The following is a 115,343-nucleotide window of genomic DNA, read 5'->3' on the forward strand; positions in this document are numbered from 1 at the left end:
GCCGACAGCTTCGTTCGGCCAAAATCAGGCTAAAGCATCCCAAAAAGCGGCCTTCCGATGCCATCGAAGCGATAGGTCGCCACTCCTATGCGAGTTCTGGGTCTTGAAGCGGTAACCAAGCCTTCGCGACCCAAGAACTCCGAAAAGCTATTTTCTTAAATAAAGAATACCGTTAGCACTGTGACCACCGGGCTTGTCCAACAACCGGTTCAGATTGTGGTTCGCGTTGCTCACACAATCTAACCTTATTCGTTATACATTTTTAATTTTATTGAGGTAATACACATGAAAATACTCGAAACCATAAAAGATAGGTTTTCAATTTTTTGTCGCCGATACGCACTAAGAGAAGCAGGTTTAATGGGGTTGTTTTTGTTCGTATTCGAAGAATTCTTTAAGGGTGATCCGTAAACTGCTTCAGGAACCCTTGTATTAGCGTTAAAACACCAGCATCGCTGTTCTCGAAATGCTCATAAACTTTAGCTATGAAATCCTTTGCTTCGATAAGTCCTTGCCTAGTCAGCTCTGCAACAATAGTTTTAATTACTGCTTTCTTGGCGGCATCTAACAGCGGCGATTTCTCTATAGCTTCACAAACAACGGAGGCTTCCAGTGTGGTACGGAAGCCTCTACCTGTAAGGGAGATTGTGTTTTCGGATTCGCTCACTATTTGGCTCCTAGGGTTGCGATGTATAACGTTACGGTAAGGCGACCGCCGCTATAGGAAGCTAAGCGAAGCCAATTACCTTGAATTAAATTTGTATTTCAAAACCGCCAACGGGCGGCGGGTCGCTTTGACTGACTTGTTAGGCTCTTTAAGTTGCAATTATTTAAATTAACGTTTTTTTGAAAAATTACGAAAGATTGAAAAACAATTTTTATCTATATTCGGTGGTACTGATGGTATTAATGATTCTTTTATAAAAGGCAAAATACTTTCATAATAATTATTAAAGCAAATATATTCTTTCGAATCTGTACTATTCATTTCTCCTTTAATTCCCTCTAGTTTTTCAGATTGTTTTACTGCCTCTATTAATTGCGAATGTCGATTTAGTATATGTACATAACACTCATCATGATATTTTTTAATGACATTAATCTTTTCCTCTAACTCTTGAAAATAAAGTAATTGAAGGGCAATAGCTTCTTCGATAGGAGCTACTGTTCTACAGTCATTAGATTTTTTGTGATTGTCTTCTGTTATGCCAAGTACATTTAGTCTTTTTTCATTAAGCCAATACTGATTGCTGAATAATAACTTAGCGATTTCTTCAGATTTCTTTTGCAGCAATGATCTGTTTTCCCTTAATACAGTGTTTTTATGTAACTTATATTGTGTTACGAGAACAGTAATTAAGGCGATAGCCGCCGTAATAATATAACTAATTGACATGGTTAAGTTACTTTTGAAATTAAAATTATTTATAACGAAGCTAGCACTCAGCTAGCAGGCAACTAATAAAGCTGACGCAGCCAAATTGGAACTGAGCCTTCATCCAAGAAAAGCCTAACTATTGATTATCAGGCAAATCTGCCCGTATAACCTGATATTGACCTACTTTTCAGGCACATTGGCATGCGTATTCGGAAAACTGGGCATATTTGCCTCGATAACTTGCTATTGGCCGGCTATTCAGGCAAATTTGCCTGCATATTTAATTTGCGACTCACTATAGCCGGTAAGAAAATGATGTCAAGCGTGAATTCACCTACCTTGCTGGACGACGTTCGCCGCATCATGCGCCTGAAACATTATTCCTTGCACACCGAGCGCACCTATTGCGATTGGATCAAGCAGTTCATCAAGTTTCACCGGATGACGGAACGGCCGGCTTTGTTCGAGGAAAGCGAGGCCAAGATAGAAGCTTTTTTGAGCCATTTGGCGACGGAACGCCATGTTGCGGCCGCCACTCAAAATCAGGCGATGAATGCGTTGGTGTTTTTGTACAAACAGGTATTAAATCGGCCGCTGGAACAACGCATAGATGCCATTCGCGCCAAATCGCACCGGCATATGCCGGTGGTATTATCGGTGGATGAGGTCAAGCAGGTTTTGCCGCGCGTCGAAGGCGTGGCGCAATTGGTGGTTAAGTTACTGTACGGCAGTGGGTTGCGGATTACCGAGGCGGTGCGACTAAGGGTGCAGGACATCGATTTTGCCTACAGGCAAGTTACCGTGCGCTCCGGCAAGGGAGATAAGGACAGGGTGACAACTTTTCCGGCCAGCATGGCGCCATTGCTGCAAAATCATCTGGAGAAGGTGAAGTCGATTCACCAACAAGATTTGGCGGCCGGATTTGGCGCGGTGTATTTACCGTTTGCGCTGGCCAGGAAGTATCCTAATGCCGAACGGGAATGGGGCTGGCAGTATCTGTTCCCGGCCCGTTCGTTGTCTGCCGACCCCTTATCCGGCATTACCCGGCGGCATCATCTCGATCAATCCTTGATTAATAAGGCGATACGGGCGGCCGTGCGGCAGTCAGGTATTGCCAAACGGGCTTCCGCCCATACCTTCCGCCACAGTTTCGCCACGCATTTGCTGCAACGCGGCACCGATATTCGTACCATTCAGGCATTGTTGGGGCATAGCGAGCTGGAAACCACGATGATTTATACCCATGTGTTGAATCAAGGTGGGCAGGGAGTAGTCAGTCCGTTGGACGATTTAGGGGTTTAGTCGTTGGCTTGATAAAATCCCGAACAAGTCGGTTACGCTCATGGTTCCACCAAGCCGCGTTTATCTCCGATGGAAATCGAGGTCCATGACTTTTCCGTAGGTCAGCCGCCTAGCTCTTGCTTCAGGCAATTCCGGTCAAGCTCGTTTTCCCAAGCGGAAACCACCAGCGTAGCCACGCCATTTCCGACGAAATTGGTCAGCGAGCGCGCTTCGGACATAAAGCGATCAATACCGAGGATCAAGGCCAACCCGGCAACGGGGATCGACGGCACGACCGCCAGCGTGGCGGCCAGCGTGATAAACCCGGAACCGGTTACGCCCGCGGCACCTTTGGAGGTCAGCATCGCCACGCCCAATAGGGTTAACTCATGGCCCCAGCTGAGTTCGATATTCAGGGCTTGGGCGACGAATAAGGCAGCCATCGCAAGGTAGATATTCGTGCCGTCCAGGTTGAACGAATAGCCGGCGGGGACAACCAGTCCGACCACCGATTTTGAACAACCGAGTCGCTCAAGCTTGTCCATCAGGGGGACCAGGGCCGATTCCGATGACGAAGTGCCGAGAACGGTCAACAGCTCTTCCTTGATGTAAGCCAGAAAACGCAGAATGTTGAATCCGGAAACCGCCGCGATCAGGCCCAGCACCACGACGACAAACAGGATACACGTCAGGTAGAAGCTCAGCATCAGGTCGACCAGGGGCGTCAGGGCGGCAACGCCATATTTGCCGACGGTAAAAGCCATGGCGCCTCCGGCGCCGAGCGGCGCCAGCTTCATGATCAGGTTCATCATGGCGAAAAAAATCCGGGAGCATTCTTGGATAAAGTGATACACGGTTTTACCGGTTTCACCCAGATGCAGCATCGCGTAACCGAACAGAATAGCCATGAACAACACCTGCAACAGGTCGCCGGAACCGGTGAAAGCATCGGCAAAAGTCTTCGGAATGATATGCAGAATGAAATCCAGCGCGCTTTGACTCGAGGCGGCCTGGGCATAATTGGATACGGCCTTGGCATCCAGCGTGGCCGGATCCACGTTAAAGCCTTTTCCCGGCTTGATGATATGCATCACGACCATGGCAATGCATAGAGCCAGCGTCGACACTACTTCGAAGTAGAGTAGCGCCTTGCCTCCGACCCGGCCTACTTTTTTCATATCCTCGGCGCCGGCTATCCCGAGCACGACCGTGCAAAAAATCACCGGACTGATCAGCATTTTGACCAAGGAAATAAAACCATCGCCCAGCGGTTTTAGGGTCACGGCGGCCTCCGGCTTAAAATAGCCCAAGGTACCACCGGCGAGAATGGCCAACAGCACCCAAAAGTACAGATATCCGGTTAGTTGTTTCATTGAGTCCTCTGCTATTGGTTTTCTTGTACTCGATTAAGCCACTTCGCCGATACAAATGCGAAGAGCTGATTGGTTTTAGGCGCGCGAGCTGGTTTTACGGTTGCAAGCCACAAAGGCCGTTCCCGCCTGATTACCCTATCGCCCGATTTAAGCATGAAAGAGACTTGGATTGGGTTGGAAATAAATTCCCTGAATTCATTGGGTCGAATGACCCGTAGGAGCGCCTAGCGAATTCGCCCCTATAGGACATTCGAAATCGGGAACTTATTTTTGCCGGAATTCTTACTCACTCATTGAGCCAGCGAGGGTTGTACCAACAGTGCAGCGTCTTCCGCGGCGCAATCACGATTGGGTTTCAACCCTTTGCCGCGCACGGCGGCAATTTCAGCCTTGGCCGCCTCGAGATCGGCTAGAAACTCAGGCGCCGCGTGTAGCCTGGCCACGGCGCCGGCCGCTACATTGCGCCCTTGCACGACATCACTGTGCCAATGCACGTTGCATACATTGCGGCTCTCGCCAAAGCTACGGCCCCGTAACAGGATGGCGTTGGTTTGTTCCGGCGAAATCTCCGCCAAAATCAACGCCCATCCCCAACCGATCGCGGTATGGCCGGAAGGATAAGAGCCATCCTTCACCAGCCAGGATTGGTCATTTGGAGTACATAGGGGTTGGTTGTTCCGGACAAAAGGGCGAACCCGTTTGTAATGATCCTTGGCCGCGCGGGTCGAGCCCCCCACATCACTCAATGTCCGGCGCAACAACCGATACAGACGCGGTGTATCGGCCTCGCTGACGGGCGCGTTCAAGGCGCAGGCGAAGGTAGCGGCCGCATGCGGAAAACTCAAATCGGCATCCGAGATGGCCAGCGCCCAGCGCGGCGTATCGCGCAAGGAGAAACTCCTCCGGCTAATATCCTCATCAAGGGCCAGGGCAGACGAATCAGGTGGCGGAGGCGGCGGGACCAAGGTCAGACTATTCGGCAGTTCCGCCGCAGGCAGATAGCCGACGAGACGTTCCGAGGCTCCTGTCAACGTGGAAACAGGTTCATCCCGGACAGTCTGATTAACACAGCCGGCCACGATGACGCTAAGCACCATGCTCGGGAGGATAGCCCGCCAGCGCATTTTTTTCCTATTCATTTATCGCTCCCGTCACTGTGTTAGAGCTATTTTTGAGAAAACTTGCACCCATTGCCTATGCCAAATATTACGTTCGCTGGGCGGACTTGTGCTGAGTGAAACCGAAGTATAAGGCTAACCGAGATAGGCATGGTCTTGTGCCGAACCAACCGAGGTCTCCATGGGCCTAAAAAACCATTTGGATTCCGTCAGAAAAAACTCCCGATATTCGAATATCCTGTAGGGACGAATTCGCTACGCGCTCTAACGGGTCATTCGCCCAGGGCGATTAAAATCGCCCCAATGAATTCAGGGAAATTATTTCCAACCAAATCCTTAATCCAGCAAAAACACGAACTCCGTCCCGACGGACGCCATCATTCGACTCGACCTTGCCGTAACATTTCCAAGGCCAAATCGGCCATGTTTCTTGAACCTCCGCCCTGGCCCAGGCGTACTTTTACCAGTTGCAAACCTTGCAGACAAGCGGTTCGATAGGGTTGATCGCTGAGTAAGGCCTCGATTTCCGCCGACAGGCTTTCGGCGCTGACGGCATCCTGAATCAGCTCTTTGACGATAGAGCGGTCGGCGATGATGTTGGGTAAGCCGATGAACGGGATTTTGACCAATTGCTTACCCAACCAGTAGGTCAAGGGCGACAGCCGGTAAGCGATCACCATCGGCACGCCCAGCAAGGCGATTTCCAACGACGCCGTGCCGGAAGTAGTCATCACCGCATCGCAGCATTGAATGGCATCGTAAGCCTGTTGCTTGACCACCTTGATCGCCAGCGGATTGTCCCGCAGATGAAACTGTAACACCGCATCATCAACCGAATCGGCTTGCGGCAGCACAAATTGCAGATCCGGATGGTTGCGAGCCAGTAGTTCGGCCGCCTGCAACATTACCGGCAACATGCGTTTGATTTCATTGACCCGACTGCCCGGCAAAATGCCGACCACCGGCCGAGCTGGATCCAGGCCGAACAGGTCAAAATCTTCGGCCCGGCCTCGCAACGGTTGAACCTTGTCGACCGAGGGATGGCCGACATAGCGCACCGGCACGTTTTTAGCCTCGTAATAGGCGGTTTCGAACGGAAATATCACCGCCATCATGTCGATGGCCTTGCCGTAGGTCAACACCCGCCCGGCCCGCCAGGCCCAGACTTGCGGACTGACGTAGAACAGTACTTTCACGCCCCGACGCTTGGCAAACCGGGCCAGTTTTAAATTGAACTCCTTGTAATCCACGCAAACCAGCAAATCCGGCTTTTCGTCGGCGACGATAGTTTTCATGACCCGCAAGGCCCGCCGAATTTCACCGTAATGCTTCAGGATTTCAACCAATCCAATCACCCCGATACCGGACGAGTCGAAACGGATGTCGATGCCGGCCCGCCGCATTTTATTGCCGCCCATGCCGATGCCGCGCAGCGACGGACACTGCTGTTGCAATTCCTGAAACATATGGGCGGCGTGCTGGTCGCCGGAGGATTCACCGGCGCTGAACAGCACGGTGTAGGCTGAATTGGAAACGGTCATAAGATATGAGGTGGTGAGCCGTGCATTACCTAGGCTCACCCTACGCATTTGAATTTAAGCCGCCAAAACGCCACGGATCACGCCAACAATCCGTTTAACGGTTTCATCGCTCAAATTGGAACAAATCGGCAACGAGAAACAGCATTCCGCCACCGATTCGGTGACGGGCAGCGACAAACCGGCACAGGTTTCCTTGAACACGTTTTGCCGATGCAGCGGTACCGGATAATACACCGCGCAGGCGATTTGATTGTCCTGCAGGGCTTTCATCACCTCGTCGCGCCGATCGCACAATAAGGTGTATTGATGGTAGACATGCACGCCAACACCGTCTTCATAAGGCGTGGTCAACGGCAAATCGGCCATCAATTCGGAGTACAGGTGGGCGGCATGCCGGCGCGAGGCATTGTATTGGTCGATGCGTTTCAGCTTGGCGCGCAACACCACCGCCTGCAATTCGTCGAGACGGCTGTTGTAGCCGATTACGTCATGGTAATAACGCACATCCGAACCATGGTTGCGGTATTGCTTGATCTTGGCCGCGGTTTCGTCGCTATTGGTGGTCACGAGGCCACCGTCGCCGAAACAACCTAGATTCTTGCTGGGGAAAAAGCTGAATCCGGCCGCATCGCCGAAACTACCGGTTTGCTGATTGCTGACGGTGGCGCCAAAAGATTGGGCGCAATCCTCGATCAGTTTCAGACCGTGATTTTGGCAAATGGCTTTAATCGCTGGCAGATCGGCCGGCTGGCCGAATAAGTGTACCGGCATCACCGCCTTGGTTTTGGCGTTAATGGCCTTGACGATGTTTTCCGGCGTAATATTGAAGGTACCCGGATCGATATCGACAAACACCGGCGTCGCGCCGACGTATTTGATGGCCTCGGCGGTGGCGATAAAGGTAAAAGCGCTGGTGATAACTTCGTCGCCGGGGCCTATGCCTTCCGCCAGCAGCGCCAGATGCAGCGCATCGGTGCCGGAAGCGCAGCCGATGGCGTGTTTGACGCCCAGATAGTCGGCGGCTTCCTTTTCGAAAGCCTGCACATTCGGCCCCAGGATAAAGGCGCAATTGTCCAGTGTGTCGGCAAAGCCGCTAACGATTTCATCTTGAATTTCGGCGTATTGCGCCTTCAGATTAACCATGGGGATCATAACGTTGGCCTCTAACCGTGTTTCAGGAATTTGGTGATTTCGATGGCGGTAGCCAGCGCCTTGCGCCCTGCCTCGCCCGGTACCAGCGGATTTTCGCCGGTCTTGATGCAATTGACAAAATGTTTGATTTCCTCGAACAGCGCATCACCGCTCTCGAATACCGATTCTTCGGTAACGATCTCGGGAATGCCGGGGAACATTTCCTTCTCGCCGGTTCTATGCTTGACCAACACCCGGTTCTGAAAATCGACGGAAATATAGGAACAGGGCCGGAACATGCGCATCTTGCGTTCCATTTTCATGCTGATCCGGCTGGCGGTAACATTGGCGACGCAGCCGTTTTTAAAGGTGATGCGGGCATTGGCGATGTCGGTACCCTGGGTCAGCACCGCGGTTCCGCTGGCATCGATTTTTTCCACCTCGGAATCGACCAAGGCCAGAATGATGTCGATATCGTGGATCATCAAATCCAACACCACGCTGACGTCGTTGGCGCGGGGGTTAAACGGCGACAAGCGGTGCGATTCGATGAACAGCGGCTTGTCTTCCATTTTTTCCAGGCCCCGGACCGCCGGATTAAAGCGCTCCAAATGGCCGACCTGCAAAGTCACATTTTTTTCCCTGGCAATCGCGATCAGATCGTCGGCTTCCTCGACGGTAACGGTAATTGGTTTCTCGACTAAAACATGAGTGCCGGCATTCAGAAAATCGCGTGAAACGCGGTGGTGAAGACTGGTAGGCACCACCACGCTGACGGCATCGACCTGTCCCAGTAAGGGCTGATAATCGGTCATGGCTTCCGCGCCATACAACTGCGCCACCTGCGCCGCAGCATCGGGATTGATGTCGACCACGGCGACTAATTCACAATCTTTTAATGAAGCATATTTCTCCGCATGAAATTTTCCCAAATAGCCTGCACCGATAACAGCACATTTCAGTTTACTCATAGACGACCACACGTTGATTCGCAATCACCCTTACCCGATTATGAACAAGGGAATAAAACCGCGCATTGTAACATTAGATTGATGGCCGAATCAGCGGCGGTATCAAGTGCGAACAGGATAAGCCAGGGTGGATGGAGTAAAGCCACACCAACAACCACACTTCAACCGCCGGTTTTCTGCTTTGTCTCACTCCGCCCTTTCAAACAAGAGCGGGAAAAAGCTGCCGGAGTGAAGCATGAAAAATACACATTCAACGGGCGATCTAGCGATTAAGCCAAACTGGCTACTCGGTTTCGTCGAGTTTGATCCAGCGCAAACGATTGGCGTTGCTGACCACGGTCACCGATGACATCGCCATCGCCGCGCCGGCTATCATCGGATTCAACAATAGACCGAATAACGGGTACAACAAGCCGGCGGCCACCGGAATACCGATGGTGTTATAGATGAATGCACCGAACAGGTTTTGCTTGATGTTGGTAACCGTCAACTTGGACAACGCCATCGCTTCCGCCACCTTCAGCAAAGAACCTTGCAACAACACCACATCCGCGCTTTCTATCGCCACATCGGTACCGGTGCCGATTGCGAAACCGACATCGGCTTGGGCCAAAGCCGGCGCGTCGTTAATACCATCGCCGACCATGCCGACGATTTCGCCCCGAGCCTGCAGTTCTTTCACCACGGCGGCTTTATCCCGCGGCAACACTTGCGCCCGAATTTCGCTTATGCCGGCTTGAGCCGCAATCGCTTTCGCGGTAATTTCGTTGTCGCCGGTGACCATCAATACCCGCACGCCGAGGCGCTGTAACTGTTGCACGGCTTGCGCCGAGTCGGCCTTGATCGGATCGGCCACCGACACGATACCGACCACGGCCTGATCGACCGCCAACAGCATCGGCGTTTGTCCCAACGCGGCCAATTCGATCATTTTATCGTGGTGAGATTCGATGGAAACGTTGTTTTCGGCCATCAGCGCGGCATTGCCCAGCAGCCAATGCTGATCGGCAATCCGGCCGGTAATACCATGTCCGGCCACGGATTGAAATTTCCTGACCTTGTCGAGTTTGAGCCGTTGATCTTCCGCCGCCGCCAGTACCGCCGCCGCCAAGGGATGCTCGGACCCCGACTCCAGACTGGCCGCGCGTTGCAATACTTGTTCTTCACTATAGCCTTCGAACGCGGCCACATGCGCCAGCGTCGGTTTACCGATGGTGACGGTACCGGTTTTATCCAGGATCAGGCAAGTCAGCTTGCCGGCTGTTTGCAGGGCTTCACCCTTACGGATCAACACCCCCATTTGCGCGGCGCGTCCGACCGCCACCATCACCGAAATCGGAGTTGCCAGTCCCAATGCACAGGGACAAGCAATCACCAACACGGTCATCGAAGTGACGAACGCATAACCCAGGGCCGGATCAGGCCCGAATATTAACCAGATAAAAAAGGTGAATACCGACAAAGCCACCACCGCCGGCACGAAAATACTGGCAATTTTATCGGCCAGTTTGGCCAAGGCCGGCTTGCTGCTCTGCGCCTGCCGCACGCTTTGAATAATCTGCGCCAACGCGGTATCGCGCCCGATACGGGTGGCGCTAAACAAAAAACTGCCGTTTTGATTGATGGTGCCGGCGGCCACCGTCGAACCAACCAGCTTTTCCACCGGCAAGGATTCGCCGGTCAACATCGATTCGTCGATGGTCGAATGCCCTTCCAGCAACACACCATCCACCGCGATTTTTTCGCCGGGCCTGACCCGCAAGGTTTCGCCCAACCCGACTTCTTCGATAGGGACGTCGATTTCCCGGCCCTCGCGCACCACGCGCGCGGTACGCGGCTGCAAGCCGATCAGCGCCCGGATGGCGGCCGAGGTTTTACCGCGCGCGCGGGTTTCCAAGGCACTGCCTAAATTGATAAACGCCAAGATCACCGCCGAGGCTTCGAAATAAGCATGATTGGACAACGACGGCAGTTGGTCGGAATAATCGATCACAATCGACGAATACAGCCAGGCGGAACCGGTACCCAGGGCAATCAAGGTATCCATATTGGCCTGCTTGACCCTCAACAATTTGATCGCACTGGTGAAAAAATGCCCGCCGGAATAGAACATCACCACCAAGGTCAGCAAGGCTACATTGGTCCAAAAACCGGTGCCTTCGGCGGTTCCCATCAGCGGAAACCAATCCAGATGCGCGCCCAGCATCAGCGGTAGACCCAACGCGCCGGCCACCCCGGCTTTCCGCATCAGATCGAGGTAGCGCTCCTCCTCCTGCTTTTCCTCGTCGGCCGGATCCTCGAAGCCTTCCATCACCGCCGCATCGTAACCGGCTTGTTTCAAGGCGGTCTTCAATAACTCGTGGTCGGCGACACCGGTCACCACGGCGGAATGGTCGGCGAAATTGACATTGACATTGCTAACCCCCTCGACCGATTGCAACGCGGTTTCGACGGCGGCGATACAGCCCGCGCAACGCATCCCCAAGATGGATAACCGAGTTTCTTGTTCCTGATTAATCTCTTGCTCACTATTCATAACAACCTGCTTGGCTGGGTAGTCTCAAAAACCTGGGGATGCGAAAATCTCGCTCACTCGACCGAAAATCCGGCGTCGATGATGGCATCTTCAATCTCATCGAGATCGGTTTTATCCGGATCATATTCGACATCGACCCGCTTATCCTGGTGCGATGCCTTGACCGATACCACGCCGTCAATAGCCGATACGGCCGTGTTTACGGTATTTTCACAGCCGCCGCATTTCATGCCGCTTACGTTGATTGATACAGTTTCGGACATAATGTTCCTCCAATTGATTTAAATAGCTTAATAGAATTTAGGTTAACCCTAGAGCACGCTCGACTAAATTTTACCGCTCATGGTATAAGGCGCTCATGTTTCCATCATAGTTCAACGCCTCTTCATTCGTAAACTAAATGACAGACTTCCTGATAGGTCGCCAGCAAATTCTGGACAATAAACTTAACACGTTTGCCTATGAAGTCCTGTTTCGCGGTAAGGATTTCGACTTATCGGCCAAGGAAGGCGCTACTTGCGCCACCAACCAGGTCATTACCGATACCATCCTGGAAATCGGCCTGAATGAACTGGTGGGCCCGCATCTGGCGTTCATCAATTTCACGACCCAAAACCTGCTGGAAAAAACCCCGCTTCACCTGCCTAAGGACCGGATTGTGATCGAAGTTCTGGAGAATGTGGAGGTGGATACCCTAATTATCAACAATCTGCGCGAATTATCCGACCAAGGCTATACCATCGCGCTGGACGATTTCGTACTGTCGCCGAATTGGGTGCCCTTATTGGAATTCGTCGACATCATCAAACTGGACATCCTGGCCAACAGCCTGGAACAAACTCGACAACTAATCGAAAAACTAAAACCCTACAAACTTAAATTACTGGCGGAAAAAGTCGAAACCCACCAGGAATTTGAATTACTGCGCGAATGGGGTTGCGAGCTATTTCAAGGCTTTTTCTTCAGCAAACCCAACATCGTCGAGGGCAAACGGCTGGATGTACATCAGACGGCGGCCATTCAATTATTAGCAGCCATCAACCAGGAAGATGCCGGATTTAAGGAAATCGGCAAAACCATCTCGCAAGACGTGGCCTTGAGTTACAAATTATTGCACTACATAAACTCCGCCTATTTTTCTATACCCAATAAAATAGAATCGATTCAACACGCCCTCACCTACCTGGGTTTGAGAGAAATCCGGCGCTGGGTAAATATTCTGACCTTATCGTCGATGTCGGCAAAACCGCCCTCGGTGCTGCAACAGCTCCTGGTCCGAGCCAAAATGTGCGAACTGCTGGCGGTTGAAATCCATCAAGATCGCGACACTTATTTTTTAATCGGCCTATTGTCGGGCTTGGATAGTATTTTGGATCAACCGTTGGAAACGGCCCTGAAACACTTACCCCTATCCCACGATGTCGGCAGTGCGATTTTGTATAAAACAGGATTGGCCGGAGAAGCGTTACAATATGCGCTGGATTATGAGCGTTGGGAAATTCAAGGCTCTACTTTCCGTAACATTCAACCTCAACGCATCGCCGCCATCTACTTGGAGTGTATCCAGTGGTGGAGCACCAGCATTTATCCTTTTATCCGCTAACCCTTGCAACAATCACCATGAAAAAAAGTTTGACCTTATTACTTGCCGGATTGCTGTTCAGCGCGCAACTACTGGCGGACGAACTGAAGAGCGTAAGCCCCGAGCAATTACTCGACATGCAGCAAAACCGGAATGCGCTGGTGATCGATGTGCGCACCGAAGCCGAATGGCAAGCTTCCGGCGTCATTTCCAATAGCCATAAACTGCAGTCGTTCGACAATCAGGGCGCATTCGATCAGAATCCATGGCTAGCTAGTCTGGAAAAGCTCAAATCATCGCCCGACCAACCGGTTATTCTGGTGTGCCGCTCCGGCAACCGCAGCGGCAAAGTCGGCGCGTTGCTGGCTCGGCAACTGGGCATGAAAAATATCTACCATCTGGAAAACGGCCTGCAATCCTGGATTAAGTCCGGGCATCCGCTTTCACCCAATTGTCTGGCCATAGCCTGCAAATAAACACCATGTCATTAGTCTCGCTCAGTAATCAGACCGTCGCCCTGGCCGGTATTGCTCAGGCCTGCTCCCTGGTCCGGCAATTAGCCACAAGCGGTAACGCCGACTCGGCGGCGATGGCCGCCAGCATAGGCAGTTTGCTAAAAATCGACTCGGCTAGCGTAATCGATGTTTTTGGCGGCTTGCCGGGAATCCAGCTCGGCCTGCAACAACTCGACAAGCAATTGACCAGCCGGGTAGTATCCAATCCGGAGCAAGCCCGCTATGCAGCCCAATTGGTCCATTTGCAAAAACAACTCAACAAAAACCCCGACATGCTGAACACGATTCGGATCGGCATCACCAAGGCTCAGGCCCAATCCGAGCATTTCGGCGTGATGCATGAAAATGTGCTGGCCAATCTGGCCGAAATTTACCATGCCACGATCAGCACGTTACAGCCGCGCATCATGATCAACGGCGACCCGCAATATCTGGGTAACCAGGCCACGGTGAATAAAATTCGCGCCTTGCTGCTGGCCGGCATACGCGCCAGCCTGTTATGGCGCCAATGCGGCGGCAGCCGCTGGCATTTGCTGTTATCACGCAAAAAACTGCAAGACGAAGCCAACCGATTATTGTCGCAAATTTAACACCATGCCCGAATTACCCGAAGTCGAAACCACTTGCCGCGGCATCGCGCCGCATATCCAAGGCAAGGTTTTCCAACAAATCATCGTACGCCAGCCGCAATTGCGCTGGCCGGTTTCGGATGGCTTGGCGGCCACGCTGGCCGGTTTGAGTTTGTCTCGGGTCAGCCGGCGCGGTAAATATTTATTGCTGGCCACGGAACCCGGCACGTTGATCCTGCATTTGGGCATGTCCGGTAATCTGCGCATTACCGGACTGGGCCAGGAGATAGGCAAACACGACCATGTCGATTTCGTGTTTAACGACGGCACGGTATTACGCTTCAACGACCCGCGTAAGTTTGGCGCGGTCCTGTGGACCGATACTCCCGTCGAGCAGCATCCCTTACTGGCCGGTTTAGGTCCGGAACCATTATCGGATGCTTTCGGCGCCGATTACTTGTTCAGCCACAGCCGAAACCGGCGGGCGCCGATCAAAAACTTGATCATGGATAGCCATCTAGTCGTGGGGGTCGGCAACATTTATGCCAGCGAATCACTATTTTTAGCGGGCTTGCACCCGAACAGGCCGGCCGGAGACATCGGCTTAGCCGATTGCCAACGCTTGGCTGAAGCCATCAAAACCGTATTGCAACGAGCCATAGAGCAAGGCGGCACTACGTTGCGCGACTTTACCAACGCGGAAGGCAAACCGGGTTATTTTCAACAATCGTTGTCGGTTTATGGCCGGAAAGGCCTGTCTTGCCTGAAATGCGCCGAGCCCATCCAACAGGTTAAAATCGGCCAACGGGCCAGCTATTTTTGTAAGGTCTGCCAACACTGATTCAGGCTTCTGTTTGCCAATCGAAAACGGCGGTTACCCGATTGCCGCTGCCATGAAAGGTCAAGCGCGAGCACAGGGTTTCCACCAGTTTTATGCCGCGTCCGCAAAAGCCGCTGTTGCAGTCCAACTCTTGCCGCCGCTGGCGCCAATCAAAACCACAACCGCTATCCACGACTTTAATCGTCAATTGTCCACCCCGCCTTGTGGGCTTATGCGCGAACAGGAAGCGTATCAGGCCTTGCCGCCGGCTTTGCAGGCGTTCCTCTTTTAACTGATAAAAACGCATAAATCCCTCGGGCGTATCCTTGATGGCTGAATCCAGTTCCAATAGGCCGTGATCCAGCGCATTGGCGAACAATTCACTGACAATCAAAAAGATCGCTTGACGGTGTTGCTGCAAACCCTGGATTTCCATCAAGGCATTTACCATGATCGGAATCGGATTAACGACAGCCAGGGTGTCGATACCAAACTCCATCATGTTTTTCCAGTGCAATGCCTGTACAGTGCGTTTCGCTTGTTGCGCACTATTGTCGCGCCAGGGTACGTTCTCGACATCGCAAATGATTTTGACGATAGTAATATCGTCTTTCTGGCTCAAGCCCTGGCTATACTCGGCAAGACGGCTTTGCAGACTCTCAAGGCCTTTACCCGGATGGCCGCTGATCGCCTCGATCACGCGCTCGCTACCGAAGCACTCGCCATGGCCATTCTCGGCATCGAATACGCCATCGGTCAGCAAGTACAGATAATGATGGCGGCTAACACTATAGTTTTGTTCTTCCAGTTCGATGTCTTCCTGAATGCCTAACGGGATGTTCTTGGATTTGATGGCCTTACAACTGCCATCGGCATGATTGACCAGAAAATGCTCGGGCAAGCCGCAAGTAATCAGATTCAAGGTTTTCGAATCGGGATACAACGCAACGGCGGTCGCCGCCAGAAACATGTTGGCCGGTAGCATTTTATGCAGTTTGCCGTTAATCTCTCGAACAATGTCGGGCAGGGTGAAACCTTTCTGAGTCATGCCGTAAAACACTTCCGCCGTGGGCGTGGCGGCAACCGATGCCGACAAACCATGGCCGGTAAAATCGCCCAGCAATAGATACAAATGATCGTCCGGCGTTTTCGCCACCAGCAATAAATCACCGTTAAACAAGGCCGTCGGCGATAAAACCGATTTGACCACATCGGTTTCCAGAAAGTGTCTTTTCAAGACATTGTCGAAAATTCTGACCGCGACTTCCTGTTCAATATCCATCCGCTGCTGGTAGTTCTGCAACTGTTCGCGTTGTTCGACCTCGTGCAGATGAAGCCGGCGTAATTTCAATGAAGACTGGATTTTGCTCAACAACAAACGGCCATTAACCGGACGGGTAATATAGCTATCGATGCCCGCCCCCTCGAAACGATCCAATAAGGCATCATCGATGTTGTCGCAGATCACAACGACCGGCAGGTAGCTTTTCATCGCGGCGCGAATGGCTTTTACTTCATCGCACGAACAAACCTGTGTGCCGAGAACCAACAGATCAAGAGTACCGGCCAGCGTATACTCAAGGATCTGATTTACCGAATCCGCAAGACGGCAATGGTAGCCTGCCGAAGACAGCATGCCTTGCACACTTTCCTGGCAAGAATGCTCGTTTTCAACCAGCACGATGCTGGCGGATTCTTGCGGAAGCGGGTTCTGGTTAATCATGGCGGATCTGTTAAAAGGCTCGTTGTAAGTGATCAAACCGCGACACTTGCTGTTACCGTATAATTTGGCTGATAGTGAACATCCACGTATCCATTAATTCTCATGTCCATACTGTTTTTTCGATTACGAGGCGTACCAGAGGATGAAGCCGACGACATCCGCGAATTGCTGAACGTCAACGGCATCACCTTCTATGAAACATCGGCCGGCAACTGGGGCATTTCCCTGCCGGCCATTTGGCTGCATCATCCCGACGATTTGCCCAAGGCCCAAATACTTTTCGACGACTATCAGCAACAGCGCACCGTCACGCAACGGGCCTTGTATCTCGAATTAAAGCAACAAAACCGGCAAGCCGGCTTTTGGCGGCATAACCTGAAAAAACCGTTCCGCTTTCTCGGCTACTGCGGTCTTTTAAGCCTGATCCTTTATATTTCGATCAAGTGGCTGTTCGAGTTAGGTCTGTAAGCTATCCGGTCAATGCTACTGTAAAATAGTCAGCATTTTCTGGACATGTTCCGCCACTTCCACGCCCAAATCGGTCAGATAGCCGCCATCCTTCTGCGTGGTAAGACCTTTCGAAAATAGCCGATCGGCGGCCTCGATCAGTTGCGCATCGGCTTTGGTATGTACTTTGACCCCTTCCTGGTGCGAGGCCAAATTGAATAATGATAACAAATGAATTTCCGAGACGATTTCATCGCTTATACGCATTTCTTGCTCCATTTTGGAGAGTTAATAATTAATTTGGGCTCAGCGTTAAAGCCAGCCAACTGTATACGCGTTTAATCACCATGCCGGGATCATGCTGATACGCGTGGTTTTCGCCATTGATCCTGATTTGCCGATATACCGGATTGTCCTTGGCCAACATGCGGCGTTGACGGGCGGTATCCACCACCTCGGGTAAATCAAACTCGGCATACAGGTCGAGAAAAGGCAGTGCAATTTTCGGAATAAACTGGCCTATTTGGGCCTGCGGCAAATCGCTGTCCGGCAGCGGCAGACTGATGGCGGCCAGCGCCAGCAAGGCGTCAGGATCCAAGCTAATGCTATAAGCCGCCATGGCCGCCCCCATCCCATAACCAATAACGGCGATATTTTTAGCCCCCTTGCCGCGCAAAAACTCGACCGAAGCCCGGATGCGTTCACGGGCTTCGTCGAACAAAGGATAGTAATCCGCCGCGCCGGCCCCGATTTCACGCAAGGGCAACTGCACGGCCAACGTGGTCCAGTTATGCTGGGGCAACACGGTGCGCAAACCATGAATCAAAAATTGTTGATCGGGTTGCTCTCCCTGATCGTGCAACACAATGGCCGCATTGCTATTGTCGGATTTTTCCGCTTCGGTCAACAAACCTAAAAACTTTTGATCGCCCGCATTTAACCAGACGATCTGTCCCATGCCGAGATTCCGTTGCAGATTGGCGGCATAATCCAGTTCACGAGGCTGGTCGCCGGCCAAGGCCATCTGCGCCAGAACCGAGCATCCCCAAAAAACCAACAACCGCGCTATCACAACCCGGAACCGCCGCCGTAAAAACCGCTAAAGGTGTAGCGTTCGTGGATGTGCCGCAACAATACCATGATGACCGAAGCCACCGGCAATGCCAGCAAGATGCCCAAAAAGCCGAACAATTGCCCGCCGGCCAACACGGCAAATATCACCGCCACCGGATGTAGGCCGATTTTATTGCCCACCAACCAAGGGGTCAGCAGCATGCTTTCCAAGCTATGACCGACGGCAAAAACGATCAGCACCGACACTAAATGCATCGCATCCTGAAATTGCAGCAAAGCCGCCATGAAGGCCATGGTGATGCCGACGAAGGCCCCCATATACGGCACAAAACTGATCAAACCGGCAATCATACCTATCAATAGCGCCAAATCCAGCCCAATCGACAGTAAACCAACACTGTAGATCAGACCCAGGGCCAGCATCACATAAAACTGGCCGCGCAAAAACGCACCCAGCACGTCATCGGCTTCGGCGGCCAACATGCCGACGGTCGAGGCATAACGCCGCGGAAACAAGTCATGGACCCTAGCCACCAGGTCATCCCAATCCCGCAACAAATAAAACGTGATCACCGGAATCAACACCAAATTCATGACCCAACCAACGATGACGGCACCGGAATGCGATACCGATTTGATCAGGTTTTCGCTAACCGAAGAACCGTCTTGCCAGTAACTACGGATGTAGACTATCAATTGTTCGATCTTCAACGGTCTGATGCCCTTACCAAAATATTTCTGCAAGGTCGGAATCACCGATTTATTCAACCATTGTAAATACGAAGGCAGTTTATCGATGAACTCCCCGATTTGATATTCGATGGTCGGAATGATCACCAACATCAACGCCGTCGCCGTGACAATGATGCCCAGGAAAACCACGATGACCGCCCAGGTGCGGTTCAATCGGAAATTGCGGTATTTCAATATTTCCAGCCTATCGACCAGAGGATCGCCCAAATAAGCCAGAATCGCGGCAACCGCAAAAGGCATCAGTATGGGCGCCAATAAATACAACAACCATCCCAGGGCCAAGGCAAAAGCCAATACCAACCATTTTTGCGAATCGCTCATACCGATGACTATTTTACTTTATTAATGGAATAATGCGGTTTGACGGCAATTACATGAAATACGCATAAGCCGCCGCCGCGCTGACCAAGCCCAAGGCCGCGGCAACTATCCATAGCCATTTCCTGGTAACTTTTGGGCTAGGTTGTACAAACTCCACACCCTCGATACGGGCGTTAATTGCCTTGAATTTTCCACCCGCGTCTTGTCCTACCTGATAAAGCAGCACATCGCCCCGCACCGGCCTGCGCGCCATGCCTTTCAAGGCCGAGATGTGCACAAAAATATCTTTATCGCTGTCGTCCGGCTGGATAAACCCGAAACCTCTATCGTCTTTCCAGGTTTTTAAAACGCCCTTATGGACATTGTCTGCCATCGTATTTACCTCTGTCTTGCTGTGTTGTTGAAATATAACCCATCCTTGCCGGTTCCAAACTCCCTATGCGTGACAACGCGGGCCTTGATGAAAAACCCATTCGGTCACCGGCTGGCCGCCAATCAAATGCATATCAATAATTTTGTCCAGCCTTTCGCTGTCGACGGCATAATACCAGACCCCATCCGGTTGCACGCACAGCAGGGGACCTGCCGTGCAAACCCCGAAACAATGGACCTTGCCGCGCTTGATTACGATTTTGCCTTCCGTCAACCCCAACTGCTTCAACTTGGTTTTCAATTCCTCATATAAAGCCGGACCTTCGCCATGATGCGTACAGTTTTTGCCGGCACAAACCAATACATACCGGTCATAGGCCGCCATGGTGGGTTTTGCAATGTCGCTCATAATAAGATCCTCGATTGGCTGAATACTGGAATATCGGGGACAACACCGGATGATTTTTTCGGTTCGGGACGGGTGAAAGGGCGCGACACGCTCGGAATATACGAGGGTTGGAAGATAGGCTAAGCCATGACGGGAATCAATAGGCGCCCCTAACGGAATGCAGGAACGCCAATAGACTTAGATTTTTTTATCGATTAAAACTTTGTCATCAATCACCAGCTTGGACACCCCACCCAGCGACTGATGCAAGGTACATGAAGCGGTTTTAAAGTTGTCGCCTGCTTCGCCCACCCACTCCAGGGTGACATAGGTTTCCTTGTCGGTATCGGTCTTGGAAGGAAAAAAGACTTGCGAACCGGTTTTATTTTCGATCAATTTCGGGCATTTTTGATTCGCCATTTCCTGCATGGCGACGAGGGTTCGAATCTGCGAGGCCGCTTCTTTTTCTTCATTGGTTTGCTCCTTACTGGCGCCCACCAACAAAAAACCCACCACAAACACGCCGGCGACTGCGATCATCAATTTCTGTGTTTCACCCATGGTTGCTCTCCTCTGTTTTATAGTTATATTCGGCTAATCCGAAATGTCACGCTCTGGATTCTATGCCATGTTACACATATCAGCAATTGATGATTCCAAGACCGGCTGGAATCATCCAGGGTGTAAGGCTAAAAACTACTGCGGATCGACCTGCTCAATCCAATCGCCCAGATTATAATAGTTGCTGATACGCGCCACTTTACCATCACGAATTTCAAAAAACGCGCCGGCCGGTAAACGGTATCTTTGGCCGTTGGCTTCCGGCAAACCTTCGTCCGTATTCAGATATTCGCCCAACACCACGAATTCCGCCGCCGCACGGCTGCCGTCCTCGCTGGTCATGATCACCATGTCGACCAGTTGCTCCTTGTAATGGTGATTCATTTTTTTCATGAACTCGGCAAATGCGGCTTTACCCTGTTCGCGATCGCCCTGATTGATGTCGTGAATCACATCATCGGTCAACAAGTTCAGGAAAGTATCCATATCGCCGTTATTGAAGGCTTGATAGTATTTTTCAATAAGTTGTTTGGTTTGCTGCATGATTGCGCCCGTGGCTAAGGATTAAAAAGCCGGCAATTCTGCCAGAATCGGCATTTTTTTTCAGCTAAAATTCCACGCCTTGCTCGGCCTTGATCCCAACCTGAAAGGCATGCTTGATGGGCTTCATTTCCGTCACGGTATGCGCCGCCTCTATCACCTCGGGCGCGGCATTACGCCCGGTCAATACCAGATGCATCCAGGTTGGTTTCTGGTCCCGGATAAAATCGGCGATTTCCTGGCCGCTGATCCAACCGTACCCGCAGCAATAATTGATTTCATCCAGCAGCACCAGATCGAATTCCCGCGACAGGATTTTTTGTTTGCTGAATTCCCAAATCTCGCGACTGGTTTTGATGTCCTGCTCCGGATTTTTGGTGTTCCAGGTAAAACCGTCGCCCAAGGCATGCCATTCGATATTATCAAAGCGCTCGGCGGCCTTTTGTTCACCGGTTTGCCACTGGCCCTTGATAAACTGGATCACGCACACCTTCATCCCCCAGCCGGCGGCGCGAAACACCATGCCGAAGGCACTGGACGATTTGCCCTTGCCTTCGCCAGTATGCACCAATACCACGCCCTGCCTTCTGTCTCTATTTTTCATGAAAACCACTCGGATGCCGCGCGCGGCGCACTGGCGAAATACCAGTGATTATAGGAGGCGCGCAGATTTTTATAGCGTATGCCCTGGTCGCCGTTACAAACAAAAGCCGGCGCGAGGGAAGTTTTGCTTTCGCGGATAGAAAAATGAAACTCATGCCCGCGCATACCGGATGCTTCCTCGCGATAACCCAAGGCCGCCAGTTTGTTTTGCATACGAGACACGAACGGCAAAATATCGGCCATCGGCCAACTTCGGCCGTCGATGGCCAGCAGCGCCTCGCCCAACAGCATGGCCCCACCGCACTCGGCCAACACCGGCTTGCCGGATTCAACAAAGGCTTTCAGCGACGCCCAGGTTGCCGATCGGGCCAGTTGTTTGACATGCAACTCCGGGTAGCCTCCCGGCAACCATAGGGCATCGGCCTCCGGCACCGCTTCGCCGGCCAACGGCGAAAAATATTCCACGCCGGCTCCCTGCGCCATCAACCAATCCACATTGGCTGGATAAATGAAACAACAGGCCTGATCCTTGGCAATCGCCACCGTCTTCCCCTGCAATAATGCCGACGTATCCGCCCGGACCGTTTCGGTTCCTCGCCACTGGCTAAATACCGCCGATAATAGAGCGTCATCGACTTGCAACGCCGCCGCAAAATCCGGCAATTGCTCCATATCCGGCATTTTCAGGCCCAAATGCCTCTCCTCCAGAACGCAAGCTTGTTTACTCAACCAGGCAATCAATGGCGGCAAGCGGTATTCGGCCAGGGCTTCCCGTACCAGTTGGGCATGATGTTCGCTACCCAAACGATTGGCAATAATGCCGGCTATGCTGACGCCTTGTTGGCGGGCAAGGTCGCAAAATCCGCTGACCAACGGCACGATGGAACCGCTCATGCCCCTCGCATCGACCACCAAAATCACCGGCACTTGGAGTTGGGCGGCCAAATCGACACTGGAACCTGCCTGCCCTACCCCGGCACGGCCATCGAACATGCCCATCACGCCTTCGATCAAGCAACAATCCTCTTCCTCGGCCAAGCTATTCAGCAGACGCCGAGATTCGGTTATGCCCACCATCTGCGTATCGAGATTATAGGAAGGCCGCCCGCTGACGGCCGCATGCCACAGGGGATCGAGAAAATCCGGCCCGACTTTGAAGGCACGCGGCTTCAGGCCGCGGCTTTTCAAATATTGCAGCAACGCCAGCATGACCGTGGTTTTACCGCAACCGGAATGGGTACCGGCCAACAGCGCGAGTTTCATCATCTTCCGAGGCTTATTTGCGCAAAGTATTGTAGATTTTAAAACTCAAAATCAGAGAAGCCAGCAACAAGGTCACGGCATTGGCCGCGATAATGGCGGGGTTGGCAAGATAAATGCCGTAAATCAGCCACAACAACACGCCGCTGGTGAACAGGCTGTACATGCCCAACGATAAGGCATCGGTGTCTCGGGTTTTCAGAGTCAAAATGGCTTGCGGCAAAAACGATACCGTGGTCAGCGTGGCCGCCAAGTATCCGATCAAGTCGGGAATCATGTTCATGGGGTTAATCAGGGGAAAAATCGGTGGCCGATAAAATACAGCGTGGCAAACAAAAACAACTGCAGAAAAGTCAACAACCAGAAATAACCGATGAACATCATGATTTTCACCGGCTTTTCCTGTTCCTTGCGCCTGATCATCCACCAACTGCTTACCGTGGAAATCAGCATCACTACCAATAACGCAATAATCGCCGCATTCATCGGCTATCAACGCGGCGGCGGAGCCAGCACCTCGCGGGAGCCGTTGGTCTCGGCCGGGCTGACCACGCCGGCATTTTCCATGTCTTCGATGATGCGAGCCGCGCGGTTGTAGCCAATTTTGAAGCGGCGTTGCACGCTGGAAATCGAGGCTTTCCGGGATTCGGTCACAAAGGCCACGGCTTCGTCATACAGTGCATCGCTTTCGCTTTCTTCTCCCTCGGCACCAGCCACTTCGCCGCTATCGGTGCGTTCTTGGGTGATTTCGTCCAGATAATTGGTGGGGCCGGTTTTCTTCAGAAATTCCACCACTCTATGCACTTCATGATCGTCGACGAAGGCGCCATGAGCCCGCAACGGGATGCTGGTACCGGAAGGTAGAAACAACATGTCGCCGTTACCCAGCAAGGCTTCCGCCCCGCCCTGATCGATAATGGTACGGGAATCGATGCGAGAGGAAACCTGAAACGAAATCCGGGTCGGCACGTTGGCCTTGATCAAGCCGGTCAACACGTCCACCGAAGGCCGCTGGGTCGCCAACACCAAATGAATGCCGGCCGCCCTCGCCTTCTGCGCCAGACGCGCGATCAACTCTTCAACTTTTTTGCCCACCACCATCATCATATCGGCCAACTCGTCGATCACGATGACAATACTGGGCAGTGTGGTCAGCGTGGGATAGTCTTCCAAAGCCACCGGCGTTTCCGGCCTGAACAATGGATCGCGTATCGGTTTACCGGCGGCTTCGGCTTCCGTCACCGCATGGTTATAACCGGCCAGATTACGCACGCCGACCTTAGACATCAATTTATAGCGCCGCTCCATTTCCGCCACCGACCAGCGCAGGGCATTCTGGGCATCCTTCATATCGGTCACCACCGGCGTCAGCAAATGCGGAATGCCTTCGTACACCGACAACTCCAGCATTTTGGGGTCGATCATGATCATCCGCACATCATCCGGCTTGGATTTATATAACAAGCTCAAGATCATGGTATTGATGGCGACCGATTTACCGGAACCCGTGGTACCGGCCACCAACGCATGCGGCATTTTGCCCAGATCCGCCACCACCGGCGTACCGGAAATATCCTTGCCCATCGCAATGCTGAGCTTGGATTTTGCGCGTTCGAATTCGTCCGATACCAGCAAATCGCGCAACGACACCATTTCGCGTTCCTGATTGGGAATCTCCAACCCGATCACCGATTTGCCCTCGATGATTTCAACGATCCGTACGCTGGTCACCGACAAACCACGGGCTAAATCCTTTGCCAAGCTGCTGATCCGGCTGACCTTGACGCCGGCCGCCAAACGCAACTCAAAGCGCGTGATCACGGGACCGGGCAACACGGCTTCCACTTCGGCGGAAATACCATAATCCTGCAAAACGTCTTCGACTTGCCTGGAAATTTCTTCCAACTCCAGCTTGGAATAACGCTTGACCTTGATTTCGCGCTTATCCAGCAAGGTCAAGGGCGGCAAGGCATTCAGATAAATATCCGGCCCAAAATCCTCCACCGGCTTGCTGTCTTTTTTACGCTGCGGCTTGACGGCTGCCGCCGGTTTTTCCATCGGAGCCGATTTTAGAATTTGTAAGCTAGGCTTTTTGGGCTTTTCCTCGTCAAGCGCTTCAGGTGCCCGGGCCTTTTTAACGGCCAACGGACGTTGCGCTCTTTCGGCACGTTGTCGCGCGGGAGCCTCAATCGCTTTCCGCCCCAGTACGGCAAAAACACCGATGGCGCATTTGCCGACGACATTCATCGCCCCCAACCAGGACATACCGGTCAACATGGTCACGCCGGTCATAAAAATCGCCAGCAATAACAGGGTAGAACCGGAATTTCCCAGCAAATGCACCAACACATCGCCGATTTCCCGGCCCAGAATACCACCGGGACTTTCCGGCAAATCGACCTTGGTTCTGAGGAAATGCAAATGTAAAAACAAAATCGCCGAGCCGGAAATCATGGTGGCGATGAAGCCGCCGCTCCGCATCAACAACAACCAGCGGCCGGTTTTAGATTGATCCGATGAGAACAACATGTAGCCATAGCCCAAAACCATGATAGGAATCAGATAAGCCATCAAGCCGAAAAAGTACAGAATAAAATTGGACAACCAGGCGCCGAACAAGCCGCAGGCGTTGTTGATGGCTTGATATGACGTGCTATGACTCCAGCCCGGATCGTTCGAATCGAAAGTCAACAGCGCGATCAAAAGAAACAGTCCGCAGCAGGAAAAACCCAATAATGCAATTTCGCGAAAACCTCTCGCGCTTCTTTCTTCCACAACAGCTACCATAACTTTATGCTCTCGAAAATAAAGCGTAATAAAACATGATTATAGATGATAAATGGCAGATTTTACATTAGCCGGTGGGATTTGACGGCGCCAGCCCCACGTTGTAACGGTTTTATCGCTCCGCAATTGCCCGTATAATTTTGTTACCTCAACCTGCTTCATGGAGAACGCCTCAATGGCTGCCGCAAAACATTGCAAACTTTTAATCCTGGGTTCCGGACCCGCCGGCTACACCGCCGCCGTTTATGCCGCGCGCGCCAATCTGAGCCCGGTCATCATCACCGGCATGCAGCAAGGCGGACAATTGACCACCACCACCGAGGTGGATAACTGGCCAGGCGACGTCGATGGCGTGCAAGGCCCCGAACTGATGGACAGAATGCTACGCCACGCCGAACGTTTCGATACCGAAATCCTGTTCGATCACATTCATACCGCCGACCTGTCGAAACGCCCATTCACCTTAACCGGCGACAGCGGAATTTACACCTGCGACGCCTTGATCATCGCCACCGGCGCTTCCGCTAAATATCTCGGTTTGCAGTCCGAGGAAGATTTCAAGGGTAAAGGGGTATCGGCCTGCGCCACCTGCGACGGCTTTTTTTACCGCAATAAACCGGTCGCGGTGATTGGCGGCGGCAATACCGCCGTCGAGGAAGCCCTGTATCTGGCCAACATCGCCTCCGAAGTAATCGTGGTACATCGCCGCGACAAATTCCGTTCCGAGAAAATCTTGTCCGACAAACTGTTGGAAAAATCTCAAACCGCTAACGTGCGTATCGAATGGAATCATCAACTCGACGAAGTGCTGGGCGATGAAATGGGTGTCACCGGCATCCGCATCAAAAACACCCAGGACGGATCGAGCAAGGACATTGATGTGCATGGTGTTTTTATCGCCATCGGCCACACGCCTAACACCGACATTTTTGCCGGCCAATTGGAGATGGACCATGGCTATATCGTGGTCAACAGCGGCATCCACGGCAATGCCACCGCTACCAGTATACCCGGCGTATTTGCCGCCGGCGACGTAATGGACTCGCACTACAAACAAGCCATCACCTCCGCCGGCGCCGGCTGCATGGCGGCGCTGGATGCGGAAAAGTTTCTGGATGAACTTACGGCATAAAAACCAGTTCTCTGCTTTACTGCCCGTGCCTACCGCTAACAGGCGAAAAACAGCCTGTTAGCGGTTTCCTGGTCCAGCTCCCATCCATCTTATATTGGGTTCCTGAGTCTGAGCGCCATCGGCGTTTCGCAACTCCGTCGAGAAACTGTGATATTAGGCGATCTATGACAATAAATGTATCCAATCCAAGTAATTTGCCGTTGACTGAGCGGAATCGAAGTCAACCGTTCGCTTCGGCTACATCGGCTTTGCTCGGCACAAGTCCGCTCAGCGAACGACACATATATTTGACATTGGCAATGGGTACAAACTTTCTCAAAAATCACCTTATTTGCGGATTTACATTATAAAACCAACAAAAACATGGTAATTTCCTAGCCTTGATTTCCCAGCCATTCACACTGAGGTTCAACCATGGAAATCCTTAAGCTGGATCGAGAAGTCAATGCCGTGATCGATCATTACCACGCACGGCAAAGGCCTCATGTTATCGACTGATTATTAACTCCCCATACTTGCATGATGCCACGACTACTGCTCGCCATCCTGAATACGGCCCTGTTCATTGCATTGTCGTTAATGGCATCTATCGCTTATTCGGCTCCCAATTATTTCTTTACCAATAAAAAAGACACCGCCAGCTTTAGCGTGGCGCCCAATATTCTTCAAGATCATCGGGGTTTTATCTGGTTTGCCACATCCGAGGGACTAGTGCGTTTCGATGGTTATCAGAGCAAAACCTTCCAACACAATCCGGATATAGCCGACAGCCTGCCACACAATTATGTTTCCAGCCTGCTCGAGGATAAGCAACACGGATTATGGGCAAGCACCATGGATGGGTTGGCGTATTTTCAAGAGGAAACCAACACCTTCAAACGCTACACCCCACCCAGCCAACCCAATGATTCAGGCCAGAATCGCCAAATCCGCAAACTAATTGCCGATACCAATAACGGCATGTGGCTGGCAACGCGAGACGGTTTGCAACATTTTGATCCGGCTACGGGTCAATTTAAAATTTATCAACATGAGCCTGGTCGTGCCGACAGCCTGGGTAAAAACAACATCCAGACGCTTGTTCAGGATTCAACGGGCGGATTATGGGTTGCAACCTGGCCCAGCGGTTTGGATTACTTGCCCGCCGGTAGTTCGCAATTTGAGCATTATCAAATCGACAGCCGTGATCCCGACGCACTCGGCAACACCATAAAGTCCTTGTTAATCGACAGCCAACAGCGTTTATGGATAGGCACGGAAGACGGTGTATTTCTGTTACCCAGCGATCGTAATTGGGGCAAGCTAAAACGCATCAACCTGCCCATGTTGCCGGAAAATTGCCGAATTTATAACTTTTTCGAGTCCTCGGATGGGGGCATCTGGATTGCCTCATTCAACGGATTGATACGCTGGGACGATACTCGACAACACGCCGACTTTTACCAGCATCACGCCGAAGATGAAAACAGTCTGCCGGGAAATCTTGTCATGTCGGTGTTTCAAGATCGCTCGGAAACGCTCTGGGTTGCCAGCGCCGAGGGCCTCAGCCTGCTTGATTTAGCCAGCAGTGGTTTTAGCCGCCTCTTGCCAAAAACGTTCCTTGGCGCGGATGCCAACATCAACAATGCCATAAAATCGCTAGATACGGCGGGACCCGGGCAGTTATGGCTTGGCAGTTGGGATGGCTTGCAACTGATCAACACCGAGACACGTCAAGTGATTAAAAATCTGGGGGTTAATCATCCTCTCGGCGGCGAGGTGCCAAAGGGCCTGATTTTTAGTGTTTACCAACAGCCTAACGGCCCCGTTTGGCTGGGCACTCGAACCGGATTATTCCGTTTCGACCGAGAAAAGGGGCATTTTCAGTCGATTTCGCTCGGCGATTCGGCCAATAATTTCGTCAATAAAATCGTGCCTAGCGGCCATGGTACGCTCTGGCTCGGAACCGGTGGCGGCTTAATTGAATATGATCCCAAATCGGGCATCAAACGAATATTCCAGCATGATCCGCTCAATCCGGATAGCTTAAGCAACAATTCCGTGTCGCTGATACTGGTTGATCGTAGCGGCAAAGTCTGGCTCAGCGGCGCCAATACCACCGGTGGCGGCTTAAGCATCCTGAACCCGGACACCGGCAAAGTCCAAAGCATTCAAGCCGATCCAACCGACCCGAACAGCCTAAGGAGTACCGACATCATGGACTTCGTGGAAGACAGACATGGTTCGGTATGGATTGCTTCCGTCAACGGTATTAGCCAAGCCGTGGTGGAAAACGATGGCAGGATTAGTTTTCGCACCTTCAACCATGCGCACGGTCTAGCCAATGACAATGTTCGCTCACTGAATATCGACAAAACCGGCAAACTCTGGTTGATCGCCGGTTCCGTCGTCTCAAGCTTTGACCCATCGATTCAACGCTTCGAGAACTATTATCTTCCCGGCGACTTCCCCGGCAGGACTCAACCGGGCGGATCATTTTTCAACGATGACGATACGTTATTGTTGGCTATGAGTAACGGTTTGCTGGTGGTTGACACCCAAAAAATGCGGCAAAACCAGATACAACCATCGGTGGCCATAACCGACATCAGCGTATTCAATCATTCGCTATCCGACGGCTATAAATCCGAAGGCATGCATCTGGCCGGCAGTGTGACGGCACCCAAGGCCCTGACGCTGTCCTGGCGTGAGTCGGTATTCTCGCTGAGTTTTTCCGCGCTGCATTTCGCCAATCCCGAACGCAATCAGTTCGCCTACAAACTGGAAGGCTTCGACCACGACTGGGTAAAGACCGATAGTAGCAATCGCGTGGCAACCTACACCAACCTCACGCCCGGCGAATACCTGTTTCGGGTCAAGGCCAGCAACAACTACGGCGTTTGGAATGAAGCCGGCGTCAGCCTACCCATCACCATCACTCCGCCCTACTGGCAGACAACCTGGTTCAGAGTGCTTGCCCTCGGCATGATCTGCGGTTTATTGCTATCCATCTATGTTTGGCGGGTCCGCCAACTTAAAAACGCGCAAGCCAAACTGGAACAGCTAGTTTTCCAACGCACGGTCGAGCTGGAAGACATGCATAAACAAGCGTTGGCGGCGGCGGAAATTAAAAGCACCTTTTTAGCCAACATGAGCCATGAAATTCGTACACCGATGAACGCCATCATTGGCATGACTCATTTGGTTCTGGAGGCGGACTTAACGCCTAAACAGCGTAATTACTTGAATAAAATCAGCTCTTCGGCCAAATGGTTGCTGGGCATACTGAACGACATTTTAGACTTTTCCAAAATCGAAGCCGGCAAACTCACGCTGGAATACACCGAATTCAGTCTTGATACGGTCATACAGTACTTGGCCGACGTATCGTCGCAGCTGCTAAATGAGAAACCATTACGGCTAAGCTTTGATATTGAGCCGGATGTTCCCACCGAATTGATCGGCGATCCGCTTCGCCTCGGACAGGTATTGCTCAATCTGTTGAGCAATGCCATTAAATTTACCGAATCCGGAGGCGTGACGGTACGCGTGCGGCGATTAAGCGCCGACGAAAAACAAGCACATTTACGCTTCAGCGTTATCGATACCGGCATCGGTTTAAATCAAGAGCAGCAAAGCAAATTATTCCAAGCATTCAATCAGGGTGATAATTCGACCACACGCAAATACGGCGGCACCGGACTGGGACTGGTGATCAGCAAGAGCCTGGTCGAAGCCATGGGCGGCACGATCGGCATTGAAAACAATAACGGACAACCGGGCACGACCTTCTATTTCACTGTGGCGCTCGGCGCGAGGACAGCGGCCAAACCCAATCCACTCGCTCCGCAAACCATTTTCCCGGACCATTACCCAGCACTAAGCCATGCCTATTTATTGTTGGTGGAAGATAATCCCATTAATCAAGAATTGATGCTGGACATACTCGCCAGCAAGGGTATCCGGGTCGATCTCGCCACCAACGGCGTCGAAGCCATAGAAATGGTTGGCGGGAACAGCTATTCGGCCGTGCTGATGGACTGTCTGATGCCGGTGATGGATGGCTTTGAAGCCAGCCGCATCATCCGTTCCGACCCACGCTTTGCCGATCTACCGATCATCGCCATGACCGCCAACGTGATGGCAAAAGATCGCGAACGCTGTCTTGCTAGCGGAATGAGCGATCATATCGGCAAGCCTATTGCCTGGGATCAGTTCTTCCAGACACTGGCACGCTGGATCAAACCGCAAACACCGCTTGATTTAACCGAGACCGGCGCGAAAGCAGTCTCCGTTTGGCGGGAACTTCCTGTTTTGCCTGGAGTAAACCTAGATATCGCGAAACAACACACCGGCAATAACCTTGTGTTGTACCGCAAAATGTTGACCGTGTTTCGTTCCGGGCATGCCGACGACGCCAAATTAATCAAGGCCGCTTATCAAGCGGGAGATCATGAAGCAGCTATTTATCTTGCGCATAAACTCAAGGGTAGCGCCAGCTCGGTGGCAAACGATCGGCTGACAGGCTTGGCCGCGGAGTTGGAACAAGCACTGATGCGGCAAGATACTCATGCGCTGGAAGCTCTGCTGGAAGACATCGGTGCGGTTTTGACGGAAATGATCAATGCGATTGACCAAGTCGCGCTAACCGGTCAAACACCGTTTTCCGTCCCCAATCCTGCTAATATCGAGGAACCGGCTGGGCGGTTGATGCCGGAGACGGATGCCGAAAGTTAACGATGGGATCGGCTGTTAAGGATTTTTTGGTGGTCGTTCATATATCGCCGGTGCAGGAGGGGCTTTAGCCGCGACCCAAGGATTTCGTCAAAAATAAGTTCCCGATATTCGAATGTCCTGTAGGGGCGAATTCATTCGCCCTGGGCGATTAAAATCGCCCCTACAAACAATTCAGGGAAATTATTTCCAACCAAATCCTAAGGCGATTCATGACAATAAATGCACCCAATCCAAACAATTTGCCGTTGATTAAGCAGACTCGTGCCGAGCGAAGCCGAAGCACAAGTCGCTCCACTATAAAATGACCGGAAACAAAATCGCCGATTGCCCTTACAATGTTGCCGGATTCGATTCCCATAACCCGACAGTACTGATTCCGCCGACAGCATTGCATGCAACTCACCCTGCTTGATCCCAACCAGCCCGAACAAGCGTTTCCGGCGCTACGCAAGGCATTAAATGATCCCAACGGCCTGTTGGCAATCGGCGGCTGCCTGTCTCCGCAACGCATTACCAACGCTTACAGACACGGCATTTTCCCCTGGTTCAATCCCGGCGAACCTATCTTGTGGTGGTCGCCGGACCCTCGCCTGGTATTGTTCCCGGACAAACTGAAGGTTTCCCGCAGTCTTAACAAAACCCTGCGCAAGCAACTGTTTGAGATTCGTTTCGATGACGCCTTTGCCGACGTCATCAATGCCTGCGGCGCCCCTCGCCATGATCAAGGCGGCACCTGGATTACCGAGGATATGAAGCGAGCCTATCAGCACTTACACCGACGCGGTATCGCCCACAGCGTCGAAGCTTGGCGGGACGGCGAATTAGTCGGCGGACTGTATGGCATCGGCATCGGCCAGGTGTTTTTCGGCGAATCCATGTTTCATAAACAAACCGACGCCTCCAAGGTGGTGTTCGTGCATCTGGTCAGGCAACTGACAGCCTGGGGCTACCAACTGATCGATTGCCAGGTCAGCAGCGAACACCTGATTAGCCTCGGCGCGGAGGACATTCCGCGCGGCAAGTTTGCCGATTTGCTTAACCGGCTTTGCCAACAACAACCCGATCCACGGGCATGGCAAGCATGATTTCAGTGCCTTTATGGCTGACCGCTAAACAAGACTGTAGTTATCTGGATGACAGGTTATCCCAATCCGCCGTGATAGATCCGGATTTCACGATGGATACCCTGCTCTATTCGCGCCTGATAGAGCAAGGCTTTCGCCGTAGCGGCGATCAGGTGTACAAGCCGCACTGCAATGGCTGCCAAGCCTGCGTGCCGACCCGGATTCCGGTCGCGGCCTTTCGAGCCAACCGCAAACAACGCCGTTGCGCCCGGCGCAATGCCGAAACCCAAATCGTCGTCAAAACGCCGGAATTCAACGAGCGCCATTTTGATTTATATCGGCGTTACCAAATCGCCCGTCATGACAAAACCTCGGAAAATGAAATCAGCCGCGAGGACTATTTGCATTTTTTAACTAGTTCCTGGTGCGACACCTGGTTTGTGGAATTTTTGATCGAGGGACGACTGGCCGCAATAGCCGTGGTCGACGCACTGGATAATGCCCTGTCGGCGGTTTACACCTTTTTCGACCCGGCCTTTGACCACTTCAGCCCTGGAGTGTTGGCGGTGTTGTGGCAAATCGACTCGGCCCGGCAACTCGGGCTGGATTACGTTTATCTGGGCTTTTGGGTAAAAGACTGTCGTAAAATGCGTTATAAAATTGAATACCAACCACTCGAAGGCCTGATCGGCCGACAGTGGCAACCGATTTCCGAACCATCTTAATCAAAGAGGACAATACCCGTGCCCAAAGCCAACGAACTCAAGCAAGGAACCGCCATCGAAATCAACGGCGAACCTTATGTGGTGAAAAAAATCGACGTGCGCAACCCCACCTCGCGCGGCGCCACCACCTTGTACAAAGTCCGCTTCACCCACATGAAGACCCGGCAAAAGCTGGATGAAACCTTCAAGAGCGACGACATGCTGAAGGCCGCCGATTGCTCGCGCTGCAACGTGCAATTTTCTTATCAGGACGGCGACACCTACCATTTCATGAACAGCGAAACCTACGAGCAGTACGCGCTGGCCGCGGAAGATTTGGAAGGTCAAACCGAGTATTTAAGCGACGGCCTGGAAAGCATCATCATGCTGCTGATGGACGACGCCCCGCTGGGCATCCAATTACCGACCACGATTACCCTACAAATCGTCGAAACCCCGCCGTCCATGAAAGGCTCCAGCGCCACCAAACGCACCAAAACCGCCAAACTCACTACCGGCCTGGAAGTACAGGTTCCGGAATACATCGAATCCGGCGAGATGATCAAGGTCAACACCGAAACCGGCGAGTTTTCCTCGCGGGCCTGATCGCTCGGCGCATCACCCTTCCAATATCTTCCCCGAATTCACATCACACGCTATTCCCCTCTGTGAAAAAGAGGGGTTAGAGGAGATTTTTGATACGCCTTTGATCCTCTTTATGCCCAGTGGATACTTTTTCAAAGAGGGAAGTTATTTGTAGCGAGATTCTGAACATAACCGGACAGATTCGCCCGATACCAACCATCGCAGTCATCTGAAAAATCGTGAGCCAAGCAATGGATCAATTAACCGATTTAAAAGCCATCCTGCACTCGAAGCGGGCCAACATCTACTACCTGGAAAAATGCCGGGTGATACAGAAAGATGGTCGCGTACTCTATCTGACGGAAGCCAAGGACGAAAACCTGTACAGGAACATTCCCATTGCCAACACCACGGTGATTCTGCTGGGTACCGGCACCTCGATTACCCAAGCCGCCATGCGCATGTTGGCCAGCGCCGGCGTATTGGTCGGTTTTTGTGGCGGCGGAGGTACGCCCTTGTTTAGCGGCTGCGAAATCGAATGGCTGACGCCGCAAAGCGAATACCGCCCCACGGAATACGTGCAAGGCTGGTTGAAATTCTGGTTCGATGATGCCCAGCGCCTGGTAATCGCTAAAGCCTTTCAACGCGCCCGTGTCGATTACATCCGCCGGGTTTGGGCCAAGGATCGCGAATTGAAAGCCGAAAACATCTTCAGTGACGACAGCGCCATAGCCGCCGCCCTGGACAATTACGCCGCCAATATCGAAAGCGCCGAAAAAACCGGCGACCTGCTGCAACGCGAAGCCTTGCTGACCAAACAACTCTATCGCTACACAGCCAAAGCCACCCAACACGGCGATTTCAGCCGCGACCACGACGCCACCGACCTCGCCAACGGCTTTTTGAACCACGGCAACTATCTGGCCTACGGCCTGGCGGCCACGACCTTGTGGGTACTGGGCATCCCGCACGGCTTCGCGGTGATGCACGGCAAAACCCGCCGTGGCGCGCTGGTGTTCGACGTTGCCGACTTGGTCAAGGACGCCATCGTCCTGCCCTGGGCCTTTGTCTGCGCCAAGGAAAAAATGAGCGAACAAGAATTTCGCCAGCCAATCCTGCAAAAGTTTACCGACCACAAGGCGCTGGATTTCATGTTCGAGCAGGTCAAGCAGCAAGCTCTCAATCCTCCTGGCAATGTAGGGGCGAATTCATTCGCCCAAGGCGATTAAAATCGCCCCTACAAAGGTCTGCATAGCTTGGATCAAATTCCCAAAACATACACGGACGCCCAACCATGATGGTCACCTTCGTCAGTCAATGCCAGAAAAAAGCCCTGGCCCGCACCCGCCGCGTCCTCGACGCCTTCGCCAACCGCATCGGCGACAACACCTGGCAGACCGTCATCACCGAAGAAGGCCTGATCGCCGTCAAAACCCTGCTGCGCAAAACCGCTACCAAGAATACGGCCGTGGCTTGCCATTGGATCAGGGCGCGGAGTCGGAGCGAGTTGGTTTGGATAGTCGGCAATCACAGACGTTTCAATGCCGAGAGCATCGTCCCGGTCAATAGCACCCAAAAGAGCGTGCTCAATAGTCATTGGGAAAACAATTGGACCTATCTGCCCGCCATCAAAGCCTTGGTGGCTATCGCTGCTTTGCTGCATGACTGGGGAAAAGCCACGGCCTTGTTTCAAAGCAAGCTAAAGGCCAGTAGCAATAAAGGCGATCCGCTCCGCCACGAATGGATTTCCTGCTTGCTGCTGAACGCCTTGGTTCGGCAGGCGGGAGACTGTGACGAGGCCTGGCTACGTCTGTTAAGCGAAGGCGCGTGGGACGAACAGGCCTTGAAAAAGACGACGGCTGAAAACAATAAAAATCCGTTGGAAGACTTGCCGCCGATGGCGCAACTGGTCGGCTGGTTGATTGTGTCGCATCACCGTTTGCCTGGACGGCACAAACCAAACGACGAATCAGGGCAGAAACGGGAAAACCTATCGCGTATGCTCAAAAGCCTGAATGCGGACTGGGGTTACCAAAATCCGCAAGACGACGACCAGCGCCTGAAAGCCTGTTTCGAATTCCCCGAAGGTTTACTCTCTCAATCCGAACCCTGGCTGAAACAACTGAAAAAATGGTCGGCCAAATTGTTGCAGGCTCAGCCGCAAATCCAGCCCTTGCTGGAAAACGGCACTTACCGTTTATTGCTGCACCATGCCCGTTTGTGCCTGATGCTGGGCGACCATTATTATTCGTCCTGCCAAGCCGACGCCGATTGGAAATCGGCAATTGACTTATATGCCAATACCGACAGCCAGCAGAGGCTTAAGCAAAAACTGGACGAGCATTTGGTACGCGTCGGCGATCAGGCCTTGAAAATTAGTCAGACCTTGTCGCGCTTCACTAATGAAATGGATTTTGCTTACGACATCAAAAGCCTCAAGCAAAAAAGTCCGCCAGGGTTTGAGTGGCAGGATAAGGCGGTGGATGGCATCGCCCGCTTCAAATCGCAAAATCAAGCCTTGCAGGATCGGGGATATGGTTGGTTCGTGGTAAACATGGCCAGCACCGGTTGCGGCAAGACCATCGCCAACGCCAAAATCATGCGGGCGCTGTCGGACGACGGCGATAGTCTGCGTTACATCCTGGCGCTGGGTTTACGTACCTTAACCCTGCAAACCGGCAACGAATACCGCAACCGTCTTGGCTTGGGCAACGAGGACTTGGCGGTATTGATCGGTTCGGCGGCGATCAAGGAGTTGTACGACAAAGCCGCGCGCGAAAAAGACCAGCCGCCCGGCTACGAGAACATCGGTTCCGAATCCAGGGAACAGTTGTTATCGGAGGATTTGGACTACGGCAACATGCCGAGCGCCGAATTTCTCGACGTGTTGTTTCCCAAACACCAGCCGAAACTGGCCGAAAAACACAAAGCCTTTCTCTACAAACCGGTGTTGGCCTGCACCATAGACCACATCATTGCCGCCACCGAAACCCGGCGCGGCGGCAAATACATTTTGCCTTGTCTGCGGCTGCTGTCGTCCGACTTGGTGATCGACGAAGTGGACGATTTCGACGGCGCAGATTTGATCGCCATCGGCCGGCTGATTCATTTGGCCGGCATGTTGGGCCGCAAAGTGATGATCTCTTCGGCCACGATACCGCCCAATCTGGCCGAAGGCTTTTTCAACGTTTATCAGGCCGGTTGGCAATTGCATAGTCATTTCAAAAACGCCCATCCGCTGCTGGCGTGTGCCTGGATCGACGAATTCAGTGTTCAAGTCGAACGTCTGGATAATGCCGATTCGGACAACCGTTGCCGGCAGTATCGACTCGCTCACCGGCAATTCGTCGGCAAGCGGGTTGCTCATTTGCAAAAGCAAATCGTCAAACGTAAGGCGACGATTATTCGTTGCGACGAACTGCCGACGCTTAAAAACGATCCGGCGGCGCAACGACAGCAGTTCTTCGACAAAATCAAGCAATCTGCCGAACAGCTGCACACCCATCATCACTCCATTGACGCCAAAACCGGTAAGCGGGTGTCTTTCGGCGTGGTGCGGATGGCGAACATACCGCCCTGCGTAGCCTTGACTCAATACCTGCTGCAAACCGAGTGGAGCGACGGCTTCGCGCCGAAAATCATGGCTTACCACAGCCGGCAAGTGCTGTTGTTGCGGCATGAACAGGAAAAGCATCTGGATGAAATTCTGCAACGCAAGGAAAAACTCGGCGAAGTGCCGACGGCATTCGAGGATACGATAATTCGCCGGCATTTGGACTCAACCGAGGCTAGTGACGTGTTGTTTATCCTGGTGGCGACGCCGGTGGAAGAAGTCGGCCGCGATCATGATTTTGATTGGGCGATTATCGAACCTTCGTCCTTCCGTTCCATCATTCAATTGGCGGGCCGGGTGCTGCGCCATCGCCGCGTGACTGGCGACATCGAACACGCCAATATCGCGGTGATGCAATACAACCTGAAAGCGTTACGGCAAAGCAATGGGCCGGCATATTGCCGGCCGGGTTACGAAAATGCCAAAAGCTTGCGACTGACTACCCACGACCTATGCGAATTGGTGGACGAAGCCGTTTTGACCGAGGTCGTCAACGCCATTCCGCGCATTCAACAGCCGGAAACCTTGCAACCCAAACAACGCCTTGCCGACCTGGAGCACGAAGCGTTACATAAAAGCCTGACCGACTATTCTCAAAAAGGCCCGCAAGCCATGCAAGCCTGGTTGAACGAAAACTGGTGGCTGACCGCCGTGCCGCAACAGATCAACCGCTTCCGGGCCGGAAAACCGGAACTTTCGTTGTTTTTGGTCTGGCGGGACGGCAAACCAGTATTTTGCGAAAAGGACGAACGCGGCGAGTTCATTGCCCGCCAAGATGTGCACAACATTGTCCTTGCGGAGACATTGCCGGCCGATGCTCGGGCCAAATTATGGTTGGCGAGAGACTACCAAAGCGTGTTACGCCAACATGCCGAGGCCAATGCCGACGATGTCGGCGTGGAACAAAGCGTGCAATCAACGTCCGAGCGTTACGGCGAAATCATGCTTTGCCCCGACAGCGATAGGCCTTGGTTTTATTCGGACCAACTCGGTTTGTTTCAAGAAATGAATTAACAGAAAACGTAGGGTGGATAAGCAAAGCGCCATCCACCCTACCAAAACCAATAGGAGGCTACCGTCAATGAATGAATCGATCTCGACGTTTTTTGCCGACCGCAAAGCGGTTTGGCTAAAAACGAAATTGAAAGCCATGGAGGATGCGGACGCGCAAGCCGCCATCCAGCAAGAAGCCGACGACAAATTTTCCCTGCCGACTTGGCTACCGGATGCCGCCAGGCGAGCGGCCTGGCTGTCGATGGTCAGTCATCCCGGCAAATTCAGCCACCCCAGTGCCAAAACCAGTGCCATCATCGCCGACAGTCGCCAAGCCAACGATGGTTATCTGCGCACCGGCAATGTCGCTTACGAACTGGACGTGTCTGCAAAAACTGCGGCGGCGATGGACGTTTATAAGTTTTTGAGTTTGCCGCTGGACGACGGGCAAACGGTGTTGCAACATCTTGAACAGGATAGCGCTCAGGCCAAGCAACTTTTGAACGTGCCGACCGCCAGTTACGACAGCCTGCGTTCCGGCTTCCTTGCCGTCAAGCAGAACGATGGTGTTAATAAAACCGACGGTCTGGTCAAGCAAGTGTATTTCCCGGTCGAAGCCGATTATCACTTGCTGTCCATTCTGACACCAGCCGGCTTGCTGACCCAAACCAAAAGCCGCATCGACGCGATGCGCTTTTCCGAAGCAACCAAACAAGCCAAGGACAGCCGCCGGAAAAACGAACACCATGCCGACGGTTTCGACGATATGCTGGGTTTGACCGTTATCTTGTACGGCGGCACCAAACCGCAAAACATCAGCGTATTGAACAACCAGAATGCCGGCCGGGCGTATTTGTTGAGCAGCGTGCCACCGATGTTCGAGTCGCGGCAGGCGCGCTTGCCGACTCGGCATTTCTTCAGAAACTCGCTGTCGGCCCGACGTTTTCAAGACAGTTTCCAAACGCTGGACAGGCTAATGCACAGCGGCGTCAACAATGTTCATGTCCGCGAAGGCATACGCAATACCCTCAAATACCTGATCGACTCGGTATTGCGGCAAGCCTTTGCGATTCGCGCCAGCGCTCACGGTTGGTCGCAAGCCGAACATTACCAAGGCTTGCCGCTTGCTCAAAGGATTTGGTTGGACGACGCAAATCTCGATCAACGCGAGCAAAACGAAGATTGGCTGGATGAAGTAGCCAGCGATTTCGCCCGTTGGATCATTAACACCTACGAATACCTATGCAAGGACAGCCGTACCAAACTGGGCGACGACGAGTTCCGCGAGTTGGTCACGCTGGCGGAACAAGCCGTCGCCGCCGACAAGGAGTTTTTCAAATGACCCGACGTTTTCTGTTAATTCCGCGTTTGCAAATCCACAACGCCAACGCGATGAGCAGCCCTTACACCATCGGCTTTCCGGCCATGACCGCTTGGCTGGGCGGCATCCACGCCTTGCAACGCTATTTGCATCAACACGGTTTGACCGACGCCGAACTGATCAGCGTGGCGGTTAGCTGCCATCGCTTCGATTTGCAAACCTACAAAGGGCAAGGCGATTTCGTGCATTCCATCGTCGGCACCGCCAATCCTTTGGACAAGGACGGCAGCCGACCGGCCTTCGTCGAAGAAGCTCGTTGCCATTTGGAGGTATCGCTGTTGGTCGAGTTGCAAGGCTACGATACCGACGAACAGGAACGCTTCGAAGCCCTGGTCAACCAACAACTGCGCCGGATGAAATGGGCCGGTGGTGACGTGTTGGGAGTTGCGGATGTAAAGACATATACCGTCGACGAAGACGACGAACAAAGCGTCAGGAAATTGCTCAACCGCCTGATGCTCGGTTACGTGCTGATCGAACGCCGCGAATTGCTGGTGCAAGCCATGCGCGACGAAGGCCAGGACGCGTTGGACGCCTTGCTGGGCTATTTGAAAGTAATGCACCGTAGCGGTCAGGACGTCGAAAACGGCAAAGTCACTTGGAGCAGTCAACGTAAGGCGCCGGGTTGGCTGGTGCCGATTGCGGTGGGTTTTCAGGGTATCTCCGAATTGGGCCAAGCCGCTAACCAGCGCGACAGCCAGACCCCGCACCGCTTCGCCGAAAGCGTGGTCACGCTGGGCGAATTCAAGATGCCGTACCGCATTAGCAACCTGGACGACGTGCTTTGGCAATGCCGCGTCGATACCGAACGAAATCTTTACCTTTGCCAAACCCTATCCACATCAGAACTCATTGGAGACTAAGACATGGCAGTAAAAAACGACGCAACCGTACTGGCTTTCGAAAAAAAACTGGTGCCTTCCGATGGTTATCTATACGGCACCGTATGGGATGAGCGACATCAGAATGCCCCGTTGCCATTAAAAATCAACGCAAAGTCCGTGCGGGGCACGGTATCGCATCGAATGAAAAAAACTTCGGATCAAGACTTGCTGAAGTTAAACATGGATATTGCTAATCCCAATCCCCAAACCGTCGATGCCTGTGCGCTAAGCGAACACCAGAACACTCTCAAACTCAGTTTCAGCTTGAAAGTGCTGGGCGGCGTGGAAAAACCGTCCGCCTGCAACGGACCGAACTTCAATGCGACCTATCCCGGCGTCGCCCGAGCTTACATCGAACAAGAAGGCTTTACCGAGCTTGCCAAACGTTACGCTATTAATATCGCCAATGGTCGATACTTTTGGCGCAACCGGGTTGGGGCGGAAAAAATCGAAGTCGCGGTCGATACCGGCGACGGCGACAAACTGGTGTTCGACGCCAAGCAGTTTTCACTGCGCGACTTCAGCGCCGACCATTCCGATCTGCAAAAACTGGCCGGCAAAATCGCCGATGCCTTGTGCGGGCGTTTGCCCTACTTGCTGATTAGTGTCGAAGCCTATGCCTTGGTCGGCAAGGCGCAGGAGGTTTATCCCAGCGAAGAATTGATTCTCGGCAACGGCAAGGGCGACAAAAGCAAAATCCTGTACGCGGTCAACGGCGTCGCGGCGCTGCATTCGCAAAAGATCGGCAATGCCTTGCGCACCATCGACACCTGGTATCCGGGCCACGACGATGCCGCCGTCGGCATCGGCCCGATTGCCATCGAACCCTACGGCGCGGTCACCAATCTGGGCAAAGCCTTTCGTACCCCGAAAGACAAAGCCGATTTTTACACCCTGTTCGACCGCTTCGCACTGGGTGAAAAACTAGCGGAAAAAACCCAGGAACATTACGTAATGGCGGTGTTGATACGCGGCGGCGTCTTCGGCCAAAGCGGCAAGGAATAAGCCATGCGCTGCTATCAGGAAATCACCTTGCTGCCCAATCCCGAGGTCAATATCCATTTCCTCTGGTCCAAAGTCTTCCAGCAAATTCATCTAGGTTTAGTCGAAATGCAGGACGCGGAAAAACGGGTGCCGATTGGAGTGGGCTTTCCAGACTATAAGATCGGCGAAAAATATGGGGTGCTGGGCAGTAAATGCCGGCTGTTTGCTGCCGACGAAGCCACGCTGGTTCGATTCGATGCCGGAAAATGGTTGTCTCGCCTGAGCGACTACGTGCATTGCACCAGCATTCGCCCGGTGCCGGCGACGCTTGCAGGTCACGCTATTTACCGCCGCCTGCAACCCAAAACCAACAAGGAGCGTCTGGCGCGGCGCTATGCCAAGCGGCATCCGTTGAGTTATGACGAGGCCCTGCAACACTATAGCGGCATTGCACCGGCCAGCATTCCCACACCGTTTATCCGATTGACAAGTTTGAGCAGCGGGGAACAATTTTGTTTGTGGATCGATAAGATTTTGGTCACGGAAGCATCGAAAGCCGATTTCAGCAGTTATGGCCTAAGTCCCAAGGCCACAATTCCAGAATTTTGACCAAAATTTTTACGCTCTTTAAAAATTCAATAAAAATCATACAGTTGCATTAAGCGATTTTCGGGATGGGTAAATTGGCTTAAATCTTCCATAAACCGCTATGTAACTGGCTTCCAAGTTTTTTAAAATCAGTCCGCTGCCGCACAGGCAGCTTAGAAATGTACGACCTCGAACAAGTTAGCAACGAAATCGTCCGCTGCCGCACAGGCAGCTTAGAAAATTGGAGTTTCGCGACGAGCTTATTCGTCTGGGTCCGCTGCCGCACAGGCAGCTTAGAAAGGCGGGACGACAAATAATAGCGCGTCATTAGTGTCCGCTGCCGCACAGGCAGCTTAGAAAATTAATCCGCTGACATTGACGTTCATTTAGCAGTCCGCTGCCGCACAGGCAGCTTAGAAAAAGGCCAGTCGCGCTCTTTGGTCAGTACATCAGTCCGCTGCCGCACAGGCAGCTTAGAAACGTTTACTGTAAAACCAGCGGCATAAAATGGCTGTCCGCTGCCGCACAGGCAGCTTAGAAATGGATAAATCGTTATCCCAGTCGATTTCTAGTGTCCGCTGCCGCACAGGCAGCTTAGAAAAGCAATTCCGCGTATTGCGCGGTCGTAACATTGTCCGCTGCCGCACAGGCAGCTTAGAAATTACAAATGACGCGCCGACCAAATCTGGCTCAGTCCGCTGCCGCACAGGCAGCTTAGAAATCGTAAAGCCTTGCTGTTGTCTTATGCATGCCGTCCGCTGCCGCACAGGCAGCTTAGAAATGTAACGTACCCTCTCGGGCCTTCAACGCATTGTCCGCTGCCGCACAGGCAGCTTAGAAAGGCCATTCGACCGGATTGGATGAACGGCCATGGTCCGCTGCCGCACAGGCAGCTTAGAAATCGTTTTCCAAAAACCTTTTCAGCCCATTGAGGTCCGCTGCCGCACAGGCAGCTTAGAAAGTTATCCTGATTCGCTATCCATTGGCGCCGATGTCCGCTGCCGCACAGGCAGCTTAGAAAGTACACCCGAAGTTCTCCTGATTCGAACCGCTGTCCGCTGCCGCACAGGCAGCTTAGAAAGTTGTTTGCCATCGATACTCGCCCGGCAATGTGTCCGCTGCCGCACAGGCAGCTTAGAAAACGAGCAATGTATTTATAAGCGAACTCGGATAGTCCGCTGCCGCACAGGCAGCTTAGAAACAGGCCTTGGTCACTGGTTGAAATCATTGAAGGTCCGCTGCCGCACAGGCAGCTTAGAAACCCTCGCCGTCGACGTTTTGCGTCATGCGGTCGTCCGCTGCCGCACAGGCAGCTTAGAAAAAGCACGATGCCCTGGCCGACGCCATCTACCAGTCCGCTGCCGCACAGGCAGCTTAGAAATTTGCCGTGTTCTTGAAAATGGACCCCAACGCGTCCGCTGCCGCACAGGCAGCTTAGAAAGCTTGCCTTGGCTTGTCAGAAACGCATCCATCCGTCCGCTGCCGCACAGGCAGCTTAGAAAAGTTTCACCCGCCAAAGTCGGATTACGTCAACGTCCGCTGCCGCACAGGCAGCTTAGAAAACCCCAGGATGTTGCGCGATGTCCGCTAAAACGTCCGCTGCCGCACAGGCAGCTTAGAAAAACAAATACAAAATTTTGATCCCGTCCTCCAAGTCCGCTGCCGCACAGGCAGCTTAGAAAGACCGACGAACCGGATTACGGCCACATCAGCGGTCCGCTGCCGCACAGGCAGCTTAGAAATCGCTGATGATCAATCAGCCCAGCAACCGCCAGTCCGCTGCCGCACAGGCAGCTTAGCAAGTGAGTGTCGCAAGCTGGGCCGACTGGTCGCTGTCCGTTGCTGTGTCCGGTTCCTACGAATAAAATACTTCGGCTGATAATTAGGATCGGGAGGGCTACTGCCGGCACGCCGCCAGGTAACGTAAATATGGCCTTCACTGTCGCCGCCGGTCTTATCGATGGCAATCCAATTTTTGTCGCCGATGAATTGGTATGCCGGTTCGGACCATGTCACGCCTCTATTCCTCGGATTTAATGACCGAACCGCCATCAAGACTATAGCCGTAACCACCGTATTTGATAGCAGACGAAGTCGAACAATCGCCAGCCGACGACGATATTGGCCGGGTTGAGCGGATTGACGGCGATCGTCGGCTCGTTGCCCTTATCGCCGGCAATGTTTTGCTCGTTGGTATCGACGTTGACCTGATGACTGACATACGAACCAAACCTCGCGCCAGGAGAAGGCGCGGCCCGCACCCCGCTTGGCAGTATTATGGATGCCAATAAGACGCCATTAATGGTTTGTATTCGATTTACCCCAATCATAGCGCGACGCACTTTCTTCTGGCCCGACTGGTCACGAAAAGTCCCGCCAGTCCGCTAGCAAACAACCAGACTGCCGCCGGTAGCGGCACTACCGTAGTTTGAAAACTGAAGTTACCGATTCGGGTCTCGCTCAAGCGGGCATCTTCTGCCCCCAGATGGTCAAACCCCCAGCCATAGCCCAGATTGCCAGTCAACGTCAGATTATTGCCGGTCAAGTTGGTCGAAACATCGAATAATTCAAAGGCGTCGGCGTCAAAACCGATATGGTTGACTAGTAGCCAGCCGGAACGGCCTGGCGTGGCGGCTTCTAATTCCGGGTGATATTCCAGCGTCATATCGCCCATTACAATTCGGTTATTGGACCGATTCACATCGACGCGAAATCGTATTACCCCACCCAAGCCAATATTGCCGGTCGCGCTACCCAACAAGTCGCCAGGATTAAACTCGAATGTTGTAGGCCTATTCTCGCGCCCGGCCGGATTGGCGTCGATGTTTAACCCGTTAACCGCATATTGCAGACCGGTGGCCGGAATTTCGTTGGCTGCGTAATCGGACCAATCGGCGGGCGTATTGTCGTTTAGAAGCTGGCTTTGGGTTTTGCTTGCCGCGGAGGCACCAAAAAACTCCTCGACGTAAATAGAGGGGGCCGGGGTGTTATCCATGGTAACGCCGGCGGCCAAGGCATCGCGATCTATGTTGAGGATAAGCGACCCACCCGAGACGGTGGCCGCCTGCGCGTTCGTGAAAGCCAACGTGCCGGCCATCACAATAGCATTAAATATTTTCATGTTTCTTCCTTAAATGAATAATGAATTCGGTTTAAACGTTTTTTGAGCCTACCCGGATTTTCCCTGCTTATGCTTGCTGAACATGAGAAGCGATAGAGCCCAGGTTGAAAACCGAGTAATAAGTTAATGTCTGTCGCTACCTGTAACGGCTTAAATCAAGCGCAACAGGCAGCGTCGATCCATGCGTTATGCGGAAAATTTGGCCTTTCCACGAGTTACGCCCAGCAGGCCTAGTAAACCGCTACCGAACAACCAAACGGCTGCGGGTACTGGAACAGCTGCCGGTGCCAGGCTCAAATGGCCGACGACGAGATTTTGGTTGATCGACTGAACGCCCAAGAATGAACTCCAGGTCAGACCAAAAATGCTGCTGGCTGTAGTCGGACTCATGCCGCCGCCGAAAACCAAATCGCCGGACAGGCTTAACTGGCCGCTGCCATTGACGGATTCAATCGCATTGGTAAGTTGCAGGAAGGTGGTGTTTTTAAACGCGCTGTCATAGCTAACCAAGTTCCAGACGCCGCTGAATTTTTGCAGCTTGAAATCATAGGGATACAAATTCCCAAGGGCGCCAGTCATGGTTAAGGCGCCACTCAAGCCGATTTGTCCCGTTGCCGTGTCGCTGCTGTCCATGGTTGTGGCCTGCAAGGTGCGGTTGCCGGCGTAGCTGGTAGTGGTGATATTCGTATTGACCGGAAACAGCATATTGGTGGTTGAAGTGGTGCCGCCAGCCGTACTGGCATTGATGGCAGTCTCGTTATAGCTGGCATCAAAAAAATGGTTGACGGTCCAGCCACCCGTTGCGGTACTGAAGGCGGTGTTGTCGATGCTAATAGTGGCATTACCGGTCACCAGCGCGGCGCTGGCGGATGCGGGTGCCAGTAAGCCGGCCAATGAGCCGAATACCAGGACGCCGGCGCTTGCCAATTTAACAGTATGTTTTTTCAAACTTGTCATTTTTGTTCCTTCATTAATTACGGTTAAAGTTAATCTCCAAGGCACTGGCCTTGAAGGTAACCCGGCTGTCTTATTCCAAGACCCGTGGCTTTCCGGCTCCGCCTCGCGGCGGATGTGGCATGGTTGTCGTATCCATTCGACATCACTCTATGTCCTTGAGTGAGTGGTTCCCGCTCCATCCTGAATTTAATGCATTAGTACCTCACGCTTCCCGTGACATACACGGCCGGCCCGCTGTCGGGCGCAACCCGTCCGTCGAAATAGTCGTAAGCCGAAAAATAGTCGACCCCGGTAAGGTTTTTCGCGGTGGCGGCCAGTTTGAATGTCGCCGTTTCGTAGGCAACGGTGGCGTCAAAGCCGTGGTAAGCCTCGCTTTTGAATTGATTGTTGTTCGATAAAAATGCGCCGGCGCGCAGGTTGACGCCAAATCCCAGGCTAAGTCCCTTCAACTCCGGCATAGGCAATCGGTAATGCATCCATAAACGGGCGGAATTTTCCGGTACCAACGGCAGACGGTTGCCGGCCGGCACGCCGGACTTGTCGTCGATAAAGCGCGCTTCGGTATGGGCATAGCTGGCCAGAAAATTCAGTTCGTCCAGGGGCTGCCAGAGCAGATCGGCATCGAAACCGACCGAGCGTTGCTGTCCGGCCGCAACCGAGCGGCCTTGAATATCGGTGTTATCGGTGACGGCCACATGGGTTCTATCGATTTGGTAAATCGCCATCTGCCCGCTGAATTGCCCGGCAAAATCGAACTTAAAGCCGGTTTCGATTTGCCGCGATAACTCGGGAACCGGGGTATCGACAAAATTAATCAGCGGCTGGCCGCGCATGCCTTCGCTGTAACCGGAGAACCAGGAAATTTGCTCGGTCAGATCCACGACGACGCCAAAACGGGGCAACCACTTACTGGTATCGGTGGCGGTAATGTTGTCGGATACCGTATTTTTGAAATCGATATTGACGGTGCCCAAGCGCATGCTGGACAGCAGATGCAGACGTTTATACAAAGTGGTTTGCAGCTGGGCATATCCACCGTAGGTTATGTTGTCAACAAAACGATTGCTCACTCCCGGCCCCGGCCTACGATATGCGCTGGAAAAATCCGGCGCGGCCAAATCGACCATGCCTACGCCGAATCCAGCCGGCCCCACATCGCCATCAATGTATCCCTGATCATTGAGCTCGCTATGGTCGGCACCGAACAAAACGGTATTTTCGGTGGGCCCGAAATCGAATTTGCCGACGGCGTATCCGGCAAAGCTGCGTTCCTCCTGTTGCTGTGCCAGTTCGGCATTCACCAAGGCCCAGGTCGAGGCAAACAGCGGCCGGTCGGCGGTAAACCCATCACGACCGAATAGGGTTTGCGCGTGTTCGATAAATTCCGAATAGGAATATCGCGCCTTGACCGTTACGCTCCAGCGCTCGTTAATTCTGTGATCCAGGCTAACCCAAACCGCGTCGGTCGCCGAATGGCTATCCGGAAGATTGTCCGGCCCAATCAGGGTTTGCCGGGGAATACGAAAGCTGCCGGCCACGGTGCCGGTGGCCGGTAGCCCCTGATAGTCAGGCTGTTGCCAGCGGGACAGCTTGGCCCGCAGGGTAAATCGGGTCTTGTCGTTATCGGTCAGCGTCAATGCCGGATTAAGGTTATAGCGCTGGGTTTCGATGCCATCGATCGTACTGCCGGAATCCGTATATTCGCCGCTGATACGGAACAAGGCGTTTTCAGCCAAAGGCTGATTAAAATCGAAAAACGGTTGATAAAAACTGTCACCGCCGATTTTGATGCCAAGCTCGCCGAAGGCCTTGGCCCGTGGTTGTTTGGACAGCAAATTGATAACACCACCCGCCTGTGCGCCGGACCCTCCGCCGTACAATACCGCGCTGGCTCCCTTCAGCACTTCGATGCCTTCCAGATTGACCAGGCTTTCCCTATCGCCGGTGTTGTAATACTGGGTGAAGCCGTCCAACAGTTGTTCGGTTTTGAAGCCGCGTATCAGCGTGCCTTCGACGTTGGGCGTAAACCAGATGTTGCGAGGCACTACACTACTGGCGTTGTATAAGCTTTCACTGACCGTGACATTTTGTTGATCCTCGATCAACGAGCGTTTGAAGGCCTGGACCGATTGCGGAATCTGCATGAGCGGCGTGTCGGTTCGAGTAGCGGAGGCCATGGCAGCCACCCGGTAATTACTGAAGTCGAGGGGGCTGATGTCTGTCGGATTATCGTCAGTCACACGTTCGCCGCTGGCCGCTCGGCCGACCACTGTCATCGCTTCCAGCACGGCGGGATAGTGTTCCGGCATTCCTTGCCGAACTTGCTCGCCTTGCAGCAGCATCACGGTCCGTTGATCCAGGAAACGGTAGCCGAGCCCGCTGTCTTTCAGCAAAGATTGCAAGGCTTGTTCCGGCGTCATCGCCCCTATTAGATGCCCGGCCTCGAACCCGCGGACTAAATCCGCCGAAAAGACCAGTTCCAAATGCGCATCCGCCGCAAATTGCAGCAAGGCATTGTTCAGCGATTGGGCCGGTATGTCGTAATAGCCGATGATTTCCAAGGCATAAACCGACTGGCTAATCATCAGCCCGCCCATTAACACTACCGCCACGATTGTCAACGACAACATCAGACCATGCTTGAAGCCTTGACGATAACGGCGCGGCGAAAATCCTCCGTATTTGGGCGATCCGCAATCCGGTTTTAATCCGTGACGGCCGAGATTGATGACGATGTTTTTCAAAGGCTTCCCTGTCAGGCAGTAACAATTACACTCATTAACTGTTAAGCCGTTCGAGCAGCCCAATCGACTACCAAAAAATAGAATTATTTTTTTGCTGAAAAATTTATCCTTTTGATTCATGCGCTAAGTCCTTTGATGATGGGATATTATCCGCCGATAATTTTGGCAAACCCTCGCCGTCCGGACACGACAATCCATCGCCCAGACAATCTCGGCGACAACGGAGCGGAGCAGCGGCGTTGATGGTTACCGAAATACAAATGGCATGACGAGACCCTCCCCGTAACGTCCAATGCGGGTGCATTGCCGGGTTAACCACCGTGGGGAAAATTCGGGAAACTTGAGTTCTAATCCATTAGAAAAGAAAGGTCTTTAGCGATGCAAGACCAGCCACCAGGCGCCGAGTCTAGTCTGTTTTAAACCCAAGACTTGTTGCACGGTGCCGAGCGTGCTGTCCGGATGATCCAGCGAAAAAACCCCGCTGACGCGAAGTTGTTGTAAATCGTTGCCGGCAACAAAAATACGGCCGCTCCGGTATCGGTTAAGTTCGGTTACCAGTTCGCCCAACGGGCGATCGTTAACCACCAGCCTATGATCTTGCCAGGCACTGGTCTGCTCCAGCCCGACAGGCTCGGGTTGTTGTAACGCCGTACCGACACGATGCCGCAATCGATGCCCTTGCTCGACCTTGACGTCTCGAAATTGCGGCGGAAATTGTTCGGCCTTGTCAATCCGCGCGGAAACGGCGTGCTCCTGTACTATCACGCCACTTTCGTCCGGACTCAGGTTATAAACCTCGAAAACGGTTCCCAACGCACGCACAGTCAAATCATCGACCGCAACTTCGAACGGACGGCTAGCGTCCTTGGCCACTGTAAAACGCACCTGGCCGTGATGCAAGGTAATCCGTCGGGTCGAGTCATCGAAATTAACCGACACCGCGCTGTTGGTATTTAGCAATAACTGGCTGCCGTCGGCTAGCCGAATCTCGCGAATTTCGCCGGTTTCGGTATGGTAATCGCTGAGCAAGTCGGCCCAAGGATGCGAGTGGTCGGGCATCACCAAAAGCGCCGCGAATAACCACGTTGCCGCTATCGCCAGCGAAACGGTAAACCAAGGTTTATCCGGTTTAAAGGCTGATCGCCGATTGGCGAGCCCCGAGCGTATGGCAACACCGGTATCGGCTCCCATCCTCTGCTTGATAGCATCGTTCCGGACCGGTGAAGCCATGGCCGATTCGTGTGCGACCATCACCATATCGTTGAATAAATCTTCGGCGGCGGCAAACGCTTCGGCATGCCGGTTATCCCGACTCAACCAGTCGGCGAATGCGAACATTTCACCCTCGCCGAGATTATCGGCGCGCAAGCGGACGAGCCAGTCGATTGCCTGCTGTTGCGGGTCCGGCAAACTGAGTTCGTCTTCGGAAATTGACATGTCACCACTCCAAACGGAAGCAATTAGTTATTAAAACGCGCGACCCGCTGAAATCAACGTTTTCAGCCGAAAAAGCCGTCACTCCCGCCGAAATCATTGATCCAGCCGTTGCGCGCAATGCGTTAGCGCGCGCGTCAGATGCTTGCCAACCATGGAAATCGATATACCCAGCCTTTGCCCAATTTCCGAATATTTCAGGCCTTCGATGCCATGCATCAGAAATACACTACGGCAATCCGGCGGCAACTCATCCAGCGCCGTCCGTAACATTGCCATGCGCTGGTGTTGAGATAGGATTTGTTCTGGTCCCGCCGACTTGGCGGGCGTGATGTCGACCCAAGCCTCAATGCCGTCATCAACCAGATAGCGGCTCCTGACGGCGGCTTTACGCTGATAATCGATCGCCAATTGCATGGCAATATGAAAGGCTAAAGCCCGCGCGTTATCGGGGGGATTTTCCTGGCCGCGTTGATAAAGCCGCAGATAGGTCTCATGCGTCAGATCGGCCGCGGTTTCGGGACATTTCAGACGAGCGGTTAAAAAGCGCCGCAAATCGTTGGCCAACGATTCGCTCCATAGCGCGGCGCATTCGGCGGTATTCAGTCCATTTATCATGTGCTTTGCAGTCTATCCTTGGTTTATGCCCGAAGCATGCCGGCAACGATCCAAGTATCAGTGTTGCCGGGAATCAGTAATTTTTAACTTAACGCCATCATCCAACACTTTCATGCTAACATAGCGGCTTTTTAATCAAGGGCTAAATTATGGCAAAAGAAGATCAAATTGAAATGGATGGTAAGGTTATCGACACCCTACCCAACACCATGTTTCGTGTCGAACTGGAAAACGGGCATATCGTCACCGCTCATATCTCCGGCAAAATGCGCAAACATTACATCCGCATCCTGACCGGCGACAAGGTAAGAGTAGAAATGACGCCTTACGATCTGACCAAGGGCCGCATCACATTCCGCAACCGCTAATCCCGTCGCACGGGATTGCGGTTGCCGAACCACTCCTAAACCATCTGATTTAATTCCGAAACGACGAGTTGCTTGCTTTCGATACCAAACGCCAGCTCTCCATTTTCGACGAAAATCCGCACGTGACCGCCGTTCACTAAACGACCGAACAACAGGTCTTCCGCCAGCGGTTTTTTGACCTTTTCCTGAATCAGCCGCGCCATGGGCCTCGCACCCATTTTTTCGTCGTAGCCGCGCTCGGCCAACCAAATTCTGGCGTCGGACTCCAGCGTCAACGTCACATTCTTATCCGCCAGAACGGCTTCCAGCTCGAATATAAATTTATCGACCACACTGCCAATCACGCTCATATCCAACGACTTGAATTGAACGATGGCATCCAGCCGATTTCTAAATTCCGGCGAAAAACCGCGCTCGATCACTTTAAGACTGTCTGTGACATGGCTTTGCTGGGTAAAACCAATCGAAGCCCGGCTACCCTCCTCCGCGCCGGCATTGGTGGTCATGATCAGAATAATATTGCGAAAATCGGCTTTACGGCCGTTGTTATCGGTCAAGGTGCCGTGATCCATCACCTGCAACAACAGATTAAACACGTCCGGATGGGCTTTTTCCAACTCGTCCAGCAACAGCACCGCGTGCGGATGCTTAGTCACCGCCTCGGTCAGCAATCCGCCTTGATCGAAACCGACATACCCCGGAGGCGCGCCAATCAAGCGCGATACCGTATGCCGTTCCATGTATTCGGACATATCGAAACGGATCAGCTCAATATCCATCACTTTAGCCAATTGCCGAGTCACTTCGGTTTTGCCGACACCGGTCGGACCGGCGAACAAGAACGAACCAATGGTTTTTGTGGTATCGCGTAAACCGGCCCGCGACAATTTGATCGCCGAAGCCAGTTCGGCAATCGCCTCATCCTGGCCGAATACCAACATTTTTAGATTCTTTTCAAGACTGGCCAGTTTGTCCTTGTCGCTGGACGACACCGACTGCGCCGGCACCCTGGCGATCTTGGCGATAATTTCCTCGATTTCGTGGGTATCGATGGTCTCCTTGCGCGCGTCACCCACAAACAGACGTTGGCGCGCGCCGGCTTCGTCGATCACATCGATAGCCTTATCCGGCAAATGCCGGTCGGTAATGTAACGCGCCGACAATTCTACCGCGACTCGCAAGGCTTCCTGGGTATATTTCAAGCCATGATGCTCTTCGAAGCGCGATTTAAGGCCTTTCAGGATTTGCACGGTATCCTCGATCGACGGCTCCACCACATCGATTTTTTGGAATCGCCGGGCTAGGGCATGATCTTTTTCGAAGATGCCGCGATATTCCTGATAGGTAGTGGAACCGATGCAGCGCAACTGCCCGGAAGCCAAAACCGGCTTAATCAGATTCGAGGCATCCATCACCCCGCCGGAAGCGGAACCGGCGCCGATGATAGTATGAATCTCGTCAATAAACAGGATCGAATTGGGTTCTTTCTTGAGCTGGGCGACCAGGGATTTCAGACGTTTTTCGAAATCGCCGCGGTATTTGGTTCCGGCCACCAAAGCGCCCATATCCAGCGAATAAATGACATTATTCAACAAAATATCCGGCACCTGTTCCTCGACGATGCGCTTGGCCAAGCCTTCGGCAATCGCGGTTTTACCGACGCCGGCTTCACCGACCAATAACGGATTATTTTTTCGCCTGCGGCACAAGACCTGAATGGTTCTCTCTACTTCCAGTTCGCGGCCGATCAGCGGATCGATATTGCCCTTCAAGGCCTCTTCATTCAGATTGGTGGCATATTTCTCCAGCGGACTAGCCGTAGCATCGCTGATACCTCGCTCGCTGTCGGTATCCTCGCTAATATCGGCCTTTTGCTGCTCGATTTTCGACACACCATGGGCCAGATAATTAACCACATCCAGCCGGGTAATATCCTGCTTATTCAACAAATAAACCGCATGCGAATCTTGCTCGCTAAACAAGGCCACAAACAGATTGGCACCGGTCACTTCCTTTTTATCGGAAGCTTGCACATGGAAAACCGCGCGTTGCAATACCCGCTGAAAACCCAATGTCGGTTGCGTTTCTCGCTGTATGCCTTCCGGAATCAGCGATATGGTTTCATCAATGAAACGGGTCAGCTCGGCCCGCAATGCATTCACATTGCATCCGCAGGCAATCAATATTGGAATAGTGGTGACGTTGTCCAGTAACGCCAACAACAGATGCTCAACGGTAATGAATTCATGCCGTTTGGCGTGAGCATTTGTAAACGCGGCATTCAATGTCACTTCAAGTTCTTTGCTTAGCATGGCTTACCTCTCACGCCTCTTCCATCGTGCACATCAACGGATGATGATGCTCCCTGGAATATTCATTAACAATATGTACCTTGGTTTCGGCCACATCTTTGGTGTAGGTGCCGCACACCCCCACGCCCTGCGTATGCACTTGCAGCATCACTTGCGTAGCTCTTTCCTGACTCATATTAAAAAAATGGGTGAGTATTTCGACCACAAAATCCATGGGTGTAAAATCATCGTTCAGCAAGATGACTTTAAACAACGGCGGTCTTTTCAGCCTCGGTTTCGCATGCTGAACAGCAATTTCGCCGTCGGAATCTTTCAAGGGATCAAAATCAGTCATGTTCCATATTAGCCTATGTATCACAGAGTTCTAAAATAGCGTCTTCATTGCCAAATTTCAATCTTTACCCACATAAAAAACAATTCGCGTAAAATAAGCAGCTTTATCGTCTTTCCGGGAAGTCATGGTTTGGAAACCACATGTCACCGTTGCCGCTGTCATTGAAAAAGACGGCCATTTTTTACTGGTTGAAGAGACAACGGACAATGGCCTTGCGTTCAATCAACCCGCCGGCCATCTTGAACCGGGCGAAGATCTGATTAGCGCCGTCAAACGCGAAGTAGAAGAAGAAACCGCCTGGCAATTCGAACCGGAAGCGATAGTGGCGATACAGCTTTGGCGCCGAACGCCCGACCACCCCAGTTTCGTCCGCTTTTGTTTTACCGGCAATGTGCATAATCATAACCCAAACCGAAAACTCGATGCGGACATCGTAGCAACTCATTGGTTGAGCCGCGATCAAATTACAACCCAACAGTCCCATTTGCGCAGCCCCTTGGTGTTGATCTGCGTCGACGAATACCTTAAAGGCCGGCGCTATCCACTTTCAATTTTACAGTCCTATCTCGATCTAGCATGAGCAAACACATCATCGTCGGCATGTCCGGCGGCGTCGATTCTTCCGTCACTGCTTTAGCCCTGCAAGAACAAGGCCATAAAGTCACGGGTTTGTTCATGAAAAACTGGGAGGAAGACGACGGCACCGAATATTGTACGGCAATGCAAGATTTGGCCGATGCGCAGCAGGTTTGCGACACACTGGGCATCGAATTAAAGACCGTCAACTTCGCCGCCGAATACTGGGACGAAGTGTTTGAAGTGTTTTTGTCGGAGTTTAAAGCCGGCCGCACCCCCAATCCCGACATTCTTTGTAACAAACATGTCAAATTTAGGGCATTTTTGAACTACGCGATCGAAGACCTGGGCGCCGAATACATCGCCACCGGCCACTACGCCCGAGTGCGCGAACAAGACGGCGAGTTTCAATTATTGAAAGGCCTGGATCCCAACAAGGAACAAAGTTATTTCTTATATGCGATGGGCCAAAAAGCCTTGTCACGCACCCTGTTCCCCATTGGCCATCTGCACAAACCGGAAATCCGGGCAATGGCGGACAGAGCAGGTTTCGCCAACAGCCGCAAGAAAGACAGCACCGGCATCTGCTTCATCGGCGAACGCAAATTCAAGGAATTCCTCCAACGCTACCTGCCCCACCAACCCGGCGAAATGCGCACGCCCGAGGGCAAATACATAGCCCAACACCACGGCCTGATGTACTACACACTGGGCCAACGCCAAGGCTTAGGGATTGGTGGCGTCAAGGACGCACCGGATGAACCCTGGTTCGTACTGGAAAAAGACCTGGACAATAACGTTTTGATCGTTGGCCAGGGCCACGACCACCCGTTGATGCTGCACAACACCCTGGAAGCCGGGCAATTGGACTGGTGCGGCAGCCAACCCTTGACCGAAACCATCCGCTGCGCCGCCAAGACCCGCTACCGCCAGCCCGATCAGGATTGCGTCGTCGAACCGATGGACGGAGGCTTGCGCGTTAAGGTCAGCTTCGATGAACAGCAACGGGCGATTACACCGGGGCAATCGGTGGTGTTTTATCAGAGCGAGGTTTGTTTGGGTGGTGGGATAATTGAGGCCAAGTACAATGAAAATTAACAAGTTAACACTAGAAAATTTTCGTTGTTTTGCAAAATATGAACTCAGTCTTTCTGATCGCATTACCTTGCTAATAGGCAATAATGGCGCTGGTAAAACGGCTATTTTAGACGCTCTTGCTTCAACCATTAGTGAATTTCTAGACGGGTTTCCCAGTGATGGCAATATATTAGAAAAAGATAAACGACCAGCCCAAGTAGACGATATTCGCCACGAATTTATAACATTAGGTCAAGATACAAAAAAAGAACGTAGCGCTTACACCTTATTGAGTGCTGAAGGCATAGTCGATAATGAAGAAATCAGCTGGTTTTTCTCCATAAAACTACATAGCTCTTTTAAGCAAACGGATACATCGGCATCAATTCGAAACATTGCCCATCGATATTTCAACAAAATAACTGAAATAGACACCTATTTACCCATAATTGCATATTATGGAACGGGGCGATTATGGAAGAAAATCGATGATAAAGAATTGGAAACACTGAGCCCGGATTCCCGCTTAGCTGGCTATAGAAGCTGTCTAAACCCAGCCTCCGATTTAGAGCAATTATTCCGCTGGTTTAAAACCCAAGAAATTATCGCCTTACAAAAACAAGAAAAACGTCATACATTGGAAGCGGTAAGGAATGCCATCGTCGAAATGATTCCCGAAGCCAAACGCGCTTGGTGGAATTTCGAATGGGATCAGATGTTCATCGAAACAACGATTCAAGACACCCCCCAATCCATCCCCTTCCACCTACTCAGTGACGGCTACCGCAACATGATAGGCATGGTCGCCGACATCGCCTACCGCATGGCGACACTGAATCCGCAACTGGAAGCCGAGGTCATCAAGCAAACCGAAGGCATAGTCTTGATTGACGAAATTGACCTGCATTTGCACCCGAAATGGCAACGGGAAGTCGTTGGCCGCTTATTAGAAACCTTCCCGAAAGTGCAATTCGTCGCCAGCAGCCATTCGCCGTTTATTATCCAGTCGCTATATGGCCGTGAAGATTGTTTACTTTGGGATTTGGAGAAAGAAGCGCCATTATCTATTGAAAGCAAAAGTATCGAAGATATTGCCGAAAATCAGCAAGGCGTGGAAATCCCTCAGCAAAGCCAACGTTTCCTGGCAATGGAAAAAACCGCCGAGGAATATTACCGGGTATTAAAACAAATTCCTCCGGCTAGTGACGATGAAAAGCAACGTTTAAAACAACGCCTCGATGAGTTATTATTGCCATTTAGCGACGATCCGGCATTTCAGGCGTTTTTAAAGATGGAACGAGAAGCAGCTCTTCCCACTGACGAATTGAAATAGCATGCGTCCAGTTTTCCGTGAAGATACTCCAGTCGATACTAGGGGTAATAAAATACTATTCAAGCATTACCGAGATGCAGCCCCCATTTTAAAAGATAGGTTGGGTAAATATTGTTCATACTGTGAGTTGAAGTTTCCACAAACACATGTTGAACATATTCAACCCAAAAGTCTGGAACCGCAATTAGAAAATGCCTGGAATAACTTCCTGCTTGCTTGCCCGATGTGTAACGGCATTAAAAACGACTCAAATATTAATAGCAGCAACTTAAATGACTTTTTCTGGCCGGAAAAAGACAATACCTTTATACCGTTCGTCTACGAGAAAGATCGTGCGCCGCAAATTTGCAGCCAATTGAGTGACAATCTAAAAGCGATTGCTGAAAGAACGCTGCTATTAACCGGACTGGACAGAGAACCTACGCATCCGAAATTCAATATCAGAACCGACGAACGCTGGCACGAACGCAACACGGCGTGGGGAAAAGCAGAGCGAGCGAAATTCAACCTGCAACGACACCCCACAAATGCCATGCGCGAGCAAATTATCGATACCGCCACCAGCACCGGCTTCTGGTCAATTTGGATGACGGTATTCCAAGACGACGTCGACATGCGCCGTCGTTTAATCGAAGCTTTCCCCGGCACTTGCTCCAGCAGTTTCGATGCCGATACCCAACCAATTTCACGCCCCGGCGGTCAGATTTAATCTAACCGCCAAAGCCAAACCATTTTTAGTTTTAGAAATTTAGGAAACACACATGAGCCATTCCGCCCTCACCGCCCTCACCGCCATCTCCCCCATCGACGGCCGCTATGCCAACAAAGTCGACGCCTTGCGCCCCATTTTCAGCGAATACGGCCTGATCCGTTATCGGGTCGAAGTGGAAGTACGCTGGCTACAGACCTTGGCCGCCGAAGCCAAGATTGTCGAAGTGCCGGCCATGTCGGCCGATGCGATTGCGGTATTGAACGGCATCGTCAGCAATTTCTCCGAAGCCGACGCCCAGGCGGTCAAAGACATCGAAAAGACCACCAATCACGACGTCAAGGCAGTCGAGTATTTCCTGAAGGAAAAGATCAAACACAACGCCGAACTGCATGCCGTCAACGAGTTCATCCACTTTGCCTGCACCTCGGAAGACATCAACAACCTGTCGTATGCACTGATGCTGAAGGAAGGCCGCGGCCTGATCCTGACGGAAATCGACGCCACCATAGACGCCATAAAGCAACTGGCCTTGGACAGCGCCGAGCAACCCATGTTGTCGCGCACCCATGGCCAGTCGGCGACCCCAACCACGGTCGGCAAGGAATTCGCCAACGTCGTCGCCCGCATGCAGCGTCAGCGCGAACAACTTGCCAAGGTCGAACTGCTGGGCAAGATCAACGGCGCGGTCGGCAATTACAACGCTCACAGCGTCGCCTACCCTGACGTCGACTGGGCGCAGTTTGCGCAAAACTTCGTCGAATCACTGGGCCTGACTTTCAACCCCTACACCATTCAGATCGAACCGCATGACTACATGGCCGAATTTTTCCACGCCCTGTCGCGTTTCAACACCATCTTGTTGGACTTCGACCGCGACGTTTGGGGCTATATCTCGCTGGGTTATTTCAAGCAAAAAACCATCGCCGGCGAAGTCGGTTCTTCGACCATGCCTCACAAGGTCAACCCGATCGACTTCGAAAACTCCGAAGGTAACCTGGGGCTGGCCAATGCCATCTTCGGCTTTCTGGCCGATAAACTGCCGGTCTCGCGTTGGCAGCGCGACTTGACCGACTCCACCGTGTTGCGCAACATCGGCGTCGGTATCGCCCACACCAGCATCGCCATCCAATCGACCCTGAAAGGCATTTCCAAACTGGAAATCAACCCGACGCTGATCGATCAAGACTTGGATCAAAACTGGGAAGTATTGGCCGAGCCGATTCAAACCGTGATGCGCCGTTACGGCATCGAAAAGCCTTACGAGAAACTCAAGGAACTGACCCGCGGCCAACGCGTCACCGGCGACGGCATGCGCGCCTTCGTCGAAAAACTGGAAATTCCGTCCGAAGCCAAGGCCGAACTGCTGGTGCTGACCCCGCACAGCTACACCGGCTACGCGGCTCAATTAGCCAAGAAAATCGGCTAAAAATCAGGACCGGGTTTTTGCTCAATTTCATCTGGATATTCTTCTTCCTGAGCGCCTTCGCCACTGCCGTCTTCAAGCTGCTGGTGCTGGGCGACACCCAGGTGTTTTCCGAATTGATGACGGCCATGTTCAGCCTGTCCAAGACCGCATTCGAGATTTCGCTGGGACTGAGCGGCGTGCTGGCCTTGTGGCTGGGCATCATGAAAATCGGCGAACATAGCGGTTTCATTGATCTATTGACCAAGGCGTTGAATCCGCTGTTCAGCCGGCTGATGCCGGAGATACCCAAGGATCATCCGGCGCTGGGCGCGATGGTGATGAACATCGCCGCCAACATGCTGGGGCTGGACAACGCCGCGACGCCGATGGGCATCAAGGCCATGCAGGAAATGCAGACCTTGAATCCGCAGCCCGAGCGGGCCAGCGATGCGCAGATATTGTTTTTGGTGATCAATACCTCGTCGGTGACGCTGTTTCCGGTGACGATCTTCGCTTACCGGGCTCAGCTCGGCGCGGCCAATCCGACCGACGTGTTCATCCCAATATTGATCGCCACCTACATGTCGACGCTGACCGGCTTGCTGGCGGTCGCCGCCGTGCAGAAGATCAATCTGTTGGACAAGGTGGTACTGGCTTATCTGGGCGGTATTACTGCCGTGGTCGGCGGCATACTGGCTTATTTCGCCGGGCTGGATCAGGCGGAAATGTTGCAACAATCGGCCTTGGTCAGCCACGTGATTTTGTTCAGTCTGGTTGTTTCCTTCATCGCCGCCGCAGCCTACAAACAGCTGAACGCTTACGAGTTGTTCGTCGAAGGCGCCAAACACGGTTTTCAGACGGCGATCACCATCATTCCCTATCTGGTGGCGATGCTGGTGGCATTCGGGGTGTTCCGGGCCAGCGGGTCGCTGGAATTGATCACCGACGGCGTGAGGTTGCTGGTCAATTATGCCGGCATCGACAACCGTTTCATCGACGGCTTGCCGACCGCATTGATGAAGCCGTTCAGCGGCAGCGGCGCGCGGGCGATGATGATAGACACCATGCAGACCCACGGCGCCGATTCGTTCGCAGGCCGCTTGGCATCGGTGGTGCAAGGCAGTACCGAGACCACGTTTTATGTGCTGGCGGTGTATTTCGGCGCGGTGAACATAAAACAGATACGCCATGCCGCCGCCTGCGGCGTCATCGCCGACCTCGGCGGAATTATTTCCGCGATTTTGGTGACTTATTGGTTTTTTGGTTAATTTTTCCGGTGGACGATGCATGACGCTATGCTTATGCACCCTACGCTTTATTGATTCTACATTTCAAACAACATGCAAATCCATTTAAAGACCCTGGGCTGCCGGCTGAACGAAGCAGAATTGGAAACCTGGGCGCAAGCCTTTCAGGCCCAAGGCCACGCTATCACCCGTAATTTGAGCGACGCGCAACTGGTGATCATCAATTCCTGCGCGGTGACCCAGGACGCGGTAAAAAAATCCAAGCAAATGATACGCCGCATCCACCGCGACAATCCGCAAGCCAAACTGGTGGTCAGCGGCTGTTACGCGACGCTGAATGAGGAAGAAGCCGCGCAATTGATGGGCGTGGACTTGATCGTCGGCAACAAGGACAAGAACCAATTGGTCGAAAAAACCCTGGCCGAGCTGAATCTGGACAGCATGCCGGCGATGTCGACTGAACCCGGCGAAGTCTCGCTGTTCAGCCGCGGCCGCCAACGCGCCTTCGTCAAAGTCCAGGACGGCTGCCGTTACCGTTGCACCTTCTGCATCGTCACCGTCGCTCGCGGCGAGGAAAGCAGCCGGCCTATTCAAGCTGTTATCGACGAAATCAACAATCTGCACAGCCAAGGCATCAACGAAGCCATCATCACCGGCGTGCATCTGGGCGGTTATGGCAGCGACATCGACAGCAATCTGGTCGAGCTGATTAGCGAAATTCTGGATAAAACCCAGATTCCACGCCTGCGCATGGGCTCCTTGGAACCTTGGGAATTGCCGGACGGTTTCTTCGAGTTATTCAAAAATCCACGATTGATGCCGCATCTGCATCTGCCCTTGCAAAGCGGTAGCGACAGCGTGTTGAAACGCATGGCCAGACGCTGCAAGACCGAAGAGTTCAGCCAGATCGTCGATCTAGCCCGAAAAACCATCCCGCATTTCAACATCACCACCGACATCATCGTCGGCTTTCCCGGCGAGACGGAACAGGAATGGCAGGAAAGTTATGACTACATCAAAGCTATAGGTTTCGGCCACATCCATATCTTCAGCTATTCGCCGCGCGAAGGCACCGCAGCGGCTGCATTTCCCAACCCAGTCAGCCAGGAAATCAAGAAACAGCGTAGCAAGCAATTGCATGAACTGGCGGAAACCATGAAGCAGGCATTTATCGCCGAAAACATCGGCACACGAGTCAATGTGCTATGGGAAGGTCAAACGGAAAAATTGGACAACGGCCAAATGCGCTATTTCGGCTATACCCCGAATTATTTGCGAGTGGCTTGCGATGTGACAAGCGGAACCGAACTGGAAAACCGGACGCTACCGGCCAAATTGCTTCGAGCCGATTCAGGGTTTATCGCCGTTGATCGGATAGACTAAAAAACAAACCGATCACGAAATCCGCGCATAAAAAAGCCGCGAAGCCAATAAAACTGCGCGGCTTTTAGTTTTCTAACCGAATGACCGTTTAGTACGGATTGGGATTAATCGGGCCGTAGCCTTCGTCTTTCAGTTCTTCAAATTTCAGTACATCGTCTTCCGACACATTACCGTCATTGACTAAATAGTTACGGTTGGAAAGATAGGCATCCCGGAAAAACTGATAACGGTCAAGTGCTCCTTCGGTCGCTACCTTTTCCATTCCCAACAAATCGGCTCGGGTATCGATTGCTTTTACAGCGCCGCCGCCTATCGATACGGCCGCGCCTATCCATTCCGGATTCAGATAGATACCCGCATAGGTCAATGGATTCATGGCCGCATCGCCAATCAACCCGGTGAGCCCGCGCGGCGAACTAGGCCCGAAAAAAGGCAGTACCAGATAAGGACCGGTCGGCAGGCCCCAAACACCCAGCGTCTGGTCGAAATCTTCATTGTGCTTAGGCAGATCAATCATGCTACCGACATCGACCAACCCAGCCACGCCAGCGGTAGTGTTAACCAAAAAGCGGGCGGCATCCATACCGGACAGTAAAAACTTACCTTGCAAGGCATTATTGGTACAAACGCCAATATCATTGATATTACTAAAAAAGTTTGTCACACCTTGATCGACAAAGTCCGGCGTGATCCATTGATAACCCTTGGCGACCGGTTTCATCACATAATCGTCGACGCCGTCGTTAAACGACTGCATACTCCGGTTCCAGCTTTCCCAAGGATCCTTGGGATCCGCCGTTTGAACTGTTGCGCACCCACTCAACAAAGCCATCACGCCGACAGCGGCGAACAAACCTGTTTTCCTGACTTGCATAAGTTTTACCTCATCACCTGATTATTGTTTAAAGCTGCCTAAAACTCACGTAACATACCATACAAACGACTTTCGCAATCATCCCAAAACATGGAAATCCGCCATAATCCGCTCGGCAACCGCTTTAGGGGCTATTTACCCGTCATCATAGACATAGAAACCGCCGGCTTCAACGCCAAAAAGAATCCACTGCTGGAAATAGCCGCCATTATTGTTGAACAAGATGATGAAGGCTGGTTAGGCATTACCGAAAAGCACCACTGCAACATCATTCCTTTCAAAAATTCGGAACTCGATCAGGCGGCGTTAAAATTTACCGGCATCGACCCTTACCACCCATTCCGGATGGCGATCGATGAAAAGGAAGCCTTGAATCAACTGTTTAAACCTATCAAGGCAGCGGTCAAACGCAACGAATGCAAGAGGGCAATTTTAGTCGGCCACAATCCGGCATTTGATATAAATTTTCTGAATGCCGCCATCGAGCGTACCCAGAACAAACGCAGCCCGTTTCACCCCTTCAGCAGTTTCGATACCGCGACCTTGGGCGGACTGGTATTTGGTCAAACCGTGCTGGCCAAGATTGCCGAAGCCGCCGGACTGGAATGGGATAATCAGCGTGCCCACTCGGCGCTATATGACGCCGAACAGACCGCCGAATTATTTTGCATCATCTACAATCGTTGGAAGAAACTATTGGCCTTCGAAGCCCCATAACAGGCACGCCCGAGCGTACCTTAGGCAAGCCAAATTTTATTGCGCCGCAGCGAGCATGGTTTGCAGTTCGCCTTTATTAAACAAGTCGATCACGATATCGCAACCACCGACCAATTCGGCCTTGATGTATAGCTGCGGATAGGTCGGCCAATTGGAATATTCCTTCAAGGCTTCGCGCAACTCCGGTTCTTCAAAGATATTGATCGCCCGGTAACTGGCATCACAGGCTTGCAACACCTGTACGACCTTGCTGGAAAAACCGCACTGCGGAAAATCAGGGGTGCCCTTCATATACAAAACCACCGGCTGACTGGCAAGTTGTTCCTGAATTCTTTCGACTACGCTCATGATTAACACTCAATCCAAAATTAATGATTGAGAAATTTTAGCAAGAATACGGTTGTTTTAATACCGGCAAGGCGTTGAATCTTTATTTGGCTGGTGCAGGCTGACAGAACTTTAAACAAATCAAAAACAAACTTTCCCAGCTATCGCCGCTTAACTGACCCTTGATTTGTTGATCCGCATCGGCACTAGCCTCGAGCACGGATTGCAATTTAGCAATAGTCAGTCGCCGAATGGCATCTTGCACTAATTGCTTGCGCTTATCCCAGATTTGATATTTTTTGAACACGGCCTCTTGATGAGTCCCCTGCTTAAGCTCCGCCTTGATATTAAGCAAAACTCTAGTTTCGCGACTCAGCGCCCACAACACGACCGCGGACGCGATCCCTTCCGCTTTTAGGCCATTTAGAATTTTAACGGCCCGATTAAGCTTGCCGGCCAGCAAGGCATCCATCAACTTGAACACATCGAATCGGGCACTATCGGCCACGGCATCTTCAATTAGGGCCTTACCTATTTTTGCTTGCCCATGAAGAATATACAGTTTTTCAATTTCTTGGGCGGCGGCTAACAAATTGCCTTCTATTCGAGCCGCCAAACTTTTAACCGCATCCGGCTCCAGTCGCATGCCCTTGCGTTCGGCCCTGCGTTGCAACCAATTCAGCAAATCCTGTCCCTGCAGGGGCCAAACCTGCACAACAGTACCGGCATGATCGATAGCCTGAAACCACTGCGATTTTTGGGCCGCCGAATCCAGCTTGCCGGCCGTGATTAACAAAATGGTTTCCGCCGGCAAATGTTGGCAATACTGGATCAAGGCCTTAGCGCCTTCAGCGCCCGGCTTGGCGGAAGGCAATCGCAGATCAATCAGCTTTTTTTCGGCAAAAATCGATAGGGAATCGGCTTCTAGCGCCAGTTGCGGCCATTCATTTCCCTGCTCTATGCCGATGACCTCGCGCACCGAATAATCGGCTTGCCTTGCCGCGAACCGTATCGCGTCCGCTGCTTCCCCCAGTTGCAAGGGTTCATCGCCGCTGATCAAATAAACCGGCTGTAATCCGTTCTTTAGCGTGGTTTCCAGTTGATCCGGCTTAACACGCATGTCTACTTTTTCTGACTTTCAATCGCGACCTGCGCCCTGGACATCAACATCCTGGCCGCTTGCCGATAAATTTCCTTAGTAATCAAGACTTCTTCGTTTTCCTTCGCCAGAACCGCAGTCTGGTCATTGAAGTACTCGCGGCTTAATTCTATGGTTTGCTCGTCCAGCAGCGGATTCTCCTTGTTATCATAAAATTGAAAACGCAAGTAGTAGTTTATCTCCACTTCGCTGGACTTACCGGTTTGACCTATCGACAACACCCGCCGGCGTATCTCTTCCTTCAACACCTTGATCACGATACCGGCCTCGTTGGGCGAGGTGGCAATTTTGCCGTCCGAGGCTCTCAACATGGTTTGCATTTCAGTATTCAGCGGCGAAGAAACCCCGAACAAATAAATATTCTTCAGTGCGGCAGGCAACGCAATCGAACCACGCAAATGGTAGCCGCAAGCCGTCGAAAAGCTTAAGGCCAGAATCAGAAGGATGTTATACGCCTTATTCATGTGAGAGATTCTCAATCAACCGATTAAACAACGATATTCACCAATTTTTGCGGCACTACGATCAGCTTCTTGACCGGCTTGCCTTCGATATAGCGCTGCACGTTTTCGTCGGCCAATGCCAGCACCTCAATGTCCTGCTTGGATGCATTCGCCGCCACCGACAACTTGCCCCGCAACTTGCCGTTGACCTGCACCACCATCTCGATCGCATCCTTCAGCAAGGCGGACTCGTCGACCAGCGGCCAAGCCGCGACGACGATGTCGTCGTTGTGCCCCAATTCATTCCACAATTGTTGCGAAACATGCGGAATAATCGGAGCCAGCATCAAGACGATGGCTTCCAACACTTCCTGGCGCACCGCCCGACCATTGGCACTGTCATCCTCGAACTTATTCAAGGCGTTGACCAGCTCCATGTTGGCGGCGATTGCGGTATTGAAAGTATGACGGCGAGCCATGTCGTCGGTGACTTTTTGCAAGGCCTGATGCAACTGGCGGCGTAGCGCTTTTTGATCGTCGCTGCACGAGGCCTTATCCAAGGCCTCCATCGGCAAACCGGCTTCGACATGCAGATGTACCTGCCGCCACAAACGCCGCAGGAAGCGGAATGCCCCTTCGACGCCGGCATCGTTCCATTCCAAGGATTGATCGGGCGGCGAAGTGAACATGGTATACAAACGCACGGTGTCGGCGCCGTACTTGTCGATCAACAGCTGCGGATCGACACCGTTGTTCTTGGATTTGGACATTTTTTCGATCGCTCCCACCGTAACCGGCGAGCCGTCTTCCAGCAGCTTCGCCCCGACGATCTTGCCCTTGGCGTCGCGCTCGACATCGATTTGAGTCAAATTGTAATAACGCTTGTGGCCGTGTTCATCGAATTGATAGAAAGTCTCGGCCACCACCATGCCCTGGGTCAGCAGGTTTTTGAACGGCTCGTCGCAAACCAACAGTCCTTCATCGCGCAGCAATTTGGTATAGAAGCGCGCATAGAGCAAATGCAAAATCGCATGTTCGATACCGCCGATGTAATGGTCGACCGGCAGCCAATAATTGGCACGTTGATCGAGCATGGCAGTGCCACAATCCTTGCTGGCGTAGCGGGCAAAATACCAGGACGATTCCATGAAGGTATCGAAAGTATCGGTCTCGCGCCGGGCCGGCTTGCCGCATTTCGGGCAGGTCGTGTGCGGAAAAGTCGGATGCGCCGCCAGCGGCGATTGCGAGCCATCCAGCACCACGTCACGAGGCAAAGTCACCGGCAACTGATCGTCCGGCACCGGCACGGTGCCACAATCGTCGCAGTAAATCACCGGAATCGGCGCGCCCCAATAACGCTGGCGTGACACGCCCCAGTCGCGCAATCTAAAGTTGGTTTTGCGTTCGCCCTTACCCATGCCTGCCAGTTTGGCGGCAATGGCATCGAAAGCCTGTTTGAAATTCAAACCGTCGAATTCGCCGGAGTTAAGCAACACTCCTTTGTCGGTGAAGGCCTTCTCGGCAACGCTGTCATCGGCACCATCGGCGGAAGCGATCACTTCCTTGATGGCAATGCCGTATCGCTTGGCAAATTCGTAATCGCGCTGATCGTGAGCCGGCACCGACATCACCGCACCGGTACCGTAGCTCATCAACACGAAGTTGGCGATCCACACCGGCACCGATTCGCCGGTCAGAGGATGGATGGCCGTGTAACCGGAAGCGATGCCGCGTTTTTCCATGGTTTCCATCGCCGCTTCGGAAGTTTCCATCAGCTTGCAGGATTCGATGAAGGCGGCTATCTCGGCATTGGTTTCGGCAGCCTTCAACGCCAGCGGATGTTCGGCGGCGACGGCGACATAAGTCACGCCCATCACGGTGTCGGGGCGAGTGGTGTAAATACGAATAGCCTTATCGAAACCGTCGACGGCGAAGTCCATCTCCACGCCTTCGGAGCGGCCTATCCAGTTGGCCTGCATGGTGCGCACCTGTTCCGGCCAGCCGGGAAGTTTGTCCAGCGAAGTCAGCAGCTCGTCGGCATAAGCGGTGATTTTCAAAAACCACTGCGAGATTTCTTTTTTCTCGACCTGGGTATCGCAGCGCCAGCAGCAACCGTCGATGACCTGTTCGTTGGCCAGTACGGTTTGGTCGTGCGGGCACCAGTTGACCGGCGCGGTTTTTTTGTAAACCAGACCTTTTTCCAGCAAGCGCAGGAAAAACCATTGCTCCCAACGATAATAGTCAGGGTCGCAGGTCGCCAGTTCCCGGCTCCAGTCGTAACCGAAGCCGAGGCGCTTGAGCTGTTCGCGCATGTAATCGATGTTCGAATAGGTCCAGTCGGCCGGATGCACCTTGTTCTGCATCGCCGCGTTTTCCGCCGGCAGGCCGAAGGCGTCCCAGCCCATGGGTTGCAACACGTGCTTACCTTGCATGCGTTGGAAGCGGCTGATGACGTCGCCGATGGTGTAATTGCGGACGTGGCCCATGTGCAGCTTGCCACTGGGGTACGGAAACATCGACAGACAGTAGTATTTTTCCTTACCAGTGTCTTCGCGGGCGGTAAACACACCCGATTTTTCCCAGTCGGCCTGTACCTTTTGCTCGATAAGCTGCGGTTTGTAATGCTCTTCCATCCTGCTCGTCTTTTCGTGTAAAAAGGCGCTAGAATACCTTACGGGCGCTTAAATCTAAAGCCTGAAATCATTAAACACAAGGAGAAGCCATGGGCGAAAACAAACTGATCAAAGCATACGACGACCTGATGGGACATCTGTATGAAGCAATGGACGACACCCTGCACACCGTTGCCGAGGCCCTGGACATTGCCAAGGAAAAAACCAGCGCGCTGGGAGGACACACTCAAGAAGAAATCAACAAAATCGCCGATTATGTGATGCGCGACGTCGAACATGTCGCCACTTCGCCATCGCAACAGCACGACAACAATTCCTTGTCTGAGTGGCTGAAATTCGACATCGACCTGATCGAGAACTTTGCCCTCCAAGCCTTCATGGACATCGCCGACAAGACCAAAGTCAAGCTGGCCGCGCTGGAAATGGAAGCCAAACAATACCATCCTTATAAAAGCGGCGACATAACCAGCCCCGGCACCTTTACCTGCGACGGTTGCGGCAAACAAATTGCCTTCAAATCGACCAGCGTGATTCCGGAATGCCCTGCCTGCAACGGCACCGCCTTTACACGCTGTTGATATTGCAGGTATTAACCTTATAATGCAGGCTTTTATTTTTTAGTATCGAGGCGATTATGCGCAGGGTGATTTTCAATCAAAAAGGCGGCGTAGGCAAATCCACCATCACGTGCAATTTGGCGGCGATTAGCGCGGTGGAAGGCAAAAAAACCCTGGTAATCGACCTGGATGTACAAGGCAATTCCACCCAATATTTGCTCGGTGCAAAAATCACCGATTCCGACAAAACCATCGCCCATTTTTTTAAGGACAGCCTGGGACTGGAGTTATTCGGCGGCGGCAAGGAAGGCTTGGACAGCGCTATCCACGAAACGCCGTTTCCCAATCTGTATGTGCTACCCTCGCATCCCGATTTGGAAGGCCTGCAAAGCCGCCTGGAATCCCGGCATAAGATTTACAAACTGAAAGAGGCGCTGGAACGTTTGGAAGGCTTCGATTACATCTACATCGACACGCCACCCATCTTGAATTTTTACAGCCTGTCGGCCTTGATCGCGGCGGAAAAATGCTTGATTCCGTTCGACTGCGACACCTTCGCGCGCGAAGCCCTGTACACCTTGATGCGCTCGATCGCCGAGGTCAAGGCCGATCACAACCCCAATCTGGAAGTGGAAGGCGTGGTGGTCAATCAATATCAGAAACAGGCCAATCTGCCACGCCAACTGGTCGACGATTTAATTGCCGAAGGCTTGCCGGTACTGGAAACCAAAATCTCCACATCGGTAAAAGTCAGGGAATCGCACACCGACGCCAAGCCGCTGGTGCATTACGCGCCTTCGCACAAATTGACCGAAGAATACCGGGCCTTGCATGTGGAGATTCACAAATAAGGCGGAATTTAACAATATCGGCATTTCGTCGGGACGCTCTAACTTGGCCGGCCTGACGAATGTAGACAATGTTGCCTAGCTACCGGGGCGACAAAAAAACCGCGCGGGTGAACACTCTTTCCATGGATCAAAAGACATACCAAGCTGATGTGCGCTTGGCCTCGGCCAGCAATTCCAATATCGATGTGTCACAAGAACCACAACCCGAGCATGCGCCAGTAATCCTTGAAATTCGATCCAGATCGTCGACGCCATCATCGATAAGCGCTTGAATTTGCAGTCGGGTGGTTCCGCTACAATAGCAAACTAGCTCTTCAGCCTTATCCGGCCTCACATCATTCATATCGCATCCTTATTAGCCATCAACTTTTTTCATCGTTTTGTCTGTTCAAAGCCCGGTTAATTCCAGCGGCCACGGTCATTGAAATCAGGCCGCGCCCGGAACGGGATGTTACGGACGCGCAGCCTACAGCCGCTATCCTGCTCGATTATTTTTCAGCAAGTCTCGAATTTCCGTCAATAATTTTTCTTCGTTGCTAGGCTCCGGTGGAGCGGCCGGCGCTTCCTCAACCTTTTTCTTGAAGGAATACAATAATTTGATAATCAAAAAGATGGCCGCGGCTATGATCGTAAAATCAATCAGTGTTTGAATAAATTTTCCATAGCTGATTACCACGGCCGGCATGTCAACCCCGGCGGCATTTTTCGATGCATTCTGGATTGTGACGGCCAAATCCGAAAAATCGACACCACCCAAAATCACACCGATCGGAGGCATAATCACATCGGCTACCAGCGATGACACAATCTTACCGAAGGCACCGCCAATAATGACACCGACAGCCATGTCGACGACATTGCCTTTCATGGCAAATTCTTTGAATTCTTGCAGCATTCCCATCACACGCTCCCGTTAAGTTAGTTGATCGTATTCAAGCAGTAGCCAATAACCTGGCAGAGAAAAAGTATCGCATGGGACAGCCAAGCAACACCATCCCCATTCGCAGCCATTTTTTCATTGATGAAAATATTCGACTAAATTTCGTTCTACAATCGTTTGCAACAGACAGTAGCTTGACCACTATAATTCAGCAAAAGAGCGTGGGGATAAAATCATGTCCGAATCCAGCACCAATGTGACTATCGTTGTCGCCGTGATCGGCGTCATCGGTTCCATCACCGTAGCCTTGATCAGCCATTGGGATAAGTTGAATCCGCCGCCGGCTAAAGATGCACCCATCCCACAACCCATCGTGCTGATCGGCAATACCAGCGACCCCGCCATAGCATCCATCACGAAACCCCAGCCAGCGCCACCCAAACCGGTTATCAACATCGCCGGCAACTGGTATAACCCTGCCGCGCCGGCCGCCGGCGGCTCTTACATTACCCAGCAAAGTGAACATTTTGAATTTCAAGGTTGGGGCCTCCTGCCGCAAGGCATCGGCTTCCAAACCGAAGGCAACGGTTCCCTGATCGATCAACAGGTAAATTATAGTTACGTCGCTCAATACCAAAACGGCTGGACCTCCCAAGGTAACTGTAGCGGCACGGTGTCGGCCAACGGCGTGCAAATGACCACGACCTGTACCGACAATATCATGGGTACCTTTGTCTCCACCGGAGTCAAAAAATGAACCTAAAACGCCTGGCATTTCACCATCGGGCTGTTATTTGGGGCCGCCGGTTGAAGCGTTCGGTAATCGGCATAACTGCCACAACCATCCTGCTATCCAGCCCCAGTGACTCTGCCACATGGCTGGTGGGTGCGCAACATGAACTAAAATTACCCAGCCAAGCCGCCAAACTGGCCGGCGACGGAGACATCGTACTGATTGCCGCCGGCAGCTATGCGGGTGACGTAGCCAGCTGGCGGCAAAATCGGCTGGTTTTGCGCGGCATGGGCGGACGCCCTCACCTTAAAGCCCAGGGCAATGCGGCCGAAGACAAGGCCATTTGGGTATTCAAAGGCCAGGACATCCGGGTCGAAGATATCGAATTTTCCGGCACGGCGGTTCGGGCTTTGAACGGCGCCGGCATTCGCTTCGAAGGCACCCATTTGACCGTGATTAACTGTCATTTCCACCATAACCAGATGGGCATTCTGACCGGCGCCAACCCGGCCAGCGACATCCTGATTGATGGCTCGGAATTTAACGACAACAGCGTGGACTACCGGCTTTACGGCAAACTAGGCCATAACATTTACATCGGCAACATCCGCCGCTTTACCCTGCGCCATTCCTATGTCCACGATGCCGACACCGGCCATAACGTCAAATCCCGCGCCCAACAAAACTACTTGCTCTACAACCGGATCGGCGACGAACATCACGCATCCAGTTATCTGGTGGACTTTCCCGATGGCGGACAAGCCTTTGTAATAGGCAACCAGTTGCGGCAGAGCCCCCAATCGGAGAATTCGACCATGCTGTCCTTCGCCGGCGAACACAATCAGAATCAGCCGCTACAGACATTGTATTTGGTTAATAACACCTTTGTGGATGATCGTCCCACCGGTATTTTCGTCAACAATCACGCCACCACTACCCCGGCGATACTGATTAATAACCTGTTGATAGGCCACGCCAGCCGCATGGAAGGCCTCAACCAACAGCAACACAACATTGCCTCCGACAAAATGCAATTTTACAATCCGGATCAATATGACTACCGGCTATCGGCCGGCGCGCGGGCGATCGACCAAGGTATTGAACTGGGATTGGCAGTCAATGGTTTCAACCTAGCTCCCGAATTTCAGTATCGTCATCCCTTGGGCGTGGAAATACGCCGGCGCCAGGGGCCAATTGATGTCGGCGCCTATGAATTTGATCATGGCCATTAGCGGTGCGGACTCATCAATGCCCTTCTCACTTCAGGCGAAATAACGACTTGCGGGACGTACCTTCAAATTAGCTGAAGCTGCTTGCTAATCAGGGATTGGAATGGCCGCACTAGTTTTCACTGTAACCGGCGTTTTGTAGCTGGACTAATTCGCTGCTGTTTTGATCCGCGCCGGAAGGCAGTCGGGATTTGGCATTGAATATCCAGTGGGCAATATCCCGCCAGATCAAAGGTGCCTGCAAATCGCGTAACAGCATGTGGTAGCCGTTATCATAATAGGCGATAGTCTTGTTCTCGGGCTGCTCGGCCAGCATCGTGCCAATAAACAATCTGGTCGGTTCGGGCGGTACAATTTGGTCTTTCTTACCGTATAGCAACAAGGTATCCGTCTGCAGTTTTTCCGCCGAGTTCAACGCGCTATCCATCAGGTTAGTCAGACCGTAGAGGGCGTCAACCCGCGTCTGCTTGATCACCAGCGGATCGCGGCCGAGCGCTCTGAGCATTTCTATATTATCCGACGGCATAATCTCCAGTCCCTGGCCGGTCAAAGTCAGCCAAGGCAGGGTATACGATAAGGTCCACAGCAACGAGGTCTGATACCAGGGCATGGTTTGCCGACCCCAAACCGCCGGCGCGGACAAAATAATGCCCGCCACCTCCGGTTTTTGCGAACGGGTCATCGCATCGAGGATAATAGCACCACCCATGCTTTCACCCAGCAAATACACCGGTACGCCGGGATGCTGGGCTTTGATCAGCGAGGTAAACTTGGCCAAATCCCGTGCATAGGTGTCGCTGCCGGCCCAGATGCCGGTATTCGGGCTTGCGCCGAAACCGCGCTGATCATAGGCATAGCACGATATTTGCTGTTGTTGCAAATATTCGGCGGTTGAACTAAAAAACCGGCGATAATCATTGAATCCATGCAGGGCAATCACGATGGCCTTGGGACTGGACGCTGGCCAACTGCTGAACGGTAGTTCCGCGCCATCCGCCGTGATAAAGGCGCTATCGGTCAAGCGGTCGATGCCGGTCATCGGGCCGGAACCCATCATCACCGGCGCGCAGCCGGTTAACAGCAAGCATAGTGAAAACAATACCACCGCAGAACGGGGTTTATTTGCGAGGATGATCATGCGAGATATCAATGACATAAGCGAACGGCATGCCGAGGTCAATGGTTTGAATTTCAGGGAGGCGACCGCGTTATCCCAGATAGAGACAATCAGTCGACTCGCCGGCGAAGTGTGGCGGCACCATTATATGCCGATAATCGGCTCGAAACAGGTCGAATATATGCTGGACCGTTTCCAAAGCGTCGACGCCATCGATAGCCAGATCGAAGCCGGCTTGCTTTATTATTTAATGCTGCGGGGAAATCAACCGCTGGCTTATTTCGCGGTGCTGCCGTCCACCGAACAAAAATCGCTACATATCAGCAAGCTCTATGTCGACCCATCCCAGCAACATAAGGGCTTGGGAAAACGGACCCTCGCCTTCATAGAGCATCAATGCCGTCGGCGGGATTTGGATCAACTTTGGCTGACCGTTAACCGCCACAATCACGCCGCCATCGGCTTTTATCTGCGCAATGGCTTCGTCAATACCGGCTCGTTGGTGCAAGACATCGGCGCCGGATTTGTGATGGACGACTTCAGAATGGATAAGAGCCTATGCTGAAATCCTCGCCTTGCAAAGCCAGTCTTCCAAGCTAACCACGCCGTCATCTAATCCGGGAATTAATCCTCCAGCACATATTCGGCCGAATGCATCGTTCCTTCCAGAATGGTCAGCAAGCGTTGCGGACTGATCAGACACCCCGCCTCCGATTGTCGCGGCATGATCTCTATCGTCACACCCTGCATCGCCTTTTTATTCAAAGTTTGATAGATAAAATACTCGATTGAGTCGGCGCTGGGCTTCAGATTTTGCCATTCGGCGACCGCCGCCTCGTCGGCAAAGCGCTTGAACGGCCAGACCGGCAAGCTTTCCCGGCCGTTAATCTCGCGCGTAATCCACTGAGGGCCGTCTTTCAAGCCCCAGACTTCATCCGTTTCCAGAATGCGATACAGGAAATATTCCAGCAACTCTTCATCCGTCATGGTAGGTACCGCGACATATTCGTCTTCGTAAGGTTCGTAGCGCATAGTAAAGTTTCCGGATTGATTGGAAAATCATTTTCTAGCAAAAAACACACCATGCCTTGTATTTCAGGCCTTCCCTCCCTCGGAACCCGACTATTGCCGAAAATCGCAATGACAACCTAGCCTTTCGAAGGCAAAGCCCCATGTCGCTTACCCGACAAATGTAAAGTCAGCCCGTGAAGCAAGACAAAAATGTAAGCTACAATGATCCAGCCGCCATTCAACCCATCCCTTGCTCATGATCGCTGTCGACAACTTGATTTTTGAATACCCCGGCCTGCGGGCTTTGGACGACGTTTCATTCCGAGTCGCGCCCGGCAGCATCACCGCGCTGGTCGGCCCCAACGGCGCCGGCAAAACCACGTTGCTGCGCTGCATGGCGGCCTTGGAACAGCCGGTCAGCGGCGCCATTAACATTGCCGGCATAGACGTCTTGGAGCATCCGCGCGAATGCCATCGCATCATCGGCTATTTATCGGATTTTTTCGGGCTGTATCAACGCTTGACGGTATACCAATGCCTACATTATGTGGCTCGGACCCAAGGTATAGACGACGGCGGTTGCGATGCGGCCATCATCGACGTCGGCCGCCGCCTGCATATCGATGACCGGCTGCAAATGCGCCCCGGCGAACTGTCGCGCGGCCTGCGCCAACGAGTGGCGATCGCCCAGGCCATCATCCACAAGCCCAAACTGATTCTGTTGGACGAACCGGCTTCCGGCTTGGACCCGGAAGCACGGCATGAACTGGCGGAGTTGTTTCTGGATTTGCAACGCCAGGGCATGACGCTGCTGGTATCCTCGCACATTCTGGCCGAACTGGAAGCCTATTGCACCGACATGTTGGTGCTGCGGCAGGGCCGCATCGTGGAGCAGGTAGCGATTAAAAGCAGCACTCAACACAAACCGTTCAAACTATTGTTGGCCCATCCGGTGGCTAATCTGGCCGGCGTATTGCAACAACTTAGCCAAATCAGCCTAATAAAAACCGAACACGATAGCCTGGCACTGGTGCAAATCCCGGACGACGTCCAACAGCAGTACGAGACCTTGAAAGCCCTGCTGGCCCTGGGCTTACCGGTCTGTGAATTCGCGCCCGCCGCCAGCAATCTGCAAGACGCCTATCTGCAAACCATCAGGCAACCGTCATGAATCTGAATCCGGAATTTCAACGCCAGCTTTATCTGGAATGCTCGCAAGCCCGCTTGATCGGCGTGCCGACGGTGCTGGGGATTATTTTTACTTTTAGTTATTTCATTGACGGCTATCGTCTGGGCAGCGCCACCGCAAGCGCGTCGCTGACATTGTTCATGCTGATCACACTGTTATGGGGCGCTCGGCAAACGGCCGATAGCATCGTCGAGGAATACCGGGATAGAACCTGGGACACCCAACGCCTGTCGGCCCTGGGAGCATGGGAAATGGCCTGGGGCAAACTGTTCGGTAGCACGATCATGGTCTGGTACAGCGGCGCGATTTGCCTATTGGTTTATAGCCTGGCAACCGACAACCCGTCCGCCCTGCCCCAATTGCTGTTTTACAGTATTTGCGCCGCTTTGCTGGTACAAAGCGGCAGCCTGTTGCTGGGCTTGCTGGCGGTGCAGCGCGGACAAAGCAAAAGCGGCTCGATTTTTATCATAGCCGTGATCGGTTTTTTGTCGATTGCGCCCTGGTTAACGGAAGTATCGAGCTTATCGGCTTACGCATTGCCGCTATCGACGACAGTCTGGTACGACACGGTTTTTAACAGCAACCAGTTCCATCAAATTAGCCTGCTGTTGGCGCTGTTTTGGTGCGGCGTCGGTAATTTCCGTTTGATGACGCTGGAACTGGGCATGCGCACCGTACCGTGGGTATGGCTGGGTTTCAGCCTGTTCTTGATGGTGTATCTGGGCGGACTGATTCCCAGCTCGTCCTATTCGTTTTCGCTGGCTGCCTTCATGGTTTGTAGCGGTCTGACCTATCTCGGCGTGGTGGTCGAGCGCAACGACGCCATGCGCATCAAACGCTTGATCACCTACTTTTCACAGCGCAACTGGCGCAGGGGTAGCGAAGAAATGCCGATCTGGTGGCTGACGTTTGTATTGACCATACCCGCGGCTTTTGCTTTAAGCTTTTCCGAACATCCGCTGCGCGAATTCAGTCTTCGCTTTCATTTCTATCCCGTTGCCATCCTATTGATTCTGTTACGCGATTGCGCGATTTATATTTATTTTTGTTACGGCAAAAATCCGCAACGCGCATTCAGCCTGACCTTATTGACCGGTGTTCTGCTGTACGGCATCATTCCCGGCATTTTTAATGCCGTCGGACAAAACGGGCTGGCCGCGTTGTTTTTTCCGCTGTGGGCGGAATCGGCCGGCGGCGCCCTGATATGCGCGGCATTACAGGCCGGGTTGATCCTGAATTTAGTGTATCAACGCTGGAAAATCAGCACCTGAGAACGTGTCTGCCGGTTAACACATGCAAAGAAAATCCGTTACCGATCAAAGTCATCGAATGTCTCCCTGGCGGGAAAAGCTGAATGAAGTGATATTCGGCTCGGAAACCAAGGCCGGACGCAATTTCGACCTGGCGCTGATCGCCCTGATTTTCCTAAGCGCATTAGTGGTCATGCTGGATAGTGTCGAGGATTTTCATAACCGCCACGCACAATGGCTGAATATCCTGGAGTGGTCGTTTACGCTGTTGTTCAGCCTGGAATATTTGCTGCGCCTGGTCTCCGTGCGCCAGCCCTGGTTATATGTCCGCGGCTTTTACGGCATCGTCGATTTATTGGCTATCCTGCCCAGTTACATCGGTCTGCTGTTTCCTGGCGCGCAATACACCATGGTCGTGCGCATCTTGCGTCTTTTACGCATATTCCGCATCCTGAAGCTGTCGGTTTATTTGAACGAAGCCAACCTATTGATGACGGCGCTGGCCAATTCGCGCCGGAAAATCATGGTGTTTCTGTTCACCGTGCTGATGCTGGTCGTCATTTGCGGCGCCTTGATGTACGTCATCGAAGGCAAGGAAGCCGGCTTTACCTCGATACCGCGCAGCATGTACTGGGCCATCGTGACCTTGACCACGGTCGGTTACGGCGATATTGCCCCGATCACGCCATTGGGACAAATTGCCGCGTCCCTGATCATGATCATGGGTTACGGCATCATTGCGGTGCCGACCGGCATCTATGGGGCCGAGTTGATTAAAACCGTCAAACAACCGGTCATCAGAAACGATGCCTGTCCGGACTGCGGATCGATAGGCCACGATGCCGATGCGGACTTTTGTAAATATTGCGGCCATCCTCTCGAGGATGGCTAACAGTAGTTGTGGATTGACCGACTCCCGCCAAGGCGGGAGCGGCGTTGTTTGACTTCCGCTGGCTCTGTTATGCCGAGGCCTTAGCGCCCCGCACGATAGCGGTTTTCTGATTCAGCAGGGGTAAGCATCCTGAATATGACGCTTATAAAAGCGGTTTTTGGAGCGAGCATTGATAAATGCCTGAAATGTCTGCTCCGGTACGTGGCAAAACTCCCTGGCGGGATCATGCCTGAACGAAACCCGCATTTTATGGGTTTTTTCATCATAGCCGACTACATCAATAGTGCTGGATTTAATCGATTGCATTTTCATGGCGACCTACCTCGCTCCATCTCTGAACACAGCGCTTAGTCGAAGCCGGTTACGGATAGTTCAATCCGCAAGGACATTAGCTTGGCGCTCACCGCCGCCGAACAAACATTTTAATTTAGCGAGGCAAATTATTGCCGCCACCGGCAAGCCCGAACGCTAAGTTTGCCGAATGTTGGCGCGCCTATCCCCACAGCGGCTATTCATGGGGATTTTGTTTACATCCCCTAAAACTCCTTAACCTGTTTTTACCCAACTTTACCCTTCCAAGCCTGTATTTACAGGCCTTCGGGCCGTTATATTGCTCACGCATCAATGTGGCCCGCAACTCGGCCACCCGTTACGGCGGCTTGACCGATAGTCAGTGCCGCGCATCAAATACCCAATATGAGGAAACCACCATGAGCATCAATAGCATAGGGAGTAGTAACTCCGCAGCCATGCATGGCATGCAGTCCATGCAACGGCCCGACCCGGCAAAAATGGCCGACGACCTGTTTTCGAAACTGGATAGCAAAAACCAAGGCTATCTGGAGAAAGCCGACCTGGAAACCGCGCTGAACAAAATCGGCAACTCCGGCGGTGGCGCCAGTTCGGCCGACGAGATGTTTGCCAAGTTGGATAGCGACGGCGATGGCAAAGTCACCAAACAGGACATGTCGGCCACATTCGAGCAAATCGCCTCCGAACTGGATGGTCCATTTCCGCGGATGAGGCTGAACGGCCAAGGAGATATGCCGCCTCCACCACCTCAAGACGGCGAAAAAGCGGATGAGGGTTTTACCCAGGAACAATTGACCGCCATGGCTGAAGATAATGACTCGACCTCTAGCAAAAAAACCGATCTATTCAGTCAATTGGCAAACAACTTCGATGCGGCCGATAGCAATGGTGATGGTAAAGTCACCCACGATGAAGCCATGGCATTCGAACAAGCCAACTCGTCGAACTCCGGCAGCCAAGACGGCGATACTTCCAATAGCCGGTCGGCTAATGCCAGCGACATGCAATTTATGAAAAAGATGATGGAGCTGATGCATGCCTACGGCGGCAGCACCAACCAAACCACGAGTTTTTCGACTTCGGCATAATCAGGGATTATTGCGGTTCAGCAATTTAGCACCTCGTTTGTATTGATTGTTTGGAACAAAGTAATCAAACTAAGTCTAACGGCTTTATCTATACCTTTCTCGCTTCAAATTTCGGCACCTCAGCCCCCTCGCCCTGTGAGAGAGGGTTGGGGTGAGAGGGGATCAATAAACCGAAATTTGAAATGTGATGACTATAATGATCAAAGTACCGGGAGCCGGCCAGGAATATTCTGGTGACCGGCACCATGATCGCTCCCTCCCCTGTCTCTTCTGGCCAGGGGAACAATCCGTCGCCTCGCGACTTTCACGGCAACCCGAGGACATCGATATGAACGAAGACACTTTCAATATGGAAATCAGGAAATATCTGAAAACAGTGGGCATCACCTCGCAACGCGAAATCGAACATGCTGTTTTCAAAGCGATTGAAGTTGGCCAATTAACCGGTTCGGAAACCCTCAATATCAAAATGACGCTCGAAGTTCCGGGAATCGGCATTTGCCACTGTATAGACGGAAAAATAGCTCTCGAATAAACCTTAGGTTCCGTTAACGAGGGTTTTCCCGATTAACAATGGAGAGCGCATCATGACTAGCCAAAACTTCTCCGAGAACATGCTGCAATGGGTTTGTCTGCAATGCGGCTATAACATGATCGGCGAAATGCCGGATGTTTGCCCGTTTTGCGGCGCCAGCCACGATAGATTCATGGCTTGGGACGCAGCCGAAAAAACCTATTGCGTCACATCCCACGCGGTAAACGATACGGTCAGCCAATTGCTTTCGGTGCCGAAACTGGGACTGGAGCATGCGGCGTATCGGGTCGAAACCGAGACGGGTGCAGTCTGGATCGATTCGCCGTCGGCTTTCAACCGCGATTTGGCGCCGGTAGCGGCCATTTTCTTCACCCATCACCATTTTCTGGGCGCATCCAATCAATATCGGCGCCTTTGGGATGCGGAAGTCTGGTTACACGAACTGGATGCCAAGCATCGGTTGGTGGCGGCGTTCGATATAGACCGGCGCTTTAGCGACGACTTCACCGCCCATGGTCTGGAGGCTTACCATGTCGACGGCCACACGCCGGGTTTTACCTTTTACATTTACCAAGATGTACTGTTCATCTGCGACTATGTATTTCTGGCCGAAGCCGGCATGCATTTCAATCCCTACGGGCCGGAGCAGACAACCCGACAACAGGCGCGGCGGATTTATCAGATCGTTAGCACTAAATCCTTGAAAACGGTCTGCGGCTACAACTACATCGCCTCTTTTGCCGACTGGCTGCCTCAATTCGAACGGCTAGTGCATGGCCATTGAGGCCCCATCATGCCGTCAAGCGCCGGAACACATCAACAGGGCCATACCGAGCAGGATAAGCTGATAGTGTATTACGACGGCGCCTGCCCTAAATGCATACGCGACCGCGAGACTTACCAAAAACTGGCGGGTTCTTCGGCCGAACAGGTTTGCTGGTTCGACATCACCGGCCAGGAAAACCGATTGCGGGAACAGGGTATCGACCCGCAAAAGGCTTTGTCCGAATTACACGTCCGCGAAGCCAATGGCCGGATTGTTTCGGAACTGGATGCCTACATCCTGTTGATGAACAACGTACCAGTGCTAAAACCGCTGGCTTGGCTGATCGGTCTGCCGCTGATTCGGCCGTTGCTGGCCCATCTCTATCATTGGCTGGTCAACCGCCGTTTACGAAAAAGAGGGTTGGTTTGATCAAATCGGACCACTTCATTTGAAAATAAAGCGGCAAAACAGCCCCCAGGCGAGAGCCGTGCTTGTGCGTGAAGTGTGTGATTAGTGGCCTATTTTATCCATCCCGGCTTTTAGCTTATCCCGTTGTTCGGCGTTTAACAGCTTGAAAATAGCGTTATCCAGCCGATTTTTTTGCAAGGCGATGTCTTTATGGATTTCAAGCGATTGTTCGATCAGGGTCTTGGCTTTGTCTTCGCTATAGTCGTCGGAAAAGCTTAACCGATGCAATTGCTCTTTGATAGCCCGCTCCTTATCAAACTTGTCGCTTATCGCGCCCTGTTGGGCCTTGAACAGATTTTTGATTTCCCGTTGTTGGTCCTCGCTCAAACCGATGTTATACAAAAGCGGCGGCAACTGATCGCCGTCGCCCACCAAATGATGCATGGGCGGCTTTCCGAATTCGCCGTGTGGCGGCTGGTCATGCATGGGCGGATTAGCCATTGCCAAGCCGGGCAACAGGGTGAATATCAAGATTAATTTACGCATCGGGAATCCTCGCTAGGTAATGGTTACGGATAATCGACGTTGGGTATATCCAGCGTCGGAATCAGTATCACCGTTGAGAAGGTAAAGCGCCGTTAGCACGATGTAAATTTAGGTAAAACCCGCCACTGGCGTCTGGTCAGCGCTCCCGGCCAAGGTTAAGATGGCGGCTAATTAACAGCGGGGTAAACGCAGTGACCAGCATTTTGATCATTGATGACGACGTCGAACTGGCCGGCTTATTCAAGGACTATCTGGAACGGGAAGGATTTAGCGTAACCACCGCCCACGATGGCTTGACCGGCCTGAATTTGGCGTTATCGGATCAGTATGCGCTGGCAGTGCTCGACATTATGTTGCCGGATATCAAAGGCACGGAAATTTTGGCGCGCATCCGCCAGCAAAGCCAGATGCCGATAATGATGTTTACCGCCAAGGGCGACGATGTCGACCGCATTATCGGCCTGGAAGCCGGCGCCGATGATTATGTCCCCAAACCCTGCACGCCGCGCGAATTGGTGGCGCGGATCAGAGCCATATTACGGCGCATCGAAACGGTCAACGATAAAGACTTACAGGATGGACCGATTTGCGCCGGACCGTTGCAAATCTGGAGCGGCAAGCGCAGGGCATCCTGGTTCGACCGGGAGCTGGAGCTAACCAGCACCGAATTCGAATTACTGGAAACCTTGGCGATCAACGTCGGCCATGTCGTCAGCAAGAACGAATTGTCGGAAAAAGGTTTGGGCAGGCCGTTGGCGCGTTTTGACCGCAGCATTGATGTACATATGAGCAGCATTCGGCAAAAGTTGGGCCACCAAAGCGATGGCCGCTCATACATTCAGACCGTGCGCGGCAAGGGCTATCAATTGGTTAGTGATTAATCGTGGGCCGCCTGTTCTGGAAATTCTTTTTCGCATTCTGGCTTGCCTTGCTGACCGCCGGTATCGGCGTCGGCACGGCTATTCACACACTCGATGACCAGCAACGCGTGGAAACTCGGATTGACCGCCATGCCGGCATGTTCGTCACCGCTGCCGCGAATGTTTTGCAATATGGCGGCTTGGCGGCCTTGCGCGACTTTATCGGCGCCACGCACGACAAGCCGTTGCCGCCGGTCTACGCCGTCGACGATGAAGACCGGGACATTCTGCAACGCACGCTAGAGCCGGAAGTATTAAGCCACGCCCGCGCCTTGTATCTGCAACAAGCCGATACCGACGCGGTGCGCCTGATTTCGGCGACGGACGGCCATCGCTATCTATTATTCGTGGCGGCGCCGGAACATGGATTCGGCGGACTTGCGCCGCCGGCACTGGATGACGGCCGGGATGGTCCGCCGCCCCATCAACAACGGCACGGCCCGCCGAAACCGCCGTCGCCGTTACTGCCCATCGTAGCCGGATTATTGGCCAGCCTGTTATTCAGCGCCCTATTGGCTTGGTATTTCGCCAAGCCTATCCGCGGTTTACGCAACGCCTTTGCCGCCGTTTCCCAAGGCAATCTGTCAACGCGAGTCGCGCAAGCCATGGGTAAACGCCATGACGAACTGGCCGACCTCGGACGCGATTTCGACCATATGGCGGCGCAACTCGACAGCCTGATCAGTGCCCAACAACGCCTGCTGCATGACGTGTCGCACGAACTGCGCTCGCCGCTGGCCAGAATGCAGGCGGCTATCGGTATCGCGCAACAACAGCCGGATAAAATAGCGGAGACTTTGTGGCGCATCGAACGCGAGTCCCAGCGCATCAGCGATCTGGTCGGTGAATTGTTGGTGCTTTCGCGGCTGGAAGCCGGCGTCGATAAAAGCGAAACCGCCGACATAGACCTAAGCGGTTTATTGCTGGACATCGTCGAGGATGCCCGGTTCGAAGCCGAACAACGCCAAATTAAAATCCATTACCGGGGCTTGGAGGACGTCATGGTCAAGGGACGCGGCGAACTCCTGCATCGCGCCGTCGAAAACGTGCTGCGCAATGCGGTGCAGCATTGTCATCATGGCGGCGAAGTCAAGGTTGCGGCGATGTTCGACGCCACCGGCCGGCAACTACAAATGAGTGTGGACGACCAAGGGCCCGGCGTGAACGAAGCGGATTTGACCGCGATTTTTCAGCCGTTTTTTCGTAGCGGCCAGCCAAACAGGCCCAACAGTGTCGGCTTGGGCCTGACCATCGCCCATCGGGCGCTAGCGGCGCTCGGTGGAACGATCCAGGCATCCAATCGGCCCGAAGGCGGCCTGCGGATCAAGATCATGGTTCCATTCCCAGCGACAACCTAAAAAATCGCCATCGCATCGCCATAGCTGAAAAAACGGTAGCGCAGCTCTATCGCGTGCGCATAGGCATTCATCACCGTATCGTAGCCGGCAAAGGCCGAAATCAGCATCAGCAGGGTGGACTCCGGTAGATGAAAATTGGTCAACATCGCATCGACCGTGTTGAAGCGGTAACCCGGCGTGATGAACAGTTGAGTATCGCCGCATCCGGCCCGCAACTGGCCGGAAACCGATGCCGACTCCAATGCCCGCACCGCCGTGGTGCCGATTGCCACCACTCGCCCGCCTCGGGCTTTGGTTTCCCTGACCGCATCGACGCAATTTTCCGATACCTGGAAAAACTCCTTGTGCATCACATGCTGATTCAAATCCTCGACCCGCACCGGCTGAAAGGTACCGCTGCCGACATGCAAGGTTACAAAACAGGTTTGGATGCCTTTGCGCTCCAAGGCCTGCATGATAGGCTGATCGAAATGCAGGCCGGCGGTGGGCGCGGCGACCGCGCCGGCCTGTTTGGCAAACACGGTTTGATAACGATCCAAATCGTCACGATCGTCCGGCCTGTCGATATAAGGCGGTAACGGCATGTGGCCGACCCGAGCCAACAAGTCCAGCAGGGTCAGTTCGGTTTCGAACCGTAAGCGGAACAAATCATGCTCCCGGCCCAAAACCCGGCATTGCACGCCATTTTCCAGTTGCAACATGGCATCGGCCTTGGGCGATTTACTGGCCCTGACATGCGCCAAAGCCTGGCGTTCATCTTCGATGCGCTCGATCAAAATTTCGATCTTGCCCCCGGTCGATTTACTGGCAAACAAACGGGCCGGGATGACTTTGGTATCGTTAAACACCAACAAATCCTTTGGATCCAGCATGTCGATAAAGTCGCTGAACTTGCCGTCATGCAACACGCCGGTTTGCCGGTTTAATTGCAACAGCCGGCTGGCGCTTCGTTGCGCCAAAGGTTTTTGCGCAATCAATTCGGCCGGCAGATGATAGTTGAAGTCGCTTTTTTTCATAAAAAATTGGAATGATACCAGCCATAATCGAACGATTTTCGATCCCTGACATACCCAAGCCCACGCTAACACTCATTGGCTCTGACGTTCTCAAAGGATGTAGGGTCGAATTCATTCGACACATCCGCAAACCAATGATCGAATGAATTCGACCCTACCAGCCTAGCGGCTTGCCGAAAACAATCTAAATCAACGGGCTGGGTATGCCTTTGCAGATTCTATGACAAGAACGAAACAGCCAAATTAATCCGCTATCAGTTCCTTTCACAAATTAATCAAACTTTTTTGACAAACTCCGATTTCAGCTTCATTGCGCCAATACCGTCGATTTTGCAATCGATGTCATGGTCGCCATCGACTAAACGGATATTTTTGACTTTGGTGCCGACTTTGACCACCAAGGACGAGCCTTTCACTTTCAGGTCCTTGATTACGGTAATGGTATCGCCGTCTTGCAGCAGATTACCGTTGGCATCCTTGATCACGCGCTCATCGTCCGAGCCGGCGGCTTGCGCATCCGCGCTCCATTCGTGGGTACATTCCGGACACATGTACAGGCTTCCATCAAGATAAGTATATTCGGAGCCGCATTTCGGGCATTTAGGCAGATTACTCATGACTGTTTTCTATGTAGTGAGTTGAGTTAAAGGAAGTTAAAAGAATTTGGTCGTCGACACCGGCGGTTCTATCGATATTGCTCTTCGAGCACGGCCAGGCGAACTCGACTTGAGATGGGGCGACGCATTTGTATCACAGGCCCCAGGATTTGCAGCAACCGCAGCTCGGAACCGGCAAGGCTGGGAAAATCGGGATGGATGGAAACCAGTTCATAATCGACATCGGTGCCCGATTGCGACAAGACCCGGTACCTGAACAAATTTAGCCGTTCCGCGCCGGGCTTGAACACCACGACCGGATCGCTGGGCTGAATCGGTGCGTCGGGATCGATCAACAATTGATCGCCGGGGCGAAATTCCGGTTGAAAGGCTTCATCGCTTAAACCTAATTTCAAGGCAAACAAGCGGGAGCCGGATTCGGCAAAAGGCAAGGAATAGTCCATGGTCACCCATTTGCCGCTGGGAGACTGCACAGTCTGGCTCTGCAAAAATGCCTGGACCAATTCGCAATCACGGGTTGCAAACAGCGGTACACAGCCGGCATTTGCCATCGACAACGGCCGAGAAACCGGAAGAGGCGTACCAAACAACAGCGTATCGAAATCAACCCCCAGTTCCCTGGCGATATGAGGCAAAAACGTACTTTTTCTGATTTTGCCCGATTCCAGGCTTTGAATGGTTTGTTGGGCGGCGCCAACTCGTAGCGCCAACTCATCCTGACTTAACCCCAAACGCTCTCGGTAATGTCTAACCCGTGCCCCCATAGTCAACAATCGTTCCTCGGATATTTCCGGGTTCGGACCTTTGATCGGTGTCTCAGACAAAATGTTGGCTGTTTTTTTCATACCTGCGGGTTAATGAATCAGTATTCACTATTTTAACAGTAAATTGGCCACGACAACGCCATCGTCGGAAAAAGCCCCGGTTCGATACCTTCTCAACCGATAAGGCAATACGCCCGAGCTCCTGCCCTATCCGTTGGATTCTACCTTCAACAACCCAAGTTTAACGACGTCCGCGTTTACCCTTTAAACCTTTATCCAATTCCACATAAATGGTCTTGCCTTCGAAGTCGCGCCCATTCAAACCGGCAATAGCCGCGCGCGCCTCGTGTCCTTCCATATCAATCGTCGCAAAGCCGCGCAGTTGTCCGGTAAAAAAATCCTGATTGACCTTCATCCCAAAAACTTTACCGTAAGCGGCAAATAGGTTGTATAAACCCGACTCGGTGGCGGTATTTGGCAAACCTCGAACTACAAGCGTCAACATGGTGGAACTCCAATCAAAAGTAACAAACTTGGATATTGGGCATGACATTCCACCAACTGTAAGAACCTGAAAGCAAAAACCGCCCCTAAAACCAGACCGCAACAACGGCTTGATTCAGGATTAGCGCCACAGCAATAACCATTAAAACAACACTATACTAGACTTTTTACTATTTTAATAGTAAAAAGTGGTCGAGCGACCTAAACCAATTAACACTACGCCGGCCGGGTTATCCCACTCAAAACCAACGGCCACGACCTATTCCGAGGAGAACTGATGGACAATTCAGCAATACAAGGTTCCGATTCCATGACCGCTTCCAGCCGGTTTAAATCACGTTGGCATTCGGACATGCTTGCCGGCTTCCTGGTGTTTCTGATCGCATTGCCCTTATGCCTGGGCGTGGCCGTCGCATCCGGCTTCCCCGCCATGGCCGGGATTATCAGCGCCATCATCGGCGGCCTCCTGGTATCCCGCATCAATGGCTCCCATTTAAGCATTACCGGTCCCGCGGCCGGGTTGATCGTCGTCATCTTCACTTCGGTGCAGACTTTAGGCCAAGGCGACATGCTGGCCGGCTATCGTTATACCCTGGCCGCGATCGTGGTTTCCGGTTTATTGCAAATCGTCCTGGGCCGTTATCAAACCGGACGGCTGGCGGCTTTTTTCCCGGCATCGGTGGTGCATGGCATGCTGGCGGCTATCGGCATTATCATCATGATCAAACAACTGCCGGTGATGCTGGGAATCCAAGTCGCAAGTTCGCCTAACATGTTGATGGGTATCCTGGGGCTCCTGCACGCACAAGCGTATTTCGTTCCCAAAATCGGCCTGGTCGCCTTATTGGCGTTATGCATTCTGATCGGCTGGCCCAAACTGCAGCATCCCATGCTTAAACGAATCCCCGCGCCGCTGCTGGTCATCATCTCCGGCATGGGCTTGGGCCACCTGTTCGACTTAAGACACTTCAGCCCCGATGCTTTGTTCAATCTGCCCAATACCATCAACATCGACGGCCCGTTTTTGGTATCGATACCCGATAGCCTGATGGCCAGCTTTTACTTTCCCGATTTTGCCCAAGTCGCCAGCCTGGCGTTCTGGGAAAGCGTAATTTCAATCACCTTGATCGGCAGCCTGGAAACCCTGCTGTGTAGCGCCGCCGTTGACAAACTGGACCCGGAAAAACGCTATTCCGATCTGAACAAAGACTTGCAAGCCATCGGCATCGGCAACACCCTGGCCGGCATGGTCGGCGGCCTGCCGATGATAGTCGAGATCATCCGCAGTTCGGCCAATATCGAGTATGGCGCGCGCAGCGGCTGGTCGAATTTCTTTCACGGCGGCTTCTTGCTGTTATTCGTGCTCCTGTTTCCGCGCATTATCGACAACATTCCGCTGGCCTCGCTTGCCGCGCTATTGGTCTATACCGGTTACCGATTGGCTTCCCCGCAGGCCTTTGCCAAGACCCTGGACCTGGGCCGGGAACAGTTGGCGATATTTGTCATCACTATCGTCAGCATCCTGGCCAGCAATCTGCTGGCCGGCGTCATGCTGGGTATCGTCGCCAAATTGCTGATTCACCTACTGCGCGGCGTTCCGTTGAAAAATATCATCTCCATCTCCTACCGCCTGCAACGCACGCAAAACGACACCGTGCTGATCAAGGTCAGCGGCTCGGCCATTTTCTCCAACTTCATTGCATTGAAAAGCCAATTGGCAACCTTGAAACATGGCAAAACGGTAATATTTGATTTGAGCGACGTTTACCTGATTGACCACACGGTGATGGAATTCATCGCCGACTATCGGGACGATTACATCGAACGCGGCGGCCGCTGCGAAATTAAAGGCCTCGGCCAGCACGAAGCTTACGCCGACCACGAATTAGCGGCTCGCATCAACAAAGCGTAGGGTTTAGATGAATCCTGGCATCTTCCGCTAGCAATAACCGCCAGCTACCGCGATACCCCGTGGACGGGAAGAATCCAGTCCACGGAGACGCGAGCACAAGTAGTCCCCATGGCTTCCGACTTCCGGCTTTCAGCCAAACTCAACCAACATGGTTATCCCGGCTATCCGCATGGACTCGCCGATAAAAACGACATTTTACGGCCGTCCCAAGGTCAATATTGGCTTGTCGCGCGGGATTGATGCCTGGCCAAAAATATTCCTTGACCAACACCCATCCGCGAGTTAAAACCACACACGAAGTCACATTTTTAAGCATGGGGTGAAACAGCGACTAGACTGTTCCATGGAATAGCGAGCTCGTCCTATCCAGCGCCACTTTTCGGAAACCCGACTGGCTCATTTCCCGGTTCCCGGCGACGCACTGAAAATCCTGCTTGCCTACCTTAGCTAAATCGATATAACCGGCCCGCAATCGTTTCTCCCGTCCTCGCCCCAAGCAGGGAAACCCCGTAAAGGCCATGAATGAGATCAAACACGTCCAGGTGGTGCCGTAGGTTCCGGAATTGATCAAGCTCACCGGCGCATTCGACACTTTGGTGATACCGGCTCGCAACGAGGAATAACCGCGATGAGTTTCGATAAAGACATGCAAGAAGCATTGACCACCTTCACCATCGAAAGCAGCGAATTACTGGTGGATATGGAAGCCGGTCTGATGGCGCTGGAAACTCTCGAGGATCCGGCGGAGACGATCAACGCCATCTTCCGCGCCGCGCATACCATCAAGGGCTCATCCGGCGTATTCGGACTCGACCACATCGTCCGTTTTACCCATGTCCTGGAAAGTGTGCTCGATAAGCTGCGTGACGGCAAACTGGGCATCTGTTCCGAATTGATTGCAGCCCTGTTGCCCTGTTGCGATCACCTCAATCTTTTGGTTCGAGAGATTGCCGACGGCCGGCTCGAAGAAAATCCGGAATACAGCGCAATAGGCCGGCAACTGTTGCAAGCGCTATTGCCTTATCTGGAACCCGTGGCGGCGGCCGAAACCCGTGTCAGCACCGTGCCGGATACTAGTGAACGCGTGCAAAACCTGGGCGGCAACAAGATCGAATCCGGTAACTGGCATCTGTTCCTGCAATTTCACCCGAACTGCCTCCGCGACGGCATGGACCCGCTATCGTTTATCCGTTATCTGACCACCATTGGCGAAATCGTTCATCTGACCACCTTCAGCCACACCATGCCGGAGGCCGAGCAGATGGACGCGGAAAGCAACTATCTGGGTTTTGAGATCGTGCTGAAAAGCAATGCCGATAAAGCCACCATCGACGGCGCCTTCGACTTTGTCCGCGACGGCAGCCACATTCACATCTTGCCGCTGGAAAATCGCATCCCCTACTACGTCGAACTGATCGAGTCGTTAACGGAAGACAACGCCCAACTCGGCGAACTACTGATCAAAAGCGGCGTGATCACCCAACGCGAACTGGAAGACGGCCTTAAGGCCCAAACCGATCGGATCGAAGCCCAACAGCCATCTCAACGCATCGGCGAAATCCTGGTCGAGAAGCAAGTCGTACAACAACCTATCGTCAGTGCCGCGCTGGAAAAGCAAAAACAGCTTAAGGATAACAAAGCCCGCGAAAACCAAAGCATCCGGGTCGACGCCGAACGCCTGGACAAATTGATAGACCTGATCGGCGAACTGGTGATTTCCACCGCCGCCGCCAGCCTGCGCGGCATGAAAACCGGCGACGTCACCCTGCAGGAAGCCAATGCCAACGTCATCAGTCTGGTCGAGGAAGTCAGGGACAGCGCGTTGCAACTGCGGATGGTGCCGATAGGCACCACCTTCAGCCGTTTCCAGCGCGTGGTACGCGATGTCAGCAAGGAGCTGGGCAAGGACATCAAGCTGGAGATCAGCGGCGCCGAAACCGAAGTCGATAAATCGGTGGTCGAAAAAATCGGCGATCCGTTGATGCATCTGGTGCGCAACGCGATGGATCACGGCATCGAACGCGCCGAAGTCCGCGCCGAACGCGGCAAACCCGTGCAAGGCACCTTGCGGCTCAACGCTTATCACAGTTCCGGTAACATCGTGATCGAAGTCGGCGACGACGGCGGCGGATTGGACCGCGATAAAATCATTGCCAAGGCGGTCGAACGCGAACTGATACCAGCGGGAGCAACCCTCAGCGACCAGGAAATTTACGCGCTGATCTTCGAACCCGGCTTCTCCACCGCCGACCAGGTGTCCAGCTTGTCTGGACGTGGGGTCGGCATGGACGTGGTCAAACGCAACATCACCGAATTGCGCGGCATTATTCATGTCGACAGCCAGCCCGGCCAAGGCACCACGCTACGCATCCATCTGCCGCTGACGCTGGCGATCATCGACGGCTTTTTGGTCGGCGTCGGCGATACCTCGTATGTGATTCCGCTGGATAGAGTCGTGGAATGCGTGGAGCTGCCGGTCGACGACAACCGAGACTATATGGAACTGCGCGGCGAAGTGCTGCCCTTCATCCGCTTGCGGCAATTATTTCATAAGTCAGGCCCTGTCTCGCGCCGGCAAAACATCATCGTGGTTGAACATCTAGACCTTAAAGCCGGACTGGTGGTCGACAGGCTGATGGGCGAGTTGCAGACCGTGATCAAGCCGCTGGGCAAACTGTTCGGCCATGTGCAGGGCTTGGGCGGCTCCACCATCCTCGGCAGCGGCGAAGTCGCGCTGATTATCGATGTCCCCACCATGCTGCGGCAACAGGCGCAAGGTTCGGTTACCGGATAACCAACATCGGGGCGGATTTGTCCGTCATTAGAATAATACAAGGCTGAAATATATGAGGTTAACCCGGCATTTGTCGGGCTTGTCAGTTATCTACCGGGAGAACAACATGTTTAAGAATATGAAAATAGGAATGCGGCTCGGCTTGGGTTTTAGCATAGTGCTGCTGTTGATGGTGGTTTTGATTTATGAAGGCCTGAGCGGCATGGCGGCCCAGGACGCCAAGATGAATAAAATCGTTAACAATAACGATGTTAAAACGGCGTTGCTGAATACCATGTCCGATAGCATCCATATTGTCACCCGCCAAATTCGCAACATCATTTTGGTGACGAACGAAGCCGACATTCCATTGGAAAAGGAAAAACTGGATAAAGCGCGCGCAACCTACGACAAGGCCCGTGAAGAGCTGGAAAAATTTCCGGGCAGTGAAAAAGGCAAGGCATTACGCAAAGCCATCGATGACGCAGCCCTAGCGGGTCGAGATGTCAATAACAAGGTCATAGAATTGGGCATGGCCAACAAAAATACCGAAGCCACCGATTTACTGCTGACCAAGGCCGGCCCGGCCGTGGCTAAATGGCAAGCGGCCCTGGAAGAGCACGTGCAGCATCAGCAAGAAAACAATGAAGAGGATGTCAAGGCAGCAGAGGAAGCTTATGGCGAGGCGCGAAATCTGATGTTAATGTTGGGTGGAATCGCCATATTGATGGGATTGGGGATTGCCTTCTGGGTAACCCGTTCCATCACCCAACCGTTGAGCCTGGCGATGGATACCGCCCAGAAAATGGCCGATGGCGATCTGACATCCAATATTCAGGTCAACAGCAGCGATGAAACCGGCCAGTTGCTGACCGCGATGAGAAACATGGCACTGACGCTGCAAAATCTGCAGAAGGAACTGCAACGCCTGACCGGCGCCTCCAAGCAAGGCCATTTGTCAGAACGCGGCAAGCCGGAACAGTTCAAGGGCGCCTATGCCGAGGTGGTCGGTGGTGTCAACGATATGCTGGACGCGATTCTGCTGCCGATAGGCGAAGGCAACCGGATTCTGGCGCAAATCTCCAACGGCAAGATTGATGAGTTGATCGCTCAGACTTACCAGGGCGACCATGAAAAAATGAAACTGGCGGTCAACAATGTCGCAACCACACTGCAAGGCCTGCAAAAAGAACTGCAGCGTCTGACCGTGGCCTCCAGGGAAGGACAGCTTTCCGAACGCGGTAAGCCGGAACAATTCAAGGGTGCTTATGCCGAGGTCATAGTCGGTGTCAACGACATGCTGGATGCGATTTTGCTGCCTATCGGCGAAGGCAACCGGATTCTGAGCCTGATTTGCGGCGGCAATCTACGCCAGAAAGTCGACATCGCCTGCAAGGGCGATCACGACAAGATGAAACAGGCCGTCAACGGCGTGCATGGCTGGCTGTCCGACCTGATCGCCTACGTCACCAAGCTGGCCAACGGCGACATGACGGCGGAAATGGCGAAAGCCTCCGGCGACGACCAAATCCACGAATGGCTAATGCTGCTGAAACGCAACATCCAGGCTTTGGTGACTGATGCCAATATGCTATCGAAAGCCGCCGTGGAAGGCCGTCTGGCCACCCGCGCCGATGCCACCAAGCACCAAGGCGACTTCCGTAAAATCGTCGAAGGCGTCAACGACACGCTGGATGCTGTTATCGGGCCGTTGAACGTGGCGGCCAATTACGTCGACAACATTTCCAAGGGCGCCATTCCCGCCATAATCACCGATACTTACAACGGTGATTTCAATATCTTGAAAAACAATCTGAACACCTGTATCGATGCGGTCAACGCACTGGTGGCCGATGCCAACCTACTGTCCAAAGCCGCGATCGAAGGCCGCTTGGCGACTCGCGCCGATGCCACCAAACATCAAGGCGACTTCAGGAAAATCGTCGAAGGCGTCAACGACACGCTGGATGCGGTGATCGGGCCGTTGAACGTGGCGGCCAATTACGTGGATAATATTTCCAAGGGCAATATCCCCGCCAAAATCACCGACACCTACAACGGCGATTTCAATATCCTGAAAAACAACCTCAACACCTGTATCGATGCGGTCAACGCGCTGGTGGCCGATGCCAATGTGCTGGCGAAAGCTGCGGTGGAAGGCCGCTTGGCCACCCGCGCCGATGCCACCCAGCATCAAGGCGATTTCAGGAAAATCGTCGAAGGGGTTAATAATACACTGGATGCGGTAATTGGGCCGTTGAACGTGGCGGCCGATTATGTCGACAAGATTTCCAAGGGCAATATCCCCGCCAAAATCACCGACACCTATAACGGCGATTTCAATATCCTGAAAAACAACCTCAACACCTGTATCGATGCGGTCAACGCGCTGGTGGCCGATGCCAATGTGCTGGCGAAAGCGGCGGTGGAAGGCCGCTTGGCGACTCGCGCCGATGCCACCCAGCATCAGGGCGATTTCAGGAAAATCGTCGAAGGGGTTAACAATACTCTGGATGCGGTAATCGGGCCGTTGAACGTGGCGGCCGATTATGTCGACAAGATTTCCAAGGGCAATATCCCCGCCAAAATCACCGACACCTACAACGGCGATTTCAATATCCTGAAAAACAACCTCAATACCTGTATCGATGCGGTCAACGCGCTGGTGGCCGATGCCAATGTGCTGGCGAAAGCGGCGGTGGAAGGCCGCCTGGCGACTCGCGCCGATGCCACCCAGCATCAAGGCGACTTCAAGAAAATCGTCGAAGGGGTTAACGGTACGCTTGATGCGGTGATCGGACCTCTGAACGTGGCGGCCGATTATGTGGATCGTATCGCCAAGGGCGACACGCCACCCAAGATTACCAACGCTTATAATGGCGACTTCAACGCCATCAAGAACAATCTGAATCTGGCGATCGACGCCATCAATCAGCAAGCGGCGACGGCCCAAGCCATCGCCGGGGGCGACTTGTCGGTCAAGGTCAACGTCCGTTCGGAAAACGACTTGGTCGCCAAGAGCCTTGAGCTGGTGCTGATCAACCTGAAAACCGTCATAGCCGATACCGATAACCTGATCAATGCCGCCGGGGAAGGCCGTCTGGATGTCCGCGCCGACGCCGCCAAACATCAAGGCGATTTCCGCAAACTGGTGCAAGGCATCAATCAAATCCTGGACGGCATCGTGCTGCCGGTCAGCGAAGCGGTTCAGGTGCTGACATTGGTCGAACAAGGCGATTTGACCCGCACCGTCAAGGGTAACTATAAAGGCCAGCTCGGCGACTTCAAGGACACCGTCAACAACACCGTCGCCAAACTGTCGGAAACCATCGCCAAGGTCATCAGCGCCGCCGATGAACTGGGCAATGCTTCCGAACAGATCAGTTCTACCTCGCAATCCTTGTCGCAAGCCTCCAGCGAACAGGCGGCCAGCGTCGAGGAAACCAGCGCCAGCATCGAGCAGATGGCGGCCAGTATCAATCAGAATACCGAAAATGCCAAAGTCACCGACGGCATGGCCGGCAAGGCCGCCAAGGAAGCGGCCGAAGGTGGCGTCGCCGTCAAGCAGACGGTTAGTGCCATGAAGGACATCGCCAACAAGATCGGCATCATCGACGACATCGCCTACCAAACCAACATGTTGGCGCTCAACGCCGCGATCGAGGCTGCGCGGGCCGGCGAACACGGCAAGGGCTTCGCGGTGGTGGCGGCGGAAGTGCGCAAACTGGCGGAACGCAGCCAGGTGGCGGCGCAGGAAATCGGCCAACTGGCGGAAACCAGCGTCAACACCGCCGAAAGTGCCGGCGAATTGCTGGATGCCATCGTGCCCAGTATCGCCAAAACTTCGGATCTGGTGCAGGAAATCGCCGCCGCTTCGCAGGAACAATCGGCCGGCGTCAGTCAGGTCAACACCGCGATGAACCAAATGAATCAGATCACCCAGCAAAATGCATCGGCCAGCGAAGAGCTTGCCTCCACCGCCGAGGAGATGACCGGCCAGGCCGAACAACTGCAAAGTCTGATGAGTTTTTTCAAGATCAACCAAGGCGAATCCAAAATCGTGCGCTCCGCGCCGAAAAGCGGCAGGAAGGCCGAAAAAACCAAGCAGGCCGCGCAAGCCCATCGCGGCGAGGACGCCCTCGAAGCCGGCCTCGATCTGAGCCATTTCGAACGTTTTTAGGAGGACATCATGGCAGCCATCGCAACAACCGATCAATTGCCGGCGGTTCTGCCGGAAAGTTCGCTGGCCGGGGCCGGCCAGTACCTCACCTTCGTCCTGGGCGGCGAGGTCTATGCGCTGGGGATTTTGAACATTAAGGAAATCATCGATTACGGCAACCTGACCGAAGTGCCGATGATGCCGGCCTTCGTGCGCGGCGTCATCAACCTGCGCGGCAGCGTGGTGCCGGTGGTGGATTTGTCGGCGCGCTTCGGCAAGGGTAGCACCCAGATTGCCAAGCGCACCGGTATCGTCATCGTCGAAACAGGTGTTCAATCCGACGACAACCAACAGGACATCGGCATCATCGTCGATGCGGTGAATGAAGTGATCGACATCGGCCAACAAGACATCGAACCGCCGCCCAGTTTCGGCACCGGCATCCGGCCCGAATTCATCAACGGCATGGCCAAACGCAACGGCCGCTTCATCATCCTGCTCAACGTCAACCGGGTGTTGTCGGTCGAGGAAATGGCCGATCTCAGCAAAGCCGCTTCCGATACCAGTCGCGCGCCGGCATTGGAGCATAGCGGCGAGTGATTCCACATTGCCCAAGATTGTAAAAGCGGACAACAGTCGGATACTAAACGCAGGCCGCGCTTCAAAATCATTCCGCTCGAATTCGAGCGGAATGCATAACCCTTTTAGAGCGCCGGCGGTTTCCTTAACTTTACCTTTGGCTTCTTCGATTCGATCTTCCATTTTTGAAAAACCAAGCCGTTGCAAACAGGCGGCTTGGTCAAAACTACGTCACATCTAAGCACTCGACGGAGGCTAAACCGGATGCGCCTACCCCTCACCTGGCTTCTAACCCTATCGATCCAACTTCTGTCGAGTTCGGTGCATGCCATAAGCGGCGACTTGGAACTCAGCAGCCTCGCCCAGCAAGGCAAACACCACGAATTGATCGAGGCTTTGGAGCCTTCGATCCGGGGAGGCGAAGATGTCTCCAGTTTTCAGTTGATGATGCTCGGCGGCGCCTACTACGAGGTTGGCAAATACCGTCAGGCGCTGGCAACAGTGGAACGGCTGGAGAAACGGCTACAGGCGGGAGATAGCTCGGCATTTGGCGCGGATTTGTCCGTCTATCCGGCCATCATTCGGGCTGCAGTTGCTCTTGACCAGGGCCTGCTTGAAGAGGCGATACACCAAGCCAATACCGCCGCCGGAAACTTGAAACCAAACCAGCCCTTTTACCGCTCCCAACTGATCATGACCGGTGGCACCCTCGGCGTTGCCCAAGCTCTGGCGGGGGCCGATAGCGAAGCGCGACAGCAGCTGGAACGAATTCGGGCCGTTAATCTGGATACCAGCAATCTAGGGCCGGAAAAATACACGGCAATGGCTCGTATCCAGATCGCGTTGAAGGACTTTGCCTCGGCGCTGGCCAGTATTTCCGATCCCGGCGCGGCCGTCAGCCCGACGTTAACGGCATTCTACGACCCAACCTTCCAGAACTTGCCGCGCTTCTTCATGCGCTGCAAGAGCCTCCTTGAAACGGGACGGGGTTCGGAGGCTAAGCTTGGTTACGATGAGTTATTGAAACATCCTCAAATCAACCAGTACGGCACCCTATACTGGGTCGTGCTCTATGATCGCGCCCGTATCGCCATCACGGAAAACGACCTGCCCGCCGCGATTGATCTGCTGCAACGCGCAATCGAAGTCATCGAGCAACGCCGATCATCGATCAGTACCGAAGCCGGACGCATCGGATTCGTGGGCGACAAGCAGGCGGTCTATGCTCAACTGGTCAGCCTCCTGCTGCGACAAGGTCTCGACCGGCAGGGATTCGATGTCGCCGAACGTGCCAAATCCCGCGCGTTGGTTGACCTGCTGGCATCGAAAAGCGAGTTTGCAATCCGCGATGCCGATCCTGGACAAGCGCGTCGGGTTTTAGCGGAGATTGACTCCCTGGATCAGGTTACCCAGCAGAAACTGGTAAGTCCGGTCGGACCGGACACTCCGGAGATTCGCTCGCTGGCCGTTGCTCGGCAGCAATTGGCCGCGACCTCGCCCCGTCTAGCCTCGTTGGTCAGCGTGGGTATCACCCCTATCGGCCAGGTGGCAACCATGCTGTCGGCTGAAGAATCCCTGGTCGAATACTACTACTCGGGAACCGATCTCCATGCTTTCGTACTCAAGAACGGCAAACTACACGCCGTGACGCTGGATAAAGGCCGGATTGAAACGGAGATACAGGCGCTACGCAACGCCATCGGACAACCGGATAGCGACAAGTGGCAAAGCCATGCCGAACGCCTGTATCAGCATCTGTGGCAACCTATCGACAAAATACTGTCGGGGACCAGCCGCATCATTATCGTTCCTCACGGAGCTCTTCATTACTTGCCTTTTTCAGTACTGCGGGGAGCGGATGGCAAAATGCTGGTCGAGCGTTACGGCCTGAGTGTTCTTCCCAGCGCGTCCGTATTGCAATTCCTGTCACCGATGCCGGCCGATAGCGCTGCTTCGATGCTTGTGCTGGGTAACCCCGACCTTAGCAACCCTGCCCTGGACCTCAAATTCGCCGGTGAGGAAGCCACGGTCGTCAGCCATTTTTACCCGGATAGCCGCCTGCTATTGCGCCGGGATGCATCGGAAACCAATCTCCGCAAGGCCGGGCGCGGGTTTCGGCGCCTGCACATCGCCAGCCATGGCAGTTTTCAGGCCGAAGCCCCGCTGGACTCGGGCCTTCATCTTGCGAAGGACGGCGAGAACGATGGCGTGCTCACCGTTGGCGAACTTTATGGAATGGACTTGGATGCCGAACTGGTTACGCTATCGGCCTGCGAAACGGGACTAGGCAAGATCGCGAGTGGCGACGATGTTGTGGGCCTTGGCCGAGGCTTCTTGTATGCCGGAGCCCGTGCTATCGTTTCGAGCCTATGGAGAGTTGACGACAAGGCAACCGGGGAATTGATGCAGGCCTTCTATCGCAATCTAGCCCAACATGACAAAGTCGAAGCGCTGCGCCAGGCTCAACTGTCGACCCGCGCTCAATTTCCGCACCCGTTCTTCTGGGCAGCCTTCCAGCTAACCGGGAGAGCCAACTAACTCGCGCAGCACATCCGCACAGAGCAGCTCATCGAGTTCGTATCACTCTTTGGGTGATGTCACTGGTTTTGGCTGGATTTTTTGGACAATAAAAAACCCGCTAAGCCTTGCGGCTAGCGGGTTTTTAAATTTCTTTGGACTACCTAAGAAAGGTAGGTGGTACGAGGGTCGGAATCGAAAATATATATAAGTATTTGTTTTATATATAAATATATAACACCTTGTTGACCTGTATCACTAATCGTATCACTCGACCTAATTGTAACTGTGTTCTATGCCATGCGTTAAGACGAAACTCCTTGCTAATTCTGATAGCCAAAGCGGCAACAATTTTAGGTTGATTTGCCTAAACAAACCCGATCAGAATCCAGGCCCGCAAAAAACCGTTAAACTTTGCCAATTACCGCCAATCACTTTTAATGTAAGCCATTGATGTGTAATTGGATTTGTTTTTTATCGATGTGCCTGTGTTGATTCAACAAAAAGCAGTGAATCGCCGTAACTATTTGAATCAAAAATGAATTTTTATTTCTAGTCGGCTTGTAAACTGAAATTTCACTTCTAAAACGTGCATTTTCCGCCATATTTTTACAGATGGCGTAATTTCCCAGTTATTTATCGATCATGCAATTTTCGGCAAAAACACCCATTTTTAAGCGTTTTTCATGCCGTTTCTATGGCTTTCTCATTAATCGTACATAATGTTGTTTCATTTTGAGACTTCAGCGCACAAATTTGGTGCAAAAACTGCGCGGGCGAGGAGGAGTGATTTTTGCCCGGCGGTCCGTCTTTGGCTGTACCGTGGCCGGTCGGCGTCAGTCAAGCCGCAACGGCCAGAGGATTCAACAGCACCGCATCCTTCAAATGGTCCGGCGCCAGGTGGGCGTAACGCATAGTCATGCTGATGTCCGCATGACCTAGGATTTTCTGCAGGCTCAGGATATTGCCGCCGTTCATAACGAAGTGACTGGCGAAGGAATGGCGCAAGATATGGGTTGATTGACCGCGCTGGAATATGATCTCGGTATGCTTCGCCGCTCGCCTGAATGACCCAATGCAGTTAGTGAATAGTCGATCGTCCGGATTCATGTAACCGGCGTACTGATCAAGGGCATGAAAGAACACGGGATCCAGCGGCACGGTTCTGGTTTTCTTGGACTTGGTGAACTCGAATGTGATTCGGCCATCGCGCAATTGCTTGCGCTTCAACTTTTCGGCCTCGCTCCATCTGGCACCGGTGCGCAAACAGATTTGAGTCACCCACCAAGTGCTTAGGTTTTGCGCATGTATCCTGATCGACTCGAGCAACTCGTCAATCTGCGACCGGCTCAAATAGTTCAACTGCCGTTCCTGTATTTTGAAGAAATCCACGTCACAGATTGGCGAATGGTAAGTAATAACCTTGAGCTTCTTCAACTTGTTGAACACCGCTGCCAAATAGCCGTGCAAGTTATTGAATGTTTTGAAGCAAACCGTATCGCCTTCGAAGGTTTTTTCATAGCGATATTTCAGAAACTGCTCGGCGGTTAACTGGCTGGCCACTGGATTTTTTAAATCGGTGGCCATTTGCAACAATGCCCGCCGCCGGCGTTCGCTGTCTGCCAGGTTAATGCCGTGGTACATGAACCAACTCTCGATCAATTCTTTCAGCGTGCGGCCATCCATCGCTTGTTCGTAATTGACGCGGTGCTCGGCCAGATAATTACGCTCGAACAATTCGGCTTCCTCTTTGGAAGCAAAGCCCGTGCGCCGGGTTCTCGGCATTCCCTTGCGGTCGATCTGCACGCGCCAGGTACCGTCACTGTCTTGTTTCGCGGCCATAACACACCTATCAATTAAAAAAATTCAACACTGCCGGTTGTGTGCGAAGACATTGGCCGGATTGGATTGGTTTTGTCTGATTTTTTCAATTTGTCTCCAAACTAGGTCAATTCTATTGATTGATAGCGGCGACCAAACACCATGGTCGCCGCAAATAACTATATAATCCCGCCACCAATAAATTAAGCGGCCTCGCCTTCGATCAGACCGGCGACATATTCCCGCGACGCTTGCAGACCGGGTAAACCATTGCTTTCGGCAAATACAACAGGCAATAACTGTTCGCAAATAACCCGATAGGTTTTGGTTTTGAATTGTTCTTTCTGTTCGTAATTAAAACCTTCATAGTTGCCTTCAACAGCAATGATAGACATCACCAAGCGTTTGATCGATTCGCCGGCCCGAGAAACCAACTCGACGGTAGAGTCCTCCACCAGCTCAACAATCAGCAAATCATTGCAGCGCTGCAAGGCGCTACGCAAACCCGCCAGTTCGGATTGAAAAATAGACAGCTCCCGGGTTTCATCATCAAGACCTTGTTGCAGTGTCGGCAATTCCGCTTTCAATTCGGATAAATGTTGCCTTTGCTCCTTGTACTGATCGCCGGTTAATGTCGGCCTCTTGAGTTTTGAATTTGAAGCGCTTAATTGATCCTCGCGTTCAAGCGTTGCCGTGATGGTTTCAATCGTGGCTTTTGTTTCCGCGATTCGGTGTTTTAAGTTTGCCGCCTGCTGGTTTTTATCCGCAATTTTGCTTTCAGCGGCTTTTATGTCCGACTTCAGCCGGACATATTCTTTAATTTGTTCAGGGTTCATAAAAATACTCAATTAAATTTTTAATGATGCTGCACAGTTGCCCGTGCAGCATGGTTGTGTAGCGGTTTAAGGGTTACACCAAATGTTCGTAAGGATTGGCGATAGTATTCAGCAACTGTTCCGCCAAATCCGCCCCTTCCTTGAACAACTCGATATGTTTAATATCCGGCTCGATGTCGCTTATCGCAAACAGACTACCCTTGACGTCCTCAACCTCCTTCTTGAGCTCACTGGCTTTTTCGCGAGACATGTTTAATCCGGCGGCATTAATCTTTTTGACTATTCCGGTCAGTTTTTTACTCGTCTCCGAAAGGAATTCGTTTCGATTTTTGTCCATGATTTGTACCTAATAATTTATTAAAGAAAACTCCGGCTTTGAACTGTCCGGACCAGCCTCCTCAAGCCCGTGCCGTCAGCGTTAAATCGCCAAGTTACCGTTCATCGAATCCGGAACGCTGTCTATCGTAAGATCGACCGGTTTAGCACCCAGTGCCGCGCGCGTAGGATCGTCTAGCGACCAAATAAGCCAACCCTGATTGCGCCGGACATCGCCGTTGTTTCTCGCCGAGTAGCCCAATGGATCGGAGTTCTTGGTGTAATAGCCTTCCAGGTTCAATTCGTCGACGATGGCCTCCAGATTGTCGACAACGAATTGACGAATCGTGTTGGTGATTTTTGGCCGCGGGTACATGACCAGGCGCGCGCGGTCGAATTCGGCCTCGAGGCCTTGGGCGCGCAACTGGGTCAGCGGCGTATTTTCTGGTAATACGGTTAAAGCCATTTTCATTCTCCAAATTAGTTACAAATGCCGACCGTTGTTTCCTACGGCCGGTTAAGCCTCCTCAAGCCCAAGCGCTACAATCGAATTTATTCGCGGTTTCCACCAGTTGGTTCATAAACAGGTCTGTATCCAGGTACGCCGGCAAAACATTGGCCGTTTAGGTGGTTGGGTATTACACCTTCCATCGCGTCTTCCGGATCGTCGGAGGCAATGAGCGGCGGCGCCGGCAAATCCCACAGCAACACGTTGTTAATGCGCTTCTCGTTGCTTTCAACCACCAAAGCCTGAGCAATCTCCGGCAAGTTGGCCGTCACAAACAAAGCCAGCGATTTTTTCATCTTGTGCCTTGGCCAAACCCTAATCCGGTTATGGTGTAAATCGGCGTCGTAGCCTTGCCGGCGCAATTCCGCCAATGGGTTAATGGTGTTTGTCATTTTCAAATCCTCAATTGGTTTTTGATAAATGACCTTTAAACAGTGGTCGTCTGCCTCCTCAAGCCGGCCATGCAAATGTGTTTAGCAATTCACCTCCACCATGAAAGCGGTTTCTCCTCAAAAAGCCGCCAAAATAAAAAAAACAAAAAAAAGTCGATTTTTGCCATCCCAACTGTACCACCACGCCGCAAGCCACGAATGGCGCGGCTTACAGCCGGTGCAGTTGCCTGGATAGCTGCTATACCAACTACCCCAGCTACACCACTTTTAAGCGAATTATCGGCTTTTGGTTTAGTTGGTATAGATACGGTATAGTTAATTAAATATTTGCTGTACCACTTAAGACACTGAAATAGCGCGGTTTTTTGTTGGTGGTACAGTTGGTACAGCAAAAAACGGCATTTTGAAATTTTCACGACTCCAAGGCCTCTTCGGGTACATCCAACATTTTGGCGAATTGCTGTACCAGTACCGCCTTGTCCGGTAATTCGTAAAACTTGCCGTTTCCTCGATCTGAACGACCATGCACCTCTATCCCCAATTTCGCCATGGTGCGACCGGTAAGATTTGCCGCTGCGGCCTTGGTGACTTTCTCGCCTTCTTCCACGCTCCAGGCTATAAAGTCATCGATCAACTCGGTTGCATGAATACGCGCCCGACCGCCGAAAGGTTCGGCTTGGGTAATCTGGTTGTAGAAGAACTGGTTAACGCCGCACAGATTACCCAGCTTCTCGGCGATTAATGCCGCCGTTTGTGGGCAGGAATACGGGTTAAAGTCGTCTATGTTGACGATTAGCAAGTAGTTCAACAATTTTGCCGGGCCGTCGTTCTCGATCCAGGCCCAAAGCCTTTTGAAATAGGCCGCGTCCTGGGCGTATCTGTCGGATGGCTCCAGCACCAAATAACGCCGCTCGCGTATGCCTGCATTCAACACCTTGGCGTGATTGCTGGCGAATATCAGCCTGCAATAGTTAGGCAAAGGTTCGATCTCCAACCCCTTGCGTTCCATGTTGACCGTGGTTTCCGAGATAATGCCTTTCAAGCGGTCGGCCACGTGCTTATCGGTCAAATCCACTTCGTCGGCAAAGATCAATAGTCGATTGGCCACCGTGCTATTAAACCGTCCGGCAATCGCATAGGCGCCATTGGTCTTGTTGCCGTGGGCTCCCAAGATTCTTAGCAACGGCTCGGCCATGGTACCTTTGCCGGTGCCTTCCACCGATTTCAACACGACGGCCACGCTGGGTTTGATGTCCGGCTTTTGGAATAGGTGCGCCATCCAGCCAATCAGGTAACGGTAAGACGGTTCATGACCGGAACACATCACATGCTTGAGGTGATCCAGGTATGGCGACACATCGCCGGCCATGGGCTTAACCTGCAAGCCTCTGAAAAAGTTCAATGCGTCCGGCGGGCATTTTTGTGGATCCGGAAAAAACCCGGTACCGCCCAGCTTGATGTTTTTGCCTGGCCACTCAAGCCAAGCCTGGCCCCGGTTCTTGCCGCTGATTTTTTTCTCGTGCAGGAATTTTTTCTTAAACTCTGCCGGCGATTCAAAGGTGAATACTTGCCCCTGCACCTGGCAGTAACGGCGGCCGACAATCACGTTTTTACCGCCAAGCATGGCATGACAGTACAGCTCGTTCATGTTGGCGAGTTCGAGCACATCGTCCGGCGTAATAGGGTCACCGTTCGCCCAGTTTGCGACCGGGGGTTGGTTCGATTGGGCGCTGACTTGATGCATACCGGCCGGCTTGGTTGCCGGCGCCGCTGTCGTCTTGGCTTGCGCCTGGGCTTGATTGCCGCGTGGATCGACCGAATCCCGGTCGAGATCGATAACCGGTTTTCGTTTTGGCGGCAATTCGCCCTCCGCCGCCAGCATGGCAAACAGGTCTTCGGTTGGTTTGTCGTGGGAACCGTCCATCAAACCGCGCCTCCCGCTGCAATCACGTCGTTCCAGTCGGCTCCGGCTTGCTCAGGAATCAAATACTTGCCGCCGACAGCCAGCGCGGCTTTGCGCGCGGCCGCTTGGCCGGTGCCGCTCTCGTCGTTGTCGCCAGCGATAATAATTTCCGCATCCGGAAACAAGCGCCGTGTAACCAGTGCGACCGGTTCCAGGTTGCCGGCGTCCATGGCCACCATGACGAATACGCCCAGCTCTTCATGCAGACTGGCGCCAGTGGCCCAACCTTCGCAAATCACAACCTTGTCGGCACCGGTAGCGCTGCCGATCACCGAAAAACAGCCTTTCTTTTTGCCGCCGGCAAGAAATCGCTTATTGCCGGCGGCGTCGATAAATTGCAGGTTAACCGGTTCGCGAGACTCGTTGTAGAGCAGTATTACCAACGCTTCATTGTAATGCCGCACTTGAAAGGGCTTAACACCTTTTTTGATCAAATAGCCGTGGTGCCGGGTACTGGGTATAGGATTGGCCTTATGCCAAATGGCCCGGGCTTTTTCAGCGGCTGCTTTCTGGCGTTGGTGGCGTTCTCGCTGCCGCTTTTTGCGCTCGGTTTCGATCTGCCTACGTTCGGATGGGGTCAGGGTTCTACGTTCGCCCGCTAAAGAACCGGTTTTCTTGATCGACCTTGGGAAATACTCAAAATACCAAGACGGATTGCCGTCAGCGTGGATGAGGTAGGAAATGTTTAGCGTGCCCACCTTGTCACCTTCGGCGTGAGCCCGGTGCAACACGCCATCGGCTATTAGTTTGTCGTCTGTCTCAACGCCATGCGCGGCCATATCGGCGCGAACGGCGTCAATTAAATCGTTTATATTCATTGCATTAGCTCCTTGCGAACCCTGCAAAAAGCTTCTAAACTGTCTTCGGTTTTTGAATAGAAGCTTGATTGATAAATGGCCGGCGGGCTCCTCAACTCCGCCGGCTTTTTTATGCGCGTTACCTTGGCGTATTCCTATGGAATGACTCGACAACGGCCGCAACGTCCAAAAGTTCGTGTTGCACCGCTTGCAGCGCGTAATACACCGAATCGTCACTCGGCCGGCCTTCGTCGCCGTCGGTCGCAAAGCTGTTGGATAACATTGTCACGACGGCCACGGCTTTGTTGATCGACATGTTCACCGTGTCCAATAATCCAAGCGTGCCGTGCTCGAGGCCGATGGGCGACAGCCGGTGACCGAAGTCGGCCGATCCAGCCATGGCGCCGATAAATGAGTTTTCCACTTCTGTGTCGTCCGGACGGCCCTCACCGACCAGCCAATCGACCGCCGCGACTAAATAGGCGGAGCGCTGACAAAGCCCCCATAGCCACGGACGAGTAAACCGGCCGCAACGGTTAGGCGATGCGCCTATCTTGGCTAGATGGTCCGTTAATGCCCTCATGCGCAGACCTACTTCGGAAAACGACGACCTATCGATTAACGGGCAGTAATCAAACTGCTCCACTTCGCGCCCGTATTGTTCGGCAAACATCTGGCCCAGCATTTCATCGAACAGGTTGGCGGCCGAATAAAACTGATCGAGCGCCGCCGCTGCCGTGGGTTCCGATAAAGTCGCCCAGATGAAGGACAACTCGACAAACTGGTTGCTGAGACTGTGGGCGGCGGTCAGTATTTGGGGGATAGCGGTTTTGGCGTGCTTTGAATTAATCATTGACGGCCTCCGGTTTGGTTTGTGTGGTGATGGCAAGTCCTTTTGTCATTGAAAAGTCCATCAACTCTTCCTGGATCGCGGCCATGTTGGCGGCAATGGGTTCAACCAGCCACGCCAACTCGCTGATTTCGTGATTTGTACTGTTGGTCAACAAATAATCTAATGCCTTTAGGCGCTGGATTTCGTCCTGCAAGCGCTCCAGTCGGTAATTGATATGGCTAATGATGCGCGCCGAATCGTCGGTGATAAAGACTTGGTTTTTCGTTTTTTCAGTCATGTCTCAACCCTCCAGAATGGCTTTGATTTGCTGTTCGATCGCATAAAGCGCGTTGTCGTCCCAGCCGGGAACGTGGCGAATGTGCAGGACCTGGTGAAACAAGCGGAAGGCTTCCGCGTCCAGGTTGATCAGCTCGAACAGTGAATGACGGAAAGGGACGTTTTTACGGTAGGCGCTTAATAAAGCGTCAGCCAGAAATCGGCCCGACTCGCCTGGTTGGCTAACGCGCTTGATCAGCAAATCGGCCTCGAGCGGCATTGGTTGCAGGCCCAGCTCTTCGGCTTGGCGTTTCATGTAACCGGCCAGGGTCCACGTTTTTGGACGACTCTCGACGCCACCGGCACTCGGTACCAAGTAAATCGTGGCGGGTTTGTCCTGAACAGGTTTGACTGCTGCGGCCTTGGCTTGATCACGCGCGGTTTGGCAGGCGTCGGCGATTTCCTGGCAAACAATCTGCAAGCAAACGAGTGACGATCCGCGAAGATGATCGATGTTGATTTCGTACAGCACGGACTCGATACACATGTCGAGGCTTTCGCGTTTGCGCTTGATCGTTTCAGCCAAATCTTGGCGGCGGGCTTGTGCTTGGGTGGATTCTGGGCGGATTTCGCCTATAAATTGGGTGTTCATAACGCGGTAACTCCTTTGGTGATGGAATAACCGCCACTGATAGTTTCGACGCTATCGGGTGACGGACTGAAAACGGGGTCGAAAACTGCCCAAAGGTGCAGCCAGCGCCGAACGCTGCCCGTAATCAGTCCGCCATAACAGAAAAGACACGGCATAACGCCATGCTGAATGACAGACATAAAAAAGCCGCTAAGGTCTGCGGCGATTTTTTCGCCTTTGGTTCTAACCAGGTTTCGACGCCCGGTGCTGGATGTGCCAGCGGTCAAAAGAATAGCTCTGCTGTTTTTGCGTGTCAAGAAAACAATCACGCTACACCGCCAAGTTTTTCGATCAATGCGCGAATGTCTTCGACTCGCCAAGCAGTTGTTCGCTCGGATATTTTTACCGGTGCCGGATATGTTCCATCCTTAACTCGATTCAAAAACGTAGTCCGACCAACAGGAATCAGCGGGGGGATTTTTTTCTTTTTATCCCCAACTATCGACCATATCCGGAGGAAACCGGTTTCAGGTAGTTTGTGTGTTGTTGTGGCCATGCCTTTGCACCCCGATGATGCTTGTTATACATGGCTGCATGATGATGGAATTAGCAAAAATAACTAGAACGACAGCTAGCTGATGTCCTGATTTATTTATAGTTTCTTCAATAAATTTCTTGTGTATCCAAATGATAAATTAACTTTTTTTGATATTTCATCAGCCGCGTTTTCTTTATTTAGTTTTAGCCTATCCTCATTGTCTCGATAATATTTAATTGCCGCTTCTTTTCTCGTTGGCGGATGTTTTATATGTCTAAATTTACCGCCTTTGCTTCTTATGGTTCTGTCTCCAGTAGCAAAGTGACAAAAACCATAATAAGACCCAATGTAATAATTGGCATCGATTAGCGCTTTCATGGCTAAATCCATTCGGCCTTGTGCGTAGTTGTATCCGGACTTCAAGGCATAAAAAAACGCTATAGACAGTATCAAATCGTCGTCACTCGAGTCTGACTCAGTTAGCGCGTCATTTAGGCATTTATCAAGGTCTTGTCCGGTTGATTCGTGCGCAATAGCCGCACCGTGAGCAAGGTTCAAGTAAATTTCAAATATTCTATTAATTTCAGATTCAAGCGCTTGGCCGTCTAATTTATTTCCGATCTCAAATCTAACTGAGTTTTGAATATCGCAAATACTGTCAGTAAAACAGGCTCGAAAGTCTTCAACCGGTTTGTAATATCTTAAATTTGTAGATTCCAAAAAAATTCACTCCGTCCAAGTGAAAGTCGTCCAAGAAGGGTTAACCGGAAACAGGTGGACGAAACCCGCTTATTGCCCGCTAAAGCTATCCGGTTGATTCGATTATAAACAAACTGCGCTGAATACCGCCAATTATTGATCCGGAAACAGCCGCTTGAAGTCTGCTTCCAGATTGGCCGGCCGGTCACCAAATTGCCGCCAATATTCGCAAAGGCCTATGATGATTTTCATGTCGGTATGGCCACACTCGAGCATGATCTTCAGCAGTTCCAGGGTTGGCATGACTTGGGCGGCAACGGGTAACGCTGGCTTACCCGAGCCGGCCGACGGGTTGAATTGACGGCGGCATAACATGCCGTTACGCGTCAAGTTTGGTAAAGTTTCTAACCTCACCCATTCGTCCGGAACGCTCATATGACTGTTTATTGCCCGAACTGCCACCAAAAAGCCCGCATCACTTCCCGCAACAATATGAACGATGAAAAAACCGTGGCCGATTTGTATTGCAGTTGCACCAATAAGGATTGCTACGCTACGTTTGTCACCACGCTGGGGTTCAAGCACTACCTTAACCCGCCGCTCCAATCGACCATGCAACTGGCGGTCAATTTGTTAAGCACGCTCAGCAAAGCCGAACGCCTGGCGCTACTGAAGGGTGCGATTGATTGAACCGGTTAAAACATCAATTAGGCGCTTTGCTCCTAATTTATGGCGGTGTATTATAGTCCGTCAAGGTTCAACGAAATACGATAAGCGGCGATAACGTCCGCCTAATACTGGAGCAAATTATATGGCAAGCAAGGTAAAGGACACGCCGGTACTTCATGGCAAAGATGCCCAACGTTTTAACCAGAAAATGCGTGAAGCCACTCAAAAAGCTATCTCGAAACAAGAATATGACCGCATGATGGCGGTTTTCAAAAGTGTTCGCATTGTCGAAAGCTAACATATGGATGGTTTGGAGTTTGTCCGACTCGGTATTGACGACGAGCGGGATCCATCCTTTGATTGCGGTGATCCTGATTTAAACGAGTTCTTTCTCGAAGATTCAAAAGCCAATTGCCGTGAATTATTGGCTGTTACCTATGCTTGGCGGCTGCAGGATAAAACCATAGCCTATTTCAGCGTTTCTAACGACGCCATCACCAGCCAAGACGTTGATAACTTCAATCGCTTTCGTCGCATGCTACCGAATAGAAAGCGCTACAAAACCATGCCAGCAGTAAAAATCGGCCGTTTTGCCGTCCATAAGGACTATAAAAAGCAAAAATATGGCTCGAAGATTATGGACTTCATCAAGATTTGGTTTGTCACCGGCAATAAAACCGGCTGCCGGTTTGTCATCGTCGACGCCTTAAACAAGGATGATGTTTTGCCCTTCTATGAAAATAACGGATTTTCATATCTCACCCAAAAAGACAAGTCGGACCATACCCGGCTGATGTATTTTGACCTTATGCAAATTGCTCATGCTGTTTGAATAAGACCAAGATAGTCGGCCCGTTATTGCTCTAGCCGGATGCGCTTGTCCAAGCCAAATACGCGGCGCTGTTGCACTGTTGCAAGGCATGCCGCCGGATTGATGCCACCAACCGGCCGGACATTCCATTATGCCTGACCTTGCGCGAGCCGCTGCCTTTTCTTGCGGCATGCCGGGCTACATGTGATCGCTGTTTTAATGCCCTCGAAACACTTGCCGCAAACCGCGCATCTGTGCGAATACAATGGCCGGCTATATGACATGTTGATGGTCTTGTCGTGAGTGGCCGTTCGACCGCGCGGCGCTTCCGCAATATCGGACAAGCGCTTTACCCGCGTTTCATGATATTGGTCATCGTGTACTTTCACTATTTCCATACGCCCTCCTAAATGTCACAGTATCTTAGCACCAAGATACTGTGACAGCAAAAATAAATCAAATCAGTTTTCGGGGTAAAAAAGAAGTAACCAAATAAAGATTTGTGGTGGATTAGTGCCGGGTCGAATGCTGGGTTTAATGGTCTGTAAGCCTTGGTAGTGCTGACTGTGCTGGGTATGCTGGGTTATTAATTCTATAAAAAACTGTTTTCCAGGCCGGGTTATGCCTGGCGTGGGAACTGGATTACTTGCGCACCGGTTTTCAATGCGTCCAAGTAATCGGCCCAGGCTTGCATCATCCGCCGGCGTTCGTCCAGGTATTGTGCGCGGTTATAGGCTGCGCGTACCTGATCCTTGGGCATGTGGCACAGTTGACGCTCGATCGCATCCGGCGACCAGCCTTGTTCGTTGAGTAAGGTCGATGCGGTGGTTCTGAAACCGTGGGCGCTCATCTCGTCGCTTTGGTATCCAAGGGTTTTTAGCGCGGTGCGGATCGTACCGTCTGACATGGGCCTGCCGTCGCCGCGGCTTGAAGGGAATACGTATCGTCCGGTACCGGTTAGCGGCTTGATGGCTTCCAAAATCTCCACCGCTTGGCGCGATAACGGGACAATGTGTTGCGTTTCGGTTTTGGTGACAAAGTAGCGCCATTCCTTGGCTATCAAGTCGATGTCCTTCCATTCCATTTGGCGAATTTCGCCCGGACGCTGAAACAAATATGGCGAGAGTCTTAATGCGCATTGCACAACAAACGTGCCTTGATAGCAGGAGATGTCCCGCAGTAATTGGCCAACTTCCTTGGGCTCAGTGACGGCCGCGTTGTGTTTTACTTTTTGTGCCGGTATTTGAGCGCCTACCGCTTGAGCCGGATCGTAGTCTGTATAGCCGTGGGCGATGGCATAGGAAAAAGCGCCGCTAATGTCTGAGCGCACACGGTGCGAGGTTTCCAGTTGGTTTTTAATGATTAGCGGCCGCACGATGGCGAAAACATCCGGCGACTTCACTTCGCCGATAAGCTTTTGACCAATTGCCGGAAATACATACAGCTCGAATCGGCGAAGTTTCTTTTGTTGGGTAATGTAGCGGACGGTGTGAGCAGTTGACGCCAACCAATCTCGTGTAACGTATTCGAAGCTGTTGATCAGCGGAAGCCCGGCATCAAGGCGTATTTGAGCCTCGACGGCCTGTTGGTTGTCGGCCTTTTCCTGTTTACGCGTTGCGCTGGGATCGATGCCGTTGGCAACTTGCTCGCGGGCTGCTTCGGCTTTGCGCCTGGCGCTTTCGAGTGATGTCTCCGGATAAGAGCCAAAACCAAGCCGATTTTGCTTGCCCCCAAACCGGTAAATAAATCGCCAAAGCTTTGATCCGTTGGTTTTGACGAGCAACGCCAGACATTCGCCGTCATTGATGGTGTAGTCTTTGTCTTTAGGCTTTGCAGCCCTGTAGACCGTGTCTTTATTGAGATTTTTAGCCATTGAGTGACACCAAAAGTGATACGCAGTGATACGGTTAATCTTAAATTTACCGCGTATCACTAAACGTGTCACTGTTTTGGGTGTATGTCACTGCATTTTGTTGAACTTCTTTGAACAATAAAAAACCCGCTAAGCCTTGAGGCTTGCGGGTTTTAATACTTCTTTGCACGTCTCCGTACACATGTTTGGTACCGAGGGTCGGAATCGAACCGACACTCCCGAAGGAACCGGATTTTGAATCCGGCGCGTCTACCAGTTTCACCACCCCGGCAAAGAAAGTGGGCATTATAAAGACCTAAATAAGTTTTGCCAAGTATTTTTTTACGATCAGGCCGCCAACACTACCGCTTTGAGTTTTTTCATGGCATTTTGCTCCAGCTGTCGAATGCGCTCGGCGGACACCTGGTAACGGTCAGCCAACTCGTGCAGCGTGGCTTTCTGCTCCATTAACCAGCGGCTAGCCAGAATATCCCGGCTTCTGTCGTCCAACTCGGACATGGCGTTCATCAGCAGGTCTTCCTTTCTATCCTGCCAATCGCTGTTTTCCAACAGCAAGGCCGGATCGGCATTTTGCTGTTCCAGATAGGCAATCGGAGCAACGCTGCCGTCTTCGCTATCATCATCCAGGCCCGGTTCCAATCCGATATCGCGGCCATCCAGGCGCCTTTCCATTTCAAAAACGGTTTTGACGTCGACATCCAGATTCTCGGCTATCGCTTCAGCATCATCCGGCGACAAATAACTCAAATCTTTTTTCATTTTACGTAAATTAAAGAACAGTTTGCGTTGAGCCTTGGTGGTTGCAACCTTGACGATGCGCCAATTCTTAATCACGTATTCGTGTATCTCGGCCTTGATCCAATGCACCGCAAACGATACCAGCCGCACGCCCATGTCGGGATCGAAGCGTTTTACCGCTTTCATCAAGCCGATATTGCCTTCTTGCACGATGTCCGCCAGCGGCAATCCGTAACCCGAATAACCACGCGCCACATGAGCTACAAAGCGGAGATTGGACATGACCAGTTCGCGGGCGGCATTAATGTCGCCTTCGTCGCGATAACGCACGGCCAGTTCGTATTCATGCTCGGAGGACAATTTGGGCATGCGCGCAACCAGACTCAAATAACTGTCGAAAGTCCCAACCGACAAATTGATCGGCAAAGCCAACATATTGTTCATAGCACCCTCTACTTCGATGTAAAAATTTGGATGACCGAATTCTAGCACTCGACAACAAAGAGTGCTAATAAATTAGAAAAATCTTTTCGAACAGCGGCTTAGCCCCAATCACCTGGCGATTTCGTTGAATTGAACGGATTGGCTATACCTTTACGAAATCGAGCCAAACTCGTTAAAATGCTTCAACGGCGATCATCCATCGCACCCTTCACTCATTTCAAACCATTAGCCATTAATCATGTCCAGCAGCGAAAGCCCCGTACAATCCAACTTTATCCGTCACATTATTGCCGAGGACTTGGCAATCAATAAAAATGACGGCAAAGTCGCCACTCGCTTTCCACCGGAACCCAACGGCTATCTACACATCGGCCACGCCAAATCCATCTGCCTAAACTTTACCTTGGCCGCTGAAAACAACGGCACCTGTAATCTGCGTTTCGACGACACCAATCCGGAGAAGGAAAGCGTCGAATACATGGAGTCGATCGAGCGCGACGTGGCCTGGCTGGGTTTCAAATGGGCCGGCAAATACCATGCCTCGGATTATTTCGAGCAGTTGTTCGATTACGCGGTCCAACTGATCAAACAAGGCGATGCCTATGTCGACAGTTCCAGCCCCGAGCAGATGCGCGCCGACCGCGGCACCTTGACCGAAGCCGGCAAGGCAAGCGCCGACCGTAGCCGTTCGATCGAAGACAACCTGGATTTATTCCAACGCATGCGCGCCGGCGAATTCGCCGATGGCCAATATGTACTGCGAGCCAAGATCGACATGGCCTCGCCCAACATGAACATGCGCGATCCAACCATTTACCGTATCCGTAGGGTCCATCATCATCGCACCGGCGATGCTTGGTGCATCTATCCGATGTACGATTACACCCACTGCTTGTCCGACATGTTGGAAGGCATCACCCATTCGATTTGCACGTTGGAATTTGAGGATCATCGTCCACTGTACGACTGGGTACTGGATACCTTGAAAACCCCTTGCCACCCGCAGCAAATCGAATTCGCCCGCCTACAACTGGAATACACCATCGTCAGCAAGCGCAAGTTGTTGCAACTGGTCACCGAAAAACACGTCACGGGTTGGGACGACCCGCGCATGCCGACCATCTCGGGCCTGCGTCGAGCCGGATTCACCCCGGAAGCGATCCGCGATTTTTGCGAGCGCATCGGCGTCACCAAGAACGATTCCTGGATCGAAATGGCGGTGCTGGAAAACTGCATCCGCGAAGACCTGAACGAACGCGCGACACGGGCTATGGCGGTACTGCGGCCGTTGCGAGTCGTGATCAGCAACTGGGAAGACGGCAAAACCGAAACCTACCAAATCGCCAACCATCCGCAAAAACCGGAGATGGGTAGCCGCGAAGTGCCTTTCTCGAAAGTCATACTGATAGAACAAGACGATTTCGCGGAAAATCCGCCCAAGGGTTACAAACGTCTGGTACCCGGCGGTGAAGTACGCTTGCGCGGCTCCTATGTCATCCAATGCAATGAGGTGGTAAAAGACGACGCCGGCAACGTGATCGAATTGCACTGCAGCTACGACCCGGCCACCTTGGGTAAAAATCCGGAAGGCCGCAAAGTCAAGGGCGTGATTCACTGGGTATCGGAACAACATTCACTGCCGGCCGAACTGCGGCTTTATGATCGCCTGTTCAGCCACGCCAACCCGGACACGCTGGATAACTTTCTGGATGCCTTGAATCCGAATTCGCTGGAAGTATTAAACGATTGCCGCATCGAAGCCAGTTTGGTTAATGCGACACCGGATATCCGCTATCAATTCGAGCGTACCGGCTATTTCTGCCTGGACAGTGTCGACAGCATGCCCGGCAAACCGGTGTTCAACCGTACCGTCACGCTACGCGACAGCTGGGGCCAATAGCAACGCCATGCAGGTTTCAGCCAGCCTGATTCAGCATCTGCGGCAAGTCAACGGACATCCACTGAGCAACCACCGCCTTACCGGCGTCGGCGGTGGCGATATCAACGCCGCTTACCGGCTACAAGCCGATGGCGTCGATTGGTTTATCAAATTGAACCGCGCCAGCCTGCTGGGCATGTTCGAAGCCGAAGCCGCCGGCTTACGGGAGTTGGATTCGCTGCAACAGGTGCGAGTACCGCGCGTAGTGTTATACGGCACGCGTGAAAATCAGGCTTATCTGGTACTGGAATATATCGAACTGGGAGCTTTACGCGGCGACAGCGCCGCCCGCTTTGGACAACAACTCGCCAATCTGCATCGGCAACCTCGGGATTTTTTCGGCTGGCCTATCGACAACACCATAGGCTCGACCCCGCAACATAACACGCGCCATGCCGACTGGCCGACTTTCTGGCGCCAACAGCGGCTAGGCAAGCAACTGGAATTTGCCGCGGACAACGGCTTCACCGGCGCCCTGCAAGACAAGGGCCGCAAACTGCTGGAACAAATTCCGGCGTTTTTTACCACTTATCAACCACAACCGGCATTGCTGCATGGCGACCTGTGGGGCGGCAATGCGGCAAGCGACAAGCAAGACAATCCGGTGATGTTCGATCCGGCCTGTTATTACGGCGACCGAGAGACCGATATCGCGATGACCGAATTATTCGGCGGTTTCGGCCAAGATTTCCAGGCCGCCTATCGGCACGAATACC

Annotated in this window: 111 protein-coding genes, 1 tRNA gene, 1 CRISPR repeat array and 1 riboswitch (1 of these 114 cut by a window edge); of the genes, 51 read left to right on the forward strand and 61 right to left on the reverse strand. The window is 52.6% G+C overall.

The features are described 5' to 3' along the window. Positions 1-394: 394 nt before the first annotated feature. Both IVG45_RS09135 and IVG45_RS09140 read right to left on the reverse strand, forming a co-directional pair. On the reverse strand, positions 395-667 hold the full coding sequence (locus IVG45_RS09135) for a hypothetical protein (protein WP_196437512.1): 273 nt from the start codon (positions 665-667) through the stop codon (positions 395-397). A 168-nt stretch (positions 668-835) separates the two neighbouring features. After that, positions 836-1,396, reverse strand: coding sequence for a hypothetical protein (locus IVG45_RS09140; protein WP_196437513.1), 561 nt, complete (start codon positions 1,394-1,396; stop codon positions 836-838). A gap of 297 nt (positions 1,397-1,693) precedes the next feature. Here IVG45_RS09140 and IVG45_RS09145 point away from each other — a divergent pair, with 297 nt between their 5' ends. Further along, positions 1,694-2,680 carry an integron integrase gene (locus IVG45_RS09145; protein WP_196437971.1) on the forward strand — a complete coding sequence of 329 codons (987 nt, stop codon included), beginning with the start codon at positions 1,694-1,696 and terminating at the stop codon, positions 2,678-2,680. Between the two features lie 101 nt (positions 2,681-2,781). On the opposite strand, the gene IVG45_RS09150 is transcribed toward IVG45_RS09145, so the two are convergent. The 7 genes from IVG45_RS09150 to IVG45_RS09180 form a co-directional block, all read right to left on the reverse strand. Then, positions 2,782-4,032 (reverse strand): dicarboxylate/amino acid:cation symporter, encoded by a 1,251-nt coding sequence (locus IVG45_RS09150; protein ID WP_196437514.1) that lies wholly within the window; start codon positions 4,030-4,032, stop codon positions 2,782-2,784. Positions 4,033-4,322: 290 nt separating this feature from the next. Beyond that, a complete protein-coding gene (locus tag IVG45_RS09155; protein ID WP_230874816.1) occupies positions 4,323-5,171 on the reverse strand; it encodes an acid phosphatase in 849 nt (282 codons plus the stop codon). Between the two features lie 356 nt (positions 5,172-5,527). Beyond that, positions 5,528-6,691 carry a lipid-A-disaccharide synthase gene (gene lpxB, locus IVG45_RS09160; RefSeq protein WP_196437515.1) on the reverse strand — a complete coding sequence of 388 codons (1,164 nt, stop codon included), beginning with the start codon at positions 6,689-6,691 and terminating at the stop codon, positions 5,528-5,530. A gap of 54 nt (positions 6,692-6,745) precedes the next feature. Then, positions 6,746-7,843, reverse strand: coding sequence for a DegT/DnrJ/EryC1/StrS family aminotransferase (locus IVG45_RS09165; RefSeq protein ID WP_196437516.1), 1,098 nt, complete (start codon positions 7,841-7,843; stop codon positions 6,746-6,748). Between the two features lie 11 nt (positions 7,844-7,854). Beyond that, positions 7,855-8,793: a Gfo/Idh/MocA family protein gene (locus IVG45_RS09170; protein WP_196437517.1), complete on the reverse strand. Its 939-nt coding sequence runs from the start codon at positions 8,791-8,793 to the stop codon at positions 7,855-7,857. Between the two features lie 283 nt (positions 8,794-9,076). After that, entirely contained in the window at positions 9,077-11,329 is a 2,253-nt protein-coding gene (locus tag IVG45_RS09175; RefSeq protein ID WP_196437518.1) for a heavy metal translocating P-type ATPase, read from the reverse strand. 53 nt (positions 11,330-11,382) lie between these two features. Next, positions 11,383-11,592 carry a heavy-metal-associated domain-containing protein gene (locus IVG45_RS09180; protein WP_196437519.1) on the reverse strand — a complete coding sequence of 70 codons (210 nt, stop codon included), beginning with the start codon at positions 11,590-11,592 and terminating at the stop codon, positions 11,383-11,385. Between the two features lie 137 nt (positions 11,593-11,729). Here IVG45_RS09180 and IVG45_RS09185 point away from each other — a divergent pair, with 137 nt between their 5' ends. Genes IVG45_RS09185 through mutM form a run of 4 tightly spaced genes read left to right on the forward strand, consistent with a single transcriptional unit; the run spans position 11,730 to position 14,836 of the window. Continuing rightward, a complete protein-coding gene (locus IVG45_RS09185; RefSeq protein WP_196437520.1) occupies positions 11,730-12,932 on the forward strand; it encodes an EAL and HDOD domain-containing protein in 1,203 nt (400 codons plus the stop codon). A gap of 17 nt (positions 12,933-12,949) precedes the next feature. After that, positions 12,950-13,387, forward strand: coding sequence for a rhodanese-like domain-containing protein (locus tag IVG45_RS09190; protein WP_196437521.1), 438 nt, complete (start codon positions 12,950-12,952; stop codon positions 13,385-13,387). 5 nt (positions 13,388-13,392) lie between these two features. After that, positions 13,393-14,016 carry a high frequency lysogenization protein HflD gene (gene hflD / locus IVG45_RS09195; protein WP_196437522.1) on the forward strand — a complete coding sequence of 208 codons (624 nt, stop codon included), beginning with the start codon at positions 13,393-13,395 and terminating at the stop codon, positions 14,014-14,016. A 4-nt stretch (positions 14,017-14,020) separates the two neighbouring features. Then, positions 14,021-14,836 carry a bifunctional DNA-formamidopyrimidine glycosylase/DNA-(apurinic or apyrimidinic site) lyase gene (gene mutM, locus IVG45_RS09200; protein WP_196437523.1) on the forward strand — a complete coding sequence of 272 codons (816 nt, stop codon included), beginning with the start codon at positions 14,021-14,023 and terminating at the stop codon, positions 14,834-14,836. Position 14,837: 1 nt separating this feature from the next. On the opposite strand, the gene IVG45_RS09205 is transcribed toward mutM, so the two are convergent. After that, complete coding sequence (locus tag IVG45_RS09205; RefSeq protein WP_196437524.1) at positions 14,838-16,538, reverse strand: ATP-binding SpoIIE family protein phosphatase; 1,701 nt, start codon at positions 16,536-16,538, stop codon at positions 14,838-14,840. 102 nt (positions 16,539-16,640) lie between these two features. On the opposite strand from IVG45_RS09205, the gene IVG45_RS09210 reads away from it, so the two are divergent. Next, positions 16,641-17,006 (forward strand): DUF6164 family protein, encoded by a 366-nt coding sequence (locus IVG45_RS09210; RefSeq protein ID WP_196437525.1) that lies wholly within the window; start codon positions 16,641-16,643, stop codon positions 17,004-17,006. Between the two features lie 15 nt (positions 17,007-17,021). On the opposite strand, the gene IVG45_RS09215 is transcribed toward IVG45_RS09210, so the two are convergent. The 12 genes from IVG45_RS09215 to IVG45_RS09270 all read right to left on the reverse strand — a co-directional run bounded on the left by IVG45_RS09215 (position 17,022) and on the right by IVG45_RS09270 (position 25,644). Further along, complete coding sequence (locus IVG45_RS09215; protein WP_196437526.1) at positions 17,022-17,252, reverse strand: TIGR02647 family protein; 231 nt, start codon at positions 17,250-17,252, stop codon at positions 17,022-17,024. Between the two features lie 28 nt (positions 17,253-17,280). After that, positions 17,281-18,057, reverse strand: coding sequence for a DUF3530 family protein (locus IVG45_RS09220; RefSeq protein ID WP_230874817.1), 777 nt, complete (start codon positions 18,055-18,057; stop codon positions 17,281-17,283). Next, positions 18,054-19,133 carry an AI-2E family transporter gene (locus IVG45_RS09225; protein ID WP_196437527.1) on the reverse strand — a complete coding sequence of 360 codons (1,080 nt, stop codon included), beginning with the start codon at positions 19,131-19,133 and terminating at the stop codon, positions 18,054-18,056. The genes IVG45_RS09220 and IVG45_RS09225 overlap by 4 nt, the downstream gene beginning before the upstream one ends. A gap of 49 nt (positions 19,134-19,182) precedes the next feature. Continuing rightward, positions 19,183-19,506: a cold shock domain-containing protein gene (locus IVG45_RS09230; RefSeq protein ID WP_196437528.1), complete on the reverse strand. Its 324-nt coding sequence runs from the start codon at positions 19,504-19,506 to the stop codon at positions 19,183-19,185. Positions 19,507-19,569: 63 nt separating this feature from the next. Then, positions 19,570-19,914 carry a (2Fe-2S) ferredoxin domain-containing protein gene (locus IVG45_RS09235; RefSeq protein ID WP_196437529.1) on the reverse strand — a complete coding sequence of 115 codons (345 nt, stop codon included), beginning with the start codon at positions 19,912-19,914 and terminating at the stop codon, positions 19,570-19,572. A 177-nt stretch (positions 19,915-20,091) separates the two neighbouring features. Continuing rightward, complete coding sequence (locus IVG45_RS09240; RefSeq protein WP_196437530.1) at positions 20,092-20,454, reverse strand: hypothetical protein; 363 nt, start codon at positions 20,452-20,454, stop codon at positions 20,092-20,094. 135 nt (positions 20,455-20,589) lie between these two features. Further along, entirely contained in the window at positions 20,590-20,997 is a 408-nt protein-coding gene (locus tag IVG45_RS09245; protein WP_196437531.1) for a ketosteroid isomerase-related protein, read from the reverse strand. A gap of 64 nt (positions 20,998-21,061) precedes the next feature. Next, positions 21,062-21,598: a cob(I)yrinic acid a,c-diamide adenosyltransferase gene (gene cobO, locus IVG45_RS09250; RefSeq protein WP_196437532.1), complete on the reverse strand. Its 537-nt coding sequence runs from the start codon at positions 21,596-21,598 to the stop codon at positions 21,062-21,064. Then, entirely contained in the window at positions 21,595-22,863 is a 1,269-nt protein-coding gene (locus tag IVG45_RS09255) for a cobyrinate a,c-diamide synthase (protein WP_230874818.1), read from the reverse strand. Before IVG45_RS09255 ends, cobO begins: the two co-directional genes overlap by 4 nt. 10 nt (positions 22,864-22,873) lie before the next feature. Further along, positions 22,874-23,140, reverse strand: coding sequence for a SemiSWEET transporter (locus IVG45_RS09260; RefSeq protein WP_196437533.1), 267 nt, complete (start codon positions 23,138-23,140; stop codon positions 22,874-22,876). Positions 23,141-23,148: 8 nt separating this feature from the next. Then, complete coding sequence (locus IVG45_RS09265) at positions 23,149-23,343, reverse strand: hypothetical protein (protein WP_196437534.1); 195 nt, start codon at positions 23,341-23,343, stop codon at positions 23,149-23,151. Positions 23,344-23,349: 6 nt separating this feature from the next. Then, the gene (locus tag IVG45_RS09270; protein ID WP_196437535.1) at positions 23,350-25,644 is read right to left on the reverse strand and encodes a DNA translocase FtsK; all 2,295 of its coding nucleotides are present in this window, start codon (positions 25,642-25,644) and stop codon (positions 23,350-23,352) included. 175 nt (positions 25,645-25,819) lie between these two features. Here IVG45_RS09270 and trxB point away from each other — a divergent pair, with 175 nt between their 5' ends. From trxB to cas6f, 11 genes are all read left to right on the forward strand, one after another. Further along, positions 25,820-26,776, forward strand: a complete 957-nt coding sequence (gene trxB / locus IVG45_RS09275) for a thioredoxin-disulfide reductase (RefSeq protein WP_196437536.1) — start codon at positions 25,820-25,822, stop codon at positions 26,774-26,776. Between the two features lie 519 nt (positions 26,777-27,295). Then, on the forward strand, positions 27,296-31,492 hold the full coding sequence (locus tag IVG45_RS09280) for a hybrid sensor histidine kinase/response regulator (RefSeq protein WP_196437537.1): 4,197 nt from the start codon (positions 27,296-27,298) through the stop codon (positions 31,490-31,492). A gap of 392 nt (positions 31,493-31,884) precedes the next feature. Beyond that, a complete protein-coding gene (gene aat / locus IVG45_RS09285; protein WP_196437538.1) occupies positions 31,885-32,577 on the forward strand; it encodes a leucyl/phenylalanyl-tRNA--protein transferase in 693 nt (230 codons plus the stop codon). Further along, positions 32,565-33,281, forward strand: a complete 717-nt coding sequence (locus IVG45_RS09290) for an arginyltransferase (protein ID WP_330165390.1) — start codon at positions 32,565-32,567, stop codon at positions 33,279-33,281. Before aat ends, IVG45_RS09290 begins: the two co-directional genes overlap by 13 nt. Positions 33,282-33,299: 18 nt before the next feature. Then, on the forward strand, positions 33,300-33,866 hold the full coding sequence (gene efpL, locus IVG45_RS09295; protein ID WP_196437539.1) for an elongation factor P-like protein EfpL: 567 nt from the start codon (positions 33,300-33,302) through the stop codon (positions 33,864-33,866). Positions 33,867-34,096: 230 nt separating this feature from the next. Beyond that, positions 34,097-35,074, forward strand: coding sequence for a type I-F CRISPR-associated endonuclease Cas1f (gene cas1f, locus IVG45_RS09300; RefSeq protein WP_196437540.1), 978 nt, complete (start codon positions 34,097-34,099; stop codon positions 35,072-35,074). Between the two features lie 65 nt (positions 35,075-35,139). Beyond that, positions 35,140-38,472: a type I-F CRISPR-associated helicase Cas3f gene (gene cas3f, locus IVG45_RS09305; protein WP_196437541.1), complete on the forward strand. Its 3,333-nt coding sequence runs from the start codon at positions 35,140-35,142 to the stop codon at positions 38,470-38,472. Between the two features lie 67 nt (positions 38,473-38,539). Beyond that, positions 38,540-39,793, forward strand: a complete 1,254-nt coding sequence (gene csy1 / locus IVG45_RS09310; protein WP_196437542.1) for a type I-F CRISPR-associated protein Csy1 — start codon at positions 38,540-38,542, stop codon at positions 39,791-39,793. Beyond that, positions 39,790-40,695, forward strand: coding sequence for a type I-F CRISPR-associated protein Csy2 (gene csy2 / locus IVG45_RS09315; RefSeq protein ID WP_196437543.1), 906 nt, complete (start codon positions 39,790-39,792; stop codon positions 40,693-40,695). The genes csy1 and csy2 overlap by 4 nt, the downstream gene beginning before the upstream one ends. A 3-nt stretch (positions 40,696-40,698) precedes the next feature. Then, positions 40,699-41,721, forward strand: a complete 1,023-nt coding sequence (csy3, locus tag IVG45_RS09320) for a type I-F CRISPR-associated protein Csy3 (RefSeq protein ID WP_196437544.1) — start codon at positions 40,699-40,701, stop codon at positions 41,719-41,721. 3 nt (positions 41,722-41,724) lie between these two features. Next, on the forward strand, positions 41,725-42,309 hold the full coding sequence (gene cas6f, locus IVG45_RS09325) for a type I-F CRISPR-associated endoribonuclease Cas6/Csy4 (RefSeq protein WP_196437545.1): 585 nt from the start codon (positions 41,725-41,727) through the stop codon (positions 42,307-42,309). Positions 42,310-42,440: 131 nt separating this feature from the next. Beyond that, positions 42,441-44,090: a CRISPR direct-repeat array (repeat unit 28 nt; unit sequence GTCCGCTGCCGCACAGGCAGCTTAGAAA). A gap of 255 nt (positions 44,091-44,345) precedes the next feature. Here the strand turns inward: cas6f and IVG45_RS09330 are convergent. The 6 genes from IVG45_RS09330 to IVG45_RS09355 form a co-directional block, all read right to left on the reverse strand. Then, entirely contained in the window at positions 44,346-44,576 is a 231-nt protein-coding gene (locus IVG45_RS09330; protein WP_196437546.1) for a hypothetical protein, read from the reverse strand. 38 nt (positions 44,577-44,614) lie between these two features. Beyond that, on the reverse strand, positions 44,615-45,409 hold the full coding sequence (locus IVG45_RS09335) for a VPLPA-CTERM sorting domain-containing protein (RefSeq protein ID WP_196437547.1): 795 nt from the start codon (positions 45,407-45,409) through the stop codon (positions 44,615-44,617). A gap of 186 nt (positions 45,410-45,595) precedes the next feature. Then, positions 45,596-46,366, reverse strand: coding sequence for a hypothetical protein (locus tag IVG45_RS09340; protein WP_196437548.1), 771 nt, complete (start codon positions 46,364-46,366; stop codon positions 45,596-45,598). Between the two features lie 52 nt (positions 46,367-46,418). Next, positions 46,419-46,495: riboswitch (cyclic di-GMP riboswitch) on the reverse strand. Positions 46,496-46,560: 65 nt separating this feature from the next. Next, positions 46,561-49,110: a TonB-dependent siderophore receptor gene (locus IVG45_RS09345; protein ID WP_230874819.1), complete on the reverse strand. Its 2,550-nt coding sequence runs from the start codon at positions 49,108-49,110 to the stop codon at positions 46,561-46,563. Positions 49,111-49,482: 372 nt separating this feature from the next. Further along, positions 49,483-50,547, reverse strand: a complete 1,065-nt coding sequence (locus IVG45_RS09350; RefSeq protein WP_196437549.1) for a FecR family protein — start codon at positions 50,545-50,547, stop codon at positions 49,483-49,485. Between the two features lie 93 nt (positions 50,548-50,640). Continuing rightward, entirely contained in the window at positions 50,641-51,162 is a 522-nt protein-coding gene (locus IVG45_RS09355; RefSeq protein WP_196437550.1) for an RNA polymerase sigma factor, read from the reverse strand. Between the two features lie 149 nt (positions 51,163-51,311). On the opposite strand from IVG45_RS09355, the gene infA reads away from it, so the two are divergent. Then, positions 51,312-51,530 carry a translation initiation factor IF-1 gene (gene infA / locus IVG45_RS09360; protein ID WP_013819653.1) on the forward strand — a complete coding sequence of 73 codons (219 nt, stop codon included), beginning with the start codon at positions 51,312-51,314 and terminating at the stop codon, positions 51,528-51,530. A 35-nt stretch (positions 51,531-51,565) separates the two neighbouring features. Here infA and clpA read toward each other — a convergent pair whose 3' ends face one another. After that, the gene (gene clpA, locus IVG45_RS09365; protein ID WP_196437551.1) at positions 51,566-53,842 is read right to left on the reverse strand and encodes an ATP-dependent Clp protease ATP-binding subunit ClpA; all 2,277 of its coding nucleotides are present in this window, start codon (positions 53,840-53,842) and stop codon (positions 51,566-51,568) included. 10 nt (positions 53,843-53,852) lie between these two features. Beyond that, positions 53,853-54,176, reverse strand: a complete 324-nt coding sequence (clpS, locus tag IVG45_RS09370; RefSeq protein ID WP_196437552.1) for an ATP-dependent Clp protease adapter ClpS — start codon at positions 54,174-54,176, stop codon at positions 53,853-53,855. Positions 54,177-54,300: 124 nt separating this feature from the next. Between clpS and IVG45_RS09375 the strand changes: the two genes are divergently transcribed. From IVG45_RS09375 to mtaB, 7 genes are all read left to right on the forward strand, one after another. After that, positions 54,301-54,756 carry an NUDIX hydrolase gene (locus tag IVG45_RS09375; RefSeq protein WP_196437553.1) on the forward strand — a complete coding sequence of 152 codons (456 nt, stop codon included), beginning with the start codon at positions 54,301-54,303 and terminating at the stop codon, positions 54,754-54,756. Then, on the forward strand, positions 54,753-55,850 hold the full coding sequence (mnmA, locus tag IVG45_RS09380) for a tRNA 2-thiouridine(34) synthase MnmA (RefSeq protein WP_196437554.1): 1,098 nt from the start codon (positions 54,753-54,755) through the stop codon (positions 55,848-55,850). The genes IVG45_RS09375 and mnmA overlap by 4 nt, the downstream gene beginning before the upstream one ends. Further along, positions 55,840-57,162 carry an AAA family ATPase gene (locus IVG45_RS09385; RefSeq protein ID WP_196437555.1) on the forward strand — a complete coding sequence of 441 codons (1,323 nt, stop codon included), beginning with the start codon at positions 55,840-55,842 and terminating at the stop codon, positions 57,160-57,162. Before mnmA ends, IVG45_RS09385 begins: the two co-directional genes overlap by 11 nt. 1 nt (position 57,163) lies before the next feature. Then, a complete protein-coding gene (locus IVG45_RS09390; RefSeq protein WP_196437556.1) occupies positions 57,164-57,871 on the forward strand; it encodes an HNH endonuclease in 708 nt (235 codons plus the stop codon). 52 nt (positions 57,872-57,923) lie between these two features. Continuing rightward, positions 57,924-59,300, forward strand: a complete 1,377-nt coding sequence (gene purB, locus IVG45_RS09395) for an adenylosuccinate lyase (protein ID WP_196437557.1) — start codon at positions 57,924-57,926, stop codon at positions 59,298-59,300. A gap of 17 nt (positions 59,301-59,317) precedes the next feature. Next, on the forward strand, positions 59,318-60,547 hold the full coding sequence (locus IVG45_RS09400) for a nucleoside recognition domain-containing protein (RefSeq protein ID WP_196437558.1): 1,230 nt from the start codon (positions 59,318-59,320) through the stop codon (positions 60,545-60,547). Between the two features lie 72 nt (positions 60,548-60,619). Then, the gene (mtaB, locus tag IVG45_RS09405; protein ID WP_196437559.1) at positions 60,620-61,909 is read left to right on the forward strand and encodes a tRNA (N(6)-L-threonylcarbamoyladenosine(37)-C(2))-methylthiotransferase MtaB; all 1,290 of its coding nucleotides are present in this window, start codon (positions 60,620-60,622) and stop codon (positions 61,907-61,909) included. An 88-nt stretch (positions 61,910-61,997) separates the two neighbouring features. Here the strand turns inward: mtaB and IVG45_RS09410 are convergent, their stop codons facing one another. Further along, positions 61,998-62,783 carry an MlaA family lipoprotein gene (locus IVG45_RS09410; protein ID WP_196437560.1) on the reverse strand — a complete coding sequence of 262 codons (786 nt, stop codon included), beginning with the start codon at positions 62,781-62,783 and terminating at the stop codon, positions 61,998-62,000. A gap of 90 nt (positions 62,784-62,873) precedes the next feature. Between IVG45_RS09410 and rnt the strand changes: the two genes are divergently transcribed. After that, the gene (gene rnt / locus IVG45_RS09415; RefSeq protein ID WP_196437561.1) at positions 62,874-63,500 is read left to right on the forward strand and encodes a ribonuclease T; all 627 of its coding nucleotides are present in this window, start codon (positions 62,874-62,876) and stop codon (positions 63,498-63,500) included. A 36-nt stretch (positions 63,501-63,536) separates the two neighbouring features. Here the strand turns inward: rnt and grxD are convergent, their stop codons facing one another. From grxD to leuS, 4 genes are all read right to left on the reverse strand, one after another. Then, positions 63,537-63,848, reverse strand: a complete 312-nt coding sequence (grxD, locus tag IVG45_RS09420; protein WP_196437562.1) for a Grx4 family monothiol glutaredoxin — start codon at positions 63,846-63,848, stop codon at positions 63,537-63,539. 82 nt (positions 63,849-63,930) lie between these two features. Then, positions 63,931-64,947 (reverse strand): DNA polymerase III subunit delta, encoded by a 1,017-nt coding sequence (gene holA / locus IVG45_RS09425; protein WP_196437563.1) that lies wholly within the window; start codon positions 64,945-64,947, stop codon positions 63,931-63,933. Positions 64,948-64,949: 2 nt separating this feature from the next. Then, entirely contained in the window at positions 64,950-65,450 is a 501-nt protein-coding gene (locus tag IVG45_RS09430) for an LPS-assembly lipoprotein LptE (protein WP_196437564.1), read from the reverse strand. Positions 65,451-65,473: 23 nt separating this feature from the next. Continuing rightward, positions 65,474-68,062 carry a leucine--tRNA ligase gene (gene leuS / locus IVG45_RS09435; protein WP_196437565.1) on the reverse strand — a complete coding sequence of 863 codons (2,589 nt, stop codon included), beginning with the start codon at positions 68,060-68,062 and terminating at the stop codon, positions 65,474-65,476. Between the two features lie 89 nt (positions 68,063-68,151). Between leuS and IVG45_RS09440 the strand changes: the two genes are divergently transcribed. Beyond that, entirely contained in the window at positions 68,152-68,640 is a 489-nt protein-coding gene (locus IVG45_RS09440; protein WP_196437566.1) for a zinc ribbon-containing protein, read from the forward strand. Between the two features lie 56 nt (positions 68,641-68,696). Next, on the forward strand, positions 68,697-69,470 hold the full coding sequence (locus IVG45_RS09445) for a ParA family protein (protein WP_196437567.1): 774 nt from the start codon (positions 68,697-68,699) through the stop codon (positions 69,468-69,470). Positions 69,471-69,597: 127 nt separating this feature from the next. Here the strand turns inward: IVG45_RS09445 and IVG45_RS09450 are convergent, their stop codons facing one another. Further along, positions 69,598-69,813 carry a (2Fe-2S)-binding protein gene (locus IVG45_RS09450; RefSeq protein ID WP_196437568.1) on the reverse strand — a complete coding sequence of 72 codons (216 nt, stop codon included), beginning with the start codon at positions 69,811-69,813 and terminating at the stop codon, positions 69,598-69,600. A gap of 132 nt (positions 69,814-69,945) precedes the next feature. Further along, on the reverse strand, positions 69,946-70,371 hold the full coding sequence (gene mscL / locus IVG45_RS09455) for a large-conductance mechanosensitive channel protein MscL (protein ID WP_230874820.1): 426 nt from the start codon (positions 70,369-70,371) through the stop codon (positions 69,946-69,948). Between the two features lie 214 nt (positions 70,372-70,585). On the opposite strand from mscL, the gene IVG45_RS09460 reads away from it, so the two are divergent. Then, positions 70,586-71,107, forward strand: a complete 522-nt coding sequence (locus tag IVG45_RS09460; protein ID WP_196437569.1) for a hypothetical protein — start codon at positions 70,586-70,588, stop codon at positions 71,105-71,107. Beyond that, positions 71,104-72,315 (forward strand): right-handed parallel beta-helix repeat-containing protein, encoded by a 1,212-nt coding sequence (locus tag IVG45_RS09465; RefSeq protein WP_230874821.1) that lies wholly within the window; start codon positions 71,104-71,106, stop codon positions 72,313-72,315. The genes IVG45_RS09460 and IVG45_RS09465 overlap by 4 nt, the downstream gene beginning before the upstream one ends. Positions 72,316-72,424: 109 nt before the next feature. Here the strand turns inward: IVG45_RS09465 and IVG45_RS09470 are convergent, their stop codons facing one another. Beyond that, positions 72,425-73,450, reverse strand: coding sequence for an alpha/beta hydrolase (locus IVG45_RS09470; RefSeq protein WP_196437570.1), 1,026 nt, complete (start codon positions 73,448-73,450; stop codon positions 72,425-72,427). On the opposite strand from IVG45_RS09470, the gene IVG45_RS09475 reads away from it, so the two are divergent. Then, positions 73,449-73,994 carry a GNAT family N-acetyltransferase gene (locus IVG45_RS09475; protein WP_196437571.1) on the forward strand — a complete coding sequence of 182 codons (546 nt, stop codon included), beginning with the start codon at positions 73,449-73,451 and terminating at the stop codon, positions 73,992-73,994. The genes IVG45_RS09470 and IVG45_RS09475 overlap by 2 nt on opposite strands. 59 nt (positions 73,995-74,053) lie before the next feature. Here IVG45_RS09475 and IVG45_RS09480 read toward each other — a convergent pair whose 3' ends face one another. Then, complete coding sequence (locus IVG45_RS09480) at positions 74,054-74,461, reverse strand: DUF2750 domain-containing protein (protein ID WP_196437572.1); 408 nt, start codon at positions 74,459-74,461, stop codon at positions 74,054-74,056. Positions 74,462-74,696: 235 nt separating this feature from the next. On the opposite strand from IVG45_RS09480, the gene IVG45_RS09485 reads away from it, so the two are divergent. From IVG45_RS09485 to IVG45_RS09495, 3 genes are read left to right on the forward strand one after another with little or no spacing between them, the layout of a single operon-like run. Beyond that, the gene (locus IVG45_RS09485; RefSeq protein WP_196437573.1) at positions 74,697-75,611 is read left to right on the forward strand and encodes an ABC transporter ATP-binding protein; all 915 of its coding nucleotides are present in this window, start codon (positions 74,697-74,699) and stop codon (positions 75,609-75,611) included. Beyond that, positions 75,608-76,900, forward strand: a complete 1,293-nt coding sequence (locus IVG45_RS09490; protein WP_196437574.1) for a hypothetical protein — start codon at positions 75,608-75,610, stop codon at positions 76,898-76,900. The genes IVG45_RS09485 and IVG45_RS09490 overlap by 4 nt, the downstream gene beginning before the upstream one ends. A gap of 22 nt (positions 76,901-76,922) precedes the next feature. Next, on the forward strand, positions 76,923-77,771 hold the full coding sequence (locus tag IVG45_RS09495) for an ion transporter (protein WP_196437575.1): 849 nt from the start codon (positions 76,923-76,925) through the stop codon (positions 77,769-77,771). A gap of 111 nt (positions 77,772-77,882) precedes the next feature. On the opposite strand, the gene IVG45_RS09500 is transcribed toward IVG45_RS09495, so the two are convergent. Next, entirely contained in the window at positions 77,883-78,083 is a 201-nt protein-coding gene (locus tag IVG45_RS09500) for a KTSC domain-containing protein (protein WP_196437576.1), read from the reverse strand. 398 nt (positions 78,084-78,481) lie between these two features. Between IVG45_RS09500 and IVG45_RS09505 the strand changes: the two genes are divergently transcribed. The 4 genes from IVG45_RS09505 (at position 78,482) to IVG45_RS09520 (ending at position 80,901) form a co-directional block, all read left to right on the forward strand. Continuing rightward, positions 78,482-79,171, forward strand: coding sequence for an EF-hand domain-containing protein (locus IVG45_RS09505; protein WP_196437577.1), 690 nt, complete (start codon positions 78,482-78,484; stop codon positions 79,169-79,171). Positions 79,172-79,367: 196 nt separating this feature from the next. Continuing rightward, on the forward strand, positions 79,368-79,706 hold the full coding sequence (locus IVG45_RS22645) for a DUF6494 family protein (RefSeq protein ID WP_230874822.1): 339 nt from the start codon (positions 79,368-79,370) through the stop codon (positions 79,704-79,706). Between the two features lie 52 nt (positions 79,707-79,758). Beyond that, positions 79,759-80,490: an MBL fold metallo-hydrolase gene (locus tag IVG45_RS09515; RefSeq protein ID WP_230874823.1), complete on the forward strand. Its 732-nt coding sequence runs from the start codon at positions 79,759-79,761 to the stop codon at positions 80,488-80,490. Positions 80,491-80,499: 9 nt separating this feature from the next. Continuing rightward, positions 80,500-80,901 carry a thiol-disulfide oxidoreductase DCC family protein gene (locus tag IVG45_RS09520; RefSeq protein WP_196437578.1) on the forward strand — a complete coding sequence of 134 codons (402 nt, stop codon included), beginning with the start codon at positions 80,500-80,502 and terminating at the stop codon, positions 80,899-80,901. A gap of 81 nt (positions 80,902-80,982) precedes the next feature. Here the strand turns inward: IVG45_RS09520 and IVG45_RS09525 are convergent, their stop codons facing one another. Further along, entirely contained in the window at positions 80,983-81,426 is a 444-nt protein-coding gene (locus tag IVG45_RS09525) for a Spy/CpxP family protein refolding chaperone (protein WP_196437579.1), read from the reverse strand. Between the two features lie 191 nt (positions 81,427-81,617). On the opposite strand from IVG45_RS09525, the gene IVG45_RS09530 reads away from it, so the two are divergent. Both IVG45_RS09530 and IVG45_RS09535 read left to right on the forward strand, forming a co-directional pair. Beyond that, positions 81,618-82,307: a response regulator transcription factor gene (locus tag IVG45_RS09530; protein WP_196437580.1), complete on the forward strand. Its 690-nt coding sequence runs from the start codon at positions 81,618-81,620 to the stop codon at positions 82,305-82,307. 2 nt (positions 82,308-82,309) lie between these two features. Then, positions 82,310-83,704 carry an ATP-binding protein gene (locus tag IVG45_RS09535; RefSeq protein WP_196437581.1) on the forward strand — a complete coding sequence of 465 codons (1,395 nt, stop codon included), beginning with the start codon at positions 82,310-82,312 and terminating at the stop codon, positions 83,702-83,704. On the opposite strand, the gene queA is transcribed toward IVG45_RS09535, so the two are convergent. The 4 genes from queA to IVG45_RS09555 all read right to left on the reverse strand — a co-directional run bounded on the left by queA (position 83,701) and on the right by IVG45_RS09555 (position 86,606). Then, entirely contained in the window at positions 83,701-84,720 is a 1,020-nt protein-coding gene (gene queA, locus IVG45_RS09540; RefSeq protein WP_196437582.1) for a tRNA preQ1(34) S-adenosylmethionine ribosyltransferase-isomerase QueA, read from the reverse strand. The two genes, IVG45_RS09535 and queA, sit on opposite strands and share 4 nt — an antisense overlap. 275 nt (positions 84,721-84,995) lie before the next feature. Then, entirely contained in the window at positions 84,996-85,337 is a 342-nt protein-coding gene (locus IVG45_RS09545) for a zinc ribbon domain-containing protein YjdM (RefSeq protein WP_196437583.1), read from the reverse strand. A 68-nt stretch (positions 85,338-85,405) separates the two neighbouring features. Then, positions 85,406-86,182 carry a helix-turn-helix domain-containing protein gene (locus IVG45_RS09550; RefSeq protein ID WP_196437584.1) on the reverse strand — a complete coding sequence of 259 codons (777 nt, stop codon included), beginning with the start codon at positions 86,180-86,182 and terminating at the stop codon, positions 85,406-85,408. 160 nt (positions 86,183-86,342) lie between these two features. Then, entirely contained in the window at positions 86,343-86,606 is a 264-nt protein-coding gene (locus IVG45_RS09555) for an RNA recognition motif domain-containing protein (protein ID WP_196437585.1), read from the reverse strand. 276 nt (positions 86,607-86,882) lie between these two features. Here IVG45_RS09555 and IVG45_RS09560 point away from each other — a divergent pair, with 276 nt between their 5' ends. The 5 genes from IVG45_RS09560 (at position 86,883) to IVG45_RS09580 (ending at position 98,566) form a co-directional block, all read left to right on the forward strand. Then, positions 86,883-88,517 carry a SulP family inorganic anion transporter gene (locus IVG45_RS09560; RefSeq protein ID WP_196437586.1) on the forward strand — a complete coding sequence of 545 codons (1,635 nt, stop codon included), beginning with the start codon at positions 86,883-86,885 and terminating at the stop codon, positions 88,515-88,517. A 628-nt stretch (positions 88,518-89,145) separates the two neighbouring features. Next, a complete protein-coding gene (locus IVG45_RS09565; protein ID WP_196437587.1) occupies positions 89,146-91,311 on the forward strand; it encodes a chemotaxis protein CheA in 2,166 nt (721 codons plus the stop codon). 106 nt (positions 91,312-91,417) lie between these two features. Further along, positions 91,418-95,470 carry a methyl-accepting chemotaxis protein gene (locus IVG45_RS09570; RefSeq protein ID WP_196437588.1) on the forward strand — a complete coding sequence of 1,351 codons (4,053 nt, stop codon included), beginning with the start codon at positions 91,418-91,420 and terminating at the stop codon, positions 95,468-95,470. A 9-nt stretch (positions 95,471-95,479) separates the two neighbouring features. Beyond that, positions 95,480-96,049 (forward strand): chemotaxis protein CheW, encoded by a 570-nt coding sequence (locus IVG45_RS09575; protein ID WP_196437589.1) that lies wholly within the window; start codon positions 95,480-95,482, stop codon positions 96,047-96,049. Between the two features lie 243 nt (positions 96,050-96,292). Next, a complete protein-coding gene (locus tag IVG45_RS09580) occupies positions 96,293-98,566 on the forward strand; it encodes a CHAT domain-containing protein (protein WP_196437590.1) in 2,274 nt (757 codons plus the stop codon). A gap of 819 nt (positions 98,567-99,385) precedes the next feature. Here the strand turns inward: IVG45_RS09580 and IVG45_RS09585 are convergent. From IVG45_RS09585 to IVG45_RS09635, 11 genes are all read right to left on the reverse strand, one after another. Further along, a complete protein-coding gene (locus IVG45_RS09585) occupies positions 99,386-100,387 on the reverse strand; it encodes a phage integrase (protein WP_196437591.1) in 1,002 nt (333 codons plus the stop codon). A 182-nt stretch (positions 100,388-100,569) separates the two neighbouring features. Continuing rightward, positions 100,570-101,202 carry a hypothetical protein gene (locus tag IVG45_RS09590; protein ID WP_196437592.1) on the reverse strand — a complete coding sequence of 211 codons (633 nt, stop codon included), beginning with the start codon at positions 101,200-101,202 and terminating at the stop codon, positions 100,570-100,572. Between the two features lie 73 nt (positions 101,203-101,275). Beyond that, the gene (locus IVG45_RS09595) at positions 101,276-101,539 is read right to left on the reverse strand and encodes a hypothetical protein (RefSeq protein WP_196437593.1); all 264 of its coding nucleotides are present in this window, start codon (positions 101,537-101,539) and stop codon (positions 101,276-101,278) included. Positions 101,540-101,620: 81 nt separating this feature from the next. Next, a complete protein-coding gene (locus tag IVG45_RS09600; RefSeq protein ID WP_196437594.1) occupies positions 101,621-101,983 on the reverse strand; it encodes a hypothetical protein in 363 nt (120 codons plus the stop codon). Between the two features lie 86 nt (positions 101,984-102,069). Further along, positions 102,070-102,417, reverse strand: a complete 348-nt coding sequence (locus IVG45_RS09605) for a hypothetical protein (protein WP_196437595.1) — start codon at positions 102,415-102,417, stop codon at positions 102,070-102,072. An 89-nt stretch (positions 102,418-102,506) separates the two neighbouring features. Continuing rightward, complete coding sequence (locus tag IVG45_RS09610) at positions 102,507-102,833, reverse strand: hypothetical protein (RefSeq protein ID WP_196437596.1); 327 nt, start codon at positions 102,831-102,833, stop codon at positions 102,507-102,509. Then, a complete protein-coding gene (locus IVG45_RS09615) occupies positions 102,830-104,341 on the reverse strand; it encodes a primase-helicase family protein (protein ID WP_196437597.1) in 1,512 nt (503 codons plus the stop codon). Before IVG45_RS09615 ends, IVG45_RS09610 begins: the two co-directional genes overlap by 4 nt. Further along, positions 104,341-105,198, reverse strand: a complete 858-nt coding sequence (locus IVG45_RS09620; protein WP_196437598.1) for a toprim domain-containing protein — start codon at positions 105,196-105,198, stop codon at positions 104,341-104,343. The genes IVG45_RS09615 and IVG45_RS09620 overlap by 1 nt, the downstream gene beginning before the upstream one ends. A 118-nt stretch (positions 105,199-105,316) precedes the next feature. Continuing rightward, on the reverse strand, positions 105,317-106,030 hold the full coding sequence (locus tag IVG45_RS09625; RefSeq protein WP_196437599.1) for a hypothetical protein: 714 nt from the start codon (positions 106,028-106,030) through the stop codon (positions 105,317-105,319). Continuing rightward, positions 106,023-106,307 (reverse strand): hypothetical protein, encoded by a 285-nt coding sequence (locus tag IVG45_RS09630; protein WP_196437600.1) that lies wholly within the window; start codon positions 106,305-106,307, stop codon positions 106,023-106,025. The genes IVG45_RS09625 and IVG45_RS09630 overlap by 8 nt, the downstream gene beginning before the upstream one ends. Before the next feature lie 3 nt (positions 106,308-106,310). Then, entirely contained in the window at positions 106,311-106,937 is a 627-nt protein-coding gene (locus tag IVG45_RS09635) for a hypothetical protein (protein WP_196437601.1), read from the reverse strand. A gap of 161 nt (positions 106,938-107,098) precedes the next feature. Here IVG45_RS09635 and IVG45_RS22650 point away from each other — a divergent pair, with 161 nt between their 5' ends. After that, a complete protein-coding gene (locus tag IVG45_RS22650) occupies positions 107,099-107,539 on the forward strand; it encodes a hypothetical protein (RefSeq protein WP_230874824.1) in 441 nt (146 codons plus the stop codon). Between the two features lie 29 nt (positions 107,540-107,568). Here the strand turns inward: IVG45_RS22650 and IVG45_RS09645 are convergent, their stop codons facing one another. Both IVG45_RS09645 and IVG45_RS09650 read right to left on the reverse strand, forming a co-directional pair. Next, entirely contained in the window at positions 107,569-108,174 is a 606-nt protein-coding gene (locus IVG45_RS09645) for a hypothetical protein (RefSeq protein WP_196437603.1), read from the reverse strand. Between the two features lie 132 nt (positions 108,175-108,306). Beyond that, the gene (locus IVG45_RS09650; RefSeq protein ID WP_196437604.1) at positions 108,307-108,567 is read right to left on the reverse strand and encodes a hypothetical protein; all 261 of its coding nucleotides are present in this window, start codon (positions 108,565-108,567) and stop codon (positions 108,307-108,309) included. A 21-nt stretch (positions 108,568-108,588) separates the two neighbouring features. Between IVG45_RS09650 and IVG45_RS09655 the strand changes: the two genes are divergently transcribed. The 3 genes from IVG45_RS09655 to IVG45_RS09665 all read left to right on the forward strand — a co-directional run bounded on the left by IVG45_RS09655 (position 108,589) and on the right by IVG45_RS09665 (position 109,654). After that, a complete protein-coding gene (locus IVG45_RS09655) occupies positions 108,589-108,843 on the forward strand; it encodes an ogr/Delta-like zinc finger family protein (protein ID WP_196437605.1) in 255 nt (84 codons plus the stop codon). A gap of 121 nt (positions 108,844-108,964) precedes the next feature. Further along, positions 108,965-109,120 (forward strand): hypothetical protein, encoded by a 156-nt coding sequence (locus IVG45_RS09660; protein WP_196437606.1) that lies wholly within the window; start codon positions 108,965-108,967, stop codon positions 109,118-109,120. A gap of 3 nt (positions 109,121-109,123) precedes the next feature. After that, complete coding sequence (locus IVG45_RS09665) at positions 109,124-109,654, forward strand: GNAT family N-acetyltransferase (RefSeq protein WP_196437607.1); 531 nt, start codon at positions 109,124-109,126, stop codon at positions 109,652-109,654. Between the two features lie 598 nt (positions 109,655-110,252). Here IVG45_RS09665 and IVG45_RS09670 read toward each other — a convergent pair. The 3 genes from IVG45_RS09670 to rpoH form a co-directional block, all read right to left on the reverse strand. Next, complete coding sequence (locus IVG45_RS09670; protein WP_196437608.1) at positions 110,253-111,506, reverse strand: tyrosine-type recombinase/integrase; 1,254 nt, start codon at positions 111,504-111,506, stop codon at positions 110,253-110,255. 186 nt (positions 111,507-111,692) lie between these two features. Next, positions 111,693-111,777 (reverse strand) — tRNA-Leu (locus IVG45_RS09675). 56 nt (positions 111,778-111,833) lie between these two features. Beyond that, positions 111,834-112,688 (reverse strand): RNA polymerase sigma factor RpoH, encoded by an 855-nt coding sequence (gene rpoH, locus IVG45_RS09680; protein ID WP_196437609.1) that lies wholly within the window; start codon positions 112,686-112,688, stop codon positions 111,834-111,836. Positions 112,689-112,926: 238 nt separating this feature from the next. On the opposite strand from rpoH, the gene IVG45_RS09685 reads away from it, so the two are divergent. Beyond that, the gene (locus IVG45_RS09685; protein WP_196437610.1) at positions 112,927-114,588 is read left to right on the forward strand and encodes a glutamine--tRNA ligase/YqeY domain fusion protein; all 1,662 of its coding nucleotides are present in this window, start codon (positions 112,927-112,929) and stop codon (positions 114,586-114,588) included. A 7-nt stretch (positions 114,589-114,595) separates the two neighbouring features. Continuing rightward, positions 114,596-115,343, forward strand: the 5' portion of a protein-coding gene (locus IVG45_RS09690; RefSeq protein WP_196437611.1) for a fructosamine kinase family protein. The gene runs 137 nt beyond the window's last position; 748 of the gene's 885 nt are visible here — the first part of the coding sequence; it begins with the start codon at positions 114,596-114,598; its stop codon lies off the right edge, out of view.

It is taken from the genome of Methylomonas sp. LL1 (genome assembly GCF_015711015.1).
Classification (GTDB): domain Bacteria; phylum Pseudomonadota; class Gammaproteobacteria; order Methylococcales; family Methylomonadaceae; genus Methylomonas.

Excerpts from the sequence above, each read along its gene's own strand:
- IVG45_RS09140 (WP_196437513.1), bottom strand. The coding sequence starts at position 1,396 with ATGTCAATTAGTTATATTATTACGGCGGCTATCGCCTTAATTACTGTT.
- IVG45_RS09145 (WP_196437971.1), top strand. The coding sequence starts at position 1,694 with ATGTCAAGCGTGAATTCACCTACCTTGCTGGACGACGTTCGCCGCATC.
- IVG45_RS09150 (WP_196437514.1), bottom strand. The coding sequence starts at position 4,032 with ATGAAACAACTAACCGGATATCTGTACTTTTGGGTGCTGTTGGCCATT.
- IVG45_RS09155 (WP_230874816.1), bottom strand. The coding sequence starts at position 5,171 with ATGAATAGGAAAAAAATGCGCTGGCGGGCTATCCTCCCGAGCATGGTG.
- lpxB (WP_196437515.1), bottom strand. The coding sequence starts at position 6,691 with ATGACCGTTTCCAATTCAGCCTACACCGTGCTGTTCAGCGCCGGTGAA.
- IVG45_RS09165 (WP_196437516.1), bottom strand. The coding sequence starts at position 7,843 with ATGATCCCCATGGTTAATCTGAAGGCGCAATACGCCGAAATTCAAGAT.
- IVG45_RS09170 (WP_196437517.1), bottom strand. The coding sequence starts at position 8,793 with ATGAGTAAACTGAAATGTGCTGTTATCGGTGCAGGCTATTTGGGAAAA.
- IVG45_RS09175 (WP_196437518.1), bottom strand. The coding sequence starts at position 11,329 with ATGAATAGTGAGCAAGAGATTAATCAGGAACAAGAAACTCGGTTATCC.
- IVG45_RS09180 (WP_196437519.1), bottom strand. The coding sequence starts at position 11,592 with ATGTCCGAAACTGTATCAATCAACGTAAGCGGCATGAAATGCGGCGGC.
- IVG45_RS09185 (WP_196437520.1), top strand. The coding sequence starts at position 11,730 with ATGACAGACTTCCTGATAGGTCGCCAGCAAATTCTGGACAATAAACTT.
- IVG45_RS09190 (WP_196437521.1), top strand. The coding sequence starts at position 12,950 with ATGAAAAAAAGTTTGACCTTATTACTTGCCGGATTGCTGTTCAGCGCG.
- hflD (WP_196437522.1), top strand. The coding sequence starts at position 13,393 with ATGTCATTAGTCTCGCTCAGTAATCAGACCGTCGCCCTGGCCGGTATT.
- mutM (WP_196437523.1), top strand. The coding sequence starts at position 14,021 with ATGCCCGAATTACCCGAAGTCGAAACCACTTGCCGCGGCATCGCGCCG.
- IVG45_RS09205 (WP_196437524.1), bottom strand. The coding sequence starts at position 16,538 with ATGATTAACCAGAACCCGCTTCCGCAAGAATCCGCCAGCATCGTGCTG.
- IVG45_RS09210 (WP_196437525.1), top strand. The coding sequence starts at position 16,641 with ATGTCCATACTGTTTTTTCGATTACGAGGCGTACCAGAGGATGAAGCC.
- IVG45_RS09215 (WP_196437526.1), bottom strand. The coding sequence starts at position 17,252 with ATGCGTATAAGCGATGAAATCGTCTCGGAAATTCATTTGTTATCATTA.
- IVG45_RS09225 (WP_196437527.1), bottom strand. The coding sequence starts at position 19,133 with ATGAGCGATTCGCAAAAATGGTTGGTATTGGCTTTTGCCTTGGCCCTG.
- IVG45_RS09230 (WP_196437528.1), bottom strand. The coding sequence starts at position 19,506 with ATGGCAGACAATGTCCATAAGGGCGTTTTAAAAACCTGGAAAGACGAT.
- IVG45_RS09235 (WP_196437529.1), bottom strand. The coding sequence starts at position 19,914 with ATGAGCGACATTGCAAAACCCACCATGGCGGCCTATGACCGGTATGTA.
- IVG45_RS09240 (WP_196437530.1), bottom strand. The coding sequence starts at position 20,454 with ATGGGTGAAACACAGAAATTGATGATCGCAGTCGCCGGCGTGTTTGTG.
- IVG45_RS09245 (WP_196437531.1), bottom strand. The coding sequence starts at position 20,997 with ATGCAGCAAACCAAACAACTTATTGAAAAATACTATCAAGCCTTCAAT.
- cobO (WP_196437532.1), bottom strand. The coding sequence starts at position 21,598 with ATGAAAAATAGAGACAGAAGGCAGGGCGTGGTATTGGTGCATACTGGC.
- IVG45_RS09255 (WP_230874818.1), bottom strand. The coding sequence starts at position 22,863 with ATGATGAAACTCGCGCTGTTGGCCGGTACCCATTCCGGTTGCGGTAAA.
- IVG45_RS09260 (WP_196437533.1), bottom strand. The coding sequence starts at position 23,140 with ATGAACATGATTCCCGACTTGATCGGATACTTGGCGGCCACGCTGACC.
- IVG45_RS09265 (WP_196437534.1), bottom strand. The coding sequence starts at position 23,343 with ATGAATGCGGCGATTATTGCGTTATTGGTAGTGATGCTGATTTCCACG.
- IVG45_RS09270 (WP_196437535.1), bottom strand. The coding sequence starts at position 25,644 with ATGGTAGCTGTTGTGGAAGAAAGAAGCGCGAGAGGTTTTCGCGAAATT.
- trxB (WP_196437536.1), top strand. The coding sequence starts at position 25,820 with ATGGCTGCCGCAAAACATTGCAAACTTTTAATCCTGGGTTCCGGACCC.
- IVG45_RS09280 (WP_196437537.1), top strand. The coding sequence starts at position 27,296 with ATGATGCCACGACTACTGCTCGCCATCCTGAATACGGCCCTGTTCATT.
- aat (WP_196437538.1), top strand. The coding sequence starts at position 31,885 with ATGCAACTCACCCTGCTTGATCCCAACCAGCCCGAACAAGCGTTTCCG.
- IVG45_RS09290 (WP_330165390.1), top strand. The coding sequence starts at position 32,565 with ATGGCAAGCATGATTTCAGTGCCTTTATGGCTGACCGCTAAACAAGAC.
- cas1f (WP_196437540.1), top strand. The coding sequence starts at position 34,097 with ATGGATCAATTAACCGATTTAAAAGCCATCCTGCACTCGAAGCGGGCC.
- cas3f (WP_196437541.1), top strand. The coding sequence starts at position 35,140 with ATGATGGTCACCTTCGTCAGTCAATGCCAGAAAAAAGCCCTGGCCCGC.
- csy1 (WP_196437542.1), top strand. The coding sequence starts at position 38,540 with ATGAATGAATCGATCTCGACGTTTTTTGCCGACCGCAAAGCGGTTTGG.
- csy2 (WP_196437543.1), top strand. The coding sequence starts at position 39,790 with ATGACCCGACGTTTTCTGTTAATTCCGCGTTTGCAAATCCACAACGCC.
- csy3 (WP_196437544.1), top strand. The coding sequence starts at position 40,699 with ATGGCAGTAAAAAACGACGCAACCGTACTGGCTTTCGAAAAAAAACTG.
- cas6f (WP_196437545.1), top strand. The coding sequence starts at position 41,725 with ATGCGCTGCTATCAGGAAATCACCTTGCTGCCCAATCCCGAGGTCAAT.
- IVG45_RS09335 (WP_196437547.1), bottom strand. The coding sequence starts at position 45,409 with ATGAAAATATTTAATGCTATTGTGATGGCCGGCACGTTGGCTTTCACG.
- IVG45_RS09340 (WP_196437548.1), bottom strand. The coding sequence starts at position 46,366 with ATGACAAGTTTGAAAAAACATACTGTTAAATTGGCAAGCGCCGGCGTC.
- IVG45_RS09350 (WP_196437549.1), bottom strand. The coding sequence starts at position 50,547 with ATGTCAATTTCCGAAGACGAACTCAGTTTGCCGGACCCGCAACAGCAG.
- IVG45_RS09355 (WP_196437550.1), bottom strand. The coding sequence starts at position 51,162 with ATGATAAATGGACTGAATACCGCCGAATGCGCCGCGCTATGGAGCGAA.
- infA (WP_013819653.1), top strand. The coding sequence starts at position 51,312 with ATGGCAAAAGAAGATCAAATTGAAATGGATGGTAAGGTTATCGACACC.
- clpA (WP_196437551.1), bottom strand. The coding sequence starts at position 53,842 with ATGCTAAGCAAAGAACTTGAAGTGACATTGAATGCCGCGTTTACAAAT.
- clpS (WP_196437552.1), bottom strand. The coding sequence starts at position 54,176 with ATGACTGATTTTGATCCCTTGAAAGATTCCGACGGCGAAATTGCTGTT.
- IVG45_RS09375 (WP_196437553.1), top strand. The coding sequence starts at position 54,301 with ATGGTTTGGAAACCACATGTCACCGTTGCCGCTGTCATTGAAAAAGAC.
- mnmA (WP_196437554.1), top strand. The coding sequence starts at position 54,753 with ATGAGCAAACACATCATCGTCGGCATGTCCGGCGGCGTCGATTCTTCC.
- IVG45_RS09385 (WP_196437555.1), top strand. The coding sequence starts at position 55,840 with ATGAAAATTAACAAGTTAACACTAGAAAATTTTCGTTGTTTTGCAAAA.
- IVG45_RS09390 (WP_196437556.1), top strand. The coding sequence starts at position 57,164 with ATGCGTCCAGTTTTCCGTGAAGATACTCCAGTCGATACTAGGGGTAAT.
- purB (WP_196437557.1), top strand. The coding sequence starts at position 57,924 with ATGAGCCATTCCGCCCTCACCGCCCTCACCGCCATCTCCCCCATCGAC.
- mtaB (WP_196437559.1), top strand. The coding sequence starts at position 60,620 with ATGCAAATCCATTTAAAGACCCTGGGCTGCCGGCTGAACGAAGCAGAA.
- IVG45_RS09410 (WP_196437560.1), bottom strand. The coding sequence starts at position 62,783 with ATGCAAGTCAGGAAAACAGGTTTGTTCGCCGCTGTCGGCGTGATGGCT.
- rnt (WP_196437561.1), top strand. The coding sequence starts at position 62,874 with ATGGAAATCCGCCATAATCCGCTCGGCAACCGCTTTAGGGGCTATTTA.
- grxD (WP_196437562.1), bottom strand. The coding sequence starts at position 63,848 with ATGAGCGTAGTCGAAAGAATTCAGGAACAACTTGCCAGTCAGCCGGTG.
- holA (WP_196437563.1), bottom strand. The coding sequence starts at position 64,947 with ATGCGTGTTAAGCCGGATCAACTGGAAACCACGCTAAAGAACGGATTA.
- IVG45_RS09430 (WP_196437564.1), bottom strand. The coding sequence starts at position 65,450 with ATGAATAAGGCGTATAACATCCTTCTGATTCTGGCCTTAAGCTTTTCG.
- leuS (WP_196437565.1), bottom strand. The coding sequence starts at position 68,062 with ATGGAAGAGCATTACAAACCGCAGCTTATCGAGCAAAAGGTACAGGCC.
- IVG45_RS09440 (WP_196437566.1), top strand. The coding sequence starts at position 68,152 with ATGGGCGAAAACAAACTGATCAAAGCATACGACGACCTGATGGGACAT.
- IVG45_RS09445 (WP_196437567.1), top strand. The coding sequence starts at position 68,697 with ATGCGCAGGGTGATTTTCAATCAAAAAGGCGGCGTAGGCAAATCCACC.
- IVG45_RS09450 (WP_196437568.1), bottom strand. The coding sequence starts at position 69,813 with ATGAATGATGTGAGGCCGGATAAGGCTGAAGAGCTAGTTTGCTATTGT.
- mscL (WP_230874820.1), bottom strand. The coding sequence starts at position 70,371 with ATGGGAATGCTGCAAGAATTCAAAGAATTTGCCATGAAAGGCAATGTC.
- IVG45_RS09460 (WP_196437569.1), top strand. The coding sequence starts at position 70,586 with ATGTCCGAATCCAGCACCAATGTGACTATCGTTGTCGCCGTGATCGGC.
- IVG45_RS09465 (WP_230874821.1), top strand. The coding sequence starts at position 71,104 with ATGAACCTAAAACGCCTGGCATTTCACCATCGGGCTGTTATTTGGGGC.
- IVG45_RS09475 (WP_196437571.1), top strand. The coding sequence starts at position 73,449 with ATGCGAGATATCAATGACATAAGCGAACGGCATGCCGAGGTCAATGGT.
- IVG45_RS09470 (WP_196437570.1), bottom strand. The coding sequence starts at position 73,450 with ATGATCATCCTCGCAAATAAACCCCGTTCTGCGGTGGTATTGTTTTCA.
- IVG45_RS09480 (WP_196437572.1), bottom strand. The coding sequence starts at position 74,461 with ATGCGCTACGAACCTTACGAAGACGAATATGTCGCGGTACCTACCATG.
- IVG45_RS09485 (WP_196437573.1), top strand. The coding sequence starts at position 74,697 with ATGATCGCTGTCGACAACTTGATTTTTGAATACCCCGGCCTGCGGGCT.
- IVG45_RS09490 (WP_196437574.1), top strand. The coding sequence starts at position 75,608 with ATGAATCTGAATCCGGAATTTCAACGCCAGCTTTATCTGGAATGCTCG.
- IVG45_RS09495 (WP_196437575.1), top strand. The coding sequence starts at position 76,923 with ATGCAAAGAAAATCCGTTACCGATCAAAGTCATCGAATGTCTCCCTGG.
- IVG45_RS09500 (WP_196437576.1), bottom strand. The coding sequence starts at position 78,083 with ATGAAAATGCAATCGATTAAATCCAGCACTATTGATGTAGTCGGCTAT.
- IVG45_RS09505 (WP_196437577.1), top strand. The coding sequence starts at position 78,482 with ATGAGCATCAATAGCATAGGGAGTAGTAACTCCGCAGCCATGCATGGC.
- IVG45_RS22645 (WP_230874822.1), top strand. The coding sequence starts at position 79,368 with ATGATCAAAGTACCGGGAGCCGGCCAGGAATATTCTGGTGACCGGCAC.
- IVG45_RS09515 (WP_230874823.1), top strand. The coding sequence starts at position 79,759 with ATGACTAGCCAAAACTTCTCCGAGAACATGCTGCAATGGGTTTGTCTG.
- IVG45_RS09520 (WP_196437578.1), top strand. The coding sequence starts at position 80,500 with ATGCCGTCAAGCGCCGGAACACATCAACAGGGCCATACCGAGCAGGAT.
- IVG45_RS09525 (WP_196437579.1), bottom strand. The coding sequence starts at position 81,426 with ATGCGTAAATTAATCTTGATATTCACCCTGTTGCCCGGCTTGGCAATG.
- queA (WP_196437582.1), bottom strand. The coding sequence starts at position 84,720 with ATGAAAAAAAGCGACTTCAACTATCATCTGCCGGCCGAATTGATTGCG.
- IVG45_RS09545 (WP_196437583.1), bottom strand. The coding sequence starts at position 85,337 with ATGAGTAATCTGCCTAAATGCCCGAAATGCGGCTCCGAATATACTTAT.
- IVG45_RS09550 (WP_196437584.1), bottom strand. The coding sequence starts at position 86,182 with ATGAAAAAAACAGCCAACATTTTGTCTGAGACACCGATCAAAGGTCCG.
- IVG45_RS09555 (WP_196437585.1), bottom strand. The coding sequence starts at position 86,606 with ATGTTGACGCTTGTAGTTCGAGGTTTGCCAAATACCGCCACCGAGTCG.
- IVG45_RS09560 (WP_196437586.1), top strand. The coding sequence starts at position 86,883 with ATGGACAATTCAGCAATACAAGGTTCCGATTCCATGACCGCTTCCAGC.
- IVG45_RS09565 (WP_196437587.1), top strand. The coding sequence starts at position 89,146 with ATGAGTTTCGATAAAGACATGCAAGAAGCATTGACCACCTTCACCATC.
- IVG45_RS09570 (WP_196437588.1), top strand. The coding sequence starts at position 91,418 with ATGTTTAAGAATATGAAAATAGGAATGCGGCTCGGCTTGGGTTTTAGC.
- IVG45_RS09575 (WP_196437589.1), top strand. The coding sequence starts at position 95,480 with ATGGCAGCCATCGCAACAACCGATCAATTGCCGGCGGTTCTGCCGGAA.
- IVG45_RS09580 (WP_196437590.1), top strand. The coding sequence starts at position 96,293 with ATGCGCCTACCCCTCACCTGGCTTCTAACCCTATCGATCCAACTTCTG.
- IVG45_RS09585 (WP_196437591.1), bottom strand. The coding sequence starts at position 100,387 with ATGGCCGCGAAACAAGACAGTGACGGTACCTGGCGCGTGCAGATCGAC.
- IVG45_RS09590 (WP_196437592.1), bottom strand. The coding sequence starts at position 101,202 with ATGAACCCTGAACAAATTAAAGAATATGTCCGGCTGAAGTCGGACATA.
- IVG45_RS09595 (WP_196437593.1), bottom strand. The coding sequence starts at position 101,539 with ATGGACAAAAATCGAAACGAATTCCTTTCGGAGACGAGTAAAAAACTG.
- IVG45_RS09600 (WP_196437594.1), bottom strand. The coding sequence starts at position 101,983 with ATGGCTTTAACCGTATTACCAGAAAATACGCCGCTGACCCAGTTGCGC.
- IVG45_RS09605 (WP_196437595.1), bottom strand. The coding sequence starts at position 102,417 with ATGACAAACACCATTAACCCATTGGCGGAATTGCGCCGGCAAGGCTAC.
- IVG45_RS09615 (WP_196437597.1), bottom strand. The coding sequence starts at position 104,341 with ATGGACGGTTCCCACGACAAACCAACCGAAGACCTGTTTGCCATGCTG.
- IVG45_RS09620 (WP_196437598.1), bottom strand. The coding sequence starts at position 105,198 with ATGAATATAAACGATTTAATTGACGCCGTTCGCGCCGATATGGCCGCG.
- IVG45_RS09625 (WP_196437599.1), bottom strand. The coding sequence starts at position 106,030 with ATGATTAATTCAAAGCACGCCAAAACCGCTATCCCCCAAATACTGACC.
- IVG45_RS09630 (WP_196437600.1), bottom strand. The coding sequence starts at position 106,307 with ATGACTGAAAAAACGAAAAACCAAGTCTTTATCACCGACGATTCGGCG.
- IVG45_RS09635 (WP_196437601.1), bottom strand. The coding sequence starts at position 106,937 with ATGAACACCCAATTTATAGGCGAAATCCGCCCAGAATCCACCCAAGCA.
- IVG45_RS22650 (WP_230874824.1), top strand. The coding sequence starts at position 107,099 with ATGCTGAATGACAGACATAAAAAAGCCGCTAAGGTCTGCGGCGATTTT.
- IVG45_RS09655 (WP_196437605.1), top strand. The coding sequence starts at position 108,589 with ATGACTGTTTATTGCCCGAACTGCCACCAAAAAGCCCGCATCACTTCC.
- IVG45_RS09660 (WP_196437606.1), top strand. The coding sequence starts at position 108,965 with ATGGCAAGCAAGGTAAAGGACACGCCGGTACTTCATGGCAAAGATGCC.
- IVG45_RS09665 (WP_196437607.1), top strand. The coding sequence starts at position 109,124 with ATGGATGGTTTGGAGTTTGTCCGACTCGGTATTGACGACGAGCGGGAT.
- IVG45_RS09670 (WP_196437608.1), bottom strand. The coding sequence starts at position 111,506 with ATGGCTAAAAATCTCAATAAAGACACGGTCTACAGGGCTGCAAAGCCT.
- rpoH (WP_196437609.1), bottom strand. The coding sequence starts at position 112,688 with ATGAACAATATGTTGGCTTTGCCGATCAATTTGTCGGTTGGGACTTTC.
- IVG45_RS09685 (WP_196437610.1), top strand. The coding sequence starts at position 112,927 with ATGTCCAGCAGCGAAAGCCCCGTACAATCCAACTTTATCCGTCACATT.